This window comes from Belnapia rosea (assembly GCF_900101615.1).
Taxonomy (GTDB): Bacteria; Pseudomonadota; Alphaproteobacteria; order Acetobacterales; family Acetobacteraceae; genus Belnapia; species Belnapia rosea.
Genome location: NZ_FMZX01000002.1, coordinates 275,270 through 383,632, shown reverse-complemented (window position 1 = coordinate 383,632; position 108,363 = coordinate 275,270). Strand labels below are relative to the sequence as shown.

The following is a 108,363-nucleotide window of genomic DNA, read 5'->3' as shown; positions in this document are numbered from 1 at the left end:
CGACCACGTAGAGCTCGGCGCTGTCCTTCCGGCTGGCCGGAGGCTTGCCATGCTTCACGCTGGCGAAATGGCGCTTGAGCAGGTCGAGCAGTGCCTTCTCCGTGCCGCCCTGGAAGACCTTGGCGACGAAGCCGCCGCCAGGGGCCAGCACCTTCAGCGCGAAGTCGAGCGCCAGCTCGGCGAGCGCAATGATGCGGATGTGGTCGGTCGCGCCATGGCCGGTGGTGTTGGGCGCCATGTCGGAGAGGACGAGGTCAGCCGGGCCGTCGAGGGCCTCGAGCACGGCCCGCTCGACCGCCTCCTCCTGGAAGTCGCCCTGGAGCATGATCGCGCCGGGCAGCGGGTCCATCGGCAGCAGGTCGAGGGCCACGATCCGGGCACTGCCCTTCTGCGCCACCACCTGGGTCCAGCCGCCAGGCGCGGCGCCGAGATCGACCACGCGCAGGCCGGGCTTCAGCAGGTGGAAACGCTCATCCAGCTCGATCAGCTTGAAGGCGGCGCGGGAGCGCAGGCCCTGCTGCTGGGCGGCCCGCACATAGGGGTCGTTCAGCTGCCGCTCCAGCCAGCGCTGGCTGCCGATGCTGCGTTTCTTGGCGGTCTTCAGCCGGGTGGTCAGACCCCGCCCGCCAGGTGCCGGGCTTTTCAGGTCACGGCCCGCCTGTTGCCTGTCGCCCGCGCCGCTGGCCAGCGATCCGCCCGCATCATCCGCAACAGCATTCCCTCCCGAAGACCGCGATCGGCGACAGTGAGCGCCGGCAGTGGCCAGACATGGCGGATGGCAGCATAGACCGCGCAGCCGGGCAGGACGAAATCCACCCGGTCCGGCCCGACGCAGGGATGGGCGGCAAGGCCGGCCCGGCCGAGGGCGAAGAGGTCGCCCAGCGCCTGGTCGGCCATGCCCATGTCGAGGGTGCGGCCATCGACCAGCGGGCGGCGGTAGCGCGGCAGGGCGAGCGCGACGCCCGCCAGCGTGGTGACGGTGCCGCTGGTGCCGATCAGCCGCACGCCGCCGGCGCGGATCTCCTGGCCGATGCAATGCACGCGGTCGAAGGCGAGGAGATGGGTGGCGACCTCCTCCACCACTGCATGGAACCCCTCCTCGGTGAAGCAGGAGGCACCGGCCCGCTCGGCCAGGGTCACCACTCCGAGAGGAAGGGAGATATAGCCGATGAGCTCGGCGGCCGACGCGCCCGGCGGGCGGCTGCCGCGGGGCGGCACGCGAATCCAGGCGATCTCGGTGCTGCCACCGCCGATATCGAAGAGGAGGGCACGGCGGTCCGTCTCCTCCAGCAGCGGGGCGCAGGATTCCATCGCCAGCTCCGCCTCCTCCCGCGCCGAGATGATGCGGGGGCGGAGGCCGGTCTCGGCCTCGACGCGGGCGAGGAAGGCAGCGCCGTTGCCGGCACGGCGGCAGGCCTCGGTGGCGACGGCCTGGAATTGCCGGATCGGGCGGCGGGCGAGTTTCTCGGCGCAGGCGGCCAGCGCGGCCACGGCGCGGTCCATGGCGGGCTCGGCCAGCTGCCCGGTGCTGGCAAGGCCCTCGCCCAGGCGGACGATGCGGCTGAAGCTGTCGACGACACGGAAGCCACTGGCGGTCGGCGCCCCGATCAACAGGCGGCAGTTGTTGGTGCCGAGGTCGAGCGCGGCATAGGCCGGCGCGGGCGGCACGGCGAATCGGCCAGCCAAGGGGGCTGGCCGCTCCGGCAGGGCCGGGTTGGGCAGCGGGGGCTCTGTCAGCCGAAGGGGTTGTACATCATCCGGCATCGTCTTGGGCCAAGGGGTTCCCCGGGGATCGAGCACCGTCCTGGCCGCCCCCGACGCATGATCCGGGGATGCGGCCTGGGGGGCAAGCGCTTTCCGTCAGGGGCGGGTTGCAGCCCGCGGAGGGAAATGGTAGGTCCGGCGCCCTGCGAGGTGGTGACGCTTCGCAGGCCAGCACACCCCGCCGATCGGCGGGGGCGTTGGGGGATAGTTTAACGGTAGAACTCCCGACTCTGACTCGGGCAGTCTTGGTTCGAATCCAGGTCCCCCAGCCATCTCCTGAAGCCTGCAAGCGAAACAGCAGCTTAGAGGATCGCGCGCACCCCGGATGCGAGGGCGCGCCGCTGTACCACATCGGGGCCACGATCCGCTCCCATCCCTGGTGCCCCACCCCGCCACCGGCGCACCTCCTGGCCCGGGCTGGCACCTGGTACTGGTTCACGGCGCCTGCCCTGGGTCAGGCGAGATACCGATGCGGAACGGAGACAGGTCTTCCTCCGCCTATCCCCAGGCACCCAGGACCGGCGGGTTGCGCGCGCCCTTGCGTTGCAACCGGACGCCGCCCTCGAGAGGTGCCTCGCCATGACCCCGCCCCTCACCCCTACTACCCTCAGGCCCACGCCGGTCGCCTTCGCCCGGCTGCTGCGGGACATGGCGCTGGCCGAAGGCGAGCGGCGCAAGGCAGCCCGGCCCGCGGACGTCCGGGGCATCCGCCCGGCCTGGCAGGGCGCGAGCCTGCCCACGGACCTTGCCGAGGCGATTGAAGACGAGGTGGACGCGGTCGAAGCGCGGCTCGCACCAGGCGAGTTCGAGGCCTCGGGCGGCATCGGGCTTCCGCCCGGACTGGCGGACCGGCTGATGGTCGTGGCTGCTGCTCCGCCGGGTTGGCGAGAACCGGGACGAGCGCGTCCGCGAGGTCCGTGCCGCCTCCTACCAGCGCGCCCGTGGTGAGATGAACCTGCGCGCTGCGGCGGCGCCCTTCATCGCCGAGCGCTTCAGCGGGGACCCAAGGCCGTAGACGCTCCCTGACAGGAACACTGGCGGACCGGGCACTCGGCGCCCTGGTGTCTGGCAGTGGGCGATACCGTCGGCACGACGCCCGAGTTCTGCCCGCGCGACAGCTACCCGCCCCTGACCGACATGGTGGGCGGCGGCCCCGCAGCGCTTCCAGCGGGATGGCAGCTTGCCGCAGCCGACCGATGCGGCCGGCACCGGCGCGATCATGCGCCTCGCGCCGGTCGTGCTCCTTGCCATGCGCGAGCCGCGCATGGAGCAGCTACCGTTTAAGCTTTTGCACCAAACCGACGGGGAGCACCTGCTTCAGCCGACGCTTGAGGCCGTCCTTAGTGCGCCTGAGCAGCTTGGTGGCGCGATCCCCGAAACTCGTCGGGTTGATGGGGAATTTTTGCAGGCCAGGCGCGAGCTGACGGATCGTTTCGCGTTGCAGGCGGCCCGCCTCGCGGTCCGCCTCGCCCGGCGTGATCAATGCGGAGAGGATACGGCCGCAGTTCGCCGCCGGCAGCGACAGGCCCGGCATCATGTCGAGGCTGTGCTCGACTGCGGAAAGCCAGCCGCCGGCGCGTTGATCAATGTAGAAGGCGTCTACCAGGTCCAGGCCGTTGTCGTGCCGCCGCCGCCAGTCCAGCCATTCGTCGAGCGCGGCTACGGTCTGCGGGTCCGGTGCCTCGGTCTCGAACCGCGACCACAGCGCTGCCCCGGTGGCGTTGCTGAAATCGAGGCCTACGAGGCGGGAGGAATAGAAGCGGCGGCCCAGCTCGAAGCAGCCGCCACGTACCAGAACGTCGTCGGCCTTGAGGAAGCGGTACTGGTTCTGCGGCAGCAGATGAATGTTGTCGGCATCGCTGTAGGTCTTTGCGCTGTGCTCGCGCCAGATCTGGGTCAGGCTTTCATCGCGGATCTCGGGGCCGATGACGTGGTGCTTCAGGCCGAGATGCCGGGCGATCCGTCCCGCTACCTCAATGTCATTCGGGTTCACCCCGTCGAAGGTCTGAGTGATGCATTCGAATTGCGTATCGGTGGCGATCAGGGCGGCGAGCAGGGTGCGCGAATCGAGCCCGGCCGTCAGGGCCAGATAGATCGTTCCCGGGCGGTCCTGCAGCGTGCCGGAGATGCCGGCGAGATCCTCGGCCATGTTGTCCCTTGCCTGTTCGACTGAGGCGGCGGGCCGCAGCGCACGGTCGATAGGCTCGGCGGTAGCCGTTGGTATGTGCAGGCGCTGGTCCCGCATGAGCTTGCGGAAGCCGGAGACCGGCGTGCCCGGCGGTGGGGTCCAGTTCAAACCTGCCCAGCTGATCTGCCGCTGGCCAGTGGCGGCGTCGGTCATTCGCCCCGCCAGCGCGAGGCTCGAGGTGACGAAAGGACCCTCGGGCGTGTTGCCATAATAGATTGGAAAAAGTGCGCCCGCATCCGGGTAGAGATAGGGCCAGTCGATCCAGCCGAAGCGTCCGGCCAAGCTTTCAGCCAAGTCGGCGCCGACCGGCTCTGTCGCGGCGGTCAGGCCGTAGCCGAACAGGGTCACCTGCCGGCCCGCATGGTCCAAGCGGCGCACCGGCAGGTCGGGCTGGTAGGAGAGGCGGAGTTCGTTGGTTATGGCCAAGCTGAGCCATCCAGGCTCCGGCAGGACAGCCGCGGATGCGAGAACGAACTGGCGGCGATGAGCCACCAGGCCCGGTTCGGAGCTCGGCATGGACATTTCCCCCTACGCACCGGCATCCCACGGGCTGAGCCGCACCGGCTGGGGCTCGCTTGACGGCACCGTTGACCATCTCGTCCGCCCAGCAGGAGCGTCCCGCAGGGCAGACGCCCGATAGCGCATGACAATATGGCAATGCAACCGCCATGATCCCGTGTCCCTGCTCCAACCCTGCGGCTGCGCAACCCAGAGAACACCAGAGGAGGTTTGCCTGAATTCCGGCGGCCGTGACGACGGTGGCGGCCTTTATCAACTTGAAGTTTATTTAAGGTCGTTAAGATTCTCGTAATGGGGATGACAGACAGGAGACTGGACTCACGCAATCGCGAAGTCAGACCTCCATGAGCTACCCCGGTAGCCGGACCTGCATCCCACTGGGATGGCGGATCCGGCAGTCGAGGCAGCAGGCAGAAGGCAGGAGTTTCCGATGGCTCTCCCGAGGCTGTTCATCTCGACCGACATGCAGATGATCACCGGCATCAACAACATCGACGGGGACAAGGACGACGTCCAGTCGATGGTCCATGCGCTGATGTACCAGGACAAATTCGACATCGTCGGCATCGCCTCCACCGTCTCGCGCTGGCAGCCCGGCAAGAACGATGCGTCCTTCATCCACCACGTCATCGACAAATATGCCGCCAACCAGGACGAGCTCGCGCGGCATGGTAGCGGCTTCAAGACGGCGGCCGAGCTGCATGGCATCACCTACCAGGGCACCAAGACGGTCGCGGGCGCGAGCGGCATCGTGGCGCAGACCGACGCCTCGCGCGCCATCGTGCGCGAGGCGCGCGAGGCTGCAGCAGACGGCACCGATCTCTATGTCGCCACCTGGGGCGGGGTCGGCGACGTGGCACGCGCGCTGTACGACGCGCCGGACATCGCGGACAACATCCGCCTGCTCTCGGTGGCCGGCCAGCTGCAGGAGCCGAATGCGTACAAGTACATCCATACGAATTTCGCCGGCAAAGGCGATCTCTGGTGGATCAACGAGGCGAGCACGCATTTCGGGGTCTATGCCCTTCCCGACAACCGCTACCCGACCGGCAACAGCTGGGCTGCCAACAATGCGAAGGGACATGGCGCGCTCGGCGACCTGTTCTACCAGAACACGATCGACATCCGCGGCACGTCGGGCGACCTGAACCTGACGAAGATGGGCGACTCGGCTACCATCCTCTACCTGATCGACACCGCCAGCAACAACGACGACCCGACGGCCGAGAGCTGGGGGGGCGAGTACCGCAAGGCCGGCGACCAGTACTGGGTGGACCGCACCGACCAGGGCTTCAACTTCGCCGAGAGCGGCGGGGCGCGGACGGTCTATGAGGACCGGGCCGCCTGGCAGGGCGACTTCGCCAAGCGCTTCGATTGGTTGACATCCTCTCCGTCGGCATCAACGCCGACACCAGGACCGGTGCCTGGTGGTGGGGCGGTGAAGGCCGTCGGCAGCGGCAGCGACGCGCTGGTGCTGAAGATCAGCCAGGATGCCTGGAACGGCAGCGCGCTATACACCATCAAGATCGACGGCAAGCAGATCGGCGGCGTGCTGACAGCGAGCGCCTCGCATGCATCGGGGCAGGACGACGCCATCACCGTGCGGGGCGACTGGGCCGCAGGCAATCACAAGGTCACTGTCACCTTCCTCAATGATGCCTGGGGCGGCAGCGCCGGGGCGGACCGCAACCTGCATGTCGATGGCATCACCTACAACGGCAAGGCACTGGCCCAGGGGACGGCCCTTCTCAACAAGAATGGCGCAGCGGATTTCGCCTTCACCGACACCGGCAGCGCAGCGTCCTCTGGCCCGGTCCAGGCCGGTGGCTTGGTGAAGACCATCGGCACCGGTTCCGACAACCTCGTGGTGAAGATCAGCCAGGATGCGTGGAACGGCAGCGCGCAGTACACCATCAAGGTCGACGGCAAGCAGGTCGGCACGACCTTGACCGCGAGCGCCTCGCATGCGGCGGGTCAGGACGATGTCATCACCATCAAGGGGGATTGGGGTGTCGGCAGCCACAAGGTTACCGTCACCTTCCTCAACGATGCTTATGGCGGCAGTGCCGGGGCGGACCGCAACCTGCATGTCGATGGCATCACCTATAACGGCGTCGACTTGGCACGCGACACGGCGCTGCTGAATCGGAACGGGGCGGCGGATTTCGCCTTCACCGACACCGGCAGCGCGGCAATGGCGGATCAGCTCTTCGTCTAGCACTACCTGAGCAGTCTGAGGTCAGATGATGGCCTGCGCGTGCGCCTGCAGGCGGATATCGGATCGGCGTGACCTAGTCGGTGAGCAGCCGCGCCATGATGGCGCGGCGCAGAGCTGGCAGGCTCGGCGATGGCGGCGGTCCCGGAACCGGACCTGGCATTTTCCCCGACCTCGCCGAGCGCTGCCCGGCGAGGCGGAACTGCTGTAGAAAGGCAAAGGCGATGCAGGTCATCGGCGCGTGCCGGTGCAAGCCCGTCCAGGATCGCCCTTCGCGGTGCCCTAAGCCCAACTCTTGTTTCAGCTGCTGGTGTGCCTGCTCGTAGACTCCGCGGGCGAGATCACGGCTGCAGCGACGGGCGGCGCTGGCCAGCACGCCGCTGCCGGGGCTGGAACACGGCTGCCTTGACCGCGGCGAGCTGGAGCCATGGTGGCAGGCTTTCTCCGGGCCATTTTCCTCCCATCCCGGGCAGCGGCTGATGCCCGCGCCGCTTCGGGTCCTCATCGACTTCGTTCGGCGATCTGCAAGCTGATCATCGCCGGAAGGGGCAGACGGCCTGTGAGACGTATCGTGCACACCTATGCTCGCGTCACACCCTTGCAGTAGTAGAGGCGAAAGCGGCCAGAGCCTTCCCACACCGACGGCTCCTCCTGCCTCATCCCCTGGTATTGGCCGCCAGTTCGTCAGGCCGCCTCGGGAAGGCGCCTTCACTGCGACCGGTAGAACGTCCACAGGGCAATACCAGGGCGTCTGCCCTGCAAGTCAGGATTGGCGGTATCGCAAGCGAGCTCCCTGTCGAACTGCACCTGGACTTACTCTTTTAAGCGGAATGTTCCGGAAAACTCCCCGTCCTCTCAACTGAAGGTGAATATAAGGCCACACATTCATGACGTATCATGAAGCAGTATTTGTTGCTTCCTCGGGGGAAGACATGACCGCATACCATGGTACCAACGCATCTGAGACGTTTGCCGGTTCGGCCTCTGCCGACATGATCTTCGGCGAAGGCGGCAACGACAGCCTGTTCGGCAATGACGGCAATGACAGCCTCTACGGTGGTACAGGCGCTGATATGCTGAATGGCGGCGCCGGCGACGACATCATCTGCGGCGGCATCGGCAACGACGTCCTCACCGGTGGCGCGGGCGCGGACATCTTCCGCTTCACGGGGGTCACCAGCACATCCCCGGGCGATAGTGAGGGCATCGGCGATGTCATCAACGACTTCCAGCAAGGCGAGGACCACATCAAGTTCACCGGGGTGTCGCAGCGAACGGTAACCATGAACCTCGAAGCAGACGGCGATCTGGTGATCCACTACGGCACCCTCGGCGGCGCGCCGGGTCCGAACCAGGGCACCATCACCCTCAAGGGTCTCGGCCAATACCTCAGTGGCAGTGACTTCATTTTCACCTGACACCTGAGCCTCCGCAGCGGGCTGATCTCGCGCTGTTGCGGTGGCGCGAGCACGGCCTGAAATCAGCCCGGCAACGTGTTGGCGGGCTGGCTTCCAGGCACAAGGCGCATACAGGCCCGAGGTTGTCCTGCCTCGCGGGCATGGCGAGCAGGCTCGGCTCTGGCGCCGGGCCGGCGCACCTTCATCGCCGCCATGCTGAAGCGCCGGTGCTGCAGGAACGCATAGGCGAACATCGTCACCAGCGCGTGTCGGTGCAGGCTATCCAGGAGCGACCTCGAAGTGACCGAGACAGGCATCGTGGCTTGGCAGCCCCAGCCACTCCGCATCTCGGCCAACACGCCGGGCAGAGCCATTCGCCGCCTGACTTGGGCGCCTCAGCTTGCCAAAGCAGGGCTAGCCCTCGTCCTCCAGGCCAAGCGCCCGGATGCGTCCACGCTCCTCGTCCCAGCCCGGCCGGTCCTTCACGTTGAGGAAGAGGTGGACGCGCCGCTCCAGCAGCCCCTCCAGCTCGCGCCGGGCACTCTGGCCGATCGCCTTGATGCGTGCCCCGCCATCGCCGATCAGGATGGCCTTCTGTGTCGGCCGGCCGACATAGACGGTGCAGTCCACCCGGACGCTGCCATCCTTCCGCTCCTGCCAGCTCTCGGTCTCGACCGTCGCGTGGTGCGGGACCTCCTCATGCGTCTGGCGGAGGATCTGCTCGCGCACGATCTCCGCCACCAGCATGCGGTTCGGCAGGTCGGACAGCTCGTCCTCCGGAAACAGGTAGGGGCCCGGCGGCATGGCCCCGGCCAGCCGCTCGAGCAGCCGGTCCAGTCCGCGCGCCTTCTCGGCGGAGATCATGAACGTCTCCTCGATCGGCAGCAGCGCGTTCAGCTCGGCCGAGAGAGGCAGCAGCCGCGGCGGCTCGATCAGGTCCACCTTGTTGAGCGCCAGCCAGATCGGCCGCCCGGCCCGGGCCAGCCGGTCGACGATGGCGCGCACCGCATCGGTCAGCCCGGCCCGGGCATCGACGATCAGCAGGGTACGGTCGGCATCCTGCGCTCCGCCCCAGGCCGCGGCCACCATGGCGCGGTCGAGCCGCCGGCGCGGGGCGAAGATGCCCGGCGTATCCACCAGGATGATCTGCGCCCCCTGATGCATCACCACCGCGCGGATGCGGAACCGCGTGGTCTGCGGTTTCGGCGAGACGATCGTCACCTTGGCGCCCGCCAGCGCGTTCACCAGGGTCGACTTGCCGGCATTCGGCGCACCGACCACCGCCACCAGCCCGCAGCGCGGGCCTGCTTCCATATTCTCGCTCATGACCGTCCCAACCCGGCCAGCCAGGCTTCGGCGGCCACTTGTTCCGCCGCACGCTTCGACTCGCCCACCCCTTCCGCCTCCCGCCCCGCGGCGCTGACCGAGACGACGAAGATCGGCTGATGCGAGGGGCCGGTGGAGGAGACCAGCCGGTATTCCGGCAGTCCGAGGCCGCGCCCAAGCGTGTATTCCTGCAATCGGCTCTTGGCCGACATCGGCGGGCGCGGGTCGGCGCCCATCTGCACCTCCCATTCCCGCCGCACCAGGGCGCGCGCCGCCGGCAGCCCACCATCGAGGTAGAGCGCGCCGAGCAGCGCCTCCAGCGCATCGGCCAGTACATTGGCCCGCTCGCGCAGCCCCGCCCTGCCCTCGGACTGCGGCACGCGCAGCATGGTGGCGAGGCCGAGATTCTCGGCGATGCGGGTCAGCGTGTCGCGCGCCACCAGCACGCCCAGGCGCTTGCCGAGATCGCCCTCCCGCTCCTCCGGAAAGCGCTCCGAGAGCCATTCGGCGATCAGCAAGGCCAGCACGCGGTCACCGAGGAATTCCAGCCGCTCGTTGCTGTCGAGCTGCGAACGCTTCGGGTCGGCGGCCGAGCGGTGGGTCAACGCCTGTGTCAGCAGCGCCGGCTGAGCAAAGGCATGCCCAAGCCTGGCGGCGAAGGCGGCGAGGTCGCCCCCCGTTGTCATGGCGTCAACGGACCGCCGAGATGAGCCTGGACCAGCGGATAGCGAAGGGCCATGCCCAAACCTCCCACCAGGCGGCGGAGCCATCGACCGAGAAGAAGATGAATTCCGCCCGCCCGACCAGATTGTCCACCGGGATGAAGCCCACCGCATTCTGCACGCGGCTGTCCAGGCTGTTGTCGCGGTTGTCACCCATGGCGAAGACATGGCCCTCGGGCACACGGTACTCGCTGGTGTTGTCGAGCGGCCCGTCATCCGTCTGCTCGACGATCGGATGGGTGCGCTCCGGCCCGGCGGCCGTGGCCGGCAACGTCTCGCGGTAGAGGCGCACCGTCATGCGCGGGCCATCGCCCTCGACCACATAGGGGCCAGCCGCCTCGCGCCGCACCGCCGCGCCATTGATATAGAGCACGCCGGCCCGGACCTGGATGCGGTCGCCCGGCAGGCCGATGATCCGCTTGATGTAGTCCTGGCTGGTGTCGCGCGGCAGCTTGAACACCGCCACATCGCCCCGGGCGGGCAGCGAGCCGAAGATGCGGCCCTGGAACAGGTTGGGCCCGAAGGGCATCGAGTAGCGCGAATACCCATAGGAATACTTCGATACGAAGAGATAGTCCCCCACGAGCAGCGTCGGGATCATCGAGCCGGAGGGGATGTTGAAGGGCTCGAAGGCGATGGTGCGGATGCCGATCGCGATCAGGCCGGCATAGACGACGGTCTTGATGCTCTCGAGCCAGCCGCCGCTCTTCTTCTTCGCCATGGAGGTGCTCAAGGTCTGACCCATCGGTGCGGGGGGGAGTATGCCCGGGGGTCGGGTCCCCTGTGTTGTTGGGGATACGGCATCAGGCAGGGGGGATGAAGCCCGCCGGGGGGTGGGGTGTCAAGGAAGCCCGATATCCCGCCCTGTCCCCAAGGGTTACGGCATGTAGCTGCCGCCGCCGACATCGATGGTGGCGCCCGTCAGGTAGCCGGCCGCCTCCGATGCCAGGAAAGCCGCCACCTCCGCCACATCCCCCGGGGTGCCGAGCCGGCCGAGCGGGATATTGGCGGCGAAGGCGTCATTCGCCCCGGCCGCCGCGCCACGGGCCATCGGCGTGTCGATCCGGCCGGGGGCGATGCTGTTCACGGTGATTCCATCCGGCCCCAGCTCGGTCGCGAGGCTGCGCGCGAAGCCCATCAGCCCGGATTTGGCCGCCGTGTAATGGGCGCCCGCGATCTGGCTCTTCGCCCGCGCCGCCTGGCTGGTCAGCATGATGATGCGGCCCCAGCCCCGCGCCCGGAGCGGCGGGATGCAGGCCTGGGAGACGAGGAAGGCCCCGGTGAGGTTGACCGCCAGCACCCGGCGCCACTCCTCGGCCGGCATCTCGCGGATCGGGCGGCGCCGGCCATCCGGCCCCTTGGGCGAGATGCCGGCATTGTTCACCAGCACGCCGAGCTGTCCCCACCAGTCGCCGAGCGCGGCCGGCAGGGCCGCCACCGCCGCGTCGTCCGCGACGTCGAGGGCGATGGCGCGGGCCTTGCCGCCAGCCGCGCGGATGGCCTCCGCGGTCGCCTCCCGCTCCTCCAGCACATCCGCGACGACGACGGGGTGGCCGAGCGCCGCCAGCTTCGCCGCGATGGCGGCGCCGATGCCGCGTGCCCCGCCCGTGACCAGGGCGACCTTCCCTTCGTTGCTCATGGCGCGAGGATCACCTTGCTGGCGGCCCGCTGCCGGGCGAGCTCGAACCCGTCGATCCCCTGCTCGAGCGGCAGGCGATGGGTGATCATCGGGCGGAAGCCCTCCGGATCCTCGGCCAGGTGCGCCATCACCCGGTCCCAGGTGCGGCGGGCGGCGCCATGGGTGGCGCGGAGCTGGTGGCGCATGCGGACGAACTCCGTCAGCGGCAGGGTGAGCGCGCCGGCATGGATGCCGGCGGCGACGATCACCCCGCCCTTCTTCAGCACCGAGAGGCCTTCGTTCAGGCTGGCCGGCACGCCTGTCGCCTCCAGCACCACATCCACCGGGCGGCCGCCGGTCAGCGCCATCACCTGGTCGCGCAGCGGCCCCTCCGCCACATCGACCAGATCATGGAAGCCGAGCGCGCGCAGCACCTCGAAGCGCGGCGCGTCGGCCCGGCCGGCGACGATCACCCGGGCGGCGCCGGCGCGGCGCGCCATGAGCGCGATCGCCTGGCCGATCGTCCCGGGGCCCAGCACCAGCACCGTCTCGCCGAGCCCCACCTCGCCGGTCAGCACCGCCTCCGCCCCGACGCCGAGCGGCTCGGCCAGCGCCGCCAGCTCGGCATCCACCGCATCGGGCACGGCGACGCAGCACCGCGCCGGGATGCGGACCATGCGGGCGAAGCCGCCATCCCGCGTCAGCCCGATGCCCTGGCGCTGGGTGCAGTTGCGCGCGTCATCCGCCCGGCAGGCGGCGCAATGGCCGCAGGCGACGAAGGGGATGACGGCCACCCGCGTCCCATGCGCCCAGCCGGAACCGGTGCCGGTGCGCCAGATCCGGCCGCTGAACTCATGGCCGAGGGTCAGCGGCATGTGCGGGGTCATGAATTCGTAGCCGCCGGTCCATTCATAGGCATGGACGTCGGAGCCGCAGATGCCGGCGGCCTCCACCTCCACCACCACATCGCCGGGGCCGGGCGGCGGCGCCTCCGGCACCTCCTGGAATTCGAGGCCGAAGCCGGCCCCCGCCTTGCGCAGCGCGAGCATCAGAAAGGCTCCGGATAGTGGCCGGCATAGAAGGAGATGGGCGGCTTGGCGTCCGGGTCGGTCAGCACGTCGAGCAGCACCGGGTGCCGGGCATCGAGCGCGGCGCCGAGCGCCGGGCCGATCTCCCGGCTATGGGCGACGCGGATGCCCTCGACGCCGCAGGCGCGGGCGATGGCGGCATGGTCGACGGTGGCGAAGAACACCGCCTTGGTGTGCTCGCCGAATTTCACCTCCTCGGCATGCTTCTGGTAGCCGAGGATGCCGTTGTTCAGCACCAGGGTGACGACCGGCAACTCCATCCGCCGCAACGTCTCGAGCTCCGCCCAGCTATGGGCGAAGCCGCCATCGCCGCAGAGGCAGATGACCCGCGCGCCCGGCGCGCTCTCCTCCAGTGCGATCCGGGCGCCGATCGCCATGGGCAGGCCCCAGCCGAGGCCGGCGATGCCGCGCGGCGTCAGGAAGCGCTGGCCGGGCCGGCGTGCCGTCAGGTAGTTGGCGATCCAGATGGAGGAGTAGGAGGCATCGGCCACCACGATGTCCTCGGGCCCGATCAGCCGGTCCAGCTCCGCCATCAGCCGCTCCGGCCGGCAGAGCGGGGCATCGCGGGTGGTAACGTCGGCGATGGTCCGGCGCCAATCCGCGATGGCCTCGGCCATCTCCGCCTCGATCGCCGGCCGGGCGGCGGCGCGGGCCGAGAGGTCGCGCCGCGTCAGTTCCGCCGTCAGGGCGGCCAGCGTCAGCTTGGCATCGCCGACCAGCCGCATCGCCTCGTAGTTTCGCCCCACCTCCATCGGGTCCATGTCGAGATGGATGAACCGGGTGCCGGGAGCGAAGAGCTTCCAGCTATCCGTGCCGTTCTGGTTGGTGCGGTTGCCGATGAGCAGGACGAGGTCGGCCCGCTCCACCATCGGCCGCAGCGCCGTGGTCCGCGCCCCCTGCCCCATGACATAGCCGATGATGCCGAGGGTCAGCGGATGGGTCTCGTCCACCGCGCCCTTGCCCATGACCGTGGTGGCGACCGGCAGGTGCGCCGCCTCCTGCAGGGCCGCGAGCTCGGCCGAGGCGTCGGAAAGGTGGATGCCGCCGCCGGCGACGACCAGCGGGTGCCGCGCCGCGGCCAGCGCCTCGGCCGCCGCGGCGATGGCCGATGGGTCGGCGAGGCACCGGTCGAGCGGCACGCGGCCCAGCGAGAGATGGCGCGGCCGGAGCGCGCCGGTGGCCGCCGCCGCCTCGGTCAGCAGGTCGGCCGGCACGAGCAGCACGGCCGGGCCCGGCCGCCCCGAGGCGGCGGCGGTGAAGGCCATGTCCACGTAATCCTCGAGCCGATCGGCCCGGTCGATCCGCCGCACCCATTTGGCCACGGGCGCGAAGAGGTTGAGGTGGTCGAGCTCCTGGAAGGCGTTGCGGTCGGTCGCGTCCCGCGTCACCTCCTGCACCAGCGCGAGGACGGGGATGCTGGCCTTCAGCGCCTCGGCCAGCGGCGCCACCAGCAGCGTCGCCGCCGGGCCGTTCTGGGCGGTGACGACGCCCACCTTGCGCGAGATGCGCGCATAGCCATCCGCCATGGCGCCCCCGGCATTCTCCTGCCGGTAGACCTTCTGGTCGATGCCGGCATGCGGGGCGGCAAGGTGGAAGGCCGAGGGCAGGCTCTGGCCGAAGGTGAGCGTCACCCCGTGCCGCGCGAAGGCCTCCGCGAGGCGCAAGGCGACGGTGGCATTGGCGGCGCTGGCATGGTCCGGCATTGGCGTTCCCCCTCGGCCCGGCGTTGGGCTCTATTCGGGGCGATTGGACGGGGAGCGATGGATCGGCGTCAAGCCGTGCCGGCATCCCTGGGGGACGCGAGGTGGCTTGCATCGCAATTCGCGACTCGAGGCATCGCCAATCGCCCTGGTCAACGAACCGACCGGCATCGCGCAGGCGAACCGGCTGATCGGCCAGGAAGGCAACCATCTGTCCGAGGCCGGCGGCAGCCCAGGCGTCCCGGATCCTATCCGGGACGTCTCAGGCCGGATCCATGATCGGCATGCCGAGGCGGCCAAGGCCGGGCAGCTTCAGCGCGGGACGCCGGAAATCGATGCCGGCGACGCCACCGAGAAGGTTGACCTCGATCCCCTCGACCCATCCGATGGTCAGGCCGGCATAGCCACCGAGCGTCAGGCGCAGGCCGGTACCCGAGGCCGTGCGCCGGATCCAGCGCCCATCATAGGGGAAGTCCTTGCCGATCGCGGTGGGCGGCAGGGCCACCCGGGCCTCCGGCACGGCATCGAGCAGCGCGGCGACGAAGGTGTTGGAATTCGGGCCAGGCCAGGCGCGGTAGTCGCCGCGGTTTCGCCAGGCATAGGCCTCGATGGCGTCCTGCATGCGGGGGATCAGGGCCTCCGCAGCCTCGCCATCCGCCGCGAAGATCAGCTCCGGGTTGCGGCCGAACCAGCGCCCATCGGCCTCGAAGCCGTTGACGCGGATCGGGTCGCCCCAGGCGGTGTAGTCGTAGCGCGTATAGGCGCCGGCCCCCTCGGGCTTCAGGACCACCCAGCAGTGGACGGCGAAGATGCCCCGCCAGCGGACGGTCGGCGCGGCGAAGACCCGGACCACGGCCGCCTGGTGGCGCGCCGCCGGCGGCAGATTGCCGATACTGGACCGGTCGGCACTCCACCAGTCCGCGCCGATGCCGGCACGTTGGTGGAGCAGGGCGGCAATGCCGAGGGGGGCGAGATAGAGCAGCGCGAAAAGCAGCGGCAGGAGCTTCAGGACAGTCATGATCGTCGCGGATATTTGCGCTCGGCCACACCGTTGCAACCGCCCCCAGCGCCTCGTTGCCGTTGCCGGCCGCGGGTGGTTCCGATCGTCAGAACCGGTTCACATACCTGTCGCCGCTCAACAACCGCCCGATCAGGAAGCCGGCACCCGCTGCCACGCCGACCGAGATGAGCGGACGTTGCCGAATGACGTCCAGATACCGGTCCAGCTCCGCGCCGTAATGGTCCGCCGCCCTCGCCGCGGCGTCCAGCCTGGGGGTGGCAGGCTCCCGCGAAAGCTGCTCCACCTTCGCGCGAAGCTGCTCGACCTCGGACTGGGGGTCCTCCGTGGCCTGCCGGGCCGCGTCCTTGGCCTCGCCGGCGGTGCTGCGGAGGGCTCCGGCAGCCTCGTCGGCCCGGCCTTCGAAGCGAAGTTTGGCATCCCCGGCCAGTTGTCCCGTCGCCGCCTCGGCCCTGCCCTTCGCCTGCTGGGCAGCCCCTGTCATGCGATCCGGATCCATGATGACCTCCCTCGATATCCGTCAGGTGTCCGGCCGACGAAGCCGCACAGTTCGGCAGGCCAACGTCGGGACATGGTCGTGGTTTTCCCCCCTCCGTCACGCGAGACGACGCATCCAGCCCAGGCTAGCGCGGCCGACGCGCCAGCAGCGGGCGCCCGAGCAGGGCGCCCACCAGCACCAGCAGCACCATGGCGCCGCCGTGCCAGAGCAGGATCATCACCGCCGCATCCAGGTGGTGAAACAGGCTCAGCCCGGCCGAGCAGAGCGCGGCCGAGGCCAGCCCGCCCAGCAGCAGCACCGGCCAGGGCCGCACCGGCCCGGCATGGCGCAGAAGCCAGAACTGCCCGGCCGCCAGCGGCAGGCCCATCGCCAGGATGAAGCGCAGGCACCCCCAACTCGTCCCGAGCTGCCCCTCCATGGGTCCGAGCCGGCCCAGATCGGCCATGCACCCCCAGCCGAGGCTGGCGAACCAGGCGGCCAGCGGCAGCAGCGGCAGCAGCGCCCAGCGCGACGAGCGGTCCGGCCGCGCCAGCATCGCCGCGGACAGGGCGGCGGTGCCCCCGGCGAGGATGGAGGCGAGCCACTGCCCCACCTCCTGCGGCATCAGCATCCGCTCCTGCAGGTCGTGCCGCAGCCCGTTCGCCAGCACCGCAAGACCCACGGCCAGGGTGGCGAAGCCGAGCCACAACGCCGCCTGCCGCCGTGGCGAGGCCATGCGCCGCACCGGCCTGAGGCCACCCGCCAGCTCACCGATCAGCTCCTCGGTCCGCACCTACTCCTCCACGCCCAGGCGTCGCCGCAGCACCTTCATCGCCCGATGGGTCGCCACCTTCAGCGCGCCCACGGACATGCCGGACCGGGCACTGGCCTCCGCCAGCGGCAGGTCCTCCAATTTGGCGAGGCCGAGCGCGGTGCGCTGGGCCGGCGTCAGCTCGGCGACGGCAGCCCGCAGCTCAGCGGAGGCCACCCGCGCCTCCCCCTGATTCGCCCCGGGTGACGCCAAGGTTTCATGGAAATCCTCGATCGGCGTCTCCCGCCCGCCGCGCCTGCCATGGCGGCGCAGCCGGTCGATCGCCCGGCGCTCGCAGATGGCGACGAGCCAGGGGCGGATCGGCCGCCCCGGCTCATAGCTGTGGCGCAGGGTGTGAATGGTCAGCAGGGCATCCTGCACGGCATCCTCCGCCTCGGCGGCATGGGCGATCCGGCGCCGGGCCACGGCCCGCAGCAGGGGCAGGGCGGCGCGGAGCAGGCGGTCATAGGCGGCGGCATCGCCGGCCTGCGCCGCCGCCATCCAGGCTTCCCATTCCCCATCGCTGCGGGTCACGCCCGCTCAGGCAGCCATGGCCGGGCGCCTGGCACGCCAGCCATGCGCCCGCTCATAGGCATCCGCCGCCTGGAACAGCAGCGGCTCGGCGAAGGGCTTGCCGACCAGCTGCATCGCCACCGGCAGCCCGCCCTCGCCGAAGCCGGTCGGCACGGTGATGCCGGGCCAGCCGGTGACGTTGAAGGGGATGGTGAAATTGGGCCGCTCGAGGAAGCCCCATTTCGGCACGGCCTCGATCCGCGGCGCCTCGGCGGGCTGCGCCGCGGTGAGCAGCAGGTCGCATTCCGCCGCCGCCGCCTCGGTCGCGGCGATCAGGGCGCGGCGCTGCTTCTGCGCCTGCAGCACATCGGCGGCCGAGAGCAGCCCGCCCAGCACCAGCCGGTCCCGCATCAGCTCGCCATAGAGGTTGGGGTCGCGCCGCATCCAGCCCTCATGCACGGCGAAGGCCTCCGCCAGCAGGATGATCCAGCCGCAGGCATTGAAGGCGGCGAGCGAGGGCAGCGTTACCTCCCGCACCTCCGCCCCCTCGGCGCGGAAGAATTCGGCCGCACCGTCGATGCCGGCGAGCGTCGCCGGGCTCACCGGATAATCCGTCTCGTGGAAATGCCGGACCACCCCGATGCGCAGCCCGCGCACCCCTTGGCCGAGCCCGGCGCGGAAATCGGGCACGGGCCGGTCAGCGCTGGCGGGATCGGCCGCGTCATGACCCGCCATGGCCTGGAGCAGGATGGCGCAATCCTCCACCGTCCAGGCCATCGGCCCGGCATGGTCGAGGCTCTGCGCCAGCGGCAGGATGCCGGCGCGGGAGCAGAGCCCATAAGTCGGCTTGATGCCGGTGATGCCGCAGAGCGCCGCCGGCCCGCGGATGGAGCCGCCGGTGTCGGACCCCGTCCCGCCCAGCACCATCCCGGCCGCGACCGCCGCCCCGGTGCCGGAGGAGGAGCCGGCAGTGAAGTGGTCCGGATTCCATGGATTGCGCGCCGGCGGCCAGGGCAGGTCGAAGCTCGGCCCGCCGAAGGCGAATTCATGCGTCGCCAGCTTGCCGAACATCACGATGCCGGCCTCGGCCAGCTTCGCCACCGTGGTGGCATCCGCCGCCGGCACGTGGTCCTGCAGCACCCGGGAGTGGCCCGTCGTCGGGATGCCCGCGGTGCCGTAGATGTCCTTATGCGCGAAAGGGATGCCATCCAGCGGTCCGCGCGGCCCGTCCGTCATGATCCGCGCCTCGGCCGCCCGCGCCGCCGCCCGTGCCTCCTCCGGCATCAGCCGGATGAAGGCATGCAGGGTGCCGTCCAGCCGCTCAGCCCGGGCCAGGCAGTCTTCCGTGAGCTCGACCGGCGAGAGCTTGCGCGCGGCGATGAGCGCGGCAGCCTCGGCAATGCTCGGGATCATCGGCCGGCCTCCCCGAGGACCGCGCAGGCGAAGATGGTGGCAGGCTCCGCCTCGGCCGCCGGCGGCGGGGTGCGGATCAGCGCCTGCATCGCCGCGAGCCCGCCCAGCGCGGGAAGGATGCCCGCCCGCTGCGCCGGGGTAAGCGGGATTCCGGCGCGGGCGAGCAGCGCCTCGAATTCGGCCTCGGTGATGGTCGGCGGCATGCACTCTCCCCCTGGACGGAATGTGACCGGGCCTGAGTATGGCGTGATTCCAGGATGCGGGAACCTCCCCGGAAAAGCCGGGCGGCCCGGTTGCGCTGCTTGGGCGGCGGGGGCTAGGCTGCCCTTGGAAACGAAAGCGCTGCCGGGCTCCGGCCGCGCAACCAGGGTCGAATGGCCCGGCTCGGGGGAGGACGGCCATGAAACTCGGCGACGCCATCGCTGACATCATGCGGCGCGAGGGGATCGAGATCCTCACCGGCTATCCGGTGAACCATCTCATCGAGCACGCCGCCGCGCGCGACATCCGCCCGGTCATGGTCCGGCAGGAGCGGATCGGCCTGCACATGGCCGATGCCATCTCCCGCGTCACCTCGGGGCGCAAGATCGGCGCCTTCTGCATGCAGCACGGGCCGGGCAGCGAGAATGCCTATGGCGGCGTCGCCCAGGCCTATGGCGAGAGCGTGCCCATCCTCGTCCTGCCGATGGGCTATCCGCGCCGCCTCGCGCATGTCGACCCGAATTTCAACTCGACCATCGCCATGCGCGGCATCACCAAGAGCGCGGAGCCGATCACCCTCGCCGCCGAGGTGCCGAACATCCTGCGCCGCGCCTTCACCCAGCTGCGCAACGGCCGCGGCGGCCCCGTGCTGGTCGAGATCCCGACCGATATGTGGAACGAGGAGGTGCCGGAGCCGCTCGACTACCAGCCGGTGATGGCGACGCGCTACGGGCCGGACCCGGCCGATGTGAAACGCGCCGCCGCCCTGCTGGCCAATGCGAAGCGCCCGGTGATCTATGCCGGCACCGGCGTCCACTGGGCCCGCGCCTGGCCGCAGCTCAAGGCGCTCGCCGAGCTGCTGGCCGCGCCGGTGACGTCGAGCCTCGGCGGCAAGTCCTCCTTCAACGAGGACCATCCGCTGAGCCTCGGCTCGGGCGGCCTCGCCATGCCGAAGCCGGTGCGCCACTTCCTCGACCAGGCGGATGTCATCCTCGGCATCGGCTGCTCCTTCACCGAGACCAATTTCGGCGTCCGCATGCCGAAGGGCCCCCGCATCATCCATGCGACGCTCGACCCGGCACATCTCAACAAGGATGTCCGGGCCGAGATCGGCCTCATCGGCGACGCCGCGCTGACGCTCGATGCCCTGCTCGGCGAGCTTGCCGGCCTCGTCTCCTCGGCGCGCGACCCGGCGCCGGTCGCGGCCGAGATCCAGTCCATCCGCGAGCCCTGGCTTGCCGAATGGATGCCGAAGCTGACGCACAAGGACGCGCCGCTGAACCCCTATCGCGTGCTGTGGGACCTGCAGCACACGGTGGACCGCGACAACACCATCATCACCCATGATGCGGGCAGCCCGCGCGACCAGCTCTCGCCCTTCTGGAAGTCCACCACGCCCCTCTCCTATCTCGGCTGGGGCAAGACGACGCAGCTCGGCTACGGGCTCGGCCTCGCCATGGGGGCCAAGCTCGCCGCGCCCGAGAAGCTCTGCATCAATGTCTGGGGTGATGCCGCCATCGGCTTCACCGGCATGGATTTCGAGACCTGCGTGCGCGAGCGCATTCCCATCATGTCCGTCCTGCTCAACAATTTCTCCATGGCGATCGAGCTGAAGGTCATGCCGGTCAGCACGGAGAAGTACCGCAGCACCGACATCTCCGGCGACTACGCCGCCATGGCCCGCGCCTTCGGCGGCTATGGCGAGCGGGTGACCGACCCGACCGAGATCATCCCCGCCATCCGGCGCGGCATCGAGAAGACGCAGCAGGGCGTGCCCGTGCTGCTCGAGTTCATCACCTCCAAGGAGACGCAGGTCTCCCGTTTCGCCTGAACGACAACAAGCCGCGCCCACCAGGGAGGACCAATGGCCAGCGTCGAGATCCGCAACGTCCGGAAAGCCTTCGGCCCCGTGCAGGTGCTGCACGGCGTCAATGTCGATATCGCGGATGGGGAATTCGTGGTGCTGGTCGGGCCATCCGGCTGCGGCAAGTCCACCCTGCTGCGCATGCTGGCGGGCCTCGAGAACATCACCAGCGGGGAGATCGCCATCGGCCCCCGCGTGGTGAACAACGTGCCGCCGAAGGACCGGGACATCGCCATGGTGTTCCAGAACTACGCGCTCTACCCGCACATGACCGTCTTCGACAACATGGCCTTCTCGATGAAGCTGGCCAAGGCGCCGCGGGAGGTGATGGAGCAGGAGGTCGGCCGGGCGGCGAAGATCCTCGGCCTCGAGGCGTTGCTGCAACGCTACCCGCGCCAGCTCTCCGGCGGCCAGCGGCAGCGCGTGGCCATGGGCCGCGCCATCGTCCGCAACCCGCAGGTCTTCCTCTTCGACGAGCCGCTCTCCAACCTCGACGCCAAGCTGCGCGTGCAGATGCGGGCCGAGATCAAGGAGCTGCACCAGCGGCTGCGCGTCACCACCGTCTATGTCACGCATGACCAGATCGAGGCCATGACCATGGCCGACAAGATCGTCGTGATGAATGGCGGCCATGTGGAGCAGGCCGGCCCGCCGCTCGAGCTTTATGACCGGCCCGCCAACCTCTTCGTCGCCGGCTTCATCGGCTCGCCGGCGATGAACCTGGTCAAGGGCGGCATGGGCGAAGGCGGCTTCCAGGCCGAGGGCGGCGCGGTTTTCCCCCTGCCGCAGAGTGCCCGCGGCGAGGCCGGGATCTACGGCATCCGCCCGGAGCATATCCAGCTGCGTGAGGACGGCATGCCCGCCACCGTCGTGCTGGTGGAGCCGACCGGCTCCGAGACCCAGGTGATCGCCCGCATCGGCGACACCCCCCTCACCTGCGCCTTCCGCGAGCGGGTGACCGCGCGCCCGGGCGAGACCATCCGCATCATGCCGGAGATGGACCTCGTCCACCTCTTCGAATCCGGCTCCGGGCGGCGCCTCGCCGCCTGAAACAAGAACAGCAGAACGGGGAGACACAAGAATGAACATCATCCAACGGCGCACGGCGCTGAAGCTCGGCCTCTCGGCCGCGGCCCTCGCCGCCACCCGCGCCTCCGCCCAGTCGCAGATCCAGGCCGCCGACACGCCGGAGCCCCGGCTGCAGATCGAAAGCGGCGCCACGCTCCGCATGCTGCGCCCCGTCCGCTTCGTCCAGCCGGATGAGGAGGTGTTCCGCGCCAATGCTGCGAAGTTCACCCAGAAGACCGGCGTGCAGGTCCGCGTCGACTTCGTCGGCTGGGAGGACATTACCCAGCAGACGGCGGTGACGGCCAATACCGGCGCCGGGCCGGACATGATCATCGGCTTCGGCGATGCGCCGCATATCTACCAGGACAAGCTGGTCGAGCTGACCGATGTCGCCGACTATCTCGGCAAGCGCTATGGCGGCTGGCTGGCGCTGGCGCAGCGCTACGGCAAGAAGCATGGCGGCAACAACTGGATCGGCCTGCCCTTCGGCGCGACCGCAGGCCCGACCATCTACCGGAAGTCGGCGGTCACGGCCGCGGGCTTCGACCGCGTGCCGGACGACCATGCCGGCTATCTCGACCTCTGCAAGAAGCTGAAGGCGGCGAACAAGCCGGCCGGCTTCGCCCTCGGCAACGCGGTCGGCGACGGCAACGGCTTCGCCAACTGGCTCGTCTGGTCGCATGGCGGCTACCTCGTCGATGAGGAAGGCAAGGTCGCGATCAACAGCAAGGAGACCGTCAACGCGCTGAACTACCTGAAGGAGCTCTACCCAACCTTCCTGCCGGGCACGCTCTCCTGGGGCGACATCAGCAACAACCGCGCCTATGCGGCGAGCGAGTGCTGGATGACCGCGAACGGCGTCTCGCTCTACTTCAGCGTCAAGAACGACCCGGCGACCGCCGCCATCGCCGAGGACAGCGAGCACCAGGTGCTGCCGAAGGGCGTCCTGAGCGAGTCGCCGATGGCCGGGCTCACGCTCAACGCCATGCTGTTCAAGCACAGCCGCTATCCGAACGCGTCCAAGGCCTTCCTCCAGTTCATGCTGGAGCGTGAGCAGTACGACCCCTGGCTGAACGCCAATCTCGGCTACTGGGCGCATCCGCTGGCGAATTACGGCGCGAGCGCGGTCTGGACCAGCGACCCGAAGGTGGCGATCTTCAAGGACACGATGCGCACCAATTTCTATAACGGCTACAAGGGCCCGCTCTCGGAAGCGACCGGCGCCGCCACCGCCGACTACGTCATGGTGCAGATGTGCGCCGCCGTCGCCTCGGGCCAATCGACGCCCGAGGCCGCCGCGCGCGAGGCCGAGCGCCGCGCCCGCCGCTACTTCCGCCGCTGAGCCGCGCGGGCGGCGCCAGCCCGGCGCCGCCTCCGACCGGGGAGCCACGCATGTCCGCCACCACAGCACTGGCCTGGAACCGGCCGAACCAGCAGCCCAATTGGCTGGTCCGGCTGTTCGATTGGAAGCCCTTCCTCGCCTTCGCCTGCCTGTTGCCGGCGGCGGGGCTGCTGCTGGTCTTCCTCACCTACCCACTCGGCCTCGGGATCTGGCTTGCCTTCACCGACACCACCATCGGCCGCAGCGGCTACTGGGTCGGGCTCGAGAACTTCCAGTACCTGCTGGAGGATCCGCTCTGGTGGAACGCGGTGTTCTACAGCGTCTTCTATACCGGCATCGCCACGATCGGGAAATTCGCCCTTGGCCTCTGGCTGGCGTTGCTGCTGAACAACCACCTGCCCTTCAAGTCGCTGCTCCGGGCCATCATCCTGCTGCCCTGGATCGTGCCAACGGTGCTCTCCGCCATTGCCTTCTGGTGGATCTACGACCCGCAATTCTCGATCATCTCCTTCCTGCTGGTGGAGAAGCTCGGCCTGCTCAACAACAATATCGACTTCCTCGGCAGCGCCTGGCCGGCGCGCTTCTCGCTGATCGCGGCGAATATCTGGCGCGGCATTCCCTTCGTCGCCATCTCGCTGCTGGCCGGGCTGCAGACCATCTCGCCCTCGCTCTACGAGGCGGCGCTGCTCGACGGCTCCACCGCCTGGCAGCGCTTCCGCTTCATCACCTTCCCGATGCTGCTGCCCATCCTGGCGATCGTCATGACCTTCAGCATCATCTTCACCTTCACCGACTTCCAGCTGGTCTACGCGATCACCCGCGGCGGGCCGGTGAACTCCACCCACCTGCTGGCGACGCTCGCCTTCCAGCGCGGCATCCCCGGCGGGCAGCTTGGCGAGGGCGCGGCCATCGCCGTCTCGATGATCCCCTTCCTCGTCTTCGCAACGCTCTTCAGCTATTTCGGCCTGGCCCGGCGCAAGTGGCAGCAAGGAGAAGGCAATGACTGACGCCGCCGCACTGCCGCAGCCCGCCCAGGGCAATGCGGCCACCGCCCAGCCCGAGACCATGGCCTGGGACAGCAAGGCGCGCCGGATGGTGACGCTCTACCTGCCGCTCGCCTGCTTCGTCATCATCCTGCTCTTCCCCTTCTATTGGATGACGGTGACGGCCTTCAAACCGAATGCCGAGCTTTTCGACTACAAGACCTACAACCCCTTCTGGATCGGCTCGCCGACCCTCGACCACATCAAGCACCTGCTGTTCAACACCGCCTATCCGCACTGGCTGGTGACGACGATGACGGTGGCCATCTGCGCCACCTTCCTCTCGCTCTTCTCCTCGACGCTCGCGGCCTATGCGATCCAGCGGCTGCGCTTCAAGGGCAGCCAGTATGTCGGCCTGGCGATCTACCTCGCCTATCTCGTGCCGCCCTCGATCCTCTTCATCCCGCTGGCGACCATGGTCTATCGCCTCGGCCTGTTCGACAGCCCGCTGGCGCTGATCCTCACCTACCCGACCTTCCTCGTGCCCTTCTGCACCTGGCTGCTGATCGGCTACTTCAAGTCGATCCCCTATGAGCTCGAGGAATGCGCGCTGATCGACGGCGCGACGCGGCTGCAGATCCTGCGCCAGATCACCCTGCCCCTCGCCGTGCCAGGGCTGATCTCCGCCGGCATCTTCAGCTTCACCCTGTCCTGGAACGAGTTCATCTATGCGCTGGCCTTCATCCAGAGCAGCGAGAACAAGACCGTTCCCGTCGCCATCCTGACGGAGCTGGTCTCGGGCGACGTGTACCAGTGGGGCGCGCTGATGGCGGGCAGCCTGCTCGGCTCGCTGCCCGTCGCCATCTTCTATTCCTTCTTCGTCGACTACTACGTCTCCTCCCTCACGGGGGCGGTGAAGGAGTAACCGCCCCCGCTCGGCCGCGGCTACAGCTTGCGGCCGAGCGCGGCGACATAGCCGCGGTTATGCGTCGGCGTCAGCCAGACCTCGTTCATCGTCACATGCGGCGGCAGCGTCGCCACATAGGCGATGAGATCGGCGCAATCCGCCGGCTGCAGCATCTGGTTCAGCTCCTCCTGCGTCAGCGGATTGGGCCGCTTCTTCAGGATCTCGGTATTCACCTCGCCGGGGCAGAAGGCGGTCGAGCGGATGCCGTTGACGCATTCCTCCATGTTGATGCTGTGGCTCATCGCCACCACGCCATGCTTCGCCGCCGAGTAGCCGCCGCCGCTCATGGCGCCGACATTCCGCCCGGCCATGGATGCGGTGTGGATCATCACGCCGCCCCCCTGCGCCCGCATCATCGGCAGCACGGACCGTGCCACGTAGAAGGCCGAGGTGAGGTTGCCGCGGATCAGCTCGTCGATCCCCTCCGGCGTCAGCCGCGCCCAGCTCCGCTCGGTGACGTTGAGCCCGGCATTGCTGACCAGCACGTCCAGCCGGCCGAGCTCGGCACCGATCCAGTCCGCCACGCGCTGCACCTCGGCCGCCTGCATCAGGTCGGCGGGCTGCACATGCACGGTGCCGCCGGCGGCGCGGATGCGCCCAGCCACCTCCTCCAGCCGCTCCCGCCGCCGTCCCGTCAGGACCGTGACGGCGCCCTCCGCCCCGAAGCGCTCGGCCACCGCCTCGCCGATGCCACTCCCGGCCCCGGTCACCCAGGTGATCTTCCCCGCCAGCTTGCCCATCGCATCCTCCCGCGCTGAGCGTGAAGGCTAGCCCCGCCCCGCCGTCTTGTGGAGCCGCCCTCGCCATGCTTCGCTTGCGTCCAAGGGGTGGAAACGGAGGCTGCGATGAAGATCGCCCGGGTCGAGACGCTGCGCGCGGATGCGGGCTGGCGGCTGTTCTCCTTCCTGAAGGTCACGACCGATGACGGGCTGGTCGGCTGGTCCGAATACAATGAGAGCTTCGGCAGCACCGGCCTCTCCGCCGTCATCGAGGGTCTCTCCCCGCTCATCATCGGCCGCGACCCGACCCGCTGGGAGGAAGTCACCGCCTGGCTGCATGTGATGACCCGCCAGTCGCGCGGCGGGCTGAACCAGCAGGCCATCGCCGCCATCGAGAATGCCCTGCTCGACATCGCCGCCCGTGCCCGCAACATCCCGGTCCATGCCCTGTTCGGCGGGCCGATCCGCGAGCGCATCCCGGTCTACTGGTCGCATTTCGGCAGCTACCGCGTGCGCAACGCGAAGCATATGGGCGTGCCGCCGCTCACCGACTACGAGGAGGTCGCCCGCCACGCCGCCGAGGTGAAGGCGATGGGCTTCCGCGGCCTCAAGACCAATATCCTGATCCCCGGCGTGGATGGGCCCCTCTACCAGTACTCGCCCGGCTTCGGCCGCCATGCCGGCTGGCCGGAACTGAACTGGGACAACCGCACCCTCGCCCAGCTCAGGCACCACCTGCGCACCATCCGCGACGCGGTGGGGCCGGAGATGGGCATCCATCTCGACACCAATTTCCACTTCCGCACCGAGGGCTTCCAGCGCGTGGCCGAGGCGGTGGCCGAATTCGACCTTACCTGGCTCGAGATCGATTCCCATGACGCCGCCGCGCTCGCCACCATCAAGCGCATGGCCCCCTGCCCCATCGCCTCCTGCGAGACGCTGCACGGCCGCCGGGAATTCCGCCCCTTCCTCGAGCACTACTCCATGGATGTCGGCATCGTCGACGTCATCTGGAACGGCCTGGCGGAATCGATGAAGATCGCCGCCATGTGCGACGTCTACGAGGTCAACTGCGCGCCGCATAATTTCTACGGCAATCTCTGCACCCTGATCAGCGCGCAGTTCAGCGCCTGCATCCCGAATTTCCGGGTCATGGAGATCGACATCGACAGCGTCTCCTGGCGCGACGAATTCACGCCCCCGCCGATGATCGAGAATGGCGAGCTGGTGCTGCCCACCGGCCCCGGCTGGGGCGCCGAGGTGAACGAGGCCGCGATCCGCGCGCGGCCGCCGCAATAGGAAGGGACCGGACCATGGCCAAGTACAGGATCGTCACGCCCACCGGGGCCAGCTTCTCCGTCGCCGGCGGCGGCTATGCGCTGGAGAGCGAGGCCCTTGAGGGGCTGGATGCCGAGATCATCGAGGCGCCGACCGACACGGCCGGCTTCATCGCCGCGGCGCGCGATGCCGATGCGATCTATGCCAAGGGCATCCCCATCACCCGGGAGATCATCGACGGCCTGGAGCGCTGCAAGGTCATCACCCTCGGCAGCGTCGGCGTCGACAGCGTCGATGTGAAGGCGGCGACGGCGCGCGGCATCCCCGTCACCAACATCCCCGACACCTTCATCGAGGAGGTCGCCGACCATGCGATGACCCTGCTGCTGGCCGGCTTCCGCCGCCTGCTGGAGCAGGACCGGATGGTGCGCGAGGGCCGCTGGAAGGAAGGCCGCCCGGCGCTGCTCAAGATCCCGCGCCTCATGGGCCAGACCCTCGGCTTCGTGTCCTTCGGCCGCGTCGCCCGCGCCGTCGCCCGCCGCGCCGCGCCCTTCGGCCTGCGGATGATCGCCTATGACCCCTTCGTCGAGGAGATGCTGATCTCCGAATACGGCGTGCAGCCCGCGACGCTCACCGAGGTTCTCTCGCAATCCGACTTCGTCAGCATGCATGCCCCGGCGCGTCCCGAGGTGCATCACATGCTGAAGGAACAGCATTTCCGCCAGATGAAGCCGAACGCGATCTTCATCAATACCGGCCGCGGCCCGACCGTGCAGGAGGCGGGGCTGATCAAGGCGCTGCAGGAAGGCTGGATCGCCCATGCCGCCCTGGATGTGCTGGAGGTCGAGCCGCCCTCGCCCGACAACCCGCTGCTGCGGATGGAGAATGTCACCCTGACCGCCCATGTCGCCTCCGCCTCGGCGCGCTTCGACGAGGCGCGGAAGCGGCGCGTGGGGCATGAGCTGGCCCTCGTCCTCCAGGGCAAGTGGCCGATGAGCTGCGTCAACCCGGCCGTGCTGCAGAACACGGCGCTGCAGCGCTGGCAGCCCATCGGCATGGGCCGCGGTCCCAATAGCTGACCGCCAGCCGGCACGGGCTTGACCCGTGCCGGCCCGGCCATCCCAATACCGGCTCCAGCCCCCGGCCAGGACGCCGAAGCCCGCCTGCGAGGAGTAGAGACTCATGACCACCCAATACGCCGTCGTCACCGGCGCCGGCTCCGGCGTCGGCCGGGCCGCGGCGCTGGCCCTGCTCGGCGGCGGCTGGACCGTCGCCCTCGCCGGCCGCCGCCGCGATGCGCTGGAGGAGACGGTGGGCCTTGCCGGCGATGCCGCCTCCCGCGCCATCCCCGTCCCGACCGATGTGGGCGACCCGAACTCCGTCAACGCCCTGTTCGACCGGCTGAAGGCGGATTGGGGCCGGCTCGACTTCCTGTTCAACAATGCCGGCGGCAATGTCCCGGCCGGGCCGATCGAGGATCTCGCCTACGAGGACTGGGCGCGCGTCGTCCAGGTGAACCTCACCGGCAGCTTCCTCTGCGCCCAGGCCGCCTTCCGCATCATGAAGCAGCAGTCGCCGCAAGGCGGCCGCATCGTCAACAACGGCAGCATCAGCGCCCATGTCCCGCGGCCCGAGAGCGTTGCCTATACCTCGACCAAGCACGCCATCACCGGCCTGACCAAGACCCTGGCGCTCGATGGCCGCGCCTTCGACATCGTCAGCGGCCAGATCGATATCGGCAATGCGGCGACGCCGATGACGGCCCGGATGGCACGCGGCGTGAAGCAGGCCAATGGCGAGATGAAGGTGGAGCCGACCTTCGATGTCGCCCATGTCGGCAGCACCATCCTGATGATGGCGAACCTGCCGCTGGACGCGAACATCCAGTTCGTCACCATCGCCGCCTCCAAGATGCCCTGGATCGCGCGGGGCTAGGCCCTAGGCTGGCCGTGCCGGCTCGATGAGCCCCAGCATGGCCAGCAGCGCCGGGCGCTGCACCGGCTTGCCGAGATACTCGTCCATCCCGGCCGCCCGGCATTGCTGCTCGAAGACCGGGCCGACCGCCGCGGTCAGGCCGATGATCCTGGTCCGGCGATTGGGCCCCGTGCTGCGGCGGATCTGGCGCGTCGCCTCCAGCCCGTCCATCACCGGCATCTGCAGGTCCATCAGGATGGCATCATAGGCCTCCCGCCGCGCCGCGGTCACCGCGACGGCGCCATCCGCCGCCACCTCCACCTCGCAGCCGGCGCGCTGGAGGATGGTCCGCATCACCAGCTGGTTCGTCGCATTGTCCTCGACCAGCAGCACCTTGAGGCCGAGCTCCGTGGCCGGCGCGCTGGCAGGCGCGGGCCGCGCCGCCTCCACCCCGCCGAGCGCCTGCAGCAGCGCCTCGCGGAAGCGGGTCGGCAGGGCCGGCTTCAGCAAGATGGCATCGACCAGCCCGGGCGCCGGTGGCTCCCGCAGGGCCTGGGCCCCGGTGACGCAGAGGATGATGGCCGGCGCCTTCCCGCCCGCGGCCTCGCGCAGGGACCTGGCCAGCGCCGCCCCCTCCTCGCCCGGCAGCTCGGCCTCGAGCACCACGGCGTTGAAAGCCCGCCCGCCCGCCTCCGCCTCGCGCAGCGCGGCCAGTGCCGCCGCGCCATCCGCCGCGCCCTGGGATTCGGCACCGAGGACGAGGAGCTGGCGGGTCAGGATTTCCCGGTTCAGCTCCAGGTCGTCCACCACCAGCACCCGCTTGCCCGCCAGCGGCCGCGACTCCCGCGCCTCCGCCGCGCCATCCGGCGCCAGCCCCACCAGCAGGTCGAAGCGAAAGACGCTGCCGCCACCCGGCCGCGCCACCGCGCCGATGCTGCCGCCCATCCCCTCCACCAGCTTGCGGCAGATGGCGAGGCCAAGCCCCGTCCCGCCATATTTCCGGCTGATCGAGGCATCGGCCTGGGTGAAGCGCTCGAAGAGCAGCGGGATCTTCGCCGGGTCGATGCCGATGCCGGTATCGCTGACGCGGCAGGAGAGGCGCCAGCCATCACCCTCCCGCTCGGCCGAGAGGCCGATCTCGATCCAGCCGGATTCGGTGAACTTCACCGCATTGCCGACGAGGTTGAAGAGCAGCTGGCGGAGGCGCCCCGGATCGCCCACCACCCGCGCCGGCATGCCGGGCGAAAGGGAACAGACCAGCTCCACCCCATTGCCCGCCGCCTTGGGGGCGAAGAGCTCGACGATGGTCGAGAGCTCCGCCTCGATGCCGAAGGGCACCTCCTCCCGCTCCATCATCCCCGCCTCGAGCTTCGAGAAGTCGAGGATGTCGTTCAGCACCATCAGCAGATGCTCGGCCGAGCCCTGGATGGTCTCGGCATAGCGCCTCTGCAGCGGGTCGAGCCCGGTGTCCAGCAGCAGGCCGGACAGGCCGATCACGCCGTTCATCGGCGTGCGGATCTCATGGCTCATCGCGGCCAGGAAGTCCTCCTTGGCACGGCTGGCGGCCACCGCCTCCTTCTCGCTCAGGGCCAGGCGGCTGCCCTGGCGCTGCAGCTTCTCCGCCAGGCGCAGCATCATCCAGAGCGCGGCGAGCGTCGCCGCCGCCGCCGCCCCCACCCCGCCGCCGAGCACCAGGCCGAGCTGGCGGAGCGCGGCGAAGGCATCCGCCCGGTCACGCGCCACCTCGACCACGACGCTGCCCTGACGGGTCACCGCGAAGCTGGCGATCACCTCCTGCCCGTCCTGGTCGAGGCCCTGGAAGGTGCCGATCTCACGCCGCGGCAGGAAGTCGCGGAACAGCCAGGCGCTGGAATGGAGCTGCCCGATTCCGTGGGAACTGCCATCCGAGCGGGTGAGCAGCTGGCCGTTGAGGGAATGCAGCCGCACCGTGACGCCGAACGCCTCGGCATAGCGGCGGGAGACGCCGCTGAAGTAGTCGGGGTTCAGCAGCGCGACCGCCGCCCCCTCGAACTCCCCTCGCGCCGAGCGCAGGCTGCGGGCCAGCGGGATGGTCCAGAGCCGGCTCTCGAGGATCGTGGCATTGCCCGCCCCCAGATACCGTCCCGCCTCCGGCGCGCCGAGCCGCAGCGTCTGCCCGCCGAAGCGCAGCACCCGGAACCATTCGCGCTCCCCCACCGTGAGGTCACGGAGCGAGTCGACGGTCGCATGGGTGATCCGGCCGGTGGCATCGGTCACCGCCAGGGCGCGGATCTGCGCCAGGTCCCGCAGCCGGTTCGCCATCACCTCGGCGAAGGTGGCCGGGCTCGCCTCCCGCGGGGTCTCGGCGAGGTCGTTCAGCACCAGCTCGACGATCTGCGTGGCACGGGTGAGCTGGTCGGCCAGGGCGGCGGCCACGCTCTGCGTCAGCTTCTCGGCCTCGGCCAGGGCATCGCGCTGGCCTCGTTCCAGGACAATACCGTAAATGACGGCGAGACATGCCGCCACCAAGCCCACCGCCGCGCCGAACAGCAACCAGGGCCGTGGCTCCGTCGGCTTGGCGGCACCAAGACGAAGGGACCGGCGGATGAGGGCGTCCAGTGTCGCGAAGGGCTGCATTGTCGCGCAGGTTATTGCACTCATGGTTGCCAATTTCGAGATGAATGCGGCAAGGGCCCAGATCCAGCCGCCCGGCCACACGCCGCCCGCTGCCGCTACCCGCCCCCCGGCAGCCGCACCACCCGCCCAGGCCCAACCCCCAGCCCAACCCCCGGCGCGCAACCCGGCCGAGCCGGCGCTATCCCCGCCCCCGCCGGACCGGCTGGCCCTCATCCGCAGCCGGGGCGAGCTGGCCGTCTGCATCTGGCCGGACTACTTCGCCGTCAGCTACCGCAACCCCCGCAACAGCGAGCTTGAAGGGCTCGACATCGACATGGCACGCGCGCTGGCCAACCGGTTGCTCGTCCAGCTGCGCTTCGTCGAGACCAATTTCGCCGAGTTCATGGACCGGCTCGAGGCCGGCGCCTGCGACATCGCCATGATGGGCGTCGGCATCCTGCCGGCGCGGCAGCAGCGGGTCGCCTTCTCGAAGCCCTATATGACAAGCTCGATCTATGCCGTGACCACGCGGGAGAGCAACCGCGTCACCCGCTGGGAGGATGTCGACACGGTCGGCACGGTGGTCGCCGTCGCGGCCGGCACGCTGGCCGAACCGTTGATGCGGCGCAGCCTGAAGCAGGCCGAGGTGATGGTCGTCCGCGCACCCCGCACCCGCGAGTCGGAAGTCCAGGCCGGCCGGGCGGATGTCTTCATCAGCGACTTCGCCTACACGCGGCGCATGCTGCTGATGCATGAATGGGCCCGGGTCATCGAGGCGCCGGACCGATTCGGGGAGACGCTCTATGGCTATGCCGTGCCCCGTGGCGACGCGCCCTGGCTCGCCGAGGTGAACAGCTTCCTCACCGTCGCCAAGGCCGACGGCACCCTGGCCCGCGCCGGGGCACGGCACGGGTTGGGTTCCATCCTGGTCTATTGAGCGGTCAGGGCTTGTTCTGGCCGAGGGCGGTAAGGGCCTTGGCCACCTCGTCCGGCAGCCGGCCGAGCAGGCTGCGCAGCCTGTCCGCATCCGACTGCCGCGCCGCCGTCTCCAGCGCGAGAAGGTCCTCCGCCAGCACGCCCAGCCCGAAATTGGCCGCGACGCCGCGCAGGGCATGCGCCTCCGCCTGCAATCCCCGGAAGTCGCCGGCTGCGGCGGCGGCCTGGATGCGCGGATGGCGCTCGCGCAGCTCGTCGGCGCAGAGCCCGGCCAGGACAGGACCATGACGGGTAGCAAGGAAGGCCTGATCGTTCGGCATGGCGGAAGGCTCCCGGCCGGGCTGGAAGACGGGGGAGTTGGCGCCCTGGCTTCTATCGTACATGCGTGGCACCGCCCGCCCGACAACCATTGGCCGTGATGCCCCGCCCCAGAACATCCGCAACGGGACCGGGTTCACGGCGGAGCAGCGAAACCGAAGGCATCATGCTCTCCTGCGATCTCCCGGCTGCCGTCCGACACGCCTGACGCGACTAAGCATGAAACTGCCGCTACCGGCAAGCGTGTCGATATCGAAACTAAGCAAGGCGGGCGGATGGGCTTGCCCAGGTCCCTGACGGGTGCGATGTTCCGGCCGCCCCAAACACCCCCGCGGCGCCCCGGCGCCTGGCGCGGGAGACCACGAGGACCGCATGGCAAAGATCCAGGTAAAGACCCCCGTCGTCGAGCTGGACGGGGATGAGATGACCCGCATCATCTGGGGGTTCATCAAGGAGAAGCTCATCCTCCCCTACCTGGATGTGGACCTGAAGTATTACGACCTCGGCATCGAGTACCGCGACCAGACCGATGACCAGGTGACGGTCGATGCCGCCAACGCCATCAAGCAGTACGGCGTCGGCGTGAAATGCGCGACCATCACCCCGGACGAGGCGCGGGTGAAGGAGTTCGGCCTGAAGAAGATGTGGCGGAGCCCGAACGGCACCATCCGCAACATCCTCGACGGCACGATCTTCCGCGAGCCGATCATCTGCTCCAACGTGCCCCGCCTGGTGCCGCACTGGTCGAAGCCGATCGTCGTCGGCCGCCACGCCTATGGCGACATCTACCGCGCCGTCGAGATGAAGGTCCCCGGCGCCGGTAAGGTGACGATGACCTACACGCCGGAAGGCGGCCAGCCGCAGGAGATCGGCGACTTCGCCTTCAAGGCGGGTGGCATCGCCATGATGCAGCACAACCTGAACACCTCGATCGAGGGCTTCGCCCGCGCCAGCTTCAACTACGGCCTGGCCCGGAACTACTCGGTCTATTTCAGCCACAAGAACACCATCCTCAAGGCCTATGACGGCAACTTCAAGGACATCTTCCGCGCCATCTACGACGCCGAGTTCAAGGCCGAGTACGAGAAGCGCGGCCTGACCTATGAGGACCGGCTGATCGACGACATGGTCGCCTCCGCGCTGAAGTGGGAAGGCGGCTATATCTGGGCCTGCAAGAACTACGACGGCGACGTGCAGTCCGACATCGTGGCCCAGGGCTTCGGCTCGCTCGGCCTGATGACCTCCGTGCTGCTCTCCCCGGACGGCAACACGGTCGAGTCCGAGGCCGCCCACGGCACCGTCACCCGCCACTACCGCGAGCACCAGAAGGGCCGCGAGACCAGCACCAACCCGATCGCCTCGATTTTCGCCTGGACCCGTGGCCTCGCCTATCGCGGCAAGTTCGACAACACGCCGGACGTGACCGCCTTCGCCGAGGCGCTGGAGAAGGTCTGCATCGAGACGGTCGAGAGCGGCTCCATGACGAAGGACCTTGCCGTTCTGATCGGCAAGGACCAGCCCTATCTGAGCACCCAGGCCTTCCTCTCGAAGCTCGACGAGAACCTGAAGAAGGCGATGGCCTGAGCCATCCCGCCCGGGACGGATGCGAGAGGGCGGGCCGGCAACGGCCCGCCCTTTTTGCTGGGCGCGCTATACTCCCCCGATGACCTCCCTGACCCTGCTCGACTGGCTTGCGCTCGGCGTCTTCGTCGCGTGCTGGGCCGGCTATTCCGCGCTGGTGGACCACCACCCGGCACTCCGGCGGCGCAGTGTCATCGCGGCGATGGATGAACATCGCCGCCGCTGGATGCGCACCATGGTGACGCGGGACAACCGCATCATGGATACGCAGATCATCGGCAACCTGATGGGCAGCACCAGCTTCCTGGCCAACACCGCCATCTTCATCCTGGGCGGCCTGGTGGCGATGCTGAGCAGCCCGGAACTCGGCGCGCGGGTCTTCGGTGCCCTGCCCTTCGCCATGGTGCCGGATCAGGCGCTGTGGGAGATGAAGATCGCCCTGCTGCTGCTGATCTTCGTCCGCGCCTTCTTCGAGCTGACCTGGGCGCTGCGGCAGTTCAACTACTGCTCCATCGTCATGGGCGGCATCTCCCATGATGCGCGGGACCCAGGGCGGCTGCCCCATGCGGCGATCGCCGCCGAGGTCGCCAATCGCGCCGGCAAGCATTTCAACAGCGGGCTGCGGGCCTATTACTTCGGCCTCGCCGCGCTGGCCTGGATTCTCCACCCCGTGGCGCTGATCCTGGCCAGCCTGCTGGTGCTGCGCGAGCTCTACCGGCGCGAATTCCGGTCCGTCGTGCGGGAGGCGCTGATCAGCGAGCGCAAACCCGCCCGGGGTGGGACCACGAGCTGAGCGGGAGAGGCACGGCCCGGCCGTGCCCCTCGATCTCAGCCGCCAGCCAGCGCCGCCCGGACGGCGTCGAGCGCGGCATCGGCCAGCGCCGCATCGGGGCCGCCGGCCTGGGCCATCTCCGGCCTCCCGCCACCGCCCTTGCCGCCTGCCGCGGCACTCGCCGCCCTGACCAGCGCCACCGCATCCGCCTGGCCGCGCGCCGCCTCGCCGATGCCGACGACGATGCTGGCCTTGCCCTCCGCCGTCGAGACCAGCGCCGCCACATCGGCCGTGCCGCCCTTCAGGATGGCCTCCGCCACGCCCTTGAGATCCCGCGCCGGGATGTCGCCGAGGTTGCGCAGCGCCACGCGCAGCCCGCCGATCGTCTCGGCCTCCGCCGCGGCGCCACCGGTCGCCAGCTTCTTCCGCAGCTCGCTCACCTCGCGCTCCAGCCGGCGCCGGTCCTCGACCAGCGCGGCCACGCGCGCCGGCACCTCGGCCGGGGCGACGCGGAGCGCCAGCGCCGCCTCGGAGAGCTGCCGCGCCTGGTCCTCGATCAGCGCCAGCGCCGCCTCGCCGGTGACGGCCTCGACGCGCCGCACGCCGGCCGAGACCGCGCCCTCGGAGACGATCTTGAACAGGCCGATGTCGCCCGTCCGCCGCACATGCGTGCCGCCGCAGAGCTCGAGCGAATAGACGCCGAGCTTCTCGGTCGCCGCCGGGTCATGCCCCATGGCGACGACCCGTACCTCGTCACCGTATTTCTCGCCGAACAGCGCCATGGCGCCGATGCCGACAGCCTGCTCCGGCGTCATCAGCCGGGTCGTCACCTCGGCATTCTCGCGGATGCGGGCATTCACCTCGGTTTCGGTCCAGGCGAGATCCTCCGCCGTCATCGGCGTCGGTTGCGAGACGTCGAAGCGCAGCCGGTCCGGCGCGTTCAGCGAGCCCTTCTGCGCCACATGGGTGCCGAGCCGCCGCCGCAGCGCCTCATGCAGCAGATGCGTCGCGCTGTGATGGGCGCGGATGGCCCCGCGCCGCGTGTGGTCGACCTCGGCCAGCACGGCCAGCCCCGGCCTCGCCTCGCCATGCGCGACCGTGCCGTAATGGACGAAGAGGTCGCCGAGCTTCTTCTGCGTGTCCCGCACGACGATGCGGCAGGCCTCACCCGCTGAGATCAGCCCGGCATCGCCCACCTGGCCGCCGCTCTCGGCGTAGAAGGGCGTCTGGTTCAGCACGACCGCGACCTCGGCCCCCGGCCCGGCGCCCTCCACCGGCTTGCCGTCCTGCAGGATGGCGAGGATCTCGCCCTCCGCCGCCTCGGTGCTGTAGCCGAGGAATTCGCTGGCCCCGACCCGCTCCTTGATGTCGAACCAGACGGCATCCGTCGCCGCCTCGCCACTGCCGGCCCAGGCGGCGCGCGCCCGCCGGCGCTGCTCGGCCATCGCCGCCTCGAAGCCTGCGACATCGACGCCGCGGCCCTCGGCGCGCAGCGCATCCTGCGTCAGGTCGAGCGGGAAGCCGTAGGTGTCGTAAAGCCGGAAGGCGACATCGCCGGACAGGGTCCCGCCCTCGCCGAGCTTGCCGCTCTCCTCCGCCAGCAGGCCGAGCCCGCGCTCCAGCAGGCTGCGGAAGCGCGTCTCCTCCAGCTTGAAGGTCTCGGTCACCAGCGCCTCGGCGCGGACGATCTCGGGATAGGCCGCGCCCATCTGCCGGATCAGCGCCGGCACCAGCCGGTGCAGCAGCGGCTCGCGCGAGCCCATCATATGCGCATGCCGCATGGCGCGGCGGAGGATGCGCCGCAGCACATAGCCGCGGCCCTCGTTGGAGGGCATGACGCCATCGGCCATCAGGAAGGTGCCGGCCCGCAGATGGTCGGCGACCACGCGGTGGCTGGTCTTCCACCGCCCATCCGGGTCCTGGCCCGTGGCCTCGGCCGAGGCGAGGATCAGCGCCCGCAGCGTATCGGTGTCGTAGTTGTCGTGCTTGCCCTGGAGGATGGCGGCGAAGCGCTCCAGCCCCATGCCGGTATCGATCGAGGGCCGCGGCAGCGGCACGCGGGTGCCGGGTGGCCCCTCCTCGAACTGCATGAAGACCAGGTTCCAGATCTCGATGAACCGGTCGCCATCCTCATCCGGCGAGCCCGGCGGCCCGCCCGGGATATGCTCGCCATGGTCGTAGAAGATCTCGGAGCATGGGCCGCAGGGCCCGGTATCCCCCATGCGCCAGAAATTATCGCTGGTCGGGATGCGGATGATCCGGCTGTCCGGCAGCCCGGCGATCTTCCTCCAATAGACCGGCGCCTCCTCATCCTCGGAGAAGACGGTGACCAGCAGCTTGTCCTTCGGCAGGCCGAAGTCGCGGGTCAGCAACTCCCAGGCATGGGAGATTGCCTGTTCCTTGAAATAGTCGCCGAAGGAGAAATTCCCCAACATCTCGAAGAAGGTATGATGCCGGGCGGTATAGCCGACATTGTCGAGATCGTTGTGCTTGCCGCCGGCACGGACGCATTTCTGCGCCGTGGTCGCCCGGCTATAGGAACGCTTCTCCTGCCCGGTGAAGACATTCTTGAACTGCACCATGCCGCTATTGGCGAACATCAGCGTCGGGTCGTTCCGTGGAACCAGCGGCGAGCTTTCGACCACCTGATGCCCGTTGCGACCGAAATACCCAAGGAAGGTGGCGCGGATGTCGTTGCTGCTGGTCATCGCCGGTGCGGATCCTGTCTTCCCCCCGCGCGCGTTCCCGGCCGCGGGGCCCCGAGCCTCCTACCGCGCAGGGCAGGAGGCGTCGAGAGGCGCCGGCTTACTCGGCCGGCGTTGCCTCATCCTCGCTTTCCGCCGACTCGCTCTCGCCCGTCAGCATGGCATTGGCGACGATGCCGGCCTGGCCGCGCACCTTGGCCTCGATGGAGGCGCCCATGGCCGGGTTGTCGCGGAGGAACTGCTTGGCATTCTCCCGCCCCTGCCCGATCCGCTGGCCCTCGGCGCTGAACCAGGCGCCCGACTTCTCGACGACGCCGGCCTTCACACCGAGATCGACCAGCTCGCCGACCTTGGAGATGCCCTCGCCATACATGATGTCGAACTCGACCTGCCGGAACGGCGGCGCCATCTTGTTCTTCACCACCTTCACCCGGGTCTGGTTGCCGACCACGCTCTCCCGGTCCTTGATGGCCCCGATGCGGCGGATCTCCAGGCGGATGGAGGCGTAGAACTTCAGCGCGTTGCCACCCGTCGTCGTCTCCGGATTGCCGAACATGACGCCGATCTTGAGCCGGATCTGGTTCAGGAAGATCAGCAGGCAGTTCGAGCGGGAGACGGTGCCGGTCAGCTTACGCAGCGCCTGGCTCATCAGCCGGGCATGCAGGCCGACATGGCTGTCGCCCATCTCGCCCTCAAGCTCGGCCCGCGGCACCAGCGCGGCCACGCTATCGACCACCAGCACGTCGATCGCGCCCGAGCGCACCAGCGTGTCGCAGATCTCGAGCGCCTGCTCGCCGGCATCCGGCTGGCTGATCAGCATGTTGTCGATATCGACGCCGAGCTTCTTGGCATAGCCCGGGTCGAGCGCATGCTCGGCATCAATGAAGGCGCAGGTGCCGCCCTTCTTCTGGGCCTCCGCGATCATGTGCAGCGCGAGCGTCGTCTTGCCCGAGCTTTCCGGCCCGTAGATCTCGATGATGCGGCCCTTCGGCACGCCACCGATGCCAAGCGCGATGTCGAGGCCGAGCGAGCCGGTCGAGATCACCTCGATCTCGCCATCCAACGCCTGACGAGCGCCCATCTTCATAATGGAGCCCTTGCCGAAGGCCCTTTCGATCTGGCTGAGCGCGGCGTCGAGCGCCTTTCCCTTATCCATTCTGGCTATCCCGCTCCTGGCCCCGGTTCACCCGCCCAAACTACATGCAATGAGATCGGAATGAAACAGGATCGTAACTAACCCCATCGCTCCGCGATGGCACTGCCAGAGTATGGTCCTGCCACCGCCGGAAAACAAGAACATTTGGAAAACACGAGGCACCTCACACCGTCACCGGTACCCGCCGGACAGCCTCCAGCGCCGCCATCAACTCGGCCGAACCATAGGGCTTGGCCAGGAGATGGAAACCCTCGGCCGCCAGCTCGGCACGCAGCCCGGCACTGCCATAGCCCGAGGCCAACACCACCGGAAGATGGGGCCAGCGGAGCCGAAGCCGCCGCGCCAACTCCCGCCCATCCATCCCCGGCAGGGAGATGTCGCTGACCAGCAGCCCGGGTGGTGGCGACCGCTCCAGCAGATCCAGTGCCGCCTCCGCGCTCTCGGCCAGGAGTGGCACCTGGCCCTGGCGGCTCAGCACATGCTCCGCCAGCCGCCGCAGCACCGCCTCGTCCTCGACCAGCAGGATCGGCCCTGCCTCTCCGGTGGGGGCCGGCCGAGGGGCTGCCTCTACCGGCGCCTCCAGCCTCGGCAAATGGATGCGGAAGCAGGTCCCCTGGCCACGCCGGCTCTCCACCACGACACGCCCACCGGCCGCGCCGACGATGTCCCGCACCGTCGCCAGCCCAAGACCCGTACCGCCCTCGGTGGCTCGCGTGGTGAAGAAGGGATCGAAGATATGTGGCAAGGCTTCGGGGGGAATGCCGCAGCCCGTGTCCCGCACCTCCAGCACGGCCTCGCCCGGCGCCTGGCGGGTGGCGATGGTGAGGCACCCCCCCTCCGCCATTGCCTCCCCGGCATTGACGGCGAGGTTCATCAAGAGCCGGTCGAGTTGCTCGGGCCCGAGACGCACCGCCAGCCCGGCCGCCCCGGGCAGCAGCTCCAGCCGCACCGCCTTGCCGACCAGCCGGCGCAGCAAGGGAGCCAAGGCCTCGATCGCGGCATCAAGGACGATGCTGCAGGGCGCCGCCTTCTGCGGCCGGACCAGGGCCAGCAATTCGGCAATCAGCACCGCACCACGCCGCGCCGCATCCTCGATCCCCTTCACCTCCGCCTCGCCGGCCGGCGGAAGGCCGAGGGTCCGCACTGCCTCCGCGGCGCCGCGAATGATGCCCAGCAGGTTGTTCACGTCATGCACGATGCCCCCGGTCAGGCGACCAAGCATTTCCAGCCGGCTCGCGTTGACGGCTGGCACCTCCGCCCGGTCCCCCTCCCCATGATCGAGGACGCGCAGCAACCGCCCGCCGCCGGCCAGCAGCTCGGAGGTCAGGCTCCATGCCCCCAACCCGGACCCGGCGGGGCGTGCCCGCAAGTCCCGCTGCCCCGACCCGGCAAGCAGCGCCGCCAATGCCGGCCGGTCCGCCGGCGCCAGGAGCCGCGTCGCCGGCAGGCCGCGCAACGCCTCCCCTCCCGCCAGCCGCTCCAGCGCTGGATTGGCGGCGAGGATCGCACCGCTCGAGTCGAGCAGGGCCATGCCGTCCGGCGTCCCGCCGAACAGGCACTGGAAGGAGGCGGCCCGCTGCGCCGCGCGACGGTCAGGCATGCTGCCGCCCCTGCAGGCGCCAGACATAGGCGATGATCTCGGCAACTGCCTGCCAATGCTCCGCGGGGATTTCGGTATCCGTCTCCACCCGCCACAACGCCCGGGCCAGCGGCGGATTCTCGACGACCGGCACCCCGTGCTCGGCCGCCATCGCCCGGATTCGCGCCGCCATGGCATCCACCCCCTTCGCTACCAGTCTCGGCGCCGAGGCCTGCCCCGGCGCATAGTTCAAAGCGATAGCGTAATGAGTTGGGTTGGTGACCACAACCGTTGCCTTCGGCACGGCCGCGAGCATCCGCCGCCGTGCCCGCTGCTCCCGAAGCCGCCGCAGCCGGGCCTTGATATAGGGGTCGCCCTCGCTGTCCTTATGCTCCTGGCGTAGTTCCTCCCGGCTCATCCGCATGCGCCGCAGATGCCGCCAGCGGACCCAGAAGAGATCGAGCAGCGCGATCGCTCCGAAGGCGAAGAGCGCAGCCAGCAGCAACCGCACGCTGCCCTGACCCGCCGCCCGCAACAGCCCGGCCGCGGGCTGGTGCAGAGCCGCCTGCAGCACGGACAGATCCACCGCATGCCAGAGCGCCACGCCGACCAGCGCCAGCTTCATCAGGGTCCGCAACAACTCGAGCAGCCCTTCCGGCCCCAGCAGGCGCCGCAGCGTCCCCACCGGATTGACCCTGGAAAGCTGGGGCGCCAGCGCCTCGGCCCGCGCTACCAGGCCAGTCTGCGCCAGGCTGGCCAGGGTTCCGGCCAAAGCCACCAGCGCCAGCACGGGGAGCAGGGTCAGAGCCGACTGCCATAGCAGCGCGGGCGCCAGCACCGCCCCCTCCCCCGGCATCTCGATCAGCGCCCGCATCAGCCGCAGCCATTCGAAGCCAAGGGGCGGCAACGCCAGCACGCCCGCCACCGTCCCGGCAAGAAGCGTGGCGAAGCCGATCGCCTCGCGCGATACCGGCGCCTGGCCCTCCCGCTGCGCCTGCTCGAGCCGCCTCTGGCTTGGGGCCTCCGTCCTGTCTTCGGCGGATGCGGATTCCTCCTCGGCCATGGCCTAGCCCGGCAATGCGAGGGAGGTGCCGGCGGCGGCGAGCCAGACGGCGATCATCGCCGGCAGCAACAGGCCGAGCAGCAGCAGACCGCCCAGGATCTGCCCCGGCGCGGCCATGGTGAAGACCTGCACCTGCGGTGCCAGCCGCGCCAGCAGGCCCAGCGCGACATTGCCGAGCACGGACGCCAGCACCAGGGGTGACGCCAGGCGCAGAGCCAGCGACAGGCTATCGGCGACCGCCTGCGCCACCGATTCGGCGCCGCGGTCCAGCACCAGCGGGGCGCCGGGCGGCAGCGACTGGTAGCTCTCCGCCAGAGCCCGCAACGGCAAGGCATAGAGCCCGCCGGACAGCACCAGCACCGCGGCGAGCAGCGTGAACAGCCGCCCCGTCGCCGTGGCCTGCGCCCCAAGCACCGGGTCGGCCTGCAAGGGGCTGGCGAGGCCGACCATCAGCCCGACCATCTGCCCCGCCTGCCCCAGCGCCAGCGACACCAGCCGCGCCAGCAAGCCGAGCCAGAGCCCGATCGCCGTCTCCATCAGGATCAGCCGCAGCAATTCCGGTAGCTCAGCCGGCAGGCCTGGCAGGTGCGGCGCCAGTCCTGGCAACAGCACCGCCACGAGCGCCAGCAGCAGGGCCAGACGGATGCTGGCCGGTATATCCTGTTCCCCAAGCCCTGGCAGCAGCAGCACCGCCCCTCCCAGCCGCGCCACCAGCAGCACGGCGTGGAAGGCGAAATCCGGCAGCGCCTCCGGCATCAGGGCTGCCCGCCCACCGCGACCATCCGGTCGAAGAGCGACGCCGCGTAGCCCCGCATCGACCCCACCATCGACGGGCCGAGCAGCAGCAGCACGACACCCAGCACGACCAGCTTCGGCAGGAAGGCAAGAGTCGCCTCCTGGATCTGCGTGAGCGCCTGGAAGACCGAGATCACCAGCCCCACGGCCAACATGGCGATGAGCGGTGGGCCAGCGAGCTGCAGGGCCATCCACAGGGCCTCCCGCACCGCCAGGGCCGATTGATTGTCCATGCCCCGCGCCTCCTGCGTCAGATGGGCATCCGCATGACGTCCTGATAGGCGGAGACGACACGGTCCCGCAGCGCGACCGCCGTCTGCAGGGCAAGCTCGGCCCGCGAGACGGCCATCACCACCTCCGAGACGCTGCCCTGGCCGGTCAGGGCCTGGGTGCTGGCCGCATCCGCCCCGCGGCCGAGCTCGACCGCACCTTCGACGGCCCGCTGCAGCGTCGCACCGAAGCCGCCCTCGGCGGATGCCTCCGGTGACACCGTCGCGCGATAGGCCGCTGCGGCCTGGAGCGGCGCGACCGAGCCGATCATCAGCGCAACGCCTCGATGGTGCGCGTCAGCATGCCACGCGTGGTCTCGAGCACCGCGAGATTGGCGCTGTAGCTCCGCTGCGCCTCGCGCATGTCCATCGTCTCGACCAGGCTGTCGACATTCGGCCGCTTCACATAGCCCTGCGCATCGGCCGCCGGGTGTGACGGGTCATGCACCTGTGGAAAGGCGCCTGATGCGGTGCCGATCCGCCGCACCTGCACGGTCTCGGCGCCGAGGCTGCGGTCCAGCCGGTTGGCGAAGGTGACGGTCTTGCGGCGATAGGGGTCGGCCCCGGGCGAAGGCCCGGTGCTGTCCCGGTTGGCCAGATTCTCTGCGACGACCCGCAGCCGGGTAGCCTGGGCCTGCATGCCGGCGGCGGAAATACGCAAGGCGCTGTCGAGATCCATGGTCAGCCTCCTCCATCCTATTGCGAGCGGCCAAGGGCGGTTCGGAACAGGCCGACCCAGCGCCGGTAGAGGCCGGTCGCCAGGGCATGCGCCGTGTCCGTATCGGCAATTTTCATGGCTTCCCGGTCGAGCGAGACGGCATTGCCGTTCGGCGCTCGGTCGGTGGCGGCGCGGTCCGGCCGCGACCGGGCCGCGCCGCCCCCACCGAGATGCTGACCATCCGTCCGCGCCAGCTTGAAGGCGCCGAGCAGGCTCTGGCGGAAATCGCCCAGGTCGCGCGGCGAGTAGCCGGGCGTGTCCGCATTGGCGATGTTCTGCGCCAGCACGCGCTGGCGCTCCTCGAGCCAGGCGATCCGGCGCTCCGCGAGGGCGATGGTGGGGTTGCGCGTCAGGTCCATGCGGCGATGCTGCGCCCCCTCCCCGAAGATTCGGTTAAGGCGCCCCACAAGGCTTCCTTAACCGTTGCGGGCGCAGGTTCGGTGCATGACGCAAGCCACCCTTGCCGCGATCGAGGCGCTCTACGATACCGTCGTGATGGCGCGGGTCCTCGCCAGCAATGGACGAGCAATCGACCTCGCCGGCCTCGATGCGGAGGCCGGGGCGCTCTGCGCCACCATCACCCGGCTCCCGCGCGACCAGGCCCGCCTGCTGCGCCCGGCGCTCAAGGCCTTGGCGCAGGAGGTCGAGGGCCTCGCCGCCGCCTTGCCGCCTCCATGATCCCTACCCACCCCGCTGGCAGGATGCCGCATGACAACCGAAACCGGAGCGTGGCTCCAGGCCGCCGGAGCATTGGCGGCCGTCCTCCTGCTGCTGGCCATCACGGCGCGCGGCCTGCGCTGGGGCGGCCTCGCCGCGCGCCCCGGCCGACGCCTCGCGGTGCAGGAGGCGCTGGCGCTCGATGGCAAGCGCCGCCTGCTGCTGCTCCGCTGCGACGGGCGCGAGGTATTGGTCCTCACCGGCGGTGGCCAGGACGCCCTGTTGGGGTGGCTTCCTGCGCAGGATGACGCGGCATGATGCGGCTCGGCCTCGGGCTGCTGCTCGCCGGCTGGGCCCTGCCGGCCGCCGCGCAGAGCGTCAACCTCGATCTGGGCGGCGCCGGCCAGGCCGGTGCCACCATGCGCCTTGTGCAGCTCACCGCGCTGATCGGCCTGCTTTCGCTGGCGCCCTCCCTGCTGGTGATGGTGACGGCTTTCACCCGCATCGCCATCGTGCTGTCGCTGCTGCGCAGCGCGATCGGCGCCCAGGGCGTGCCGCCGAATCCAGTGCTGATCGGGCTGGCGCTCTTCCTCACCTTCTTCGTCATGCAGCCGGTGATGGAAGCAAGCTGGCGCGACGGGCTAGCCCCGATGATGGAAGGCCGCATCGGTGAGCTGGACGGCCTTGCCGCCAGCGCGGAGCCCTTCCGCAGCTTCATGGCGAACCAGGTCCGGGAGGGCGACCTGGCCCTGTTCCTCGATCTCGCCGGACTGCCACAGGCCGCCGAGACGGCGCGGCCGGATCAGCTGCCCTGGCGGGCCCTGCTGCCGGCCTTCCTGGTGGGCGAGCTGCGCCGCGCCTTCGAGATCGGCTTCCTCGTCTTCCTGCCCTTCCTCGTCATCGACATGGTCGTGGCGAGCCTGCTGATGTCGCTCGGCATGATGATGCTGCCGCCGAGCGTCGTCTCGCTGCCCTTCAAGCTGATCTTCTTCGTGCTGATCGATGGCTGGCGGCTGGTGGCCGGCAGCCTCGTCCAGGGCTTCGCCAGCGGATGACGGCAGGATGTCCCCAGCCTCAGCCGCGTGGCAGGTGCTCGGCGATATAGGGCGGCAGGTTGAAGGCGCCGCAATGGATCTCGGGCGTCCAGTACCGGGTGGCACCAAGGATGCCGGCCGCCTGCGCCCGTTCGCGCACCTCGCCGACCGTGGCCGCGCGCAAGGCCGGGTCTTTCGCCGCCCAGCCCAGCGTCATGAAACCACCGACATAGGTCGGCACCGCCGCGACATAGGCGAAGACGTCGGCGAAGGCCTTGGCGCGGCGCAGGCTGGTCTCGTGCAGCTCATCGGCCTGCATGAAGGGCACGCCGCACTGGTTCACCACCAGCCCATGCTCGCTCAGCAGCCGGGCGCAATTGGCATAGAACTCGTCGGTGAACAGCACCTCGCCGACGCCGATCGGGTCCGTGCTGTCGACGATGACGACGTCGAAGCTGCCAGCCTCGGCCTGGCGCACGTAATCGATCCCGTCACCGACGATGACCTCGGCGCGCGGGTCGTTCCAGGCATCCCCGGCGATACCCGGCAGGTACTCCTTGGCGAGGCGGATCACCTCGCCATCGATCTCGACCATCACCGCTCGCTCGACGGTGTTGTGCTGCAGCACGCGGCGCAGCACGCCGCCATCGCCGGCGCCGATGATCAGCACCCGCTTCGCTGCGCCATGCGCCAGCAGTGGCACATGGGTGAGCATCTCCTGGTAGACGAATTCGTCGGCCTCGGTGATCTGCACCACGCCATCGAGCAGCATCACCCGGCCATGGGTCTCGCTTTGGAAGACCATGATGTCCTGGAAATCGCTCTGCACCCGCGCCAGCTCCCGCACCACGCGGAAGCGCTGGCCCCAGGCGCTATACAGCGTCTCATTCACCCACGAATCGGTCGCCATGGAATGCCCCTGAAACAAAGAGGGCGGGACCTTAAGGCCCCGCCCCGACCCCTGCATGCACGGTTCGATGTCAGCCGATCAGGCCGCGCTTGTGCTCCGCGAGCTGGACACGGCCCGGCATGAAGCCGCGCTTCAGCACCGGAATCGCCTTGTACGGGTTGCACTCGCCGCAGACGAAGATGTCGAGCGCCGCGTAGTCCCGCTCCGGCCAGGTGTGGATGGAGACATGGCTCTCCGCCAGCACCAGCACGCCGGAAACGCCGCTATTCGGGCCGAAGTGGTGAAAATGCCCGTGCAGGATCGTAGCACCCGTGGCGATCGCAGCCTCGCGCAGCACCGCATCGATATGCTCCGGGTCCGCCAGGTTGGTGGCATCCCACAGATCGATGATCAGATGCGTGCCGGCGAATTTGACGCCATCACGGGAAACAAAATAGTCCTTAGCCTCGCTCACCGAGGTTTCAGAATTCTGGGCTTCGCTCGGGAGCAACTCCGAGACCATCCCCAGTTGGAGAAGAGCGTCCATCGCGGGCTCCTATTCCCACCAGCAGATGACCAGGGTGATCGGGGATCGATCAGGTCAACGGGGCGCGCATATGAGGCACGGGGGACCGGGACGCAAGTGAAAATTGCCCCCAGCGGCCGAAAATTTTGCCGCCCTCCCCCGCGTCCGACGCGGGACTTAGCGTGTAACCGGGCCGCCTGCCCGCAATGCCTCCAGCCGGGCCGGGATCGTTCTGAACAGCGACATCTCCCGTTGCAGCCGTGGCAGGTCAGCCAGACCCCGCAGTTGCTCCGCCGTGAGCAGCGCCAGGGCCGCACCCCAGGGCTCCTCCGTCATCCGCGGCGCGTGATCGGTGCGTAGCGCGGCCAGGCCCGCCTCATCGCCGGCCAGGACCAGCATCGCGGCCTGACGCAGCAAGAGTTGCCGATGCGCCGTATCAAGCGATGCCGGGGCTGCGGGCAAGGCGAAGCGCAGGTAATTCGCCAAGGCGGCCGCGGCTGCCGGCCAGTCCTGCCGGTCGGCCAGCAACTCCGCCAGTGCTTCGGCACCCGCGGGGCCGAGGGCATCGAGACCGGCGACGGCCTCCTCCATGCGCCCGAGCCGTGCCTGGGCGCGCGCGGCGAGGATCGTGCGGTCACGCGCCAACGCATCCGGCAGGGGCTGTACGGCGCTATCGTGCAAGGCGGAAAGCGCCGCGCCGGCATCGCCCTCGGCAAGTCGCAGCGCCGCCTGGCGCAGCCCGAGCCCCGCACGCGCCGCACCCGTATTGCGCAGCGCCGCCTGGCCCAGGAGCAACGCCGCCCTCTCCGTCAGGTCAAGCGCCACGAGCCGGTCCGCAAGCTGCAGGATCGCCGCCTCGCCGACCGCGTCATGCGGCAACAGCTCTGGATAGGCGTCGAACAGGGCGACGGCGCCGATCGGCGGTTCCTGCTCCAGCGCCGCCAGGAAGGCCGCGCCGATCGCCGGCCGCAAGGCTGCGGCATGGCCGGGGAACAGGGCTTCCGTCTCCCGCAGCAAGGCCAATGCGCCACGGGCATCCCGTGCTCCGCGCCGCAGCTCCGCCACGCGCATCCGCGTCACAACCTCCTCGGCATCGCCACGCCAGGCGAAAAGCGTAGCCTCCAGCGCCCGTGCCGCCTGCCCGGCATCGATCTGTTGCGTCGTCAGGCGCAGCTCGATCGCGCGGCGCAAGGCGCGGGCCCGCGCCAGCCTGTCCCGCCCCCGGGCAATCTCGTCATAGCCGGCCAGCGCGGCGGCCGTGTCCCCGCCGGCTTCGGCCAGCATGGCGCGTGGCAGCGCAAGTTCCGGCAGTGGCCCGGCCTGATCGAGCAACTGCCGCAGGGACTCCGTCGCGCCTGCCTCGGCCAGGGCCTGTGCTGCCAGGGGCAGCAGGCGCGAACGCAACGCCTCCGCATAGTCGAACAAGACCGGAAGGCTGGCGGCGAGGCCCGGTGCCGCCAAGCCGGCCTGCCCTTCTGCGGCCAGCAGCAGCATGCGCCACAGGTTGAGCTCGTCGCTATCCGGCAGTTCCGGCTGACGCAGCACCACGGCCTGCGGCAGCCGGCCAGCCAGCAGCGCCGCGGCACCGCCCAGCGCGGTCAGCCGCGCATCCCGGGCCGCCTGCGGGTCCTCCGATTTGGCCAATTCCGTCATCGCCTGGGCTTCCTGTGGCAGGCCGAGCGCCAACAGGATCTCCGTCGCCGCCCGGCGCAGGGGCAGCCGGCCGAGGCTTGGCGCAGCGCCGATGCTCGCCTGCAATGCGCGCAACCGCTCAAGCATCTGTGCGGGCGCCATGCGCGGGAATTCGAAGCTGCGCGTCATCGACGCTGCCGTCGGCATTTCCGCCGCGGCAAGATCGAGCGCCAGCGACCCGGTTCCGGCGCCGATCAGGAAGCCACTCCCGGTCGCCTGCATGACGACCCGATCGGCCCGTGCCAATACCGCAGCCCCGAGCATTGTCTGCGGCAGGTCCAGCTCCGGCAGGCGCCTCGCCACGGGCATCACCTGGCCGATCTCGCGCAGTGTGCCAAGCAGCAGGGGCAATCCGCTCTCGGGATCGGTCACGGGCACGACACGTCCGGGCTGCCGGGCCCGCAGCACCAGCCGAGGCGCTGCGCCGTCCTCCGCCTCGACCGGTATCGCCCGCCCGGCCGCCTCCGCGTCATCAGCCGGGCGTACCGCTTGCAGGATCCACCCGGTTGCCTCCCTCCGGGCCCGCAGCTGGCCGGATGAGGCGAGTGGCAGGCGCAGCAGCGTGGCACCGCCCAGCGCCTCCGCCTCCAGCGCGGCGAAGATCGGATCGTCGCGCAAGGCGGAGAGATTCAGAGGCTCGCCGCTGTCGAACAGGGCGAGCACCTGTCCGCCCCGGCGCAGGATGGCCAAGCCGGTCGTCGGTGGGTAGGGCAGCAGGATGGCGCCTCGTTGCGCCAGGGGTCGCACCGGCAGCGCACCGGGTTGGGGCAGAGCCACCGGCGCGGCAAGCGGAACCGGCGCTGGTGCCGGCATCGATGCCGGCGGTGGCATCGGCGTCGCCACGGCCGGTGATGCCGCCGCAACCGCCTCCGGCGCCCTGCCGCGCCGCTGCGGCGGCGCCGCCTGCGCGGAGGGCACGGGGCGCTCGGCGACGGGGTCCATCGCATCAACCACCAGCTTAGGCCCGACGCGGAAGACACGGGCCCGCGCCCCGGGCCTGAGCCCGATGCGGACCGCATCCCCCGCCGCCGTCACATCGAGGATGTTGCGGGGCGGCCGCCTTGCGCCATCGAGGTTGATGGCGGCACCGGCCGGGAATTGCAGCACCACCGCATCCTCGCCCTGCTGCATCCGGTAATCCGGTGCCGTCCGCCAGTCGAAGACGATGCGCCCATGGCCCGGATGATTGCCGACCCGGACCCCGACGATCTCCTGCGCCCAGGCACCAGGCGCCATGAGCAGCATGGCGAGCAGCGGCGCCCAGCGCATCAGTCGAAACTCGCAAGCAGCCGGTCGATTTCCGCCTGCGAGGACCCGGCGCCCGGCAATTGCGGGCCATTGGCCAGCTCCTCGCCTTCGGTACGCGCCGCCGCCGGCACCTCGGGCTCGGGCACAGCCTCGCCGCCCGAGCGGCCGAAGCTCTGCGTCACCGCCGCGACCCGCCTCTCGATGGATTTCAGCGCCGACACCACCTTGCCGATGCGCTGGCCGGTGATGTCCTGGAAGCTGCAGGCCTCGTAGATGCGGGTGACGGCGCCCGAGAGCGCATCGGCATCCGCGCCCTTCAACCGCGCCTGCAGGCCCTCCAGCACCTCGCAGCAGTCGAGGATCTCGTTGGTCGCCGTCGCGGTGTGGCTGACAACCGCATCCAGCTCATCCGTCGCGGTCGGGATATGGCTGGCATTGATGTCGTCCACGCGGAGCGCGGCGATCTCGCTCTTCGCCCGCGCCACCTCGCGCCCGAGCGCCTCGAGCTCGCCGAGCAGCGCCGCCTCGGTCACCGTCATGTCGCCCGAGAGGCTGCCGAGCACCGCGCGCACCGCGGCCTCGATCCGGTCGCCACCGGCCTCGCCGTCAGGCATGGGTCAGCACCTTCTCGATCTTGCCGCGCAGCGTCTCGGCATTGAAGGGCTTCACGATGTAGTTGGAGACGCCGGCGGCCTTGGCGGCGACCACGTTCTCCGTCTTGCTTTCGGCGGTGATCATGATGAAGGGCGTATCCTTCAGCCTGGCATCCGCCCGCACCTCCTTCAGCAGGTCGAGCCCGGTCATCGGCTGCATGTTCCAGTCGCTGATGACGAGGCCGAATTGCCCGGCCCGCAGCTTGGCCAGCGCCTCCTGCCCGTCGGATGCCTCCTCGACATTGTCGAATTCCAGCTGCTTCAGCAGGTTGCGGATGATGCGCAGCATCGTCTTGTAGTCATCGACGATCAGCACGTTGGTGGTCTTGTCCATCGCGGTCTCCTTGTCCCTTCGCGCCTGTCCTCACTCCACCGGCCGGGCACGATGCCGGGCCAGCTCCGCCGTCAGCAGCCGGGCGCGATCGGGCTTCATCGCGCCGAGCACGGGTGCTGCCTTCGCCTCCCGCATCCGGTCCACCAGCTGGACCAGGACGGGCATCTCGAGATCATCGAAGATCGCCGCCGCATCGCGCGGCCGCATGCCCTCGTAGAGCTTCACCATCTGTCGCCAGCCGGCTTCCTCGCGCTCGGTGCGGGCCTGCTCCGCCGATTGCAGGCGCTGCTGCAGCGCCCCCAGCTCCTCGATCCGCTGGCCAAGCCGCCGCTCGGCTGCGGCTACCACCATCTCCCGCGCCGCCAGCGCCTGGTCGCGGCTGTCGAGTTCGGCACGGCGGGCGCGCAGCCCTTCGAGCAGGGCGCGTTCCGCCCGCTGCTCCGCCGTCGGCTCCTCGGGTGCCGGCGCTGGCGCGGCGGCGGCTGGCGGCGGGGTCGGGCTGCTCGCCAGGGCCGTCGCCAGGCCAAGGGGTTGTGGCCCGGGCAGCAGCGCCGCCAGCTTCGCCACCAGCAAGAAGCAGGCGGCGGCCAGCGCCGCCGGCAGCAGGCGCGGGCGAAGGCGCATCACCGGCCACTCCGCGCGCCAGCCAGGCCCTGGCTCAAGGCCCGCAGCAGGTCGCGCTCCGCCTGGCTCGGCACGGCCGCAGCCGGCTCCGGTGCCGCCATCGGCCGTGCCATGCGCACCAGGCCCTCCAGCCGGTCCGCCAGCCCCTCGGCCCGCTCGACCAGGTAGCGGAGGTCGTCCCGCATCGGCTCCGCCGCGGCCAGCCGCTCGGCCACCTGCCGCCCGGCACCCTCGGCCGTGGCCCGCAGGCGGAGCGAGGCCGCCTCCGCCATCCGCACCGCCTCGCCGAGCCCGGCGGCGCTCGCCTCCAGCGCTTGCCGGTCGCGCCGCACGGCGGCCAAGGTCCGCTCCAGCTTGAGGATACAGGGGATGGCGCCGGCCAGCAGGCCGATCAGCAGAAGCTGCGCCGACCACTCATACCAACCCATGCTCAGGCCTCCGCCTTCTGGCGCAGCTCGCGCAGGATGCGGACGGCCATGCGGTTCTCCCGCCGTCCCAGCTCCGCCTCGAACATCGTCACCTCGCCGCAGCGCAACCGCACCGGCGCGCCGGGCGCGGTGTTCAGCGTGATGCGGTCCCCGCGCTGGAGAGACATGACGGCGGCGAGCGGCATGGTCTGCTCGTCCAGCACCACATCCATCGACATCTCGGTGTGCCGCAGCTCCTCGGCGAGATGGGTCTCCCAGATGCTGTCGCGGCCGAATTTCTCGCCCATGAACTGCTGCAGCAGCAGCTCGCGGATCGGCTCCAGCGTCGCATAGGGCAGCAGCAGCTCGATCTTGCCGCCGCGATCCTCCATGTCGACGCGCAGGCGGGAGAGGATGCAGGCATTGGACAGGCGCGAGACGGCAGCGAAGCGCGGGTTGACCTCCAGCCGCTCGAAGCGGAAATGCGCCGGCGAGAGCGGGCTGAAGGCATCCGACAGGTCGGCCAGCACCACGGTGATCAGCCGCTCGACCAGCGTCCGCTCGATCGTCGTGTAGGGCCGCCCCTCGATGCGCATCGCGGCCGTGCCGCGCCGGCCGCCGAGCAGCACATCGACCACCGAGTAAATCAGCGCGCTGTCCACCACGATCAGCCCGTAATTGTCCCACTCCTCCACCTTGAACACCGCCAGCATCGCCGGCAGCGGCACGCTGTTCAGGTAGTCGCCGAAGCGGAGCGAGACGATGCTGTCGATCGAGACCTCGACATTGTCGCTGGTGAAATTCCGCAGCGAGGTGGACATGATGCGCACCAGCCGGTCGAAGATGATCTCCAGCATCGGCAGGCGCTCGTAGGAGACGAGGCCGGCGCTGACGATGCGCTGGATGCCCGACTGCTCCTCCTGCTGCGACGGCCCGCCACCGAAGCCGAGCAGGCTGTCGATCTCCTGCTGGTTCAGCACGCGCGTCGAATCCGGGGTCATGGCGGCAGGCTGGGCCTCGGCCGTCCCCTCGGTCTCCAGCGCCTCGCCCCAGGCGGCGGCCAGGTCGTCTTCCTCGGTGCTCATTGCAGCAGCAGCTCCGTGAAGAGGATGTCGGTGACGCGGGCCGGCGGCACCGCCAGGTTCGCGCGGGCGATCAGTTCCTCCCGCAATCGCTGCGTGCCGCTGCTGCCGCGCAGCTCCTCCGGCCGCAGCTCCCGCAGATAGGTGGTGAAGAGGTCGAGCAGCCGCGGCATCGCCGCCTGCACGGCCGCCGCATCCTCGGCGCGCGCCAGCTCCAGCTTGCTGCGCAGCTTGATGTAGCTGGCGCGGCGCCCGCTGACACTGAGATTGGCGACGATGTCCGGCATGTCGAAGAAGACCGGCGGCCGCGGCGCCGGCACCGCCGGGGCCTGCTCGGCGGCATGCGCCTCCTCCTTGCCGTGCAGCAGCGCCGGCAGGATGCCGCTGAACCAGAGGCCGGCGCCGATCGCAACCAGCAGCAGCGGCAGGGCAATCAGCAGCAGCTTCTTGCCCTTGCCTCCCCCTTTTGCTGGCTTCGCCTCCTCCGACATGCCCCACCCCGGTCCACCGATGGCGGCAGTCTCTCCTCCCAGCCCTTAAGGAAGCCTTGCGAGGCAGGAAGCGCCGCATCGCCCGGCAAGTCCTGCCGGCCACGGCAAGCCTCGCCGCCCCGCCGCCCCGCCAGGGCTGGCACGGCCATTGCCCCTGCCTTGCCGAGCAGGAGAGCCCGATGGACCAGCCCGGCTATGTCATTCTGTCCCGCCTCAGCGCCCAGATGCGCGCGACCCAGGTGCTGGCGAACAACATCGCCAATGCCGACACTCCGGCCTTCCGTGCGGAGCGCCCGGTCTTCGCCGCCCATCTGACGCGCGCCAGCGGCGAGTCGCCCGCCATCGCCTACAGCCTCGACCGCGCCACCTGGCGCGACACCCGCCTGGGTCCGGTTGCCACCACCGGCAACCCGCTCGATGTCGCGCTGCGCGGCGAGGGCTTCTTCGTGCTCGAGACCCCGAGCGGCGAGCGCTACACCCGCGCCGGCCGCTTCACCCAGGACCAGGCCGGGCGGCTGACCGATGCCGATGGCCATGCCGTGCTCGGCGCCGGCGGAGCCCCGATCACCTTCGCCCCCGGCGATACGCGCATCGAGATCCAGGGCGACGGCACCGTCCGCAGCGAGAACGGCGTCATCGGCCGCCTGCGCGTCGTCCGCTTCGCCGATCCGCAGCGGCTGCGCGCCGAGGGCAACCGCCTCTACGCCGCCGAGGACGCGCCGGAGGAGGTGCCTCGGCCCCTCCTCGTCCAGGGCGCGGTCGAGGGCAGCAATGTCAGCCCGATCACCGAGATCACCCGCCTCACCCAGGATGTGCGGGACTTCCAATTCGCCACCCAATTCGCCGAGCGCGAGGGCGACCGGCTGCAATCGGCCATCGACCGCATCCTGCGCCGCCGCAACTAGAGGACACCGACCATGCGCGCCCTGCAGATCGCCTCCACCGGCATGATGGCCCAGCAGACGAATGTCGAGGTCATCTCGAACAACATCGCCAATATGAGCACCACCGGCTACAAGCGCCGCCGCGCCGAATTCGAGGACCTGCTCTACCAGAACATCCGCCGCGTCGGCTCCCAGTCCTCGGAGACAGGCTCGATCCTTCCCGCCGGCGCGCAGATCGGCCTTGGCGTCAAGACCGCCGCCATCTACCGCATCGGCGAGCAGGGCAGCCTGTCGCAGACCGACAACCGCTTCGACCTTGCCATCCGCGGCAACGGCTTCTTCCAGATCCAGCTGCCCTCGGGCGAGACGGCCTATACCCGCGCCGGCACCTTCGGCCTTTCCGCCGAGGGCCAGCTGGTGACGGCGGAGGGTTTCCCGCTCGTCCCCGCCATCACCATCCCGGCCGCCGCCGTTGATGTGACGATCAACGCCGCGGGCGAGGTGCTGGCCAAGCTCGACGGCCAGGTGGCGCCGCAGAATGTCGGCCAGGTGCAGACCGCGATCTTCGCCAATGAGGGCGGGCTCGAGGCGGTGGGCGACAACATGCTGCTGGCGACGCCCGCCTCAGGCCAGGCGCAGATCGCCGCCGCCGGCCAGCCCGGCCATGGCCAGGTGCTGCAGGGCTTCATCGAGACCAGCAACGTGAACGTGGTGCAGGAGATCACCCAGCTCATCACCGCGCAGCGGGCCTATGAGATGAACAGCAAGGTCATCACCGCCGGCGACGAGATGCTCTCGACCCTGTCGCGGATGCGCTGAGGCAGCCATGCGCATCCTCCCCCTCCTCCTCCTGCTTGCCGCCCCCGCCGCGGCACAGGAATTCGCCGTGCTCCGCCCGCAATCCCTGGTCGAGGCGCCGGTGCTCCGCCTTGGGGACGTCTTCGATGGCGCCGGCCCGCGCGCCGCGCAGCCGATCGGCGCCAGCCCCGCCCCCGGCCGCCGGCTGGTGCTGGAGGCGACGCAGCTCGCCGCCCTCGCCCGCGCCCATGGCCTCGCCTGGCGTCCGCTCTCCGGCTACGACCGGGCGGTGGTGGAACGCCCCGGCCGCCCCGTCACGGCGGAGGAGATCGCCGCCACCCTGCGGCCGGAGCTGCTGCGCCTCGGCATGGCCGCGGAGGCGGAGCTGGATTGCGGCCCGCTGCTGCCCCCCATGGTCCCGCCCGGCAGCCCGCCCCGCCTCGCCGCCGAGGCCGTCGCCTTCGACCCCGCCACTGGCCGCTTCGCCGCCACGCTGACCGTGCTGGCGGAGGGCATGCCGGTCCAGCACCAGCGCCTCGCCGGCCGCGCCATCCCGACCCTCCCCGCCGTCATCGCCACCCGCCGTCTGGCCTCGGGCGAGGTGGCCGGCCCCGGCGACCTCCGCGCCACCCGCCTCCGCGCCGACCGCCTCCGCCCCGGCCTTGCCGAGCGGCCGGAGCAGGTGCTCGGCCAGCAGCTCCATCGCCCGGTCGCCGCAGACCAGCCCATCCCGCTGGCCGATCTCGGCCCGCCGGCCCTGGTCGAGAAGAACGCCCTCGTCACCATGGTGCTGGAGAGCCCCGGCCTCTCGCTCAGCGCCCAGGGCCGTGCGCTGGAGGCGGCGCCGCGCGGCGGCCTCGTCCCGGTGATGAACCTCGCCAGCCGCGCCGTGGTGGAGGGGCAGGTGATCGGCCCCGGCCGGGTGCGCATCGCCCCCGGCGCCGCGCCGCTGCGGGGGCCATGACGATGCGCGCCGCCCTCCTGCTCCTCCCCCTCGCCCTGGCCGGCTGCGGCTCGCTCGAGCGCCTCTCCCGCATCGGCCGCCCGCCCGAGCTGTCGGAGGTCCGCAACCCGACCGCCGACCCAGCCTGGCGCCCGGTCTCCATGCCGATGCCCCAGGCGCAGGAGGCGGCGCTGCCCGCCAACAGCCTCTGGCGCCCGGGCAGCCGCACCTTCCTGCGCGACCAGCGCGCCGCCCAGGTCGGCGACCTCGTCACCATCCTAGTCAGCATCTCGGACGATGCGCAGCTGCAGAACCGCACCCAGCGCACGCGCAACGGCACGGACAGCCTCGGCATCCCGCAGGTTTTCGGCATGCAGACCCGCTGGCTGCCGCGCGGGGCCGACCCGTCGAGCCTGCTCGATTCCAAGGGCGGCCAGACCAGCGACGGCAACGGCACGGTGAAGCGTGGCGAGACGGTGAATCTCCGCCTCGCCGCGACCGTCACCCAGGTGCTGCCCAACGGCAACCTCGTCGTCACCGGGCGGCAGGAGGTGCGCGTCAGCGCCGAGCTGCGCGAGCTGGCCGTGCAGGGCGTCATCCGCCCGGAGGACATCGCCAGCGACAACACCATCCGCCACGACCGCCTGGCCGAGGCCCGCATCGCCTATGGCGGCCGCGGCACCCTGTCGGACCTGCAGCAGCCGCGCTACGGCCAGCAGCTCATGGATGCGATCCTGCCCTTCTGACCCGCCGGCTATGCCATATCGGCGCTGGCCCTGATCGCATGGCCCAGCACCTCGAACATGCGCGGCTCGGCGGAGCGTGCGGCGTTGAAGCGAAGGTGCCGGCTCGGCCCGCGGTCGGGGCGGAACAGCGTGCCGCGCGCCAGCAGCAGCCCGTGGTCGAGCGCCGCCCGGTGCAGCGCCTCCGGCTCGCAGCCCGGCGGCAGCGCGGCCCAGAGGAAGAGCCCCGGCTCCCCCTCCGCCGCCAGGCCGAAGCCGAGCCCCTGCAGCCGCGTCACCGCCTGCGCCCGCGCCGCCGCCAGCTTCGGCCGCAGCCGGTCGAGCCAGCGCCGGTACTGGCCGGAGGCCAGCAGCTCGGCCAGCAGCGCCTCCATCAGCGGCGGCAGCGCCGGGGCGCATAACAGCTTCGCCTGCAGCAGCGCCTCGATGATCGGCCGCTCCGCCGCGATGAAGCCGAGCCGCGTCGCCGGCCCCACCATCTTGGTGAAGGAGGAGAGATAGATCAGCCGCTGCCCGCCAGCCAATTGCAGCAGCCGCACCGGATGTCCGGGGTGCAGGTCGGCATAGGTGTCGTCCTCCACCAGCAGCAGCCCGTGCCGCTCGGCGATCAGCAGCAGCCGGTGCAGCGTGGCGGCGGAGGCGGTCCAGCCGGTCGGGTTGTGCAGCACGCTCTGCACCAGGAACAGCTTCGGCCGGTGCGCCCGGCAGGCCGCCTCCACCGCCTCCAGGTCCGGCCCATCCGGGTGCCACGGCACCGGCAGCAGCCGCACCCCCATGCGGTCCAGCATGGTGTAGAATTTGAAGTAGCCTGGGTCCTCCGCCAGCACCGTGTCGCCCGGCTGCAATTGCGTGCGGAGGATGAGGTCGAGCGCCTGGGTGCCGCCCAGCGTCGTCAGGATGCAGTCCGGCGAGACCGGCATGGACTGCCCCGCCAGCCGCAGCGCGATCTGCTCGCGCAGCGCCACGTCGCCGCGCGCCGTGCCGTCGCAGGCCAGCAGCTCCGGCATGCGCCGCTGCACGCGGTGCAGCACCGCCGCCGGCCAGGCCTCGCGCAGCCAGCTCTCCGGCAGGTAGCCATTGCCGGGCTTCCAAAGGGCCGGCGGCCCGAAGCTGCGGAAGCTGACCGCCTCGTCGCCCACATCCGGGTCCGCCCCCCGCCCGGCCGGCGCCGGGCCGACCGCGGCGACGAAGGTCCCCGCCCCCGGCCGCGGGGCCACCAGCCCGAGCGCCCCCAGCCGGTCATAGGCCTCCACCACCGAATGCACGCTGCAGCCGAGCCGCCCCGCCAGCGCCCGCACCGAGGGCAGGCGCAGCCCCGCCGCCAGCGCCCCGCCACGGATCATCGCGCTGAGTTTCTCGACGATCTGCTCGACCACGGGCTGGTCCCGTTCGAGCCGGAGGCTGCTCAGCGTGGCGGGCAGGGTCGTCGACATGGTGCCAGCCTGCGGCCTCCGCCCCCGCCCCGCAAGCGACACCGCACCGAACGGCCGCCACACTGTGCCGCTCGCCGGCCAGTACAGTTTGCCACCGGGAGGGCCGGCCGTTCCGGGACCGCGCCCGGGCCAGGATGCATCCTCCTGCGTCCCAACCGGGAGAATGGAGCCATGCAGTCCGTCCTTCGTACGCCCGCCCTCGCCCTTCCCGCCAGCCTCACCCGGCGCCCGCTGCGCGTCCGCGCCATGGCTTGGCTGCGGCTCGGCCTGGCCCGGCGCCGCGAGCGGCAGTACCTCGCCGAGATGGAGCCGCGCATGCTGCGCGACATCGGCATCGGGCCGCATGATGCCCATCGGGAGGCGCGGAAACTCTGGTGGGAGGTGTAGCCCCTATCGCGGCTTCGGCGGCGGCGGCTCGGTCGCCGCCACGCTCGGCCGCGCCAGGTGCCGCCGCAGATAGCCGGTGAGGGCCGGCAGCCCGGCCATGATCCGCCCGGCCTCCGGCAGCCGGGCGATGTAGTAGAGGATCGGCACCAGGAAGGCATCGGCGAGGGTGAAGCCATCGCCCGCCAGATGCCCGGTCGGCGCCACGCTGCGGTCGAGGAGGTCCAGTTGCTCCCCCAGCGCCGGCAGCGCCGCCGCGATCGCCGCACCATCCGGCGCCCCGTCCGGCGTGCCGGGGAAGACATGCGCATAGAGGTAGCGGCGCATGCAGAGCGGGTCGATCGCCGTGTTCACCAGCGAGACCCATTGCTCGACCAGCGCCGCCGCGGCCGGCTCCTCCGGAATCAGCCTTGGCCCGGGGAAGGCGCGGTCGACATAGGTGCAGATCGCCTTGCTCTCGCAGAGCAGCAGCCCGCCATGCCGCATCGCCGGGATCTTGCCGAAGGGATGCAGCGCCCGCATCTCCGGCGTGTTGGGGAAGCCGCGGGTCAGCCGGTACTCCACCCCCTTCTCGGCGCAGGCGATGCGGCAGGTCCAGACGTAGTTGCTGCGCGCCACGCCGATGATCTCCAGTTCCGCCATCGCGTTCCCCTTGCCCTGCTGTAGGATGCCCCGATGTGCGGACGATACTTCCAGCAGCGCGGCCCCGCCTATGTCGCGCGCTACTTCGAGACGGTGAACCCCCTCCCCAACACGCCGCCGAGCTGGAACCGCGCCCCGACCCAGGAGGCGCTGGTGGTCCGCCGCCATCCCGAGACCGGCGCCCGCCATCTCGACCCGCTGCGCTGGGGCCTCGTCCCCCGCTGGGCGAGCGACCCCTCGGTCGGCAGCAAGATGATCAATGCCCGCTCCGAGGGCATCACGGAGAAGCCCTCCTTCCGCGAGGCCTTCCGCCGGCGCCGCTGCCTCGTCACCGCCGACGGCTTCTACGAATGGCGCACCGAGGGCCGCGCGAAGCAGGCCTTCGCCATCGCCCTCGCGGGCGGCGAGCCGATGGCGCTGGCCGGCCTCTGGGAGGGCTGGCGCGCGCCGGACGGCAGCATCCTCCGCACCTGCACCATCGTCACCGGCGAGGCGAACGAGAAGCTCTCGGCCCTGCACCACCGCATGCCGATGATCCTGCCGCGCGAGGCCTGGCCCGCCTGGCTCGGCGAGGAGCCGGCCGAGCCGGAGGCGCTGCTCGCGCTCCTCAAGCCCTGGCCGGCCGAGGGCGTCCTCGCCTGGCCCGTCTCCAGCCGCGTCAACAAGGTGGCGGAGAACGACGCGGGCCTGCTGGCCCGCGACCCCTTCGCCATCCCCCCGGCGGGCCTCGACGACCCGCCGCCCGCCTTCACAGAGTGACGGCCGGGTCCCGCGCCGCCAGCCGCCCGAGCAGGTAGTCCACCTCCGCCCGCGTCTCGGCCGAAAGCTTCGGCCCCGGCGCCCGCAGCGCGTCGGAAGCGATGATGCCCCGCCGCATCAGCACGTATTTCCTGACGGCGAGGCCGAGCCCCGGCTGCAGCTCCGTGCGGATCAGCGGCAGATGCAGGTCGAAGAGGTCCTGCGCCGCCTCGCGCTCCCCCTTCGCCATCAGCTCGCAGACCCGCACCAGCATCTCCGGCACCCCATAGCCGGTCATGATGCCATCCGCCCCGCGTGCCAGCTCCTCGGGCAGGAATTGCCCGCCGAGCCCGCCGAGGATGCTGATCCGCCGCATCCGCCCCTCCTCCGAGAGCCGCCGCAGCGCGGTGATCTTGTCGAGCCCGGGCCAGTCCTCCGCCTTCAGCATGACGAGGCGCGGGTCCTCGGCCATCCGCCGGATCATCTCGACGGACATGAAGATGCCGTTCGCCTGCGGATAGTCCTGCAGCACATAGGGCGCGTCGCCCACCGCCACCGCAGCCTGGGCGATGTAGGAGACCACGGCCTCGTCGCCCCGGAGCCCCGGCGTCGGCGCGATCATCACCCCCGCCGCCCCGGCCTCCATGGCGCTGCGCGCCAGCGCCCGCATGCTGGCGAAGCCGGGCGAGGAGACGCCGACCACCACCGGCACGCGGCCACCGACGCGGCGCAATACGCAGGCGGTGAACTCCACCGCCTCGGCCGCATCCAGCTTCGGCGCCTCCCCCATGATGCCGAGGATGGTGAGGCCGCTGGCGCCGGCGGCCAGATAGGCCTCCACCATCCGGTCGGTGCTGGCGAGGTCGAGCGCGCCATCCGGCGCGAAGGGCGTCGGCGCGATGACGAAGACGCCCCGGGCGTTCATGTCGAGCTGCATGGTCAGGCCGCCGTCACGGACATGTCGAAAGGCGGCTGCACATCGGGCGAGAGCACCGGCTCATAGGGATTGGCCGAAGTCCGCGCCGCGAGATCGGCCTTGGCCGCCGCGATCAGCGCCGGGTCACGCAGGCAGTCGACCGCCGTGCCGGCCATCACCTTCGCCACATGCACCATGCCCTTATGCGCCGCCGGCAGCTTGCCCTGCGCCGTCAGCTGCCAGGAATGCCCCGGCGTGCCGATCGCATAGGTCGAGCCCCGCGCCTGCACCGTCGGCACCACCCAGGAGACGTCGCCCACATCGGTCGAGCCCATCATCGGCGCCCCGCGCACCTCGAGCGGCACGACGACGTCGCAGAGCGAGACGCCCTTGCGCATCGGCAGGCCGATCCGCCGCCAGGAGGCGGCGATGTCCTCCTCGGTCAGCGTCGCCTGGAACTCCGCGGCCCGCGCCCGGTCGAGGTCGTCGAAGGGCGGCGGCCCGAGCCGGTCGAGGTTGTTCTGCATCGCCCGCTCGAGCGGCCCGTTGCCCATCAGGTTGGAGACGCCGGAGACCACCTTGGACGAGACCTTGGTCTCCGTCATCAGCGCCGCGCCATCGGCGACCTTCCGCACCCGCTCGATCAGCCGCCGCAGCTCCACCAGGTCCCGCGCGCGGATGAGGTAGCGCACCTTGGCCGTCGGCTGGACGACGTTCGGCGCGACGCCACCGGCATCGAGATAGGCGTAGTGGATGCGCGCATCGCTCGGCATGTGCTCGCGCATGTAGTTGACGCCGACATTCATCAGCTCCACCGCATCGAGCGCGCTGCGCCCGAGATGCGGCGCCGCGGCGGCATGGCTCGCCCGCCCGACGAAGGAGAAGTCGATCCGCGTATTGGCGAGGCTCACCGCCTCCTGCACCGCGGCGAAGGCCGCCGGGTGCCAGGAGATGGCGACATCCACATCCTTGAAGGCGCCGTCGCGGACCATGAAGCCCTTGGCCGCCCCGCCCTCCTCGGCCGGGCAGCCATAGTAGCGCACCCGCCCGGGGAGGTTGTTCGCCGCCAGCCACTCCTTCACCGCCGTCGCCGCCAGCAGCGAGGCGGAGCCGAGAAGGTTATGCCCGCAGCCATGGCCGAAGCCCGGCCCCGGCAACGGCCGCGGCTCGGCGACGCCGGCCTCCTGGCTCAGCCCCGGCAGCGCGTCATACTCGCCGAGGATGGCGATGACCGGCCCGCCCTCGCCCGCCTCGCCCATCACGGCGGTCGGGATGCCGGCCACCTTCTCCGTCACCCGGAAGCCCTGCTCCCGCAGCATCGCCGTATGCTCGGCGCAGGACCGTGTCTCGGTATAGGCGAGTTCCGGCATGCCCCAGACGCGGTCGGAGAGCGCCTCGAAGCCGCCCTTCCTGGCATCGATCAGCCGCCAGATCTGCTCGGTATTGTCCATGATAATCAGGCCCGTGCCTTGAGGGTTTCGGGATCGTAGCCGGCGACGCGCTTGTCGCCGCCGGTGATGGCCAGCATCTCCTCCCGCGTCATCACATCCTCGATGCGCGCGAAGGGACGGTCGCCGGTGCGGGTGAAGACCTCGCCGAGGATGGCGTCCGGCAATGCCTTCCGGTTGGCCAGCATCACCTGTGTGGTCGCCGGCAGGCGCTCGGCCTCATAGGCCTTCAGCGCCGATTCGGGGTCATCCGCATGCCGGACAAGCTTATCCGCTAGGCAGCGCGCGTCGAGGATCGACTGCCCCGCCCCGTTCGAGCCGCGCGGCACCATCGGATGCGCCGCATCGCCGAGCAGGCTCAGCCGCCCGAAGCTCCAGCGCGGCAGCGGGTCCTGGTCCACCATCGGGAATTCCAGCACCACCTCGGAGGCGCGCAGCATGGCGGGAAGGTCCAGCCAGTCGAAGACCCAGTCCCGCACATGGGGGATGACATCCTCGATGTCGCCGGGCCGGTTCCAGTCGCGGCGCAGGCGGTGATTCCCGGCCTCCACCTCGAAGACCCAGTTGATGGGCTGCCGCCCCTCCGCATCCAGGTCGCGGCGGATCGGGTAGATCACCATCTTGCCGGTCTTCAGCCAGCCCGCCCGCGTCATGCTGGCCCCGGTCAGGATGGGCGGCCAGCGCGAGACGCCCCGCCACATGGTGGTGCCGGTGTATCTCGGGTCGCCTTCCTGCGGGTAGAATTGCCGCCGCAGCACCGAATGGATGCCATCCGCCCCGATCGCCGCGGTGCCGCGCAGCGGCCCCGGCGTCGCCCCGCCGGCGCCCGGGGTGAAGTGCAGCGTCACCCCATCCTCATCCTGTTCGGCCCGCATCAGGCGATGGCCGAACAGCACCGCCCCCTCGCCCAGCCGCTCCCGCACCGCCGCCAGCAGCACCGCATGCAGGTCGGCGCGGTGGATCGACATCTGCGGATGGTCATGGCCCGCGGCACGGCCGAGCGGCTCGCGGTGGATGAGCTGGCCGAAGCGGTTGAAGAAATTCACCTCATCCGTCTGCACGCCATGCCGCAGCAGCGCCTCCTGCAGGCCGAGCCGCGCCAGCTCCGCCGCCGCATGCGGCAGGATGTTCACCCCGACGCCGAGCGGCTTCACCTCCGCCACCGCTTCCACCACCCGGCAGGGGATGCCGTTCCGGTGCAGGCAGAGCGCCAGCGTCAGCCCGCCGATGCCGCCGCCGATGACCAGGATGCCCTCCATGGCGCCTCTCCCCCGCCCTGCCGCGATACTGGGCGGCCCGACGGGCAGGTCAAGCGCCACCCGCTCGTCTCGCGGCACGATCCATGCTTGGGCAATCGCGGCCGCGCAACGCATTCCCGTCCCCGCGGCCCCGGACCGGATCGAGCCAGGAGCCCGAGTGCTGCGCGTCTTGCTTGTGGACAGTGACCCGGACCGCGCGGCCGAGGTGGAGGCCGGGCTGGCGGCCACCGGCTGCACCGTCGTCGCCATCGCCGCCGGCACCGAGGAGCTGACGCGCCATGTCCGCGACACCGGCGCCGAGGTGATCGTCTGCGGCCTCGACGACCCGTCCCGCGACGAGCTGGAGGGCATGCGCGCCCTCCATCGTGACGAGCCACGCCCCGTCGTCCTCTTCACCGAGAAGGCGGAGCCTGAGCAGATCGAGGCCGCGCTCGCCGCCGGCGTCTCCGCCTATGTGGTCGAAGGCATGGCCCCGGCCCGGGTGCGGCCGGTGATCGAGGTCGCCATCCGCCGCTTCCGTGCCCATCAGGCGCTGCGCGAGGAACTGGCCGAGGCGCGCCAGGGCCTCGAGGACCGCAAGCTGGTCGACCGCGCCAAGGCCCTGCTGATGCAACGCCACCGCCTGACCGAGCCCGAGGCCTATAAGCGCCTGCGCCGGATGGCGATGGACAGGGGCCTGCGGATCGCCGCCATGGCCGGCCTGGTTCTGGACAAAAATTAGGCATAATGCCTACCTAATAACCTTCATACCGGCTTACTCAATTATCTGCCCAAACCCCGCGCAATTCTCTTGACCCCCTCCTGGCGGTTCTGCTGCATTGCAGTAGCGAGGTGATGCGCAACGGCGTGCATCGCACCGGCCCCTCGGGCCACTCGCCCTGTCCACCAGCGGTCCAACGGCGGTCCGCATCTGGCCATTCCAGGCCGGAGGACCGCCCTGTTGCCACTCGATACCGACGCTCCTCCCCGCCCGACGCTCCGCCGCCCCGTGCTGCGCACCCTCCGCCTCGGCTTCGTGCCGCTGACGGATGCAGCCCCGCTGCTGGTGGCGCAGGAGCTTGGCCTGTTCGATGCCGTCGGGCTGCGGGTCGCGCTGACCGCCGAGCCCTCCTGGGCCGCCCTGCGCGACAAGCTCGCCTTCGGCGCCCTTGACGCCGCGCATATGCTGGGCCCGATGCCGATCGCCCTCGCCGCCGGCCTCACGGGGGTGAAGGCGCAGGTCACGGTCGCCGCCGGCCTCGGCGCCAATGGCAATACCATCACCATCTCCAATGCCCTGGTGCAGGAGCTCGGCCGCCTTGCCCGCCCGCTCGGCGCCGCCAGCTTCGCCGCCCTCGTCCGCCGCCGCGCCGCGCAGGGCCGCCGTCCGCTGACGCTGGCCGTCGTCTTCCCCTTCTCCTCGCACAATTACCTGCTGCGCCACTGGCTGGCCGAGGGCGGGCTCGACCCGGACCGCGACCTTCGCCTCACCGTGGTGCCGCCACCCATGGTCGCCCAGCGCCTGGCCGATGGCGCCATCGACGGCTTCTGCGCCGGCGAGCCCTGGGGCAGCCATGCCGCCGCCCTCGGCGCCGGGCGCATCGCCCTCTCCACCGGCGATATCTGGCCGAACCACCCGGAGAAGGTCCTCGCCTTCGCCGCCGATTACGCGACGCGGGACCCGGAGAGCGCCACCGCCTGCACCGCCGCCGTCATCGCCGCCGCCCGCTGGCTGGACGAGCCGGCGAACCAGGCCGAGGCGGTGAACATCCTCCGTCGCCGCGCCTTCCCGCGCCTCGACCGCGCCGAGATCGCCGCCGCCTTCGAGGGCATGGCCGAGGGCCTGCCGCTCGACGCGCCGCTGCGCTTCCACAACGCCACCCTGCCACGCCGCGAGCAGGCCGCCTGGTTCCTCCGTCAGATGCGCCGCTGGGGCCATGTCCCGGCCGCGGTCAGCGACAGCGCCGCCCTCGCCCCCTGGCGCCAGGACATCTGGCGCGCCGCCGCCGCGCGCCTGCACGAGGCCGAGCCGCCCGCCCCTTCGCCACCCCCATCCTCGCCGCTTGGCGACAGCCCGGAGCACGCCTGATGAGCCTCTCCCGCCGCAACGCCATCGCCGCGACGGCCGCCCTGCTGGCTGCCGCCCGCGCCGCCACCCCGCGCGGGGCCTTCGCGCAGGGGGCGACGACGCCCGAGGTGAAGAAGGCCGTCCTCGGCTACATCGCCCTCACCGACGCCGCGCCCCTCATCATCGCCAAGGAACGGGGCCTTTTCGCCAAGCACGGCATGCCGGAGGTCGAGGTCTCGAAGCAGGCGAGCTGGGGCGCGACCCGCGACAACCTCGTCCTCGGTGGCGAGCGCGGCGGCATCGACGGCGCCCATATCCTGACGCCGCTGCCCTACCTGATGACGGCCGGGAAGGTCACGCAGAACAACCAGCCCGTGCCCATGGTCATCACTGCCCGGCTGAACACCAACGGCCAGGCCCTCTCGGTCGGCGAGAAGCACAAGGCGCTGAAGCCGACCATCGACGCCAGCAGCCTCAAGCGCGCGCTGACGCAGGAGAGCAAGGTCGCCATGACCTTCCGCGGCGGCACGCATGACCTCTGGATCCGCTACTGGCTGGCCGCCGGCGGCATCGACCCGGACCGGGAGGTGCAGACCATCGTCGTCCCGCCGCCGCAGATGGTCGCCAACATGAAGGTCGGCACCATGGACGCCTTCTGCGTCGGCGAGCCCTGGAACGACCAGCTCGTCAACCAGAAGATCGGCTTCACCGCCGCCGTCACCGGCGAGCTGTGGCGCGACCACCCGGAGAAGTCCCTCGGCCTCCGCGCCGACTGGGCGGAGCGCAACCCGAACGCCGCCGTGGCGCTGACCGCCGCCGTCATCGAGGCGCAGCGCTGGTGCGACGCGGCGGCGAACAAGCAGGAGATGTGCAGCATCATCGGCCGCCGCGCCTGGTTCAACGTGCCGGTCACCGACATCCTCCAGCGCTCCCTCGGCAACATCGATTACGGCGATGGCCGCAAGGTCGAGGGCTCGCCCCTGCTGATGAAGTTCTGGCGCGACCATGCCAGCTACCCCTTCCCCTCGCATGAGCTCTGGTTCCTCACCGAGGACATCCGCTGGGGCGTCCTCCCCGAATCCACCGACACGAAGGCGCTCATCGCCCAGGTGAACCGCGAAGGTCTCTGGCGCGCCGCCGCCGAGCGCGCCGGCGTCCCCGCCGGCGAGATGCCGGGCGGCACCAGCCGCGGCCGCGAGACCTTCTTCGACGGCAAGGTCTTCGACCCGGAGAACCCCGCCGCCTATCTCGCCTCCCTCTCCATCAAGAAACTCGCCGGAGCCTGACCGATGAACATGCTGGCCCCGAAGCCGGCCGCTGCGCCGGCCGCCATCTCCACGCCCGAGCCCTTCGCCGCCCTCCCCCGCGCCTCGCGCCTCCGCCCCATCCTGGCGCAGGTGCTGCCGCCGCTGCTGGTGGTGCTCGCCCTGGTCGCGCTCTGGCAATTCGCGGCCAGCGGCCCGAATGCCACGCTGCCGCCGCCGACCAAGGTCTGGGCCGATGCGCGGGACCTCATCACCGACCCGTTCTTCGATAATGGCGGCCTCGACAAGGGGTTGTTCTGGCACCTGCTGGCAAGCCTCCAGCGCGTCGCCCTCGGCTTCGCCCTCGCCGCTGTCGCCGGCATCCTGGTCGGGCTGCTGATTGGCACCTCCGACTTCGCCATGCGCGGGCTCGACCCGATCTTCCAGGTGCTGCGGACGGTGCCGCCGCTCGCCTGGCTGCCCCTCTCGCTCGCCGCCTTCCGGGAAGCCCAGCCGAGCGCGATCTTCGTGATCTTCATCACCTCGATCTGGCCGATCATCATCAATACCGCGGTCGGCGTCAGGAATGTCCCGCAGGACTACCGCAACGTCGCCGCCGTCATCCGCCTGCGCGGCCCGGCCTTCTTCTGGAAGATCGTGCTGCCCGCCGCCGCGCCCTACATCTTCACCGGCCTCAAGATCGGCATCGGCCTCTCCTGGCTGGCGATCATCGCCGCCGAGATGCTGATCGGCGGCGTCGGCATCGGCTTCTTCATCTGGGATGCCTGGAACAGCTCCAACCTCTCCGACATCATCGTGGCCCTCACCTATGTCGGCCTGGTCGGCTTCGCGCTCGACCGCATCGTGGCCCTCGCCGGCCGCTTCGCCACCCGCGGCACCTCGGCCAGCTAGGGGAGAACGACAGATGGACCGCTTCCTCGAGATCTCCCAGCTCTCCGTCGCCTTCCCCAAGGCGCCGGTCCCCGTGCTGCGCGAGATCGACCTGCAGATCGCCCGCGGCGAATACGTCTCCGTCATCGGCCATAGCGGCTGTGGCAAGTCGACGCTGCTGAACGTCATCGCCGGCCTGCTGCCCGCGACCGCCGGCGGCGTGGTGCTCGAAGGCCGCGAGATCGCGGGCCCCGGCCCCGACCGCGCCGTCGTCTTCCAGAACCACAGCCTGCTGCCCTGGCTGACCTGCTACGAGAACGTCAAGCTCGCGGTGGACCAGACCCTGTCGAAGGCCATGTCCCGCGCCGAGCGCCATGACTGGGTGCTGGAGAACCTCGCCCTCGTCCGCATGACGCAGGCCAAGGACAAGCGCCCCTCCGAGATCTCCGGCGGGATGAAGCAGCGCATCGGCATCGCCCGCGCCCTCTCGATGAAGCCCAAGGTCCTGCTGCTGGACGAGCCCTTCGGTGCGCTCGACGCCCTCACCCGCGCCCATCTCCAGGACCAGGTGATGGAGATCCATGCCTCCCGCGGCACCACCGTCGTCATGATCACCCATGACGTGGACGAGGCCGTGCTGCTCTCGGACCGCATCGTGATGCTGACCAACGGGCCCAATGCCCGCATCGGCGAGATCCTGGAGGTCGACCTGCCCCGCCCGCGCGACCGGCTGGCGCTGGCCGCCGACCCGCGCTTCGTCGCGGCGCGGACCTCGGTGCTGGAATTCCTCCACGCACGCCACGCCAACCCGGCGCTCGCCGCAGCCTGAGGGCCAGCACCATGCGTGTTCTCGTCATCGGTGCGGGCCCGGCCGGCGCGCGCTGCGCCGTCCGGCTCGCCGAGCGGATGCCCGGTGCGGAGGTCACCCTCGCCGGCGCCGAGGCCGCGCTGCCCTATGACCGGGTGGCGCTGTCGAAGCTGCTGGCGGGCGACGCGACCATCGAGGACCTCATCACCCACCCGCTGCCGATGCTGCAATCCCTCGGAATCCGCTACCGCCCGGCGACGCCCATCGCCGCCCTCGACCGCGCCGCGGGCGAGGCCGTCACCGCGCGCGGCGAGCGCCTGCCCTATGACCGGCTGGTGCTGGCCACCGGCTCCACCGCCATCCGCCTGCCCTTCCCCGGCGCCGATCTGCCCGGCGTCGTCCTCTACCGCGACATGGACGATGTCCGCGCCATGCTCCGCGCCGCCCGCTCTGGCGGCCGCGCCGTCGTCATCGGTGGCGGGCTGCTCGGGCTCGAGGCCGCCGTCGGCCTCGCCCATCGCGGCATGACGGTCACCGTCGTCCACGCCGTCGGCTGGCCGATGGAGCGCCAGCTCGACCCCGCGGCCGGCGCCCTGCTCACCAGACGCCTCGGCACGCGCGGCATCCGCTTCGCCATGCCGGCGAGCACCACCGCCATCGAGGGCGAGGACCGCGCCCGCGCCGTGCTGCTCGCCGACGGCACCCGCATCCCGGCGGAACTGGTAGTGATGGCCGTCGGCATCCGCCCCAACATCGCCCTCGCCCGCGAGTCCGGCCTGCCCACCGGGCGCGCCATCACGGTGGACGACGCCATGCGCACCGCCGACCCGGCCGTCTTCGCCATCGGCGAGTGCGCCGAGCATGCCGGCCGCTGCATCGGCCTCGTCGCCCCCGCCCTGGAGCAGGCCGAGGTCGCCGCCCGCGCCATCGCCGGCGAGGCCGCCGCCTGGGCCCCGCGCGCCGATGCCGCCGCGCTGAAGGTCTCCGGCACCGCCGTCTGGTCCGCCGGCGAGATCGCCCCGGAGGATGCGGAATCCATCACCCTCCGCGACGAGGCGGAGGAGCGCTACCGCCGCCTGCTGCTGCGCGACGGCAGGCTGATCGGCGCCGTGCTCTACGGCGACACGGCGGATGCCGGTTTCTACCTCGATCTCATCACCACCCGCCGCAGCGTGGTGGGGTTCCGGTCGGCCCTCGCCTTGGGTCCGGCCTTCGTGCGGGAGGCCGCCTGATGCCCGATACCGGTTTCAACCCCGAACAGCAGGAATACCTGAAAGGCTTCATGGCCGGCGTCGAGGCCCGCCGCGGCAGCCTCGCCCCCGCCTCGGAGGGCACCGCCCCCGCCGATGCGCTGCGCGCCGCCCAGGACCGCGCCATCGCCGCCGGCGGCAAGCTCGTCCCGCAGGAGCAGGCCAAGCGCGAGAAGCATCCGCTCGACCGCTGGGACGAGCTGACCGCCCGCGCCGCCGCCGGCCGCTTCCCGAAGCCGATCGAGGACTTCGTCGGCCGCTACCACGGCCTCTTCTATGTCGGCCCGGCGCAGGACGCCTTCATGTGCCGCCTCCGCATCCCGGGCGGCATCCTCTCGGCCTGGCAGCTCCGCGGCATCGCCGACATCGCCGAGGACTGCGCCGGCGGCTATGCCGACGTGACGACGCGCGCCAACCTGCAATACCGCGAGATCCCGGCCGCGAAGGGACCCGAGGTGGTGATGCGCCTCGGCGATATCGGCCTGCTGCCGCGCGGCACCGGCGCCGACAACATCCGCAACATCACCGCCTCACCCACCGCCGGCATCGACGCCGCCGAGCTGATCGACACCCGCCCGCTGGTCCGCGCCCTCCATCACCACATCCTGCACAGCCGCGATCTCTTCGGCCTGCCGCGCAAATTCAACATCTCCCTCAGCGGCGGCGGCGCTGTCGAGGTGCTGCAGGAGACGAACGACATCGCGCTCACCGCCATCGAGATGGCTGAGGGCATCCGCTTCCGCCTCAATCTCGGCGGCATCACCGGCCATCGCGACTTCGCCCGCGAGACCGGCGCCGCCATCGCACCGGAGGATGTGGTGCCGGTCTGCGACGCCATCCTCCGCGTCTTCATCGCCGAGGGCTGCCGCACCGACCGCGCCAGGGCCCGGCTGAAATACGTCCTCGACCGCATGGGCGTGGAGGGCTTTCTCGGCGCCGTCGAGGACCGCCTCGGCAGGCCCCTCCCCCGCCTCGCCGCGACCAACCCGCCGGTGATGCCGGCCAAGCACGGCCATGTCGGCCTCCATGCCCAGCGGCAGCCCGGCCTCTTCTACCTCGGCGTGACGACACCGCTCGGCCGCCTCACCACTGCCCAGCTCCGCGGCCTCGCCGACCTCGCCGAGCGCCACGGCAGCGGCACCATCCGCCTGACCGTCTGGCAGAACCTGCTGATCTCCGACATCCCCGAGGCCAGCATCCCCGCCATCCAGTCCGGCCTGACACGGCTCGGCCTTGGCTGGCAGGCCAGTGCCATCCGCGGCGGCCTCGTCGCCTGCACCGGCAATGCCGGCTGCAAATTCGCCGCCGCCAACACCAAGCGCCACGCCGCGGAACTCGCCGACTTCCTCGAGCCCCGCATCGCCCTCGACGCGCCGGTCAACATCCACCTGACCGGCTGCCACCATTCCTGCGCCCAGCACTACATCGCCGATATCGGCCTGCTCGGCGCCAAGGTGGAGCGCGGCGAGGACATGATCGAGGGCTATGACCTGCATGTCGGAGGCGGTTCCGGGCCGGAGCAGCGGATCGGCCGGCTGGTCCGCAAGCAGGTCGCCCATGACGAGCTCGGCCCGGTGGTGCTGAGCCTGCTGCAGGCCTGGCAGCGCGGCCGCAGCGAGGCCGAGAGTTTCCACCTGTGGTCCGCCCGCCAATCCGACGAGACGCTCGCCGCCCTCGCCGCCGCGCGGGTCCTGGAGGACGCATGAACGCCATCTCCCCCATCGCGCCCGTGCCGCTGATCCCGGAGAGTGCGCCCTTCACCCCCGCCCAGCGCGCCTGGCTGAACGGCTTCCTCGCCGGCCTCTACGGCGGCGCCGAGGGAGCCCCGGCCAACGCCTCCCCCACGCCGGTGCCGGAGGCGGAGGACTTCCCCTGGCACGACCCCGCCCTCGACCTCGCCGAGCGCATGGCCCTTGCCGAGGGCAAGCCGAAGCCCCGCCGCCTGATGGCCGCCATGGCCCAGCTCGATTGCGGCCAGTGCGGCTATGTCTGCCAGACCTATGCCGAGGCCCTGGCCTCCGGCGCCGAGACCTCCGCCTCCCTCTGCGTCCCCGGCGGCAAGCCGACCTCGAAGGCGCTGAAGGCGCTGCTGTCCGAAGCCGCCATCCTCGCCCCCGCCGCACCCGTGGCGGCGCCCAAACCCGCCGGCCCCATCGGCGAACCCATCGGCTTCCTCGCCGCGACGCGCCTGACGGGTCCCGCCTCGGCCAAGGATGTCCGCCATGTCGTCCTCGACCTCGCCGGCAGCGGCCTGGCCTACCAGCCCGGCGACAGCCTCGGCGTGGTGGCCGAGAACGACCCCGCCCTGGTCGATGCGGTGATGGACGCCCTCGGCGCCGACTCCGCCCTCCGCCCCGTCCTGCTGCGCGAGCGCGACATCGCCCGTCCCCTCGACCGCACCACGGACCTCCTCGCCGGCGCCGCCCGCGACCCGAAGGAAGCGGCGATGCTCCGCAAGCTCTCCGACGGCGACGACGATGCCGAGCCGAAGGAGGCCGACCTGCTCGACCTGCTGACGGCCTTCCCCTCCGCCCGCCCGCCCATCGCCGACCTCATCGCCTCCCTCCCCGTGCTGAAGCCCCGCCTCTACTCCATCGCCTCCTCGCCGCTCGCCGCGCCCGGCAAGGTCGAGCTCTGCGTCGGCGTCATCCGCGCCGAGCGCCGTGGGCGGCTGCGCGACGGCATCGCCTCCTGCCACCTCGCCTTCCGCGCCTCGCCCGACCAGCCGCTCCGTGCCTATATCCAGCCCAGCCACTTCCGCCTGCCCGAGAACCCCGGGACGCCGGTCATCATGATCGGCCCGGGCACCGGCATCGCCCCCTTCCGCGCCTTTCTCCAGCACCGCGCGGCGACCGGCGCCCGCGGCCGCAACTGGCTCTTCTTCGGCGACCAGCGCAGCGCGACGGACTTCCTCTTCCGCCCGGAGATCGAGGCCTGGCGCGAGGAGGGCCTGCTCACGACGCTCTCCCTCGCCTGGTCGCGCGACGGCGTGCAGAAGGTCTATGTGCAGGACCGCATGCGCGAGGCGGCCGCCGATCTCTGGCGCTGGCTGCAGGACGGCGCGCATGTCTATGTCTGCGGCGACGCCTCCCGCATGGCGAAGGATGTCGACACCGCCCTCCGCCAGGTCGCCATGCAGCAAGGCGGCATGAGTGCCGACCAGGCCCGCGACTGGATCGTGGCGCTGGCCCGCCAGCACCGCTACCAGCGCGACGTCTATTAGTTCCCCACGACACCGCTGACGCGGCGTCGCGGGGGCCCCGGTCGCCGCTCACGCTCGAAGCTTCGCCACGCCTTCCGCGGCAAAGCCGCGAAAGGGCACCAGCCTTCCCGCATCTGACAGGCGCACCTCCCATGGCCGAGACACGGACCACCTGCCCCTATTGCGGCGTCGGCTGCGGCGTCCTCGCCTCCGCCGATGGCACCCTGCGGGGCGACCCGGAGCATCCCGCCAATCGCGGCCGCCTCTGCAGCAAGGGCACCGCATTGGGCGAAACGCTCGACCAGCCCGGCCGCCTCCTCCACCCGGAGGTGGATGGCAAGCGCGCCAGCTGGGACGCCGCCCTCGACGCCGTGGCCGAAGGCTTCCGCCGCGCGCTCGCGGAAGGCGGCCCGCAAGGCACCGCCCTCTACGTCTCCGGCCAGCTTCTCACGGAGGATTACTACGCCGCCAACAAGCTGGCGAAGGGCTTCCTCGGCACCGGCAATATCGACAGCAACTCCCGCCTCTGCATGGCCTCGGCCGTCGCCGGCCACCGCCGCGCCTTCGGCGAGGACCTCGTCCCCGGCATCTACGAGGATCTGGAACTGGCCGATCTCGTCGTGCTGGTCGGCAGCAACCTCGCCTGGTGCCATCCGATCCTGTTCCAGCGCCTCCAGGCCGCCCGCGCCGCCCGCCCCGCCATGCGCCTGGTGGTGATCGACCCCCGCCGCACCGCCTCCTGCGAGGGCGCCGACCTCCACCTCCCCATCCCGCCCGGCTGCGACGTCGCCCTCTTCAACACCCTGCTCCGCCACCTCCACGCGCAGGGCTTCCGCAGCACCGCCCCCGGCCTCGCCGAGGCTGTGGCACAGGCCGACGGCGACACCGGCCTCGACCCTGCCGCGCTCGCCACCTTCCTCGACTGGTTCGCCACGACGCCCCGCACCGTCACCCTGTTCAGCCAGGGCGCCAACCAATCCTCGGCGGGGACGGACAAGGCCAACGCCATCATCAACTGCCACCTGCTCGCCGGCCATATCGGCCAGCCCGGCGCCGGCCCCTTCAGCATCACCGGCCAGCCCAATGCGATGGGCGGCCGCGAGGTCGGCGCGCTGGCCAACACCCTCGCCGGCCATCTCGACTGGGCCGTCCCCGCCGAGGCTGCCGCGCTGCGCGACTACTGGCAGGCGCCGAACCTCGCCGCCGGCCCCGGCCTCAAGGCGGTGGACCTGTTCCGCGCCGCCGGCGAGGGCCGCATCGGCGCCCTCTGGGTGATGGCCACCAACCCCGCCATCTCCCTCCCCGATGCCGGCCGGGTCCGCGAGGCCCTCCGCCGCACCCCCTGCCTCGTCGCCTCCGACTGCACGCGGGAGAGCGACACCGTGGACCTCGCCCGCATCCGCCTCCCCGCCCTCGGCTGGGGCGAGAAGAGCGGCACGGTGACCAACAGCGAGCGCGTCATCAGCCGCCAGCGCGCCTTCCGCCCCGCCCCCGGCGAGGCCCGGCCGGATTGGTGGGCCATCGCCCAGGTCGCCGCCCGCCTCGGCTGGGGCGAGGCCTTCGCCTGGTCCGGCCCGGCCGCGATCTTCCGCGAGCATGCCGCCCTCACCGGCCTCGCCCGCCCCGCCGCCCGCGCCTTCGACATCTCCGGCCTCGCCGACCTCTCCGATGCGGACTACGCGGCGATGCCACCGACCCGCTGGCCCGTTGCCCGCCGCGGCGAGCAGGGCGGCCGCCTCGCCCCACCCGCCCGCTTCGTCGCCACGCCCTTCCGCCCGCCGGCGAACGCCACCAGCGCGGAGTACCCCCTTGCCCTGCTGACCGGACGCCTCCGCGACCAGTGGCACAGCATGACCCGCACCGGCCCCGTGCCACGGCTCATGGCCCATAGCCCCGAACCCACCGCCGCCATCCACCCTGCCGATGCGGCCGGGCTGCCGGATGGCAGCCTTGCCCGCCTCGACAGCCCCTGGGGCAGCGCCACCCTCCGCCTGCGCCATGATCCGGGCATCGCCCGCGGCGGCGTCTTCGTCCCCATGCACTGGACGGCGCGTTTCGCCCCCGCCGCCCGCATCAACATCTCGGTCAACCCGGCGGTGGACCCGGTCAGCGGCCAGCCCGAGCTGAAGCACACCCCGGTGCGCCTCGGCCCGGCGCCGATGGCATGGCACGGCTTCCTCCTGGCCCGCCGCAGCCTCGGCGCCGAGCTCGCCGACTGGACCGCGCTCATCCCGGAGGGCCCCGGCCTCTGGCGCCACGAGCTCGCCGGAGGGGAGGCGCCCGCCGAGGCCTTCGCCCGCCTCCGCGCCCTGGTCGAGGAGCCCGATGCCGCCTGGGTCCTGCTGGAGGACCCCGCCGCCGGCCTCCACCGCGCCGCGCTAGTGCGGGACGGCCGGCTGCTGGCCTGCCTCTTCCTCGCCCCCGATCCTGCCGGCCTGCCGCCGCGCGGCTGGCTCGCCGGCCTCTTCGCCGAGGCGGCCATCGGCAGCGCCGCCCGCCGCGCCCTGCTGGCCGGCACCCCGGCCGATGGGCCCGCGCCCTCGCCCACCCTCTGCGTCTGCCACGGCGTCACCGCAGCCGTGATCTGCTCAAGCATCGCGCGAGGTGCTAACACCCCCGCCCTGGTCGGCGAGGCGACGAAGGCGGGTACGGGCTGCGGCTCCTGCCGGCCCGAGATCGCCGCCCTGCTGGCCGCCACGCCGGTGCCGGAACCCGCCTGATGCAGCATTTCCCCGTCTTCCTTGACCTCCAGGCCCGGCCGGTGCTGGTCCTCGGCGCGGGCGAGGTGGCGGAACGCAAGGCCGATCTCCTCCGCCAGGCCGGCGCCGAGATCCGCTTCGCCGTGTCCTTCGACGCCGCCCTGCTCGAAGGCTGCGCCCTCGCCATCGGCGCCGACGCGCCGGAGTCCGAGCTCCAGGCGCTGGCCACCGCCTGCCGCGCGCGCGGCATCCCGGTGAACGTGGTCGACCGCCCCGCCCTCTGCACCGCGCTGATGCCGGCGATCATCGACCGCGCCCCGGTCACCATCGCCGTCTCCTCGGGCGGCGCCGCCCCTGTCCTCGCCCGCATGATCCGGCAGAAGATCGAGGCCCTGCTGCCACCCGGCCTCGGCCGCGTCGCGGCGCTGGCCGAGCGCTTCAAATCCGCCGTGCGGGCGCGCCTGCCCGACCTCGCCGCCCGCCGCCGCTTCCTCGACGCCACCCTCGGCGGCCTCCCCGCGGACCTCGCCATCGCCGGCCGCGAGGCCGAGGCCGATTCCGCCTTCGCCACCGCCCTCGATGCCGCCGAGACCCGCCCGCGCGGCATGGTCCACCTCGTCGGCGCCGGCCCGGGCGCGGCGGACCTGCTGACCCTCCGGGCGCTGCGCCTGCTCGGGGAGGCGGATGTCATCGTGCATGACCGCCTGGGCACCGAGGCGGTGCTGGAGATGGCCCGCCGCGACGCGGAGCGCATCTTCGTCGGCAAGGCCCGGGCCAATCACTGCATGAAGCAGGAGGACATCAACGCCCTCCTCATCCGCCTCGCCCATGAAGGCCGGCGCGTCGTCCGCCTCAAGGGCGGCGACCCGCTCGTCTTCGGCCGTGGCGGCGAGGAGGCGGAGGCGCTGGCCGCCGCCGGCATCCCCTGCGAGGTCGTCCCCGGCGTCACCGCCGCGCTGGCCTGCGCCGCCGGGGCAGGCATCCCGCTGACCCACCGCGACGCTGCCCGCGCCGTCACCTTCGTCACCGGCCACCGGCGCGACGGCGGCGTCGATGTCCGCGGCCTGGTGCAGCCCGGCCAGACGCTGGCGATCTATATGGGCATCAGCACCCTGGCGCCGCTGCGCGACGGCCTGGTCGCCGAGGGCATGGCGCCCACCATGCCCGCCGCCGTGATCGAGCGTGGCGGCACGCCGCAGCAGCGCGTGCTCCGCGGCACGCTGGACAGCATCGCCAGGGATGCTCCCGGCTGGGTCACCGGCGGGCCGGCGCTGCTGCTGGTCGGCGAGGCGGTGGGGCGCGGCGCCCAGGGCTGGCTCCAGGCCGCCTGAGGCCTTTCCGCTGGACCTCGCTGGCCGGGCGGATTATAGGAATATCCGCCCACGGCCTTGCTGTGTCCGGCGCTCTGGCGGGACCCTGCCTCAATCGCTCAAACCCTCAAATCCACCAGGAAAAGCCAACCTTTACAACGCCTTGCAGAACTTCGGTTGAGGCGGTTTGAGCGGAATTGAAGTGCAGCGGCCCCTTACGGCAGCACCCGCTCCAGCGGCAGCCCGCGGCAGTCCATCTCGTATTCCAGGTCCACCACCGGCGGGCGGCAATGCTGCCAGGTCACGCCATGCCGTGCCGCCCCGCGCCGCACCAGCTCATCGCCGAGGAGGGGATGGATGTCATGCACGGTGTAGACCTGCACGCCCGTCGTCACCTGCCAGGTGGCGTCGAGCGCCGCCATCCGCCGCTCCATCTCGCCCAGCACATACTCCGCCTTGGCACGGATGCCGGCCGGCGAAAGGTCCCGGTAGGCGACCGTGCTCTCGGCATAGGTCGCCTTGCCCTCGAGGCTCTCGCCGCTGCCGGCGGCGACGAAGCTCGGCCCCGCCTCCGCATCGGGCAGCGCGAAGGTGAAGGCATGGAAGCCCGGCTCGGCCGGCGGGCTGATCGCCGGGCAGACATTGCTGCGCGCCACCGGATTATGGCCCTCCGTCAGCACGCCCCATTCCCCGAGCACGCCGGCATAGGCCTCGTTGAAGCTGCGGAAGCCGGCATCGGTGAAGGGTGCGGGCGAGCGCAGCTCGCAGGCGCAGAAGGCGGTCAGCGGCAGGCCGCGCCCCTTGAGATAGTCCGCAATGCGCGCGAAGCCCGCCGCCAGCGGCACCGGATCGGCGAAGCGCACCCGCTCCAGCCGCCAGCCCGGCAGCGCCGCGACACCGCCGGAATACTGGAAGACGGCGGGGATGAAGCGATAGCCGCGCTCGGCGAGCGTGATGGTGCTGTACATGCAGGTCTCCTCGGTCCTGCCCAGGATGCCACCGAAACCTCTCGCCGGGAGTCCCCCCGATGCCGAAACCCCGCCGCGCCGTCCTGCATCGCCTGCCCATGCGCCATCCCGGCGACACCGCGGCCATCGAGGCCCTTATCGAGGCCGGGCGGCTCGACCCGGCGAACCTGGTCGCCATCCTCGGCAAGACGGAGGGCAATGGCTGCGTCAACGACTTCACCCGCGCCTATGCGGTGCAGTCGCTGCAGATGATGCTCGCCCGCCGCATCGGCGCCGAGGCCGCCGCGCAGATCGCCATGGTGATGTCGGGCGGCACCGAGGGCGGGCTGTCGCCCCATTTCCTCCTCCTGTCCGTCGAGCCGGGAGAGGTGGCGAATCCGGCCGGTGCGCTGGCCATCGGCACCGCCTTCACCCGTGACTTCGCCCCGGAGGAGATCGGCCGGATGCCGCAGGTGGAGGCCGTGGCCGCCGCCGTCCGCACGGCCATGGCGGAGGCCGGCATCGCCGGCGCCTCGGATGTCCACTACGTCCAGGTGAAATGCCCGCTGCTGACCAGCGAGCGCATGGAGGCAGCCGCTGCCCGCGGCGCCACCGTGGCGACCGGAGACACCTATGCCTCCATGGGCCTCTCCCGCGGCGCCTCGGCGCTCGGCGTGGCGCTTGCGCTCGGGGAGATCGACGGCGTGTCGCCGGAGGAGATCGGCCAGGACTGGGCGAAGCATTCCGCCGTCGCCAGCGCCTCCGCCGGCGTCGAGCTGGAGCGCTGCGAGGTCATCATCCTCGGCAACAGCCCGGACTGGGCCGGCGACCTCGCCATCGCCCATGCGGTGATGCAGGACGCCATCGACCTGCCCGCCATCCACCGCGCCCTCGCCTCGGCCGGCCTGCCGACCGAACATGGCCAGCTGGCCCCAGTGGCGGCCCAGCGCCTCATCGCCGTGCTGGCCAAGGCGGAGCCGTCCTCCAACGGCCGCATCCGCGGCCAGCGTCACATCATGTGGGATGACAGCGACATCAACGCCACGCGCCATGCCCGTGCGCTGGTCGGCGGCGTCATTGCCGGGGCCGTCGGCCGCACCGACATCTTCGTCAGCGGCGGCGCCGAGCATCAGGGCCCGGACGGCGGAGGGCCCGTCGCGGTCATCGCGCGACGGGCCCCCTGATCCTCACGGTTGGTCCTGGCCTTGGCCTTACACGGCCGGGTCGGGATTCCGCGTCGTCTTCACCTCGTTCTCCGGATGGGCGCCGCTGACATTGGTGCCCGCCACCTTGTCGAAGCCACGCGACGCCTGGGTGCCGGGCGGGTTGCCTGGCGTGCCATCGGGGCTGCTGCTGCCGAGTGCCGCATCGGTGCGGGTGCCGGCATCCGTGCGGGTGCCCATCTGGCCAGCGGCGGTGGTGGTGCCGATGCCAGCCGCGGTGCCGAGGCCGCTCGTCGGCGTGGTCATGCCGGCGGTCGCCGTGCCAGGCGCGGCGGTGGTGCTGTCATGCCGAGTCCAGCCGCTCTCGTCCCAACGACCGGTCGCCGAATCCAGCTCCTGCGCATTGTGGCGCGAGAGGATGGAGTCGGCCTCGCTCGCGCGGCCTTCATCCACCCGCACGGTGACGAGGTTGCTGCCGCGGCGCACGCCCTCGGCATAGACCGCGGCCTGTTCCTCGCCGAGGCCGGACTGGGTCAGCGCGCCGAGCAGGCCGCCCGCCGCAGCGCCCACGCCGGCACCGGTCAGCGCCGCGACCAGCCAGCCGGCGGCGACGATGGGGCCGAGGCCCGGGATCGCCAACGCGCCGATGCCGGCGAGCAGGCCGGCACCGCCGCCGACCAGCGTGCCGAGCGTCGCGCCCGTGCCAGTGCCGGTGGAGGCGCCGGTATGGCCCGGGCCGTTCTCGCCGACATCGGTGGTGCTGGTGGTCGGGGTCGTGGTCGAGCCATCCTCGGCGCCACGCGCGACGAGGCTGATGTCGTCATGCGCAAAACCGGCGGCCTCGAGGTCACGAACGGCGGCAGCGGCGTCGGAGTAGTTATCGAAGAGTCGGGCGATGGTACGTGTCGCCATGGGTCAGTACTCCTGTTTGGTGCGAGGGAAGGCTCAGCGCGTCGTCACATTGCCCTGGTAGTCGAGAGAGACGGAGACCTGCTGGCCATTGCGCATCGCGCGGCCGCGCCAGATGCCCTGGTCGTCCTTCTGCAGATCGTTCAGGCCGGTGAAGCCGGCGGCCTCGATGCGGCTGCGCGCCTGGCCCTCGGTGAAGCTGTTGGCGCCGGCGGCCGGCGTCGTCGCGGTGCGGGTGCCGTTGTCCGTGGTGACGGCAGGCGGCGTGCTCTCGCTGCGGGCGCTCGGGGCATTGGCGCCGGTGCGGTCCGGCATGGCCGGGGTCGCGGTCGGTGCGGTCGGCGCGGGCGCGGCCCGATTGGTCGAGCCCGGTGCGGGCGCGGTCGGAGCGGGCGAGGTCTGGGCGTAAGCCGGCATGGCAGCAACAGCGCCGAGCAGCGCCAGGCGGATCATCGTCGTGCGCATTGTCTGTGTTCCCGTGTGGTGGCCATGGCTCGCTTGCGGCGTGCCATTGCAACCGTTAACGGGCAGGCCGCCATCGCGTTCCCATCACGGGTCAGACGGCAGCGCGAACCTCGACGGCGGGCACGGGCTGCGGCGCCCAACGCAGAAGCGGCGTCATCCGTGTCCAACACGGATGACGCCGCTTCCCTGCAACTCGAAAAGCCTTGGCTCAGGCGCGCTGACGGCTACCCGCCGAATGTGTCGCAGGCGCGCGGGTCGCCCGCCTCCAGGCCACGACGGAACCACTGCACGCGCTGCGCCGAGCTGCCATGGGTGAAGCTCTCGGGCACCACCGTGCCACGCGAGCGGCGCTGCAGCCGGTCGTCGCCGACCGCGGCGGCGGCGTTGATGCCTTCCTCGATATCGCCCGGCTCCAGCACCCGGCGCATCTGCTGGGTGCGGTTGGCCCAGACGCCGGCGAAGCAGTCTGCCTGCAGCTCGACTCGCACCTGCAGCGCGTTGGATTCCACCTCGCCCATCCCGCGCCGCTCGCCATCGACACGGCGCAGCACGCCGATCTGGTTCTGCACATGGTGGCCGACTTCATGGGCGATGACATAGGCACGGGCGAAGTCGCCCGGTGCGTTGAGCTGGCGCTCCATGTCGCGGAAGAAGGCGAGGTCGAGATAGACCTTCTGGTCACCCGGGCAATAGAAGGGCCCCGTCGCAGTCTGGGCGAAGCCGCAGGCCGATTGCGTGCCGCCACTGTAGAGCACGAGATTGGGTGGCTGGTAGGTATTGCCGGCGCGGCGGAAGACATCGGTCCAGACATCCTCGGTCGTAGCCAGCACCTGCGAGACGAAGCGGCGTGCCCCGTCCTGCTCGCCGCCCTCCGTCACCGGGGCGCCCTGCTGGCGCACGACAGGGGCATCCGTCTGCCCGCCGCCGCCCGAGAGGATCACCGAAGGATCGACACCGAAGAACAGCGCCATTAGCACCAGGGCGATCGTACCGAGCCCGCCGCCCGCGACGCCGATCGGGAAGCCGCCACCGCCGCTGCCGCGCCGATCCTCGATATTGCCGCTTTCCCGTCCGTCACCGAGCCGCATGACCAGACCTCCCGCTTCGGCGGGACAACAGCCGGGAGGGCGGATGGTTCCGGAAGCGGGGCGTTACCCCTCCCGCACCACCCCGGACTCGCGCAGCCGCGCCAGCGCCGCCTCGCCGAGCAGCGGGCCGAGCACCGCCTCATTGTGCTCGCCGAGGCGCGGCGCGGGCCGGGCGAGGATGCCAGGGGTCGCGGAGAGGCGCGGGACCATGCCATGCATCGGCAGCCATCCGCCCGGCATCTCCTCGTCCGGCACCTCGATCACCGCCTCGCGCGCAGCGACATAGTCATCCTCGGCCAGCATCGCCGCATCCATGATCGGTCCGATGGTGACGCCGGCCGCATCGAAATGCGCCAGCGTCTCGGCGAGGCTCCGCTCGGCGATATAGCCGGCGATGATCGCATCCAGCTCCTCGCCATGCCGCACGCGGTCGGCATTGGTGCGGAAGCGCGGGTCATCGATGAGGTCGGCCCGCCCGATGCTGCGGAACAGCTTCTCGGTCATCCCTTGCGTCGAGGCGGAGAGGCAGACCCAGCCGCCATCCCGCGTCTGGTAGGCGTTGCGCGGCACGGCATTGGTGCTGCGGCTGCCGGTGCGCGGCTTGAGCTCGCCGGTGAGCTGCCAGTTCGCGTGCTGCGGCTCCATCATCACATGGATGGGGTCGAACAGCGTGAGGTCGATCACCTGCCCCTGCCCGGTCGCCTCGGCATGGCGCAGCGCGATCATCGCGGTCGCCGCGCCATAGAGCCCGGCATAGCCATCGGCCATGTACATCGGCGGCAGCACCGGCTCCCGGTCGGCGAAGCCATTCACCGCGGCGAAGCCGGCATAGCCCTCGACCAGCGTGCCGAAGCCCGGCTTGTGCCGATAGGGCCCATCCTGTCCCCAACCGCTGATGCGGATGATGACGAGGCGCGGGTTGATCGCCAGCAGCACCTCCGGCGCGAGGCCCATCGCCTCCAGCACGCCGGGGCGGAAGCTCTCGACCAGCATCGAGGCCTCGGCGGCCATGCGCTTCACCACCTCGATCGCCGCCGGGTCGCGCAACGCGAGGCAGACCGAGAGCTTGTTGCGGCTCAGCGTCTTCCAGGTCGTCGAGACTCCCTTGATGCGCCAGGCGCGCAGCGTGTCCCCCTCCGGCGGCTCGAGCTTCACCACCTCGGCACCATGGTCGGCCAGCACCTTGGTCAGCATGTTGCCGGCGACGAGGCGCGAGAGGTCGAGCACGCGGAGGCCCTGCAGGGCCCCGGTCGCGGCAGGGTCGAAGCTGTGGCGATGGGGGCTCATTCGGCGCGGATCCCGGCGCGGGCGGCGAGGTCCCGCCAGCGGGCGAGATCGGCATGCAGGACGGCGGCGAAATCCTCCGGCCCGACCGGCGAGGGCGTGGCGCCCTCCGCGGCATAGATGCGGGCGAGGTTGGCATCGCCGAGCGCCGCATTCACCGCGCGGTGGATGGCGAGGCGAAGGCCGGGCGCCAGGCCACGCGGCGCCAGCAGCCCCCACCAGATCGCCACCTCGTAATCGATGCCCTGCTCCTTCACGGTCGTGACCGCCGGCACCTCCGGCGGCAACCCGCCCCCCGGCGCCGTCGCGGCGATGACGCGGACGCGGCCGTCACGGATGGCGGCGTTGGCGCTCGCCACGGTCGTGATCATCAGCGGGATGGTGCCGGCGACGAGGTCCGTCACCGCCGGCGCGGTGCCGCGATAGGGCACGTGGTTCATCCGGATGCCGGCCTGCTGGCAGAAATACTCCGAGATGAAGTGGTTGATCCCGCCCGCGCCGGAGCTGCCGTAATCCAACCCGCCCGGCTTCGACCGCGCGAGCGCCACCAGCTCCGCCACGGTGCGGGCGGGGACGGCGGGATTGACCATGATGAAGAAGGGCGCCCGAGCCAGCAGCGCCACCGCATCGAAGCTGCCCTCGGCATCCCAGGGGGTCTTCTGCAGCACGGCCGTGGTGGCGAAGGAGGAGGAGGTGACCATCAGCGTATGGCCATCGGCCGGCGTCTGCGCCACCTGCCCGGCGCCGATCGCGCCGCCGGCGCCGCCCCGGTTCTCGACGATCACCGGCTGCCCGATCAGCGCCTGCAGCCGGTCCGCCAGCGGCCGCGCCACCACATCGTTGGAGCCACCTGGCGGAAACGGGACGACGAGGCGAATGGGGCGTTCGGGCCAGGCGGCCTGGGCGCGGGCAAGGCCCGGCGTCGCCAGGGCCGCGGCAAGCAGGGCGCGACGCCCGATGCAGGGCATATGTTTCCTCCGGTCCGCGTTGCCGCGAGCCTCCCCGGCGGGAAGGGCCCTTGTCAACCGGGCCGGGGAATGGCCTCCGCTCGGCATGCAGGGGGCGGCATGCCGGGCACGAGGCCGGAGGGTGGCGGGCCGTGCGGCCAGCCACCGCCCCTCGTCAGTCGTCGCGGTGGATCCGCTCCATGCGCTCGTGGCGCTCCTGCGCCTCGATCGACAGGGTGGCGATCGGCCGTGCCTCGAGCCGGCGGAGCCCGATGGGCTCACCCGTCTCCTCACAATAGCCGTAGGTGCCGTTCTCGATCCGCTCCAGCGCCTGATCGATCTTGGAGATCAGCTTGCGGGCCCGGTCGCGGGTGCGGAGCTCAAGGGCCCGGTCGGTCTCGACGCTGGCCCGGTCGGTCAGGTCGGCCTCCGTGATGCCGCCGGCGGAGAGGCTGGCGAGGGTATCCCCCGCCTCCCGCAGCAGATCCAGGCGCCACCGCCGCAGCTTCTGCCGGAAATACTCCTGCTGCCGCGGGCTCATGAACTCTTCGTCGTCGGTCGGACGGTAATCGGGCGGGAGGGTGATCAGCATGTCTGGACGGCCCCATTCCGCTGGAGACCTGGACACGCCGCCCCGGCCCCTGAACGCGGCCGGACCATACAAGCCAGCCCTGGCGAAAGCCAAGGGGTTGCGACAACGCAAATTGCTGAGCCGGCGCGGTTTTCACGCAACCGACGCAACTTCCAACAGCCCCCGGCGCATCAATTCCACCTGGGCGCGCAAAACCACTCCGCGGACCACCTCCCGCAAACCGGGGTCAGCCCCCTCCTCACCCGAATCCAGTAGGCGGCGCAGCCGGGCCGGATCGAGAGGGGAGCCGCCGAGCATATCGCATTGCAGCGCATTCAGTTCCTCGAGAATGTCAACCGCCCGGCGCTGCGCCGCCGCATCCCTCTCCACACCCGAACCAGCCTCCTGCAAGGCCAGCAGACCAAGGCCTGCCGGGGCGATTCCACTCGTCGCCACCGCCTCATGCGGCGCTCCGGCCTCCCCCGCATCGAGGCGGAATCCACCCGCCCCGCCGCGGGCGGCACGGCGCGATGCCGTGGCCCGCATCGTCCCGCCCAGCCTGTCGATACCCTGCATCCCTTGCCCCCTTATGCCGACGGCCCGGCAAGGCCGTGCTCCTGCCCGGCAAGCCTTGCCGGCCCTCTCCCCCCCGGCACCTGGCATGGCCATTGCGATGCCTGGGGTGATGTGACCGACAGGTGCAGCGTGGCCAAAAAAGATTTCGCAAGGGCGAAGACCGCCTGGGCCGCCGTGCTGGCCGCAGCCTGGCTGTTGTCCTGGCTGCCGGCCGGCCCGGCCGTGGCGCAATCCGTGCGGATCAAGGATATCACCGATGTCGAGGGAGTGCGGGACAACCAACTCGTCGGCTATGGCCTCGTGGTCGGCCTCGCCGGCACCGGGGACCGGCTGCGCACCGCCATCTTCACCCGCCAATCCCTGATCGGCATGCTGGAGCGCCTCGGGGTCAACACCCGCGACAACGAGGCACGGCTCGACACCCGCAACGTCGCCGCGGTCATGGTCACCGCCAACCTGCCGGCCTTCGCCCGCCCCGGCAGCCGGATCGACATCGCCGTCTCGGCACTCGGCGATGCCACCAACCTGCAGGGTGGTACCCTGGTGGTGACGCCCCTGCTCGGCGCCGATGGCGAGGTCTATGCGGTGGCGCAGGGTGCCGTCGCCACCGGTGCGGTCGCCGCGCGGGGCGCCGCCGGCAGCATCCAGCGCGGCGTGCCGACCAGCGCCCGCATCGCCTCGGGCGCCATCGTCGAGCGGGAGATCCCCTACAGCCTCGCCGGCCGGCCGAGCATCCGCCTCTCTCTCCGCAACCCGGACCTGACCACCGCCCGCCGCGTCGCCGCTGCCATCAACCAGAGCACCGGCGCCACCACCGCCATCGCCACCGACCCGCGAACGGTCGCGCTCGCCATGGGGGGCCGGGATCCGGTCGGCTTCCTCGCCCAGATCGAGCAGCTCCGCGTCGAGCCGGATCAGGTGGCGCGGGTGGTGATCGAGGAGGCCTCCGGCACCATCGTCATGGGCGCCAATGTGCGGGTCTCCACCGTCGCCATCGCCCAGGGCAACCTCACCATCCGCATCACCGAGACGCCGCAGGTGAGCCAGCCGTCCCCGCTCAGCGGCGGCGAGACGCGCGAGGTGCCGCGCACCTCGATCGAGGTGGACGACCAGTCGGAGCGGCGGGTCGGCCTGTTGCGCGGCGGCGTCTCGCTGCAGGAGCTGGTGCGGGGGCTGAATGCGCTCGGCGTCGGGCCGCGCGACCTCATCACCATCCTGCAATCGGTCAAGGCGGCCGGCGCGCTGCAGGCCGAGATGGAACTGCGCTGATGCAGGTCGAGTCCCTGCGCGCCGCGCCACCGGCGCTCCGCCGCGCCGCCCAGGCCTTCGAGGCCCAGGCACTCGGCCAGTTGCTGCAGCCGGTCTTCGACACCCTGCCGCAGGGCCGCTTCGGCGGCGGCATGGCCGAGGCGCAATGGCAGCCGATGCTGGTCAGCGAAATGGCCAACGCCGCAAGCCGCTCCGGCCATGGGCTCGGCCTCGGCGATGCGGTGCTGCGGGAAATGCTGCGCTGGCAGTCAGCCGGCGCGACAGGTGAGGAGCAAGGACGATGATGGATGCCCTGCTGGCCGCCGGCCAGCGCCTGGCCGAGGCGCTACGGGCGGAAAACGAGGCCCTGGCGGCGCTCGACCTGCCCCGCGCGGCGGGCCTCGCTACCGCCAAGATGCAGGCGGCGGATGCCTTCGCCGCCGCCTTCGCCACAACGCGGAAAGTAGGGGCGAGGGCCGAGGGCGCACAGCGCACCAGCGCCTCCGACCTCACCGTTCGGCTGCAACAGCTCGGCGAGGAGAACCGGAGGCTGCTGGAGCGGGCCATCGCCATCCAGTCCCGGGTGATCGAAACCATCGCCGGGGCCGCCTTGCCGCGAAGCGGCAGCGGCGCCTACGGTGCGGCAGGCCGGCCCGCCGCACCCCGCCAGGCCCCGGCGATCGCCATGGCGACCCGGGCCTGACGGTGGTCCAGGAGCCTCAGCCCTGCTTCGCCACCAGCGTCTTCACCTCGTCCATCGCCTCGGTGAAGCGGTTGTTGAGCAGGCCCAGCGCCTCGGTGTTCGACTTCTGAATGAGGTCGGCCACCTCCCGCATATTGGCAACCGCCTTCTCATAGGCGGTCTTCAGCAACTCCGCCTGGCGGGCGGCCTTGGCCTGCGGGCTGTCCTGCGTCGACATGGTCTTCACCGCGTCGGTCATCTCCGACATGGCGGATTGCAGGATTTCCATATGCCGCCGCGCCACCGCCTGGGCGCCTTCCAGCGCTACCCGGTTGGCGGCCGAGAGCGCCTCGAGGTTGCGGCGCTGCGCGGCGGCGAGCGCCTCCATGTCCGGCATGCCGGGCAGGCGGAAATCCGCCAGCATCCGCATAATATCGGTTTCCGGCTTGAAGCCCATCGGGTCTGCCATTGCATCCTCCGCCCTGTTTTGGCGGGACGGAGCCTAGGCCCCGCCCCGATGCCGGTCAAAATGCGAGGCACCGGCCCGAATCAGTCGGCCGCCGTCTCGCCCGGCTCCAGACGCAACGCACGAGCGACCTGTTCGGCGCGATCGAGCGCACGATCGAGCGCCGCCATGGTCGCACCGAGATCGGCGCTCTCATCCCCGGCCCAGGCGCGCAGCGTGGCGAGCCAGACCGCAGTCAGCCCCTTGGCGCGGGCGAGTCCCGCCAGCCCACCGGCGCCGAGCCCGGCCGCCTCCAGCATCCAGGCCATGGAGCCAGGCAGGGCAGCCAGCAGGGCGAGGGCCAGCAGCGGATCGCCCTTCAGGTCGTCGAGGAAGCGGAGGATGCCGGCGCGGTGCGGCTGCAGCGCGTCGACCCGTCGCATCATCACGTCGAAGACGCGGTCGCGCGGCGTATTGTCGTCCGGCGCGGCGCCGGGGAGGATGCCCTCCAGCACCGCCTGGTCCACCAGCCGCCCATGCAGCAGCAGCAGGTGGTGCGGCGTCGGGCAGCGGCGGCGAATCTCGGCTGGGGCGACGCCCGAGGCGGTGGCCACGCGCCGCATCGACAGCCCCGCCCAGCCATGCGTGGCAACCACCTGCCAGAGGCCCGCGACCAGCCGCGTCTCGGTATCCTGCATCTCGCTCATGACCGCAGAGTGTGGGGTTGCCGCGCCGTTTCGGATAGGGGTCACCCACCCAGTTCGCGCGAACGCTCGGTGGCGGCGGCGATGGCGCGGGACATCAGCGCCGGCCAGGCCTCGCTTGCCATGAGCACCGCGAGCGCCCGCTCGGTGGTGCCCTTGGGGCTGGTGACATTCTTCCGCAGCTGGGCGCTGTCCTCCGCGCTCGCCGCCAGCAGCGCCCCGGAGCCGGCGACCGTGGCGCGCGCCATCCGCCGGGCGAGGTTGGGCGGCAGGCCCTGCTCGATGGCTGCCGCCTCCATCAGCTCGGCGAGGAGGAACACATAGGCCGGGCCGCCGCCGGAAACGGCGGTGACCGGGTCGATCAGCCCCTCCTCCTCCACCCAGGCGGTCTCCCCGATGGCCGAGAGCAGCCGGTCGGCCAGGGCTCGCTGCGCCGCATCCACGCCCGGCCCGGCGAAGCCCACGGTGAAGCCCCTGCGCACTGCGGCCGGGGTGTTCGGCATGGCGCGGACGATCCGCGCGCCCTCGCCCAGCAAGGCCCGCATGCCGGCGGTGCTGCGCCCGGCCATGATGGAGATGAACAGCGTATCGGGCCCGGCCAGCGAGGCGAAGGCCGGCAGGGTCGCCGCCGCCTCCTGCGGCTTGATGGCCAGGACCACGGCGCCGGGGCGGAAGCCGGCGGGGATGGCAGCCGGGCTGTCCACCACCCGCACCCGGCCGGCGAAGGGGGCGGCAGCCGGAGCATGCGGCTCCACCACCACCGCGTCGGTGAGGCCATTCTCCAGCCAGCCGGCCAGCATGGCCCCACCCATCTTCCCGCAGCCGACCAGCAGCAGCGGGGGCAGCGCTTCGGCGCTCATCCGGTCCTCCCCCAGCGAATCAAGGGGGAGAGGCTGTCAGGCCTCGCCGACGCAGTCCAGCATGGCAGCCTGAAGCGCCTCCGCCGGGGCCTTGCCGCCCCAGAGGACGAACTGGAAGGCCGGGAAGAAGCGCTCGCATTCAGTGAGCGCGATATCGACCATGTCCTCGAGGCTCTCGGCGCTCGCCCCCGGGGCACCGCGCAGCAGGACGGAGTGGCGGAAGACCGGCACCCCCTCCTCGGATTCAAGGCCGAAATGCCCGATCCAGAGCTTCTCGTTGGCCAATGCCAGCAATTCGAACAACTTGCCCCGGTTTTCCGGCGGCACCTTCATGTCGAAGGCGCAGGAGAAGCTCATGGCGCTGATCTCCGCCGACCAGGAGAAATACAGCCCGTAATCGCACCACTTGCCCGGCGCCTCGGCCGCCATCTCGCCATCCGAGCGGCGCTCGAAGGCCCATTCATTGGCGGCGACGATCTGTTCGAGGACATCGAGGGGGTTGGTCGCATGTTCGCGCTCGAGGGCCAGCAGGCCAGACATTGCGCACCTCCTCACTGTCTATGGTGGTCCCGCCTCACCGATATCTTGGGTGAATCGGCTCTGCGGCACCACCAGGGCTAGACTACTCAGCAGCCAAACGCGGCTGCAAGCCCAGTGGTTGCGGCAGCGTTGCGGCTGCCGCACGAAACTCCGCGAGGCGGCTCAGCCGCCACCGATCGGCGGCGGATTTTTCATCGTGCCCTCGATCGGCGGCGGCTCACCCTCAGCCGCGGCCGCCGTTTCCGAGGCGCCGGACTCGACCGCCGGAGGGCTGGTGACCGGTGGCTCCGTCACCGAAGCGCTGGGCACGCCGCCACCGGCGAGCCGGGCCTCCAGCGCCGCGACGCGGGCTTCCAGCGCCTCCTGCGCCTCGCGGGCCCGGCGGGCGAGTTCCATCGCCGCATCCAGTTCCTCCCGCTTCACCAGCTCCAGCCGCTGGACCATCTGGTCCATCTGGCTGCGCACCGCCGCCTCGACCTCGGTCCGCACCCCGGCCAGGGCGGAGAAGGCGCCGCCAGCCACTCCGGCCAGATCGTCGAACAACCCGCCGCGCTTCCGGCCCCCGCTACCTGTCTCGTCCATGGACCCGCTCCTCTTCACAGCCTGCATTGACGCGGCCTATACCCCCCGCCGCCCGGCACCACCATGCGGTGTGCCGGCCATTGGGGGTCGCGACGATGTATCTCGTCACCGGCGGGGCCGGTTTCATCGGCTCCAACCTCGTCGCCGCGCTCTGTGACCGCGGGGCGGAGGTGATGGTGGTGGACCGCCTGCGGGGGGGCGATAAATGGCGCAACCTCGCCAAGCACCCGATCGCGGGCATCCTCCCGCCTGAGGACCTGGAACGGTTCTGGGCGGCCGCGCCGCCGCTCCGCGCGGTGCTGCATCTCGGCGCCATCAGTGCCACCACGGCGACGGATGGCGACCTGGTGGCGGCGACCAACCTCACCCTTCCGCTCCGGCTTTGGGAAGGCTGCGCCGCACGCGGCATTCCCTTCATCTACGCCTCCTCCGCCGCGACCTATGGCGATGGCAGCCTCGGCTTCGAGGATGATGCCTCGCCTGAGGCCCTGGCGCGGCTCCGCCCCCTCAACCTCTATGGCTGGTCGAAGCTCGCCTTCGACCGGCGGGTGGCGGACCTGCTGCGGCGCGGCCGCCCGGCGCCGCCGCAATGGGCCGGCCTCCGCTTCTTCAACGTCTATGGCCCGAACGAGGCGCATAAGGGCCGGATGGCGAGCGTCCTCTTCCACAAATTCGGGCAGGTGATGGGGGGCGAGGCGGCGACGCTGTTCCGCTCCGACCGCGTGGGCATCCCCGATGGCGAGCAGCAGCGCGACTTCGTCCATGTGGACGACTGCGTCGCGGTGATGCTCTGGCTGCTCGACAACCCGCATGTCTCGGGGCTCTTCAACCTCGGCTCCGGCCGGGCGCGGAGCTTCCGCGACCTGGTGGGCGCGATGTTCGCCGCGCTCGGCCGGCCGGCCGATATCCGCTACATCGACATGCCGGCGGATCTCCGCGGCAAGTACCAGTACTTCACGGAAGCGCCGCTGGACCGGCTGCGCGCGGCGGGCTTCAACGCGCAGATGACGCCGCTCGAGGAAGGGGTTCGCCGCACCGTGCAGGATTTCCTCACCCAGGCGGACCCGTATCGCTGATGCTCTTCGCCATCCCCTTCCCGGTCATCGACCCGGTCCTGGTGCAGATCGGCCCCTTCGCCATCCGCTGGTACGCGCTCGCCTATATCGCCGGCATCCTCGGCGGCTGGTGGCTGGCACGGCGGCTGGTGGCGCTGCCGCCCGTCGTCGCCGACCGCCGGCAGATCGATGATTTCGTCACCTGGACGACGCTCGGCATCATCCTCGGCGGCAGGCTCGGCTATGTGCTGTTCTACCGGCCGGAGCACTACCTCGCTCATCCCCTGGACATCCTCAAGGTCTGGGAGGGGGGCATGAGCTTCCATGGCGGGGCGCTCGGGGTGATCGTGGCGATCTTCCTGTTCTGCCGGCAGGAACGGCTGGAACCGCTGGGCTTCGCGGACCGGGTGACGGCGGTGGTGCCGATCGGCCTCTGCCTCGGCCGGTTGGCCAATTTCATCAATGGGGAGCTCTGGGGCCGGGTCAGCGACGTGCCCTGGGCCATGGTCTTCCCGACCGGCGGGCCGGAACCGCGCCATCCGAGCCAGCTCTACCAGGCGGGAATGGAGGGGTTGCTGCTCTTCATCCTGTTACAGGTGCTGGTGCATCAGCCAGCAATCCGGGCACGGCGCGGCTTCGTCGCCGGGGCCTTCCTCGCCGGCTACGGGCTGGCGCGCTTCATCGGCGAGTTCTTCCGCCAGCCGGATGCCTTCCTCGGCTTCCTCTTCGCTGGCGCCACGATGGGGCAGCTGCTCTCCGTGCCAATGATCCTGGTCGGCGGCTGGCTGATGCTGCGGGCGAAGCCGCGGCAGGAGGCGGTGGCCTGAGCACGCTTGATCACGGAAGGCCGGAGGCACGGGGCGTGAACCGGTCATCCGACAAGCAGGCCATGCCTGAACGCCTCGATCGGTTCATGGAGAGGGCCGCCTCGGCCTATTACGCCGGGCGGGATCCGTTCGGCCAGGCGGGCGACTTCACCACGGCGCCGGAAATCTCCCAGGCCTTCGGCGAGTGCCTCGGCCTGTGGGCAGCGGTTACCTGGCAGATGATGGGCGCGCCGGCGCCGGTCCGGCTGGTGGAGCTCGGCCCCGGCCGCGGCACGCTGATGGCGGATGCGCTGCGGGCGGTCGGCGAGGTGATGCCGGCCTTCCGGGCGGCGGTGGAGGTCCATCTGGTCGAGACCTCGCCCACGCTCCGCGCCGCGCAGGCGGCGCGGCTGCCGGGTACGCAGTGGCATGACCGGCTGGAGGATGTGCCACCGGGGCCCACCATTCTGTTGGCCAACGAATTCTTCGATGCGCTGCCGATCCGGCAATTCATCCGGCGCGAGGGCGGCTGGCGGGAGCGATTCGTCCAGGACGGCGGCTTCGTCGAGCACGCGGTGGAGGCAGCCCCTCCCCTGCCCGAGACGGCGCCGGAGGGTGCCATCCAGGAATACTCGGCGGCGTCGCTCGCCATTGCCCATCATCTCGCCGGCCGCCTGAGGATGCAGGGCGGGGCGGCGCTGGTCCTGGATTACGGCCCGGCTGCGGAGGGATTCGGCGACAGCCTCCAGGCCATGACCCGCCATGGCCCGGCCGATCCGCTGGCCGGGCCGGGCAGCGTCGACATCACCGCCCATGTACGATTCCCCGCCCTTGCCGCCGAAGCGCGATCCGCCGGGGCGGCGGTGCATGGACCCTTGCCGATGGGGCTCTTCCTCCAGCGGCTCGGGCTGATGAGCCGGGCGGCCATCCTCGCCCGGGCCAACCCCCGGGCAGCCGGGCTGATCCTCTCGGGGGCGGAGCGTCTGGTGGCGCCGGAGGGGATGGGGCGGCTGTTCAAGGTGCTCGGCCTGTGTCATCCGGGGCTCGCTATTCCTCCGGGCTTCGAGCCAGCATGAACTCCGCTGAATTCCTGACCACCCCCGCGCTCGCCGCGGCAACAGGCCTGCGCCATGGCTTCTTCACCCGCCGCGGCGGCGTGTCCGAAGGCCCCTGGGCGGCGCTCAATTGCTCGCTTTCCGGCCAGGACGACCGGGAGCGGGTGCGCGAGAACCGCCGTCGCGCCGCCGATGCCCTCGGCCTGCCCGCCACCGCGCTGCACGGGCTGACCCAGGTGCATGGCATCGCCGTCGCCGAGGTGGACGCGGCCGGCTGGCGCGAGGGCGAGGGCCCCCGCGCCGATGCGGTGGTGACGCGCCGGCCGGGTATCGCGCTCGGCATCGTCACCGCGGATTGCGCACCGGTGCTCTTCGCCGACCCCGAGGCGGGCGTGATCGGTGCCGCCCATGCCGGCTGGCGCGGCGCGGTGGATGGGGTGATCGAGGCGACGATCGCGGCCATGGCCGGGCTCGGCGCCCGGCCGCAGCGAATGCTGGCCGCAGTCGGCCCCTGCATCGGCCAGGCAAGCTACGAGGTCGGGCCGGACCTGCGCGATGCCGTGCTGGCGCGCGACCCGTCCGATGCACGGCACTTCGCCCCGGGCCGGCGCGAGGATCGCTGGCAATTCGACCTGCCCGGCTACTGCGCGGCGCGGCTCTCGGCCGCCGGCATTGCCAGGGTGGAGACGGCCAGCCTGGACACGCTGGCGGAGGAGGCATCCTTCTTCAGCCACCGGCGGCGAACCCTGGCGGGGGGCGGGCCCATCGGCCATCAGCTCTCGGCCATCAGCATCACGGTCTGAGCCATGCCCTACATGGTCCAGTTCTTCGTCCTGACCCTGCTCACCATCATGGTGGCCTGTGCGCTTCTGTAAGCTGCTGCTGCTCCTCCCGTTGTTGCTGGCAGGCTGTGGCGACCTGCCCCAGCCCTATCGCGGCCGCCCCGGCGCGCAGGCGCAGCGGCTGGCGGTGCCGCTCGCCATCCGCCTCGCCGTGCTGCCGCCGAGCGAGGCGTTGATGACCGACGAGGCGGCGAAGGGCCTGGCGGAGGCGATGGCGACCGCGCTGCAGGCCGAGGATGTCCCGGCCATCGCCACCCCGACACCGCTGCCGCTCGACTGGCGGGTCGAGATCGCTGCCGAACGCCAGGGTCAGTCCGTGCAGCCGCGCTTCCGCCTGCTGAATGCCGATGGCGAGGTCCAGGCGGCAACGCAGGGCAATCCCGTGCCGATCATCCGTTGGGCGGAGCCGACGCCGGAACTCTTCACCGAGGTCGCCAGCCAGGCGGTGCCCAATCTGAGCCGGCTGCTGCTGCAGGTGGAGGCCGCGCGCAAATCCACTGACCCGCAGTCGCTGGCCGCCGGACCGCCGCGCATTCGCTTCACCGGGGTAAAGGGCGCAACGGGGGACGGCAACACCGCGCTCGCCACGCGGATGCGCGAATTCCTCGGCAATGAGGGTTTCGTCGTTCAGGACGCAGCGGATGGTGCGAGCTATGCGCTGGAGGGTGATGTCGTCCTCGCCCCGGGCGGCACGCCGAGGCAGCAGCGTGTCGAGATCCAGTGGATCGTCAGCCGGCGGGATGGCGAGGAGCTGGGCCGCGTCGTGCAGATCAATGAGGTGCCGACCGGGCGGCTGCGCGGGCTCTGGGGCGATATCGCCTATGCCGCGGCGGAACAGGCGGCGCCGGGCGTCCGTACCGTCGTCGCCAATGCGATGAGCACGCCGCCGCCCACCGCTTCGCCCGGCCCGGCAGCCACCCCGGTCGCCGAGGAAGCGCCGCCGTTGATGCCGGCCGCGCGGCGCTGACCGGGCGGCGGCCTCAGCCCCCGTCCACCCCCCGCACCGCATCGAAGCCGACCGCGAGCTTGCCGAGTTCGAGCTGGAGGTCGCCACCCGAAGGGCGCTTGGCTGCGGTTGCCACGCCGATTACCGTCGCCGTCACCGGCTGCGGGGCGCCGGCGGCATCCTGCCCGGCGACGGCAAACCGATAGGCGCCGTCAGGCTGGCGCTGCCCGGCCATGTTGCGGCCATCCCAGACCCATTCCTGCGCCGTGGCGCCGAGCTTCACGGTCGCTTCGCGCAGAAGGCGCCCGCCGGCATCCATCACCCGGATCACCGCCTGCTGCGCGGTATCGGCCGCAGGCAGGCGCAGCGTCGCCGTGCCGCCTTGCAGGGAAAGGCGGTCGCTCTCGACCTCCACCCGCTCGCCCATCAACGGCGCAGCGGCGGTGAGCTGGGCACCCTGTTGCAGGCCGATCAGCTTGGCGAGGTTGGTGTTGACGGCGATCTGCTGCTCGACCGTGGCGAAGGAGACGAGCTGGTTGGTCATCTCGTTGGTGTCCATTGCCTTGGTTGGGTCCTGATTTTTCAGCTGGGTGGTGAGCAGGGTGAGGAAGGTATTGAAATCCCCGGCGATGCCGGTGGGCTTCGTGCCGCTGCCGGTGGTGGCGCTGCCGGTTCCGGTCGTGGCACCGCTGCCCTGGATGCTGCCGCTCATCGATGCTGCTCCGTCAAACCGCGATGTCGAGTAGGGTGAGGGCGAGGCCCGTCGCGGGCCGGAGGGCTCCGGGGGATTCCAATGAAGTGCCCAGGCTGCCCTGCCCGGCCCGCTGGCCCGTCTCCGGCCCCCGGCGGCCCGGCTGCTGACCGGGGCGCTGCTCCGGCTGGCCGCCCGAGAGGCCGAATTGCAGCGCGCCATCGGCGATGGTGACGCCGGCCTGCCCCAGGGCGCGATCGAGTTCGCGCGCATCCCGCTGCAGGAGAGCGAGCGTTTCCGGCCGCTCGGCAAGCACCTGCACGGCGGAGGCCTCGCCCTCGGCGCCGCGCTCGATGCGGATCTCCACCCGGCCAAGGCTTTCAGGCTCGAGCGCTACCGTCAGGCGGGGCGCCTGCCCCTGGCCAAGGGCCAGGGCGATGGTGACCTGCGCCACCTGCCGCGCCGGCGGCGGAGGTGGGGCGGATGACGGCCCGACAGCGGGCATGGCGGGGGCCGGGGTGTCGGCCGCCGCCGGGGGAGTTGTCTGAGGCGGGCTGAACCCTGCCGGAGGCAGCACCTCGGACATGGCGGGACGCACCGGAGGGAACTCAACAGGGCGAGGTCCTGCGGGGACGGGCGCAGGATCAACAGGTCGCTCCACATAGGTCGGCGCTGGAGTGTCGGGCAGGGCTTCAGTGCCGGATGCAGCATCGGCCGCGAGCCTGTCCTGCGCCATAGCCTGGCCGAAGGTCGCGGCAATCGCCATCGGCCGCTCGCGTGCTGGATGCGAGGTGGCGGAACCGCTGAGCACCGGCCGACCGGAATTCGACACCGGCCGGGCTGAGTCCGGTCCTGCCACGGTCGGGACGGCAGGTGGCAGGGCGGAGGTGAGAGGGACAGGCGGCGAGACGGTACCGGGAGCGACCGAGGTCATGGCAGCGGCGGCCGTGGGTGGCAGCAGCGCTTGTGCGGCCGAATTGGCCAGGGGCGGGCCGTGCCGCTCCGGCCCCGAGGCGGGCGGGGAAAGGGACGGGCCGGCAGCCGGCAAGGGGCCAGGCATCGGCAGCGATGTGGGCCCGGCCTCCGGCAGGTGCTCGGCTTTGCTGCGCCAGAACCGGGGCTCTGGCATATCGTTGCGGGGCGTGTCCGGTCCCTCCGCTGGGGATGGTCCTTCAACCGGAGCCTCGAAAGATGGCAAGGGTGCCGGCCCTGGCGCTTGTTCTTGCAGGACCGGCATCGGCATCACCGGGTCCGTCGCCGGTTCGGCCTCGGTCAGGGCTGCCTCCTTCTCCTCGGCAACGGGTTGGGACAGAGCGGGCGCGGCACCGCGGATAGGGGCTGGGTTTGGCGTTGGCGATACCCTGCCCATCGGAGCCGGCGCGCCGGCAGGCATGGGCAGGGTCAATCGCGGCACGCCAGGACCGGGCATCCGGGATACGGGCAGCGTCCCGGCCGGGAGCGAAGCGGCGGGGCTGTCCACGCCGCCGGGCTCGGCCGCCGGGCCCACGGCCTGGCAGGCGCGGAGCAGCAGGGCGGCGAATTCCTCCGCGCCAGCCTCCTGTGCGCGGGGCGCTGCGGTCATCGGCGGGCTCGCCGTCATCGGCGGGAGGCTTGCGGTGGTGTCCATGGTGATCCGGTCCAGCGGCACCGCGCTGCTGCGAAGCATGGGCCAGCCCGGGGGCATGCGGCACCGGCAAGCCCGGCCCCCGCCCCGGCAAAGCCTGCCGGCCGGACGGCAGAAGCGGCAGGGCAGGATGCGCCAGGGCTTGGCACAGACCCTGCGATACCGGCGCGACGAGGGCCGGCCACCGCTTCCGCCGCGGTGCCGAGCCCTGCATGACGGAGGCCCGCCCCATGTCCCTCTTCGGCTCGCTCACCGCCGCCATCAGCGGCCTGACCTCGCAAAGCCGCTCGCTCGGCAATATCTCGGACAACATCGCGAACAGCCAGACCGTCGGCTACAAGCGCGTCGACACCAATTTCGTCTCCTACATCACCTCCTCGAGCCAATCGATCAACCTGCCGGGCGCGGTGATCGCCAAGCCCTCCTATACCAACACCGTCCAGGGCACGATCGAACAGTCGGAGGATCCGCTCGCACTGGCGATCGGCGGGCAAGGCTTCTTCAGCGTGGCTCTTGCCAAGGGCACGGTGAACGGCCAGCCGGTCTTCGATGAGCGGCAATTCTTCAGCCGCGCCGGCGACTTCACGCGCGATGCGGATGGCTACCTCACCAACGGCTCGGGCTACTACCTGAAGGGTTGGCCGGTCGATCCAAGCGGCAATCCAGACCGCACGACGATCGCGCCGATCCGCGTGAACCAGCAGGTCTTCAACCCGATCGCCACGCGCGAAATCCAGCTCTCGGCCAACCTGCCGGCCACCATCCCGAACTCGCCGGTGACGACGCAGGCGCAGCTCTACGACTCCCTCGGCCGGCTTCATACGGTGAACCTGACCTTCACGCCGACCCTCACCAATCACTGGACGATGCAGGTCGATGTGCCGGACGACATCAACGGCGCGACCCGCGGCAGCATCGAGCTGAATTTCGGCAACGGCGCCTCGCCGGCGGTGGCCGATGGCACGATCGGCGCCTTCGGCATCGCCACCGGCCTGACGAAGCCCGCCACCAGCGCCGAGGGTGACCCGGCCGCCGTCACCTTCACCGCCGATTTCGGCGAAGGTCCTCAAACCGTCAGCCTCTCGCTCGGCCAGTTCGGCAAGTCGCTCGGCGTCACGCAGTATTCGGCCGATTTCAGCGTGCGCAACCTGACACAGGACGGCGTGCCGCTGGGCGCCTTCTCCAGCCTCAGCACGCGGGCCAATGGCGATGTCGCGGTCAACTACGACAACGGCCAGAGCCGCGTCATCGCCCGCATCCCGCTCGTCGCCTTCAACGACCCGGCGCAGCTGCAACGGCTGGACGGCCAGGCCTTCATGCGCACGCCGGATTCGGGGGAGGCCCGTGTGACGGATGCCGCCTCGAACGGCGTCGGCAAACTCGTCATCGGCTCGATCGAGCGGTCGAATGTCGATATCGCCAGCGAGTTCAGCAAGCTGATCGTCGCCCAGCGCGCCTATACGGCCAATACAAAGGTCGTTGCCGCGACCGACGAGCTGCTGCAGGACACCATCAATATGCGGCGCTAGGCGCGGTGGCTGAGCCATGAGCCTCGAACTCGCCCTCGGCATCGCGCGCAGCGGTCTCGCCGCCGTCCAGCGCAACCTCTCGCAGGCGTCGCAGAACGTCGCCAATGCGGAGACGCCTGGCTATACGCGCAAGACGGTCGCGCAGCAGTCGCTGGTGGTGGAGGAATTGCCGGCCGGCCTGCGCAGCGGCGAGACGCAGCGCGCGGTCGATGCCGCGCTGCTTGGCCGGCTCGACCAGAGCCGGGGCGCCCTCGCCGCCACGACCGTGCGCGAGGAGTTGCTGCAGGGCATCGAACAGGCGCATGGCGCGGCCGGCGACGGTGCGACGCTGGGCGATGCGGTGGCGGCCCTGGCGAATGCCTTCACCGGCCTTCGCGCGTCACCGGCCGATGCCGGGCAGCAGCGCGCGGCGCTGGGCGCGGCTGGGACGATCGCCAGCCGGTTGAACGAGGTCTCGGCCGCGATCGGTGCAGCGCGCCAGCAGGCGCAGGACGGCATTCTGGCCGAGGTCACCGCGGCCAATGCGGCGCTGCGGCAGATCGCCAGCCTCACCATCCAGATCAAGTCGGGGGCAGCCGGCGACACCGCCGGGCTCGAGGATCAGCGTGACCAGGCCATCGCCACCCTTGCCGAGAGCATCAAGGTCCAGGCCACCCGCAAGCCCGGTGGCCATTTGCTGCTCGTCGCGCGCGGCGGCATCGTCCTCCCGCTGGACCCGGCGCGGGATGTGCTGGCGACCGGTCCGGCCTCAGTCTCGCCCGATTCCTATCACGGCGCCGGCGGCACACTGCCCGGCGTTACGCTGGGCGGCATCGATATCACCGGCCAGCTCGCAGGCGGTCGGCTCGGCGAATATATCGCGCTGCGCGACCGCACCCTACCGCGCTACCAGGCGGAGACGGATCTGGTCGCGGTGGCACTCGCCAACCGCTTCGACCAGGAAGGCCTTCGCCTCTTCACCGATAGCGATGGCGCCTCCGTCCCGGATGCCACCCTCGCCTATGCCGGCAGCACACAGATCGGCTTCGCCGGACGGATCCGCCTGAGTGCCGCAGTCTCGGCCGATCCGAGCCTGCTGCGCAATGGCACGCATGCGGTGACGCCGACACCTGGCGGGCCGGATGGTTTCCTGCCCAATCCGCCCGGCGGCCCGGCCGGCTTCACCACTCTGCTCGACCGGGTGCTGAACTACGCGCTCGGCAGCGAAGCGGCCACGGGCAATCCCTGGCCGACGATCTCCAGCGTCGGGCTCGGGCCGGATGGCAGCCTCGCCTCGCCCTTCGTGCCGGCGGGGGCGATCGCCGACTACGCCAGCAGCGTCACCACCGCCCAGCTTGGCGACCGGGCCGCGGCGACCGAGGCGAAGCGCCAAGCGAGTAGCCTGCATGCCGCGCTCGAGACCCGCTTCACCGCCACCTCGGGCGTCGATATCGATGCCGAGATGGCCGGAATGGTGACGCTGCAGAATGCCTATGCCGCGAATGCCCGCGTGCTCGGCACCGTGCAGTCGATGTGGGAGGCGCTGCTCGGCAGCGTGCGCTGAGGCGGAGGCGGACGATGGCACGGATCGACATCCTCGGGAGGCTCGACACCGACACCTCGGTGCTCAGGGCGCGGCTGGCGAGCCTCGCGCGCCAGCAGGCCACCGGCCTCAAGGCCGAACTGCCGGGCGACCTCGGAGCGCAGTTGCCCCGCGCGCTCTCGCTGCGCGCCGAGATCGCCCGGCGCGACACCTATGGCACCATGATCGGCCAGGCGCTGTCGCGCACCGAGGCGACGCAGCAGGCGCTCGGCCGGCTGGCCGAGATCGCCCGGGAGTTCGGCGACAAGGTCGCGGTGAAGCTCGACCCCAACAGCCCGGACACGCTGCCGCTCGCCGCCAGCCAGGCGCGCCAGGCGCTGGTCGAGGTGGGCCAATTGCTGAATACGCAGCAGGGCGGCGAATACCTCTTCGGCGGCAGCGACTTCAGCAATCCGCCACTACCCGACCCGGAGGGGCTGCCGGCGGGCGGCATGGCGACGCAGGTTGCCGCCGCCATCGCCACGCTCGGCCCGGGCAATGCTGCGGCAGTCAGCGCGGCGACCCAGGCGGCAGCGCTCGACGACAGTGCCGGCACCACGCCCTTTTCCGCTTTCGTCACCGACCCCTCGCGCGGCGGGACGGAGCCACGGCGCAGCATTGTCGCAGCCGATGGCATGACGACGCCGGTCGGGCTTTTCGCCAACCGCAATGCCGCGGCGAGATCGGCAGGCGAGACGACCGGCTCCTGGGCGCGCGACCTCCTGCGAGGGCTGGCGAGCATCGCTGCGCTCACCCCCGCACAGACCAACTCGCCCGAGGATTTCCGTGCCCTGGCCGATACCATTCGCGGCGGCTTGCAAAGTGCGGCGAATGCGCTCGCCGATGAGCAAGGCGCGCTCGGCCAGACGGAGGCGCAGCTGGCCAACCTGCAGTCTCGCCACGCCGAGATGCACGACTCGCTGAAGGCGCAACTCGCCGGGATCGAGGAAGTGGACATGGCGGAGGTGCTCACCCGGTTGCAGGCGACGAAGACCGCGCTCGAGGCCAGCTACAACGTCATCGGCACGATCGGCACCCTCAGCCTGGTGAGCTACCTGCGGTGACCTGCGGGATGAGAGGGCGCCCGGGTTTCAGCCCGCGTTAAGCGGCGCATGCGACGATCCACCAACTCTCCGCGGCGCGGAGGCGAAAGGAACAAGAATGTCCACGCTGGTGCTCGAATTGCGGCAGGGCGACATGATGGTCGTCAATGGCGCGCCGATCCGTTTCCGCAACCGCGCAAGAATCGAGCTGACCGCCAAGGCACGGTTCCTGTTCGGCAAGCAGATCATGGCGCCGGAGGCCGCCACCACGCCAGCCCGGCGGATCTATTTCGCCCTGCAGACCGCCTATATCGGCACGGAGGATGAACGCGCCGGCGGCCTGCAGGTGGCCCGCGCCCTGATCGGCGATTTCCAGCAGGCCACGACCTCCGCCCTCGTGCGGGAAATGCTGCGCCAGGCCCTGGTCTGCGCCGAGGCGGATGATTGCTACCAGGCATTGAAGCTGGCGCGACGGGTGATGCGGCATGAGGAGGAGGTACTCGGCCTTCCGCCCGTGGCGGCCACGCGGCTGCCGAGCCGCGCCGAGGCCGAGGCATCCCCGATGACGCTGACATTCGGACTGCCGTGAGGGGGCGGAATCAGTCAGCCCGGTGCAGGGCGGGCGGAGCATCGGGGGTTGGTGCCGCCGGCACCGCACGCACCGGCTCGGGCCGGCTTTGGTGCGCGGCCGAGCGATAGGCAGCGAGTTCGCGTTCGGTCGGCAAGGTGGCCGCCACGCTGCCGGACCGGTCACGGAATTCCATCACCACGATGCCAAGGGATGGGTCGATCCGCATGCTCGGATTGGGCCAAGCGCTCGGCACCGGGCCTTCCACCGCAGCCTGTGGCCCATCGGCCAGGCGGGCGGATGATGAGTCCGGGCCACGGCTGGCGATGGGAGGGATGGTGCTTGGCGAGATCATGGCAATGAGCAGACGACTTAATGAGACTCCGGTGAAGGAGTCGTTAAGGCGCTATGGATGACGGCACTATGATGCGGCTGGCTCCGCGTGCTCACTCCCGCCGCAGGATCCCGTCCACCAGCCGGTCGGCCCAGCCTTGCGACCGGAAGGCGTCGCGCAGCGCCTGTTCGGAGTAATCCTCGCGAAGCCAGTCGAGGAAGGGCTTGCCCTCGCGCGCATGGGCCGCAGCATAAGCGAGGAAGAAGGCGTCGAGGATGCCGGTGCGGCTCTGCCGAACATGGCCGTGCCGGAGCGAGAGCTGGCGCAGCGCTTCGGCCGGCGGGCGGCCCTGCAGCAGCAGCCACAGCCCAGCCGCGAGGCCGGTGCGGTCGGCGCCCGACTTGCAATGCATCAGCGCCGGTTCCTGCATGGTACGGAAGATCTCGGCGAGGCGGAGGATGCGGTCCTTGTGCGGCGCGCCACGGCTTTCGAAGGCTGCGTCGATATGGGTGAGGCCGAGCTCCGCCGCCGCCGCCCGGCCCAACCGGTCGGAGCCGCAATTGGCCCGCTCGCCGCGCAGGTTGATGATGGTCCGCAGGCCGAAGCGGCGCTTGGCGACCCGTAGCTGCCAGGGCAGTGGGTGGTTGGAACGGTAGAGGCGCCCGGCCTCGACCACGCCCCAATTGCGCCAGCCCAGCCGGAGCACGGCATGATCCACGAACAGGCTGTTGAGCCAGAGCGGGGTGGTACTGGGGGTGAGCATGGCAGGGGTATGCGGCGCCATGCGCCTGATTACCAGGGGTGGGTGGCGGAACGCCCTGCGCCGGGGCCGCGTTGAGGCGGTTCACCACCAGCGAATGGGGGATCCCATGTCATCCAAGGCCCATCTGCCGCCCGTGCCGCCGGCCAACCGCACCCCGCATGGTCCAGGCGGCAGCAGCTCCGAGGGCGACCTGAGTGCCCAGCAGGCCGAGGCGACGAAATCCAGCCGGGACCGCAACCTTGCCGAGCAAGGCCGCCAGGGCGACATCAAGCAGAACACCACCCACCAGGGCTACCAGCAGGATCGCTGAGATAGGGAGCTAGGTGGCGGGCCGGAGGACAAGCGCGGCCTCGGCAGCCGTCATCAGGGCAAGGCGTTTGGCCTGTATGCCCCTGCGACCGGGTGCCCCTGGTGCCATCACGGCGCTTGGCCCATACGGCCCGCAGCCGAAACTCCGGCGGTGTCGGCGAGCGGAAGCGCCCACACCCCCGCGACACCCAAAGCCGTCCTGACCAGTTGCCACCCGCCCCGAAGGGGGCGGGTGGATGGCGGCCGCCGCCTCAGTCCATCTTGGCGCCCGAGATGCGAACCATCTCCTGCAGCATCGGCCTTTGGCTTGCGGCATGCTTCAAGGCATCCTCCGGCGTACTCCAGACACAACGAGCGCCGGTCTGCTCGAAGCGGCGCTGCATGGCGGGGTCGGCCGCGATCTCCTTCATGGCGGCGTTCACCTTGTCGATGATCGGCCGCGGCATGCCGGCTGGGCCGACCCAGGCGCACCAGGACGTGATGGTGAAATCCGGGATGCCGGCCTGGCCCATGGTCGGGATCTGCGGGAGCGACGGCCAGCGTTCCGGGCTCGTCACCGCGAAGGCCTTCATCCGCCCCTCCTGGATCACCGGAATGTAGCTGGCCAGGTTGTCGATGGCGAAGGTCAGGTCGCCCGCCAGCATGGCCGGGATGATCTGCGCCGCGCCGCGGAAGGGCACATGCTGGCCATCGATCTTCTGCCGGTCGCAGAACATGCTGCCGCAGAGATGCGCCGTGGTGCCGACGCCGGGGCTGCCATAGGAGACGCCATTCGGCCGCGAGCGGGCCCAGGCGATGAATTCCTGGGCCGTATTCGCCGGGCAGAACTGCGCCGGGGCCACCAGGACATTCGGCAGTTCCCAATGCATGGAGATGACCGAGAAGTCTTTCTCGGGGTCGAAGGGCAGGCGCGAATAGAGGAATTGCGCGATCGAGAGATTGGCGATGGTGGCCGGCCCCTGGGTATAGCCATCGGGAGTCGCTTTCGCGATCGCCTCCATGCCGATATTGCCGCCGGCACCGGGGCGGTTCTCCAGCACGAAATTCTGGCCGAGCTTGGTGCCGAGCTGCTCGCAGAGCAGACGGGCCAGCACATCGGTCGAGCCACCCGGCGGCCAGGGGATGAGGACGCGGACGGGCCGGTTTGGCCAATCCCCGGCGGATTGGGCAAGGGCGGGGGCGGCGAGCAGGCTCGGTGCTCCCGCGATAAGGGCGCGGCGGCGGATCATGGCGATTCTCTCCCGGCAATGTTCGTATGGCCCAAGGATGCCGCTGCTGGCGGTTCCGCGAAAGGTGCCGGATGCTGATCTTCGAAACCGTCATTGCCCTGCTGCTGGCCGGAGCTCTCCTCGCCATCCTGGCCAAGCGCCTGCAGGCACCCTACCCGGCCCTGCTGGCGCTCGCCGGGACGGCCGGGGCTCTGGTGCCCGGCCTGCCGCAGATCACGCTCGACCCGGAACTGGCGCTTGCCCTCTTCGTCGCACCGGTGCTGCTGGATGCGGCCTATGACGCGTCGCCACGCGACCTGAAGGCGAATTGGCTGCCGGTAACCGGTCTGGTGCTGATCTGCGTGCTGTGCACCGCCTTCGCCGTGGCCGGGGTGGCGCGGTGGCTGGAGCCGGGCCTGCCCTGGGCGGCGGCGATCGCCCTCGGCGCCATCGTCGCCCCGCCGGATGCCTCGGCCGCCGCCGCCGTGCTGCGCCAGCTCCGCCCGCCGCACCGGGTGCTGGTGATCCTCGAGGGCGAGAGCCTGCTGAACGACGCGACGGCACTGCTGCTGTTCCGCGTCGCGGTCGGCGCCGCCATGGGTGGTGCGTTCAGCGGTTGGGAGGTGGTGCCGCTGCTGCTGCTGACCTGTGGTGGCGGCGCGCTGCTCGGCATTGCCGCGGCCCGGCTCTGGTTCCGGCTGCAGGTGAGCCGGCAGGACATCGCCATTGCCGTGCCGATCCAGTTCCTCGGTACCTTCGCGGTCTGGCTGCTGGCCGAGCGGCTTGGCGTCTCGGCCATCATCACCATGGTCGCCTATGCCATGACCATCGCCCGCTTCGCCCCGGTCAGGATGAGCGGGCGGGAGCGGATCGCCAGCTACGCGGTCTGGGAGGTGGCGGTCTTCGTCCTCAACGTCCTCGCCTTCATCCTGATCGGGCTGCAGCTGCGCGGCATCCTCGACCGGCTGGATGGCGGGCATTGGGAGGAGGCCGTCTTTGCCCTGGCGGCCTGCGCCGTAGTCATCCTCATGCGCTTCGCCTGGGTGATGGGCTATGCCGGCGTCGCACGGCTGGTGATGCGCAAGGGTGAAAGGCCGAGCCTCAAGGGCGGCCTCGTCATCGCCTGGTGCGGCATGCGGGGCATCGTCACCCTGGCGGCGGCGCTGGCCCTGCCGGAGGGTTTCCCATACCGCGACCTGATCCTGCTGACAGCCTTCGCGGTCACGCTGGTGACGCTCGTGCTGCAGGGGATGACGCTGCGCTGGCTGCTCGAATGGCTCGGCCTGCCGGATGATGGCGGGGTCGAGCGGGAGGTGGCGCTGGCCCGCACCGCAACGGCCAAGGCGGCGCTCGCGGCGCTGCGCGAGGCCCCGCCGGGCCGGGCCGTGGAGGTGCTCGAGCGCGAATACATCGCCCGGCTCAAGCCGGCCGAGGGCGGCGGGGAGGATCTGGCCGGGCTGCAGCGGCAGGCGGTCGCGGCGCAGCGGCGGGTGCTCTCCGATTTGCGGTCCCGCGGCACCATCGGCGACGATGCCTTCCATGTCATCGAGGAGGAGATCGACCTCCTCGACATCACCGCGGATCCGCGCATCCGCGACCTCAGGGCGCAGGCCGAGGGCGCCTGAGGCCGGTCAGCAATCGAGGACGAGGTTGCCGATATAGGCGCCCTTCTCCACCGCATCCTGCGCCGCGGCGCAATCGGCCAGTGGCGCATGGGCGGCGACCGCATGGCGGAGCATCTCCCGCTCCAGCCAGGGCATGAGCGCACCGATGGCGATGGACCGCTGCGCCGGGGTGAGCTCGTAGACGATGAAGAAGCGGAGGGCGATGCCCCTCATGATGGCGGCGCCGAAGGTGACGGTGGCCTCCGGGCCGTTCGCGCCATAGGCGGCGCAGACCCCGCCCGGCGCCATCAGCCGCGGCAGCAACGGGGCGCTGCTCGTGACATCGACATCCACCACCCGGTCAACGCCCGTTCCGCCGGTCAGCGCCATCACACGGTCGGCGACATCCTCGGTCCGGTAGTTGATGGCATGATCGGCGCCGGCCGTCATGGCATGGGCCGCCTTGGCCTCGCCGCTGACCGTGGTGAGGACCTGCGCCGCGCCCAGCAGCCGGGCGAATTGGATGGCGTAGTGCCCGACCGAGCCCGCCCCGCCGGTGACCAATACGCGCTGGCCGGTGACACCGCCATCGGTCAGCACAGCGTGCAGCGCGGTCAGCGCCGGGATGCCGAGGCAAGCACCCTCGGCGAAATTGGTGGTCTCCGGCAGCGTCACCGCCTGCTCGGAAGGCAGGGCGATGTATTCCGCCGCCGTGCCGAAGGGGCGCTTCCACTGGCCGTTCCAGATCCAGACGCGCTGGCCGATGCGCTGGCGCGGCACCCCCTCGCCCACGGCCTCGACATGGCCGGCGCCATCGCTGTGCGGGATGACGCGGGGGAAGGCCATCGGCCGCCCCTTGCCGCTGCGGCTCTTCCAGTCGGACGGGTTCACGCCGGAGGTGGCGAGGCGGACGAGGACCTCGCCGGGCCCGGGGCTCGGCGTCGGCAGTTCGCCATAGGTGAGGACTTCGCCGGCCGGGCCTTGCCGGTCATACCAGACTGCGCGCATCGGGCGTCTCCTGCTGCTTTGCCGCCCAGCCTGGACCGAAGCCGGCGGCCGGACAACGCCCGGCCGCCGGCTTTGTGAGCCGGGCCTCAGGCCTGGCCGAGCTGCGCCTTGCTCAGCGGCAGGCTACGCACCCGCCGCATCGACCGGCAGCTGGCAGGAGCGGGTAGCCTGCCCATCCACCAGCACGGTGCAGGCGCCGCATTGAGCGATGCCGCAGCCGTATTTGGTGCCAGTCCAGCCGAGGCTGTCCCGCAGCACCCAGAGCAGCGGGGTATCGTCCTCGGCATCGACCTGATGGCTCGTGCCGTTGATGGTCAATTCGATCATGGGTCACGATCCCTACTGCAAAGGCGCCAGGGACATGGCGGACTGTGCAGGCACTGCCAGGGAAATGCGTGAGTTTCCTGGGCATCCGGGCCGGCAGGGGCAGCGAAGCCATGCTGCTGAGACTGCCGCCGTTACGTCATTGCGCCGCCCGGCCCGATGGCCGGGGTTACGCCGCCCCAACCGTCAGGGCCACTTCGCCTCGGGCGGCAGGGACATCAGGATGGCCTCGACATTGCCGCCGGTCTTCAGCCCGAACAGCGTGCCGCGGTCGTGCAGAAGGTTGAATTCCACATAGCGGCCGCGGCGGATGAGCTGGTGCTCGCGCTCGGCGGGCGTCCAGGCCTCCCGCATCCGGTGCCGGATGATCGCCGGATAGCTCTCCAGGAAGGCGAGGCCGACATCCTTGACGAATTCGAAATCGGCATCGGCCCCATGGCCAGGGGTACGGTCGCCGAGCCAGTCGAAGAAGATGCCGCCGAGCCCCCGTGCCTCGCCCCGGTGCGGCAGCCAGAAGTACTCGTCGCACCACTGCTTGAAGCGCGGATACCAGTCCGGGTCGTGGCGGTCGCAGGCGGCCTTGTAGGCGGCATGGAAGCGGGCGGCGTCCTCCTGCGACTCCGGCGCATCGAGTGCCATCGGGGTAATGTCCCCTCCGCCGCCGAACCAGGCGCGGGACGTCGAAAGGAACCGGGTATTCATATGAGCGGCCGGGACGCGCGGGTTCCGCATATGGGCGACGAGCGAGATGCCGGTCGCGAAGAAGCGTGGGTCCTCCTCGGCGCCCGGGATCTGCTTGCGGAATTCGGGGGAGAATTCCCCGTGGACGGTCGAGCAGTTCACCCCAACCTTCTCGAAGACCCTCCCCTTCATGACCGACATGACACCGCCGCCGCCGCCCTCACGCGTCCAGGCGGTGCGGTCGAAGCGGCCGGGGGGCAGGCCGGCATGGGGGCCGGTGTCGCATTCCCGCTCAATCGATTCGAAAGCGGCGCAGATGCGGTCGCGCAGGCTCTCGAACCAGAGGCGGGCAGGCTCGGCCAGGCGATGCGCGGCAGGGTCCTGGCCCGGGGGCATGGTCTCGGTCACCGATTTCCTCTCCTTGGCGCCGACGGGGCGAAACAATAGCCGGATGATTGCCCGACCAGCGGATTGCCACCCTGCATAGCGTACCTTTATATGCGGCGCAGCGCGTCAGGGGGCACGATCCATG

109 protein-coding genes, 1 tRNA gene and 3 pseudogenes (1 of these 113 running past the window's edge) are annotated in these 108,363 nt (G+C 70.8%); 49 read left to right on the top strand and 64 right to left on the bottom strand.

The window, feature by feature from the left end; all coding sequences use genetic code 11:
• A protein-coding gene (locus BLR02_RS07980) for an RlmE family RNA methyltransferase (RefSeq protein WP_090563627.1) crosses the window boundary here: on the bottom strand, positions 1–646 show its 5' portion. The gene continues 23 nt to the left of window position 1, outside the view; the window shows 646 of its 669 coding nt (coding positions 1–646); the start codon lies at positions 644–646; the stop codon falls past the left edge of the window.
• A complete protein-coding gene (locus tag BLR02_RS07975; protein WP_090563287.1) occupies positions 643–1,764 on the bottom strand; it encodes a Ppx/GppA phosphatase family protein in 1,122 nt (373 codons plus the stop codon). Before BLR02_RS07975 ends, BLR02_RS07980 begins: the two co-directional genes overlap by 4 nt.
• A gap of 198 nt (positions 1,765–1,962) precedes the next feature.
• On the opposite strand from BLR02_RS07975, the gene BLR02_RS07970 reads away from it, so the two are divergent.
• Positions 1,963–2,036 (top strand) — tRNA-Gln (locus BLR02_RS07970).
• Between the two features lie 307 nt (positions 2,037–2,343).
• Positions 2,344–2,712 (top strand): hypothetical protein, encoded by a 369-nt coding sequence (locus BLR02_RS28520; RefSeq protein ID WP_143018071.1) that lies wholly within the window; start codon positions 2,344–2,346, stop codon positions 2,710–2,712.
• Positions 2,713–3,037: 325 nt separating this feature from the next.
• On the opposite strand, the gene BLR02_RS07960 is transcribed toward BLR02_RS28520, so the two are convergent.
• Positions 3,038–4,468 (bottom strand): hypothetical protein, encoded by a 1,431-nt coding sequence (locus BLR02_RS07960; protein WP_090662219.1) that lies wholly within the window; start codon positions 4,466–4,468, stop codon positions 3,038–3,040.
• A gap of 433 nt (positions 4,469–4,901) precedes the next feature.
• On the opposite strand from BLR02_RS07960, the gene BLR02_RS07955 reads away from it, so the two are divergent.
• The gene (locus BLR02_RS07955) at positions 4,902–6,689 is read left to right on the top strand and encodes a nucleoside hydrolase-like domain-containing protein (RefSeq protein WP_176849438.1); all 1,788 of its coding nucleotides are present in this window, start codon (positions 4,902–4,904) and stop codon (positions 6,687–6,689) included.
• A 73-nt stretch (positions 6,690–6,762) separates the two neighbouring features.
• Here BLR02_RS07955 and BLR02_RS30355 read toward each other — a convergent pair.
• A pseudogene (locus tag BLR02_RS30355) lies at positions 6,763–7,023 on the bottom strand (IS701 family transposase); the annotation flags it as partial.
• 550 nt (positions 7,024–7,573) lie between these two features.
• Between BLR02_RS30355 and BLR02_RS30835 the strand changes: the two are divergent.
• A complete protein-coding gene (locus BLR02_RS30835) occupies positions 7,574–8,104 on the top strand; it encodes a M10 family metallopeptidase C-terminal domain-containing protein (protein ID WP_090662212.1) in 531 nt (176 codons plus the stop codon).
• 62 nt (positions 8,105–8,166) lie between these two features.
• On the opposite strand, the pseudogene BLR02_RS31230 reads toward BLR02_RS30835, so the two are convergent.
• The 13 genes and pseudogenes from BLR02_RS31230 to BLR02_RS29355 form a co-directional block, all read right to left on the bottom strand.
• A pseudogene (locus BLR02_RS31230) lies at positions 8,167–8,381 on the bottom strand (IS701 family transposase); the annotation flags it as partial.
• A gap of 116 nt (positions 8,382–8,497) precedes the next feature.
• Complete coding sequence (era, locus tag BLR02_RS07935) at positions 8,498–9,409, bottom strand: GTPase Era (protein WP_090662206.1); 912 nt, start codon at positions 9,407–9,409, stop codon at positions 8,498–8,500.
• On the bottom strand, positions 9,406–10,095 hold the full coding sequence (gene rnc / locus BLR02_RS07930; protein WP_090563274.1) for a ribonuclease III: 690 nt from the start codon (positions 10,093–10,095) through the stop codon (positions 9,406–9,408). Before rnc ends, era begins: the two co-directional genes overlap by 4 nt.
• A gap of 4 nt (positions 10,096–10,099) precedes the next feature.
• Positions 10,100–10,876 (bottom strand): signal peptidase I, encoded by a 777-nt coding sequence (gene lepB / locus BLR02_RS07925; RefSeq protein ID WP_245704679.1) that lies wholly within the window; start codon positions 10,874–10,876, stop codon positions 10,100–10,102.
• 132 nt (positions 10,877–11,008) lie between these two features.
• Positions 11,009–11,770, bottom strand: coding sequence for an SDR family oxidoreductase (locus tag BLR02_RS07920; protein ID WP_090662203.1), 762 nt, complete (start codon positions 11,768–11,770; stop codon positions 11,009–11,011).
• Complete coding sequence (locus BLR02_RS07915; RefSeq protein WP_090662200.1) at positions 11,767–12,798, bottom strand: zinc-dependent alcohol dehydrogenase; 1,032 nt, start codon at positions 12,796–12,798, stop codon at positions 11,767–11,769. The genes BLR02_RS07920 and BLR02_RS07915 overlap by 4 nt, the downstream gene beginning before the upstream one ends.
• Entirely contained in the window at positions 12,798–14,540 is a 1,743-nt protein-coding gene (locus tag BLR02_RS07910) for an acetolactate synthase catalytic subunit (protein ID WP_090662198.1), read from the bottom strand. Before BLR02_RS07910 ends, BLR02_RS07915 begins: the two co-directional genes overlap by 1 nt.
• A gap of 259 nt (positions 14,541–14,799) precedes the next feature.
• Positions 14,800–15,555 (bottom strand): DUF3750 domain-containing protein, encoded by a 756-nt coding sequence (locus BLR02_RS07905; protein WP_090563262.1) that lies wholly within the window; start codon positions 15,553–15,555, stop codon positions 14,800–14,802.
• An 88-nt stretch (positions 15,556–15,643) separates the two neighbouring features.
• Positions 15,644–16,054: a CsbD family protein gene (locus BLR02_RS07900; protein ID WP_090662195.1), complete on the bottom strand. Its 411-nt coding sequence runs from the start codon at positions 16,052–16,054 to the stop codon at positions 15,644–15,646.
• A gap of 124 nt (positions 16,055–16,178) precedes the next feature.
• Positions 16,179–16,826, bottom strand: coding sequence for an NrsF family protein (locus BLR02_RS07895; protein WP_090563259.1), 648 nt, complete (start codon positions 16,824–16,826; stop codon positions 16,179–16,181).
• Positions 16,827–17,378 (bottom strand): sigma-70 family RNA polymerase sigma factor, encoded by a 552-nt coding sequence (locus BLR02_RS07890; protein ID WP_245704678.1) that lies wholly within the window; start codon positions 17,376–17,378, stop codon positions 16,827–16,829.
• A 6-nt stretch (positions 17,379–17,384) separates the two neighbouring features.
• A complete protein-coding gene (locus tag BLR02_RS07885) occupies positions 17,385–18,770 on the bottom strand; it encodes an amidase (RefSeq protein WP_176849437.1) in 1,386 nt (461 codons plus the stop codon).
• Positions 18,767–18,973 carry a hypothetical protein gene (locus BLR02_RS29355; protein ID WP_176849436.1) on the bottom strand — a complete coding sequence of 69 codons (207 nt, stop codon included), beginning with the start codon at positions 18,971–18,973 and terminating at the stop codon, positions 18,767–18,769. Before BLR02_RS29355 ends, BLR02_RS07885 begins: the two co-directional genes overlap by 4 nt.
• A gap of 95 nt (positions 18,974–19,068) precedes the next feature.
• On the opposite strand from BLR02_RS29355, the gene BLR02_RS07880 reads away from it, so the two are divergent.
• Genes BLR02_RS07880 through BLR02_RS07860 form a run of 5 tightly spaced genes read left to right on the top strand, consistent with a single transcriptional unit; the run spans position 19,069 to position 25,153 of the window.
• Complete coding sequence (locus BLR02_RS07880; protein WP_090662192.1) at positions 19,069–20,802, top strand: thiamine pyrophosphate-requiring protein; 1,734 nt, start codon at positions 19,069–19,071, stop codon at positions 20,800–20,802.
• Between the two features lie 33 nt (positions 20,803–20,835).
• Entirely contained in the window at positions 20,836–21,885 is a 1,050-nt protein-coding gene (locus tag BLR02_RS07875; RefSeq protein WP_090662189.1) for an ABC transporter ATP-binding protein, read from the top strand.
• 31 nt (positions 21,886–21,916) lie between these two features.
• A complete protein-coding gene (locus BLR02_RS07870; RefSeq protein ID WP_090563255.1) occupies positions 21,917–23,245 on the top strand; it encodes an ABC transporter substrate-binding protein in 1,329 nt (442 codons plus the stop codon).
• Between the two features lie 50 nt (positions 23,246–23,295).
• Positions 23,296–24,252 (top strand): carbohydrate ABC transporter permease, encoded by a 957-nt coding sequence (locus BLR02_RS07865; RefSeq protein WP_090662187.1) that lies wholly within the window; start codon positions 23,296–23,298, stop codon positions 24,250–24,252.
• The gene (locus tag BLR02_RS07860; RefSeq protein WP_090563253.1) at positions 24,245–25,153 is read left to right on the top strand and encodes a carbohydrate ABC transporter permease; all 909 of its coding nucleotides are present in this window, start codon (positions 24,245–24,247) and stop codon (positions 25,151–25,153) included. Before BLR02_RS07865 ends, BLR02_RS07860 begins: the two co-directional genes overlap by 8 nt.
• A 20-nt stretch (positions 25,154–25,173) precedes the next feature.
• On the opposite strand, the gene BLR02_RS07855 is transcribed toward BLR02_RS07860, so the two are convergent.
• Positions 25,174–25,935: an SDR family oxidoreductase gene (locus BLR02_RS07855; protein WP_090563252.1), complete on the bottom strand. Its 762-nt coding sequence runs from the start codon at positions 25,933–25,935 to the stop codon at positions 25,174–25,176.
• A gap of 105 nt (positions 25,936–26,040) precedes the next feature.
• Between BLR02_RS07855 and BLR02_RS07850 the strand changes: the two genes are divergently transcribed.
• The 3 genes from BLR02_RS07850 (at position 26,041) to BLR02_RS07840 (ending at position 29,127) form a co-directional block, all read left to right on the top strand.
• Complete coding sequence (locus BLR02_RS07850) at positions 26,041–27,213, top strand: mandelate racemase/muconate lactonizing enzyme family protein (protein ID WP_090662184.1); 1,173 nt, start codon at positions 26,041–26,043, stop codon at positions 27,211–27,213.
• 14 nt (positions 27,214–27,227) lie between these two features.
• The gene (locus BLR02_RS07845; RefSeq protein WP_090563250.1) at positions 27,228–28,271 is read left to right on the top strand and encodes a C-terminal binding protein; all 1,044 of its coding nucleotides are present in this window, start codon (positions 27,228–27,230) and stop codon (positions 28,269–28,271) included.
• Between the two features lie 103 nt (positions 28,272–28,374).
• Positions 28,375–29,127 (top strand): SDR family oxidoreductase, encoded by a 753-nt coding sequence (locus BLR02_RS07840; protein ID WP_090662181.1) that lies wholly within the window; start codon positions 28,375–28,377, stop codon positions 29,125–29,127.
• A gap of 3 nt (positions 29,128–29,130) precedes the next feature.
• Here the strand turns inward: BLR02_RS07840 and BLR02_RS07835 are convergent, their stop codons facing one another.
• Positions 29,131–31,746: a hybrid sensor histidine kinase/response regulator gene (locus BLR02_RS07835; RefSeq protein WP_218127890.1), complete on the bottom strand. Its 2,616-nt coding sequence runs from the start codon at positions 31,744–31,746 to the stop codon at positions 29,131–29,133.
• On the opposite strand from BLR02_RS07835, the gene BLR02_RS07830 reads away from it, so the two are divergent.
• A complete protein-coding gene (locus BLR02_RS07830) occupies positions 31,745–32,638 on the top strand; it encodes a substrate-binding periplasmic protein (protein WP_143018068.1) in 894 nt (297 codons plus the stop codon). The two genes, BLR02_RS07835 and BLR02_RS07830, sit on opposite strands and share 2 nt — an antisense overlap.
• Positions 32,639–32,642: 4 nt before the next feature.
• On the opposite strand, the gene BLR02_RS07825 is transcribed toward BLR02_RS07830, so the two are convergent.
• The gene (locus BLR02_RS07825) at positions 32,643–33,020 is read right to left on the bottom strand and encodes an Hpt domain-containing protein (RefSeq protein WP_176849435.1); all 378 of its coding nucleotides are present in this window, start codon (positions 33,018–33,020) and stop codon (positions 32,643–32,645) included.
• A gap of 307 nt (positions 33,021–33,327) precedes the next feature.
• On the opposite strand from BLR02_RS07825, the gene BLR02_RS07820 reads away from it, so the two are divergent.
• Both BLR02_RS07820 and BLR02_RS07815 read left to right on the top strand, forming a co-directional pair.
• Complete coding sequence (locus BLR02_RS07820) at positions 33,328–34,539, top strand: NADP-dependent isocitrate dehydrogenase (protein ID WP_090563241.1); 1,212 nt, start codon at positions 33,328–33,330, stop codon at positions 34,537–34,539.
• 79 nt (positions 34,540–34,618) lie between these two features.
• On the top strand, positions 34,619–35,329 hold the full coding sequence (locus BLR02_RS07815) for a DUF599 domain-containing protein (RefSeq protein ID WP_090662175.1): 711 nt from the start codon (positions 34,619–34,621) through the stop codon (positions 35,327–35,329).
• A 35-nt stretch (positions 35,330–35,364) separates the two neighbouring features.
• On the opposite strand, the gene alaS is transcribed toward BLR02_RS07815, so the two are convergent.
• From alaS to BLR02_RS07770, 9 genes are all read right to left on the bottom strand, one after another.
• The gene (gene alaS, locus BLR02_RS07810) at positions 35,365–38,016 is read right to left on the bottom strand and encodes an alanine--tRNA ligase (RefSeq protein ID WP_090662172.1); all 2,652 of its coding nucleotides are present in this window, start codon (positions 38,014–38,016) and stop codon (positions 35,365–35,367) included.
• Between the two features lie 97 nt (positions 38,017–38,113).
• The gene (gene recA, locus BLR02_RS07805; protein WP_090662169.1) at positions 38,114–39,169 is read right to left on the bottom strand and encodes a recombinase RecA; all 1,056 of its coding nucleotides are present in this window, start codon (positions 39,167–39,169) and stop codon (positions 38,114–38,116) included.
• Between the two features lie 163 nt (positions 39,170–39,332).
• Positions 39,333–40,769, bottom strand: a complete 1,437-nt coding sequence (locus BLR02_RS07800) for a hybrid sensor histidine kinase/response regulator (protein WP_176849434.1) — start codon at positions 40,767–40,769, stop codon at positions 39,333–39,335.
• Positions 40,762–41,811: an EscU/YscU/HrcU family type III secretion system export apparatus switch protein gene (locus tag BLR02_RS07795; RefSeq protein ID WP_090662163.1), complete on the bottom strand. Its 1,050-nt coding sequence runs from the start codon at positions 41,809–41,811 to the stop codon at positions 40,762–40,764. Before BLR02_RS07795 ends, BLR02_RS07800 begins: the two co-directional genes overlap by 8 nt.
• Before the next feature lie 3 nt (positions 41,812–41,814).
• On the bottom strand, positions 41,815–42,567 hold the full coding sequence (locus BLR02_RS07790) for a flagellar biosynthetic protein FliR (protein WP_090662160.1): 753 nt from the start codon (positions 42,565–42,567) through the stop codon (positions 41,815–41,817).
• Positions 42,567–42,839, bottom strand: coding sequence for a flagellar biosynthesis protein FliQ (gene fliQ, locus BLR02_RS07785; RefSeq protein WP_090563221.1), 273 nt, complete (start codon positions 42,837–42,839; stop codon positions 42,567–42,569). The genes BLR02_RS07790 and fliQ overlap by 1 nt, the downstream gene beginning before the upstream one ends.
• A gap of 17 nt (positions 42,840–42,856) precedes the next feature.
• Positions 42,857–43,147: a flagellar hook-basal body complex protein FliE gene (locus BLR02_RS07780; RefSeq protein WP_090563219.1), complete on the bottom strand. Its 291-nt coding sequence runs from the start codon at positions 43,145–43,147 to the stop codon at positions 42,857–42,859.
• Entirely contained in the window at positions 43,147–43,554 is a 408-nt protein-coding gene (flgC, locus tag BLR02_RS07775; RefSeq protein WP_090563217.1) for a flagellar basal body rod protein FlgC, read from the bottom strand. Before flgC ends, BLR02_RS07780 begins: the two co-directional genes overlap by 1 nt.
• A gap of 17 nt (positions 43,555–43,571) precedes the next feature.
• Positions 43,572–43,952 carry a flagellar basal body rod protein FlgB gene (locus tag BLR02_RS07770; protein WP_090563215.1) on the bottom strand — a complete coding sequence of 127 codons (381 nt, stop codon included), beginning with the start codon at positions 43,950–43,952 and terminating at the stop codon, positions 43,572–43,574.
• An 85-nt stretch (positions 43,953–44,037) separates the two neighbouring features.
• Between BLR02_RS07770 and BLR02_RS07765 the strand changes: the two genes are divergently transcribed.
• Genes BLR02_RS07765 through fliP form a run of 3 tightly spaced genes read left to right on the top strand, consistent with a single transcriptional unit; the run spans position 44,038 to position 45,305 of the window.
• Positions 44,038–44,271, top strand: coding sequence for a hypothetical protein (locus tag BLR02_RS07765; RefSeq protein WP_090662157.1), 234 nt, complete (start codon positions 44,038–44,040; stop codon positions 44,269–44,271).
• 30 nt (positions 44,272–44,301) lie between these two features.
• Positions 44,302–44,568: a flagellar biosynthetic protein FliO gene (locus tag BLR02_RS07760; protein WP_090662154.1), complete on the top strand. Its 267-nt coding sequence runs from the start codon at positions 44,302–44,304 to the stop codon at positions 44,566–44,568.
• A complete protein-coding gene (fliP, locus tag BLR02_RS07755) occupies positions 44,565–45,305 on the top strand; it encodes a flagellar type III secretion system pore protein FliP (protein WP_408735509.1) in 741 nt (246 codons plus the stop codon). Before BLR02_RS07760 ends, fliP begins: the two co-directional genes overlap by 4 nt.
• A gap of 19 nt (positions 45,306–45,324) precedes the next feature.
• On the opposite strand, the gene speE is transcribed toward fliP, so the two are convergent.
• The 9 genes from speE to BLR02_RS07710 all read right to left on the bottom strand — a co-directional run bounded on the left by speE (position 45,325) and on the right by BLR02_RS07710 (position 53,230).
• Entirely contained in the window at positions 45,325–46,194 is an 870-nt protein-coding gene (speE, locus tag BLR02_RS07750) for a polyamine aminopropyltransferase (RefSeq protein ID WP_090563208.1), read from the bottom strand.
• Positions 46,195–46,264: 70 nt separating this feature from the next.
• Positions 46,265–46,720, bottom strand: coding sequence for an adenosylmethionine decarboxylase (gene speD / locus BLR02_RS07745; RefSeq protein ID WP_090563207.1), 456 nt, complete (start codon positions 46,718–46,720; stop codon positions 46,265–46,267).
• Between the two features lie 156 nt (positions 46,721–46,876).
• On the bottom strand, positions 46,877–49,660 hold the full coding sequence (locus BLR02_RS07740; protein WP_090662151.1) for a hypothetical protein: 2,784 nt from the start codon (positions 49,658–49,660) through the stop codon (positions 46,877–46,879).
• Complete coding sequence (locus BLR02_RS07735) at positions 49,660–50,253, bottom strand: protein phosphatase CheZ (RefSeq protein ID WP_090662148.1); 594 nt, start codon at positions 50,251–50,253, stop codon at positions 49,660–49,662. Before BLR02_RS07735 ends, BLR02_RS07740 begins: the two co-directional genes overlap by 1 nt.
• Positions 50,246–50,626, bottom strand: a complete 381-nt coding sequence (locus tag BLR02_RS07730) for a chemotaxis response regulator CheY (protein WP_090563202.1) — start codon at positions 50,624–50,626, stop codon at positions 50,246–50,248. The genes BLR02_RS07735 and BLR02_RS07730 overlap by 8 nt, the downstream gene beginning before the upstream one ends.
• A gap of 30 nt (positions 50,627–50,656) precedes the next feature.
• Positions 50,657–51,250, bottom strand: coding sequence for a MotE family protein (locus BLR02_RS07725; RefSeq protein WP_090563200.1), 594 nt, complete (start codon positions 51,248–51,250; stop codon positions 50,657–50,659).
• Entirely contained in the window at positions 51,250–51,678 is a 429-nt protein-coding gene (locus BLR02_RS07720; protein WP_090563199.1) for a DUF6468 domain-containing protein, read from the bottom strand. Before BLR02_RS07720 ends, BLR02_RS07725 begins: the two co-directional genes overlap by 1 nt.
• A 2-nt stretch (positions 51,679–51,680) precedes the next feature.
• A complete protein-coding gene (fliM, locus tag BLR02_RS07715) occupies positions 51,681–52,742 on the bottom strand; it encodes a flagellar motor switch protein FliM (RefSeq protein ID WP_090662145.1) in 1,062 nt (353 codons plus the stop codon).
• Entirely contained in the window at positions 52,739–53,230 is a 492-nt protein-coding gene (locus BLR02_RS07710) for a flagellar basal body-associated FliL family protein (protein ID WP_090563197.1), read from the bottom strand. Before BLR02_RS07710 ends, fliM begins: the two co-directional genes overlap by 4 nt.
• A gap of 56 nt (positions 53,231–53,286) precedes the next feature.
• Here BLR02_RS07710 and flgF point away from each other — a divergent pair, with 56 nt between their 5' ends.
• The 4 genes from flgF to flgH are packed head-to-tail and all read left to right on the top strand — an operon-like array spanning position 53,287 to position 56,601.
• On the top strand, positions 53,287–54,135 hold the full coding sequence (gene flgF, locus BLR02_RS07705; RefSeq protein ID WP_245704676.1) for a flagellar basal-body rod protein FlgF: 849 nt from the start codon (positions 53,287–53,289) through the stop codon (positions 54,133–54,135).
• A gap of 12 nt (positions 54,136–54,147) precedes the next feature.
• Positions 54,148–54,933, top strand: a complete 786-nt coding sequence (gene flgG / locus BLR02_RS07700) for a flagellar basal-body rod protein FlgG (RefSeq protein ID WP_090563195.1) — start codon at positions 54,148–54,150, stop codon at positions 54,931–54,933.
• Positions 54,934–54,940: 7 nt separating this feature from the next.
• Positions 54,941–55,876 carry a flagellar basal body P-ring formation chaperone FlgA gene (gene flgA / locus BLR02_RS07695; RefSeq protein WP_090662140.1) on the top strand — a complete coding sequence of 312 codons (936 nt, stop codon included), beginning with the start codon at positions 54,941–54,943 and terminating at the stop codon, positions 55,874–55,876.
• A 2-nt stretch (positions 55,877–55,878) separates the two neighbouring features.
• Positions 55,879–56,601, top strand: coding sequence for a flagellar basal body L-ring protein FlgH (gene flgH, locus BLR02_RS07690; RefSeq protein ID WP_090662138.1), 723 nt, complete (start codon positions 55,879–55,881; stop codon positions 56,599–56,601).
• 8 nt (positions 56,602–56,609) lie between these two features.
• Here flgH and BLR02_RS07685 read toward each other — a convergent pair whose 3' ends face one another.
• Complete coding sequence (locus BLR02_RS07685) at positions 56,610–58,031, bottom strand: aminotransferase-like domain-containing protein (protein ID WP_176849432.1); 1,422 nt, start codon at positions 58,029–58,031, stop codon at positions 56,610–56,612.
• A gap of 171 nt (positions 58,032–58,202) precedes the next feature.
• Here BLR02_RS07685 and BLR02_RS29350 point away from each other — a divergent pair, with 171 nt between their 5' ends.
• A complete protein-coding gene (locus BLR02_RS29350; RefSeq protein ID WP_176849431.1) occupies positions 58,203–58,418 on the top strand; it encodes a DUF1127 domain-containing protein in 216 nt (71 codons plus the stop codon).
• Positions 58,419–58,421: 3 nt separating this feature from the next.
• Here BLR02_RS29350 and BLR02_RS07680 read toward each other — a convergent pair whose 3' ends face one another.
• The gene (locus tag BLR02_RS07680; RefSeq protein WP_090662135.1) at positions 58,422–59,057 is read right to left on the bottom strand and encodes a glutathione S-transferase family protein; all 636 of its coding nucleotides are present in this window, start codon (positions 59,055–59,057) and stop codon (positions 58,422–58,424) included.
• A gap of 33 nt (positions 59,058–59,090) precedes the next feature.
• On the opposite strand from BLR02_RS07680, the gene BLR02_RS07675 reads away from it, so the two are divergent.
• Positions 59,091–59,816 carry an SOS response-associated peptidase gene (locus tag BLR02_RS07675; protein ID WP_090662133.1) on the top strand — a complete coding sequence of 242 codons (726 nt, stop codon included), beginning with the start codon at positions 59,091–59,093 and terminating at the stop codon, positions 59,814–59,816.
• On the opposite strand, the gene BLR02_RS07670 is transcribed toward BLR02_RS07675, so the two are convergent.
• The 3 genes from BLR02_RS07670 to BLR02_RS07660 are packed head-to-tail and all read right to left on the bottom strand — an operon-like array spanning position 59,806 to position 63,418.
• Complete coding sequence (locus tag BLR02_RS07670; RefSeq protein WP_090662130.1) at positions 59,806–60,732, bottom strand: dihydrodipicolinate synthase family protein; 927 nt, start codon at positions 60,730–60,732, stop codon at positions 59,806–59,808. The two genes, BLR02_RS07675 and BLR02_RS07670, sit on opposite strands and share 11 nt — an antisense overlap.
• A gap of 2 nt (positions 60,733–60,734) precedes the next feature.
• Positions 60,735–62,162: a M20 family metallopeptidase gene (locus BLR02_RS07665; RefSeq protein WP_090563185.1), complete on the bottom strand. Its 1,428-nt coding sequence runs from the start codon at positions 62,160–62,162 to the stop codon at positions 60,735–60,737.
• 5 nt (positions 62,163–62,167) lie between these two features.
• Positions 62,168–63,418 (bottom strand): flavin-dependent oxidoreductase, encoded by a 1,251-nt coding sequence (locus BLR02_RS07660; RefSeq protein ID WP_090662127.1) that lies wholly within the window; start codon positions 63,416–63,418, stop codon positions 62,168–62,170.
• Between the two features lie 157 nt (positions 63,419–63,575).
• On the opposite strand from BLR02_RS07660, the gene BLR02_RS07655 reads away from it, so the two are divergent.
• The 10 genes from BLR02_RS07655 to cysG all read left to right on the top strand — a co-directional run bounded on the left by BLR02_RS07655 (position 63,576) and on the right by cysG (position 76,890).
• Complete coding sequence (locus BLR02_RS07655) at positions 63,576–64,139, top strand: ANTAR domain-containing response regulator (protein WP_245704675.1); 564 nt, start codon at positions 63,576–63,578, stop codon at positions 64,137–64,139.
• 219 nt (positions 64,140–64,358) lie between these two features.
• Complete coding sequence (locus tag BLR02_RS07650) at positions 64,359–65,486, top strand: CmpA/NrtA family ABC transporter substrate-binding protein (protein ID WP_176849430.1); 1,128 nt, start codon at positions 64,359–64,361, stop codon at positions 65,484–65,486.
• On the top strand, positions 65,486–66,751 hold the full coding sequence (locus tag BLR02_RS07645) for a CmpA/NrtA family ABC transporter substrate-binding protein (RefSeq protein WP_090662120.1): 1,266 nt from the start codon (positions 65,486–65,488) through the stop codon (positions 66,749–66,751). The genes BLR02_RS07650 and BLR02_RS07645 overlap by 1 nt, the downstream gene beginning before the upstream one ends.
• 3 nt (positions 66,752–66,754) lie before the next feature.
• The gene (ntrB, locus tag BLR02_RS07640; protein ID WP_218127889.1) at positions 66,755–67,621 is read left to right on the top strand and encodes a nitrate ABC transporter permease; all 867 of its coding nucleotides are present in this window, start codon (positions 66,755–66,757) and stop codon (positions 67,619–67,621) included.
• Positions 67,622–67,634: 13 nt separating this feature from the next.
• Positions 67,635–68,429, top strand: a complete 795-nt coding sequence (locus BLR02_RS07635) for an ABC transporter ATP-binding protein (RefSeq protein WP_090662118.1) — start codon at positions 67,635–67,637, stop codon at positions 68,427–68,429.
• An 11-nt stretch (positions 68,430–68,440) separates the two neighbouring features.
• Positions 68,441–69,640: an NAD(P)/FAD-dependent oxidoreductase gene (locus tag BLR02_RS07630; RefSeq protein ID WP_090662115.1), complete on the top strand. Its 1,200-nt coding sequence runs from the start codon at positions 68,441–68,443 to the stop codon at positions 69,638–69,640.
• A complete protein-coding gene (locus BLR02_RS07625; RefSeq protein WP_090662112.1) occupies positions 69,640–71,364 on the top strand; it encodes a NirA family protein in 1,725 nt (574 codons plus the stop codon). The genes BLR02_RS07630 and BLR02_RS07625 overlap by 1 nt, the downstream gene beginning before the upstream one ends.
• The gene (locus BLR02_RS07620; protein ID WP_090662110.1) at positions 71,361–72,881 is read left to right on the top strand and encodes a sulfite reductase subunit alpha; all 1,521 of its coding nucleotides are present in this window, start codon (positions 71,361–71,363) and stop codon (positions 72,879–72,881) included. Before BLR02_RS07625 ends, BLR02_RS07620 begins: the two co-directional genes overlap by 4 nt.
• 131 nt (positions 72,882–73,012) lie before the next feature.
• Positions 73,013–75,580, top strand: coding sequence for a nitrate reductase (locus BLR02_RS07615; protein ID WP_090662107.1), 2,568 nt, complete (start codon positions 73,013–73,015; stop codon positions 75,578–75,580).
• Entirely contained in the window at positions 75,580–76,890 is a 1,311-nt protein-coding gene (gene cysG, locus BLR02_RS07610) for a siroheme synthase CysG (RefSeq protein WP_090662104.1), read from the top strand. The genes BLR02_RS07615 and cysG overlap by 1 nt, the downstream gene beginning before the upstream one ends.
• A gap of 194 nt (positions 76,891–77,084) precedes the next feature.
• On the opposite strand, the gene cnbZ is transcribed toward cysG, so the two are convergent.
• Positions 77,085–77,837 carry a 2-amino-5-chloromuconate deaminase CnbZ gene (cnbZ, locus tag BLR02_RS07605; RefSeq protein WP_090662101.1) on the bottom strand — a complete coding sequence of 251 codons (753 nt, stop codon included), beginning with the start codon at positions 77,835–77,837 and terminating at the stop codon, positions 77,085–77,087.
• A 59-nt stretch (positions 77,838–77,896) separates the two neighbouring features.
• On the opposite strand from cnbZ, the gene atzD reads away from it, so the two are divergent.
• Entirely contained in the window at positions 77,897–79,000 is a 1,104-nt protein-coding gene (gene atzD / locus BLR02_RS07600; protein ID WP_090662097.1) for a cyanuric acid amidohydrolase, read from the top strand.
• 27 nt (positions 79,001–79,027) lie between these two features.
• Here the strand turns inward: atzD and BLR02_RS07595 are convergent, their stop codons facing one another.
• The 7 genes from BLR02_RS07595 to BLR02_RS07565 all read right to left on the bottom strand — a co-directional run bounded on the left by BLR02_RS07595 (position 79,028) and on the right by BLR02_RS07565 (position 84,819).
• The gene (locus tag BLR02_RS07595) at positions 79,028–79,891 is read right to left on the bottom strand and encodes a hypothetical protein (protein WP_090563157.1); all 864 of its coding nucleotides are present in this window, start codon (positions 79,889–79,891) and stop codon (positions 79,028–79,030) included.
• Between the two features lie 33 nt (positions 79,892–79,924).
• The gene (locus tag BLR02_RS07590; RefSeq protein ID WP_218127888.1) at positions 79,925–80,353 is read right to left on the bottom strand and encodes a hypothetical protein; all 429 of its coding nucleotides are present in this window, start codon (positions 80,351–80,353) and stop codon (positions 79,925–79,927) included.
• 224 nt (positions 80,354–80,577) lie between these two features.
• On the bottom strand, positions 80,578–81,441 hold the full coding sequence (gene ypfJ, locus BLR02_RS07585) for a KPN_02809 family neutral zinc metallopeptidase (RefSeq protein ID WP_090662093.1): 864 nt from the start codon (positions 81,439–81,441) through the stop codon (positions 80,578–80,580).
• Positions 81,442–81,504: 63 nt separating this feature from the next.
• Entirely contained in the window at positions 81,505–82,728 is a 1,224-nt protein-coding gene (locus BLR02_RS07580; RefSeq protein ID WP_090662090.1) for a CaiB/BaiF CoA transferase family protein, read from the bottom strand.
• Positions 82,725–83,693, bottom strand: a complete 969-nt coding sequence (locus BLR02_RS07575; RefSeq protein WP_176849429.1) for a Bug family tripartite tricarboxylate transporter substrate binding protein — start codon at positions 83,691–83,693, stop codon at positions 82,725–82,727. Before BLR02_RS07575 ends, BLR02_RS07580 begins: the two co-directional genes overlap by 4 nt.
• A 154-nt stretch (positions 83,694–83,847) precedes the next feature.
• Entirely contained in the window at positions 83,848–84,264 is a 417-nt protein-coding gene (gene dksA, locus BLR02_RS07570; RefSeq protein ID WP_090563147.1) for an RNA polymerase-binding protein DksA, read from the bottom strand.
• A 132-nt stretch (positions 84,265–84,396) separates the two neighbouring features.
• Positions 84,397–84,819: a flagellar assembly protein FliX gene (locus BLR02_RS07565; protein ID WP_245704674.1), complete on the bottom strand. Its 423-nt coding sequence runs from the start codon at positions 84,817–84,819 to the stop codon at positions 84,397–84,399.
• A gap of 174 nt (positions 84,820–84,993) precedes the next feature.
• Between BLR02_RS07565 and BLR02_RS07560 the strand changes: the two genes are divergently transcribed.
• Genes BLR02_RS07560 through BLR02_RS07550 form a run of 3 tightly spaced genes read left to right on the top strand, consistent with a single transcriptional unit; the run spans position 84,994 to position 86,770 of the window.
• Positions 84,994–86,088, top strand: a complete 1,095-nt coding sequence (locus tag BLR02_RS07560) for a flagellar basal body P-ring protein FlgI (protein ID WP_456303762.1) — start codon at positions 84,994–84,996, stop codon at positions 86,086–86,088.
• Positions 86,088–86,372, top strand: coding sequence for a rod-binding protein (locus BLR02_RS07555; protein WP_090563145.1), 285 nt, complete (start codon positions 86,088–86,090; stop codon positions 86,370–86,372). Before BLR02_RS07560 ends, BLR02_RS07555 begins: the two co-directional genes overlap by 1 nt.
• Entirely contained in the window at positions 86,369–86,770 is a 402-nt protein-coding gene (locus BLR02_RS07550) for a hypothetical protein (RefSeq protein WP_090563143.1), read from the top strand. The genes BLR02_RS07555 and BLR02_RS07550 overlap by 4 nt, the downstream gene beginning before the upstream one ends.
• A gap of 16 nt (positions 86,771–86,786) precedes the next feature.
• Here the strand turns inward: BLR02_RS07550 and BLR02_RS07545 are convergent, their stop codons facing one another.
• The 5 genes from BLR02_RS07545 to BLR02_RS07525 form a co-directional block, all read right to left on the bottom strand.
• A complete protein-coding gene (locus BLR02_RS07545; RefSeq protein ID WP_245704673.1) occupies positions 86,787–87,218 on the bottom strand; it encodes a phasin family protein in 432 nt (143 codons plus the stop codon).
• Positions 87,219–87,298: 80 nt separating this feature from the next.
• Positions 87,299–87,901 (bottom strand): hypothetical protein, encoded by a 603-nt coding sequence (locus BLR02_RS07540; protein WP_090563142.1) that lies wholly within the window; start codon positions 87,899–87,901, stop codon positions 87,299–87,301.
• A gap of 41 nt (positions 87,902–87,942) precedes the next feature.
• Positions 87,943–88,758 (bottom strand): pyrroline-5-carboxylate reductase, encoded by an 816-nt coding sequence (gene proC, locus BLR02_RS07535; protein WP_176849427.1) that lies wholly within the window; start codon positions 88,756–88,758, stop codon positions 87,943–87,945.
• A 36-nt stretch (positions 88,759–88,794) separates the two neighbouring features.
• Positions 88,795–89,298 carry a type III secretion system chaperone family protein gene (locus BLR02_RS07530; protein WP_090563138.1) on the bottom strand — a complete coding sequence of 168 codons (504 nt, stop codon included), beginning with the start codon at positions 89,296–89,298 and terminating at the stop codon, positions 88,795–88,797.
• Between the two features lie 162 nt (positions 89,299–89,460).
• Positions 89,461–89,880 (bottom strand): accessory factor UbiK family protein, encoded by a 420-nt coding sequence (locus BLR02_RS07525; RefSeq protein WP_090563137.1) that lies wholly within the window; start codon positions 89,878–89,880, stop codon positions 89,461–89,463.
• A 95-nt stretch (positions 89,881–89,975) separates the two neighbouring features.
• On the opposite strand from BLR02_RS07525, the gene rfaD reads away from it, so the two are divergent.
• The 5 genes from rfaD (at position 89,976) to BLR02_RS07500 (ending at position 94,605) form a co-directional block, all read left to right on the top strand.
• Positions 89,976–90,956 carry an ADP-glyceromanno-heptose 6-epimerase gene (gene rfaD, locus BLR02_RS07520; protein WP_090563135.1) on the top strand — a complete coding sequence of 327 codons (981 nt, stop codon included), beginning with the start codon at positions 89,976–89,978 and terminating at the stop codon, positions 90,954–90,956.
• Positions 90,956–91,762 (top strand): prolipoprotein diacylglyceryl transferase, encoded by an 807-nt coding sequence (gene lgt / locus BLR02_RS07515; RefSeq protein WP_090563133.1) that lies wholly within the window; start codon positions 90,956–90,958, stop codon positions 91,760–91,762. Before rfaD ends, lgt begins: the two co-directional genes overlap by 1 nt.
• Positions 91,763–91,824: 62 nt before the next feature.
• Positions 91,825–92,817 (top strand): class I SAM-dependent methyltransferase, encoded by a 993-nt coding sequence (locus BLR02_RS07510; RefSeq protein WP_090662446.1) that lies wholly within the window; start codon positions 91,825–91,827, stop codon positions 92,815–92,817.
• Positions 92,814–93,599 carry a peptidoglycan editing factor PgeF gene (gene pgeF / locus BLR02_RS07505; protein WP_090662087.1) on the top strand — a complete coding sequence of 262 codons (786 nt, stop codon included), beginning with the start codon at positions 92,814–92,816 and terminating at the stop codon, positions 93,597–93,599. Before BLR02_RS07510 ends, pgeF begins: the two co-directional genes overlap by 4 nt.
• A 58-nt stretch (positions 93,600–93,657) precedes the next feature.
• Positions 93,658–94,605, top strand: a complete 948-nt coding sequence (locus BLR02_RS07500; RefSeq protein WP_090563129.1) for a hypothetical protein — start codon at positions 93,658–93,660, stop codon at positions 94,603–94,605.
• Positions 94,606–94,618: 13 nt separating this feature from the next.
• Here BLR02_RS07500 and BLR02_RS07495 read toward each other — a convergent pair whose 3' ends face one another.
• Both BLR02_RS07495 and BLR02_RS29345 read right to left on the bottom strand, forming a co-directional pair.
• A complete protein-coding gene (locus tag BLR02_RS07495) occupies positions 94,619–95,296 on the bottom strand; it encodes a flagellar hook assembly protein FlgD (protein WP_176849426.1) in 678 nt (225 codons plus the stop codon).
• Positions 95,297–95,309: 13 nt separating this feature from the next.
• Positions 95,310–95,780: a flagellar hook-length control protein FliK gene (locus tag BLR02_RS29345; RefSeq protein WP_176952788.1), complete on the bottom strand. Its 471-nt coding sequence runs from the start codon at positions 95,778–95,780 to the stop codon at positions 95,310–95,312.
• Between the two features lie 1,349 nt (positions 95,781–97,129).
• Here BLR02_RS29345 and flgE point away from each other — a divergent pair.
• The 4 genes from flgE (at position 97,130) to BLR02_RS07470 (ending at position 101,621) form a co-directional block, all read left to right on the top strand.
• The gene (gene flgE / locus BLR02_RS07485; RefSeq protein WP_176849424.1) at positions 97,130–98,428 is read left to right on the top strand and encodes a flagellar hook protein FlgE; all 1,299 of its coding nucleotides are present in this window, start codon (positions 97,130–97,132) and stop codon (positions 98,426–98,428) included.
• A 16-nt stretch (positions 98,429–98,444) separates the two neighbouring features.
• A complete protein-coding gene (locus tag BLR02_RS07480) occupies positions 98,445–99,971 on the top strand; it encodes a flagellar hook-associated protein FlgK (RefSeq protein WP_090662080.1) in 1,527 nt (508 codons plus the stop codon).
• A 14-nt stretch (positions 99,972–99,985) separates the two neighbouring features.
• Positions 99,986–101,053: a flagellin N-terminal helical domain-containing protein gene (locus tag BLR02_RS07475; protein WP_090563120.1), complete on the top strand. Its 1,068-nt coding sequence runs from the start codon at positions 99,986–99,988 to the stop codon at positions 101,051–101,053.
• A gap of 97 nt (positions 101,054–101,150) precedes the next feature.
• Positions 101,151–101,621, top strand: coding sequence for a flagellar biosynthesis repressor FlbT (locus BLR02_RS07470; protein ID WP_090563117.1), 471 nt, complete (start codon positions 101,151–101,153; stop codon positions 101,619–101,621).
• A 10-nt stretch (positions 101,622–101,631) separates the two neighbouring features.
• On the opposite strand, the gene BLR02_RS07465 is transcribed toward BLR02_RS07470, so the two are convergent.
• Both BLR02_RS07465 and BLR02_RS07460 read right to left on the bottom strand, forming a co-directional pair.
• A complete protein-coding gene (locus BLR02_RS07465) occupies positions 101,632–101,955 on the bottom strand; it encodes a hypothetical protein (RefSeq protein WP_176849423.1) in 324 nt (107 codons plus the stop codon).
• 91 nt (positions 101,956–102,046) lie between these two features.
• Complete coding sequence (locus BLR02_RS07460; RefSeq protein ID WP_090662444.1) at positions 102,047–102,697, bottom strand: tyrosine-protein phosphatase; 651 nt, start codon at positions 102,695–102,697, stop codon at positions 102,047–102,049.
• Positions 102,698–102,803: 106 nt separating this feature from the next.
• On the opposite strand from BLR02_RS07460, the gene BLR02_RS07455 reads away from it, so the two are divergent.
• A complete protein-coding gene (locus BLR02_RS07455; protein ID WP_090662077.1) occupies positions 102,804–103,007 on the top strand; it encodes a hypothetical protein in 204 nt (67 codons plus the stop codon).
• 250 nt (positions 103,008–103,257) lie between these two features.
• Here BLR02_RS07455 and BLR02_RS07450 read toward each other — a convergent pair whose 3' ends face one another.
• Complete coding sequence (locus BLR02_RS07450; RefSeq protein ID WP_090662074.1) at positions 103,258–104,235, bottom strand: Bug family tripartite tricarboxylate transporter substrate binding protein; 978 nt, start codon at positions 104,233–104,235, stop codon at positions 103,258–103,260.
• A gap of 71 nt (positions 104,236–104,306) precedes the next feature.
• On the opposite strand from BLR02_RS07450, the gene BLR02_RS07445 reads away from it, so the two are divergent.
• The gene (locus BLR02_RS07445; protein WP_090563108.1) at positions 104,307–105,839 is read left to right on the top strand and encodes a cation:proton antiporter; all 1,533 of its coding nucleotides are present in this window, start codon (positions 104,307–104,309) and stop codon (positions 105,837–105,839) included.
• Between the two features lie 6 nt (positions 105,840–105,845).
• Here BLR02_RS07445 and BLR02_RS07440 read toward each other — a convergent pair whose 3' ends face one another.
• The 3 genes and pseudogenes from BLR02_RS07440 to hemF form a co-directional block, all read right to left on the bottom strand.
• Positions 105,846–106,826, bottom strand: a complete 981-nt coding sequence (locus BLR02_RS07440) for an NADPH:quinone reductase (RefSeq protein WP_090662071.1) — start codon at positions 106,824–106,826, stop codon at positions 105,846–105,848.
• Positions 106,827–106,955: 129 nt separating this feature from the next.
• Positions 106,956–107,153 (bottom strand): annotated as a pseudogene (locus BLR02_RS07435) ((2Fe-2S)-binding protein); the annotation flags it as partial.
• Between the two features lie 183 nt (positions 107,154–107,336).
• Positions 107,337–108,227 carry an oxygen-dependent coproporphyrinogen oxidase gene (gene hemF / locus BLR02_RS07430; RefSeq protein WP_090563608.1) on the bottom strand — a complete coding sequence of 297 codons (891 nt, stop codon included), beginning with the start codon at positions 108,225–108,227 and terminating at the stop codon, positions 107,337–107,339.
• Between the last annotated feature and the right edge of the window lie 136 nt (positions 108,228–108,363).

What these genes read in the sequence shown, in the direction of transcription:
- BLR02_RS07590 (WP_218127888.1), bottom strand. Translation starts at nt 80,353, where the DNA reads ATGCGCACGACGATGATCCGCCTGGCGCTGCTCGGCGCTGTTGCTGCC.
- flgA (WP_090662140.1), top strand. Translation starts at nt 54,941, where the DNA reads ATGCGCATCCTCCCCCTCCTCCTCCTGCTTGCCGCCCCCGCCGCGGCA.
- lepB (WP_245704679.1), bottom strand. Translation starts at nt 10,876, where the DNA reads ATGGGTCAGACCTTGAGCACCTCCATGGCGAAGAAGAAGAGCGGCGGC.
- BLR02_RS07770 (WP_090563215.1), bottom strand. Translation starts at nt 43,952, where the DNA reads ATGGACCTGACGCGCAACCCCACCATCGCCCTCGCGGAGCGCCGGATC.
- flgC (WP_090563217.1), bottom strand. Translation starts at nt 43,554, where the DNA reads ATGGATCTCGACAGCGCCTTGCGTATTTCCGCCGCCGGCATGCAGGCC.
- speE (WP_090563208.1), bottom strand. Translation starts at nt 46,194, where the DNA reads ATGGCGACCGATTCGTGGGTGAATGAGACGCTGTATAGCGCCTGGGGC.
- BLR02_RS28520 (WP_143018071.1), top strand. Translation starts at nt 2,344, where the DNA reads ATGACCCCGCCCCTCACCCCTACTACCCTCAGGCCCACGCCGGTCGCC.
- BLR02_RS07550 (WP_090563143.1), top strand. Translation starts at nt 86,369, where the DNA reads ATGATGGATGCCCTGCTGGCCGCCGGCCAGCGCCTGGCCGAGGCGCTA.
- BLR02_RS07440 (WP_090662071.1), bottom strand. Translation starts at nt 106,826, where the DNA reads ATGCGCGCAGTCTGGTATGACCGGCAAGGCCCGGCCGGCGAAGTCCTC.
- BLR02_RS07555 (WP_090563145.1), top strand. Translation starts at nt 86,088, where the DNA reads ATGCAGGTCGAGTCCCTGCGCGCCGCGCCACCGGCGCTCCGCCGCGCC.
- BLR02_RS07910 (WP_090662198.1), bottom strand. Translation starts at nt 14,540, where the DNA reads ATGCCGGACCATGCCAGCGCCGCCAATGCCACCGTCGCCTTGCGCCTC.
- BLR02_RS07540 (WP_090563142.1), bottom strand. Translation starts at nt 87,901, where the DNA reads ATGAGCGAGATGCAGGATACCGAGACGCGGCTGGTCGCGGGCCTCTGG.
- BLR02_RS07820 (WP_090563241.1), top strand. Translation starts at nt 33,328, where the DNA reads ATGGCAAAGATCCAGGTAAAGACCCCCGTCGTCGAGCTGGACGGGGAT.
- BLR02_RS07825 (WP_176849435.1), bottom strand. Translation starts at nt 33,020, where the DNA reads ATGTACGATAGAAGCCAGGGCGCCAACTCCCCCGTCTTCCAGCCCGGC.
- BLR02_RS07670 (WP_090662130.1), bottom strand. Translation starts at nt 60,732, where the DNA reads ATGCAGCTCGACATGAACGCCCGGGGCGTCTTCGTCATCGCGCCGACG.
- BLR02_RS07885 (WP_176849437.1), bottom strand. Translation starts at nt 18,770, where the DNA reads ATGATCCCGAGCATTGCCGAGGCTGCCGCGCTCATCGCCGCGCGCAAG.
- ntrB (WP_218127889.1), top strand. Translation starts at nt 66,755, where the DNA reads ATGAACATGCTGGCCCCGAAGCCGGCCGCTGCGCCGGCCGCCATCTCC.
- lgt (WP_090563133.1), top strand. Translation starts at nt 90,956, where the DNA reads ATGCTCTTCGCCATCCCCTTCCCGGTCATCGACCCGGTCCTGGTGCAG.
- BLR02_RS07460 (WP_090662444.1), bottom strand. Translation starts at nt 102,697, where the DNA reads ATGCTCACCCCCAGTACCACCCCGCTCTGGCTCAACAGCCTGTTCGTG.
- flgH (WP_090662138.1), top strand. Translation starts at nt 55,879, where the DNA reads ATGCGCGCCGCCCTCCTGCTCCTCCCCCTCGCCCTGGCCGGCTGCGGC.
- BLR02_RS07455 (WP_090662077.1), top strand. Translation starts at nt 102,804, where the DNA reads ATGTCATCCAAGGCCCATCTGCCGCCCGTGCCGCCGGCCAACCGCACC.
- BLR02_RS07645 (WP_090662120.1), top strand. Translation starts at nt 65,486, where the DNA reads ATGAGCCTCTCCCGCCGCAACGCCATCGCCGCGACGGCCGCCCTGCTG.
- pgeF (WP_090662087.1), top strand. Translation starts at nt 92,814, where the DNA reads ATGAACTCCGCTGAATTCCTGACCACCCCCGCGCTCGCCGCGGCAACA.
- BLR02_RS07445 (WP_090563108.1), top strand. Translation starts at nt 104,307, where the DNA reads ATGCTGATCTTCGAAACCGTCATTGCCCTGCTGCTGGCCGGAGCTCTC.
- BLR02_RS07680 (WP_090662135.1), bottom strand. Translation starts at nt 59,057, where the DNA reads ATGGCGGAACTGGAGATCATCGGCGTGGCGCGCAGCAACTACGTCTGG.
- BLR02_RS07735 (WP_090662148.1), bottom strand. Translation starts at nt 50,253, where the DNA reads ATGCCTGACGGCGAGGCCGGTGGCGACCGGATCGAGGCCGCGGTGCGC.
- BLR02_RS07475 (WP_090563120.1), top strand. Translation starts at nt 99,986, where the DNA reads ATGGCACGGATCGACATCCTCGGGAGGCTCGACACCGACACCTCGGTG.
- BLR02_RS07525 (WP_090563137.1), bottom strand. Translation starts at nt 89,880, where the DNA reads ATGGACGAGACAGGTAGCGGGGGCCGGAAGCGCGGCGGGTTGTTCGAC.
- BLR02_RS07800 (WP_176849434.1), bottom strand. Translation starts at nt 40,769, where the DNA reads ATGCCTGACCGTCGCGCGGCGCAGCGGGCCGCCTCCTTCCAGTGCCTG.
- BLR02_RS29355 (WP_176849436.1), bottom strand. Translation starts at nt 18,973, where the DNA reads ATGCCGCCGACCATCACCGAGGCCGAATTCGAGGCGCTGCTCGCCCGC.
- alaS (WP_090662172.1), bottom strand. Translation starts at nt 38,016, where the DNA reads ATGACCAGCAGCAACGACATCCGCGCCACCTTCCTTGGGTATTTCGGT.
- BLR02_RS07955 (WP_176849438.1), top strand. Translation starts at nt 4,902, where the DNA reads ATGGCTCTCCCGAGGCTGTTCATCTCGACCGACATGCAGATGATCACC.
- BLR02_RS07875 (WP_090662189.1), top strand. Translation starts at nt 20,836, where the DNA reads ATGGCCAGCGTCGAGATCCGCAACGTCCGGAAAGCCTTCGGCCCCGTG.
- BLR02_RS29350 (WP_176849431.1), top strand. Translation starts at nt 58,203, where the DNA reads ATGCAGTCCGTCCTTCGTACGCCCGCCCTCGCCCTTCCCGCCAGCCTC.
- recA (WP_090662169.1), bottom strand. Translation starts at nt 39,169, where the DNA reads ATGGATAAGGGAAAGGCGCTCGACGCCGCGCTCAGCCAGATCGAAAGG.
- BLR02_RS07900 (WP_090662195.1), bottom strand. Translation starts at nt 16,054, where the DNA reads ATGGATCCGGATCGCATGACAGGGGCTGCCCAGCAGGCGAAGGGCAGG.
- BLR02_RS07840 (WP_090662181.1), top strand. Translation starts at nt 28,375, where the DNA reads ATGACCACCCAATACGCCGTCGTCACCGGCGCCGGCTCCGGCGTCGGC.
- BLR02_RS07710 (WP_090563197.1), bottom strand. Translation starts at nt 53,230, where the DNA reads ATGTCGGAGGAGGCGAAGCCAGCAAAAGGGGGAGGCAAGGGCAAGAAG.
- BLR02_RS07675 (WP_090662133.1), top strand. Translation starts at nt 59,091, where the DNA reads ATGTGCGGACGATACTTCCAGCAGCGCGGCCCCGCCTATGTCGCGCGC.
- proC (WP_176849427.1), bottom strand. Translation starts at nt 88,758, where the DNA reads ATGAGCGCCGAAGCGCTGCCCCCGCTGCTGCTGGTCGGCTGCGGGAAG.
- BLR02_RS07905 (WP_090563262.1), bottom strand. Translation starts at nt 15,555, where the DNA reads ATGACTGTCCTGAAGCTCCTGCCGCTGCTTTTCGCGCTGCTCTATCTC.
- ypfJ (WP_090662093.1), bottom strand. Translation starts at nt 81,441, where the DNA reads ATGCGGCTCGGTGACGGACGGGAAAGCGGCAATATCGAGGATCGGCGC.
- cysG (WP_090662104.1), top strand. Translation starts at nt 75,580, where the DNA reads ATGCAGCATTTCCCCGTCTTCCTTGACCTCCAGGCCCGGCCGGTGCTG.
- rfaD (WP_090563135.1), top strand. Translation starts at nt 89,976, where the DNA reads ATGTATCTCGTCACCGGCGGGGCCGGTTTCATCGGCTCCAACCTCGTC.
- BLR02_RS07760 (WP_090662154.1), top strand. Translation starts at nt 44,302, where the DNA reads ATGACAACCGAAACCGGAGCGTGGCTCCAGGCCGCCGGAGCATTGGCG.
- BLR02_RS07845 (WP_090563250.1), top strand. Translation starts at nt 27,228, where the DNA reads ATGGCCAAGTACAGGATCGTCACGCCCACCGGGGCCAGCTTCTCCGTC.
- rnc (WP_090563274.1), bottom strand. Translation starts at nt 10,095, where the DNA reads ATGACAACGGGGGGCGACCTCGCCGCCTTCGCCGCCAGGCTTGGGCAT.
- BLR02_RS07795 (WP_090662163.1), bottom strand. Translation starts at nt 41,811, where the DNA reads ATGGCCGAGGAGGAATCCGCATCCGCCGAAGACAGGACGGAGGCCCCA.
- BLR02_RS07960 (WP_090662219.1), bottom strand. Translation starts at nt 4,468, where the DNA reads ATGCCGAGCTCCGAACCGGGCCTGGTGGCTCATCGCCGCCAGTTCGTT.
- BLR02_RS07595 (WP_090563157.1), bottom strand. Translation starts at nt 79,891, where the DNA reads ATGGCGACACGTACCATCGCCCGACTCTTCGATAACTACTCCGACGCC.
- cnbZ (WP_090662101.1), bottom strand. Translation starts at nt 77,837, where the DNA reads ATGTACAGCACCATCACGCTCGCCGAGCGCGGCTATCGCTTCATCCCC.
- BLR02_RS07545 (WP_245704673.1), bottom strand. Translation starts at nt 87,218, where the DNA reads ATGGCAGACCCGATGGGCTTCAAGCCGGAAACCGATATTATGCGGATG.
- BLR02_RS07815 (WP_090662175.1), top strand. Translation starts at nt 34,619, where the DNA reads ATGACCTCCCTGACCCTGCTCGACTGGCTTGCGCTCGGCGTCTTCGTC.
- BLR02_RS07480 (WP_090662080.1), top strand. Translation starts at nt 98,445, where the DNA reads ATGAGCCTCGAACTCGCCCTCGGCATCGCGCGCAGCGGTCTCGCCGCC.
- BLR02_RS07730 (WP_090563202.1), bottom strand. Translation starts at nt 50,626, where the DNA reads ATGGACAAGACCACCAACGTGCTGATCGTCGATGACTACAAGACGATG.
- BLR02_RS07630 (WP_090662115.1), top strand. Translation starts at nt 68,441, where the DNA reads ATGCGTGTTCTCGTCATCGGTGCGGGCCCGGCCGGCGCGCGCTGCGCC.
- BLR02_RS07510 (WP_090662446.1), top strand. Translation starts at nt 91,825, where the DNA reads ATGCCTGAACGCCTCGATCGGTTCATGGAGAGGGCCGCCTCGGCCTAT.
- BLR02_RS07495 (WP_176849426.1), bottom strand. Translation starts at nt 95,296, where the DNA reads ATGAGCGGCAGCATCCAGGGCAGCGGTGCCACGACCGGAACCGGCAGC.
- BLR02_RS07665 (WP_090563185.1), bottom strand. Translation starts at nt 62,162, where the DNA reads ATGGACAATACCGAGCAGATCTGGCGGCTGATCGATGCCAGGAAGGGC.
- BLR02_RS07835 (WP_218127890.1), bottom strand. Translation starts at nt 31,746, where the DNA reads ATGAGTGCAATAACCTGCGCGACAATGCAGCCCTTCGCGACACTGGAC.
- hemF (WP_090563608.1), bottom strand. Translation starts at nt 108,227, where the DNA reads ATGCCCCCGGGCCAGGACCCTGCCGCGCATCGCCTGGCCGAGCCTGCC.
- fliM (WP_090662145.1), bottom strand. Translation starts at nt 52,742, where the DNA reads ATGAGCACCGAGGAAGACGACCTGGCCGCCGCCTGGGGCGAGGCGCTG.
- BLR02_RS07720 (WP_090563199.1), bottom strand. Translation starts at nt 51,678, where the DNA reads ATGGGTTGGTATGAGTGGTCGGCGCAGCTTCTGCTGATCGGCCTGCTG.
- BLR02_RS07855 (WP_090563252.1), bottom strand. Translation starts at nt 25,935, where the DNA reads ATGGGCAAGCTGGCGGGGAAGATCACCTGGGTGACCGGGGCCGGGAGT.
- BLR02_RS07575 (WP_176849429.1), bottom strand. Translation starts at nt 83,693, where the DNA reads ATGCCCTGCATCGGGCGTCGCGCCCTGCTTGCCGCGGCCCTGGCGACG.
- BLR02_RS07565 (WP_245704674.1), bottom strand. Translation starts at nt 84,819, where the DNA reads ATGCAGGGTATCGACAGGCTGGGCGGGACGATGCGGGCCACGGCATCG.
- BLR02_RS07920 (WP_090662203.1), bottom strand. Translation starts at nt 11,770, where the DNA reads ATGAGCAACGAAGGGAAGGTCGCCCTGGTCACGGGCGGGGCACGCGGC.
- speD (WP_090563207.1), bottom strand. Translation starts at nt 46,720, where the DNA reads ATGGACGCTCTTCTCCAACTGGGGATGGTCTCGGAGTTGCTCCCGAGC.
- BLR02_RS07465 (WP_176849423.1), bottom strand. Translation starts at nt 101,955, where the DNA reads ATGATCTCGCCAAGCACCATCCCTCCCATCGCCAGCCGTGGCCCGGAC.
- atzD (WP_090662097.1), top strand. Translation starts at nt 77,897, where the DNA reads ATGCCGAAACCCCGCCGCGCCGTCCTGCATCGCCTGCCCATGCGCCAT.
- BLR02_RS07765 (WP_090662157.1), top strand. Translation starts at nt 44,038, where the DNA reads ATGACGCAAGCCACCCTTGCCGCGATCGAGGCGCTCTACGATACCGTC.
- BLR02_RS07635 (WP_090662118.1), top strand. Translation starts at nt 67,635, where the DNA reads ATGGACCGCTTCCTCGAGATCTCCCAGCTCTCCGTCGCCTTCCCCAAG.
- BLR02_RS07860 (WP_090563253.1), top strand. Translation starts at nt 24,245, where the DNA reads ATGACTGACGCCGCCGCACTGCCGCAGCCCGCCCAGGGCAATGCGGCC.
- BLR02_RS07470 (WP_090563117.1), top strand. Translation starts at nt 101,151, where the DNA reads ATGTCCACGCTGGTGCTCGAATTGCGGCAGGGCGACATGATGGTCGTC.
- BLR02_RS29345 (WP_176952788.1), bottom strand. Translation starts at nt 95,780, where the DNA reads ATGCCCGCTGTCGGGCCGTCATCCGCCCCACCTCCGCCGCCGGCGCGG.
- BLR02_RS07740 (WP_090662151.1), bottom strand. Translation starts at nt 49,660, where the DNA reads ATGCGCTGGGCGCCGCTGCTCGCCATGCTGCTCATGGCGCCTGGTGCC.
- BLR02_RS07685 (WP_176849432.1), bottom strand. Translation starts at nt 58,031, where the DNA reads ATGTCGACGACCCTGCCCGCCACGCTGAGCAGCCTCCGGCTCGAACGG.
- BLR02_RS07975 (WP_090563287.1), bottom strand. Translation starts at nt 1,764, where the DNA reads ATGCCGGATGATGTACAACCCCTTCGGCTGACAGAGCCCCCGCTGCCC.
- BLR02_RS07850 (WP_090662184.1), top strand. Translation starts at nt 26,041, where the DNA reads ATGAAGATCGCCCGGGTCGAGACGCTGCGCGCGGATGCGGGCTGGCGG.
- BLR02_RS07780 (WP_090563219.1), bottom strand. Translation starts at nt 43,147, where the DNA reads ATGATCGGCTCGGTCGCGCCGCTCCAGGCCGCAGCGGCCTATCGCGCG.
- era (WP_090662206.1), bottom strand. Translation starts at nt 9,409, where the DNA reads ATGAGCGAGAATATGGAAGCAGGCCCGCGCTGCGGGCTGGTGGCGGTG.
- BLR02_RS07450 (WP_090662074.1), bottom strand. Translation starts at nt 104,235, where the DNA reads ATGATCCGCCGCCGCGCCCTTATCGCGGGAGCACCGAGCCTGCTCGCC.
- BLR02_RS07790 (WP_090662160.1), bottom strand. Translation starts at nt 42,567, where the DNA reads ATGCCGGAGGCGCTGCCGGATTTCGCCTTCCACGCCGTGCTGCTGGTG.
- fliP (WP_408735509.1), top strand. Translation starts at nt 44,565, where the DNA reads ATGATGCGGCTCGGCCTCGGGCTGCTGCTCGCCGGCTGGGCCCTGCCG.
- BLR02_RS07660 (WP_090662127.1), bottom strand. Translation starts at nt 63,418, where the DNA reads ATGGAGGGCATCCTGGTCATCGGCGGCGGCATCGGCGGGCTGACGCTG.
- BLR02_RS07830 (WP_143018068.1), top strand. Translation starts at nt 31,745, where the DNA reads ATGGTTGCCAATTTCGAGATGAATGCGGCAAGGGCCCAGATCCAGCCG.
- BLR02_RS07870 (WP_090563255.1), top strand. Translation starts at nt 21,917, where the DNA reads ATGAACATCATCCAACGGCGCACGGCGCTGAAGCTCGGCCTCTCGGCC.
- BLR02_RS07530 (WP_090563138.1), bottom strand. Translation starts at nt 89,298, where the DNA reads ATGTCTGGCCTGCTGGCCCTCGAGCGCGAACATGCGACCAACCCCCTC.
- BLR02_RS07620 (WP_090662110.1), top strand. Translation starts at nt 71,361, where the DNA reads ATGAACGCCATCTCCCCCATCGCGCCCGTGCCGCTGATCCCGGAGAGT.
- fliQ (WP_090563221.1), bottom strand. Translation starts at nt 42,839, where the DNA reads ATGGACAATCAATCGGCCCTGGCGGTGCGGGAGGCCCTGTGGATGGCC.
- BLR02_RS07865 (WP_090662187.1), top strand. Translation starts at nt 23,296, where the DNA reads ATGTCCGCCACCACAGCACTGGCCTGGAACCGGCCGAACCAGCAGCCC.
- BLR02_RS07915 (WP_090662200.1), bottom strand. Translation starts at nt 12,798, where the DNA reads ATGCTCGCGCTGCGCAAGGCGGGGGCCGGCTTCGGCCTCGAATTCCAG.
- flgE (WP_176849424.1), top strand. Translation starts at nt 97,130, where the DNA reads ATGTCCCTCTTCGGCTCGCTCACCGCCGCCATCAGCGGCCTGACCTCG.
- BLR02_RS07725 (WP_090563200.1), bottom strand. Translation starts at nt 51,250, where the DNA reads ATGCGCCTTCGCCCGCGCCTGCTGCCGGCGGCGCTGGCCGCCGCCTGC.
- BLR02_RS07625 (WP_090662112.1), top strand. Translation starts at nt 69,640, where the DNA reads ATGCCCGATACCGGTTTCAACCCCGAACAGCAGGAATACCTGAAAGGC.
- flgG (WP_090563195.1), top strand. Translation starts at nt 54,148, where the DNA reads ATGCGCGCCCTGCAGATCGCCTCCACCGGCATGATGGCCCAGCAGACG.
- BLR02_RS30835 (WP_090662212.1), top strand. Translation starts at nt 7,574, where the DNA reads ATGACGTATCATGAAGCAGTATTTGTTGCTTCCTCGGGGGAAGACATG.
- BLR02_RS07580 (WP_090662090.1), bottom strand. Translation starts at nt 82,728, where the DNA reads ATGAGCCCCCATCGCCACAGCTTCGACCCTGCCGCGACCGGGGCCCTG.
- dksA (WP_090563147.1), bottom strand. Translation starts at nt 84,264, where the DNA reads ATGCTGATCACCCTCCCGCCCGATTACCGTCCGACCGACGACGAAGAG.
- BLR02_RS07615 (WP_090662107.1), top strand. Translation starts at nt 73,013, where the DNA reads ATGGCCGAGACACGGACCACCTGCCCCTATTGCGGCGTCGGCTGCGGC.